The following is a 112,491-nucleotide window of genomic DNA, read 5'->3' on the forward strand; positions in this document are numbered from 1 at the left end:
CGGGCGGTCCGTGCTGCTGCTGGAGCGGCTGGACGCCACCGGGGGCGCCGCCGTGTCCGCGCGGCCCTTCCCCGGGATCGACGCGCGCCTGTCGCGCTACGCGTACCTGGTCAGCCTGCTGCCGCGGAAGATCGTGCGGGACCTCGGCCTCGACGTCCGCCTCCGACGGCGCACGATCTCCTCGTACACGCCCACCGAGCGCGCCGGGCGGCCCACCGGCCTGCTCGTCGGCGGGGGTGAACGGCGCACCCGGGAGGCGTTCGCGCGGCTGACCGGCTCGGACCGCGAGTACGGGGCCTGGCGGCGCTTCCACGGCATGACGGGACACGTTGCCGAACGGGTGTTCCCAACGCTCACGCGACCGCTGCCGACCCGGGACGCACTCCGCGCACACATCGGCGACGACGCCGCCTGGCGCATGCTCTTCGAGGAGCCCGTCGGCGTGGCGATCGAGGAGCACTTCGCCGACGACCTGGTGCGCGGCGTCGTCCTCACCGACGCCCTGATCGGCACCTTCGCGGACGCCCACGACCCGTCCCTGGCGCAGAACCGCTGTTTCCTCTACCACGTGATCGGCGGCGGGACGGGCGACTGGGACGTGCCCGTCGGCGGCATGGGCGCCCTCACGGACGCGCTCGCGACGGCCGCGCGGAAGGCGGGCGCCGTGCTCGCCACCGGGCACGAGGCGGTGCGGGTCGCCACCGACGGACGGGCCGCCGAGGTCACCTACCGCACGGCGGACGGCGAGGGGACCGTCGGGGCCGGGCACGTACTGGTGGGCGCCTCGCCGCGGGAACTGGCCGCCCTCACCGGCGACGAACCGCCCGCCCCCGCCGAGGGCGCCCAGCTCAAGGTGAACATGCTGCTGGAGCGGCTGCCGAGGCTGCGTGACACCTCCGTGAACCCCCGCGAGGCGTTCGCCGGCACCTTCCACGTCGCCGAGGGGTACGGGCAGCTGGCGGCCGCCCATGCCCGGGCGGCGGACGGCCGGCTCCCGGAGGCCCCGCCCTCCGAGCTCTACTGCCACTCCCTCACCGACCCCGGCATCCTCGGCCCGGAGCTCGCCGGGCGGGGCTGCCACACCCTCACCCTGTTCGGGCTGCACACCCCGGCGCGACTCTTCACCCGCGACCACGACGGCACCCGCGACGCCCTGCTCGAGGCCGCCCTGGCGCAGCTCGACGCCCACCTCGCCGAGCCGATCGCCGACTGCCTGGCCACCGACGCCGACGGCCGCCCCTGCATCGAGGCGAAGACGCCGCTCGACCTGGACCGCGAGCTGCGGCTGCCCGGCGGCAACATCTTCCACCGCGAGCTGTCCTGGCCGTACGCCCAGGAGGGCACCGGCCGCTGGGGCGTCGAGACCCGGCACCCGAACGTGCTGCTGTGCGGCGCGGGCGCGGTGCGCGGCGGCGCGGTCAGCGGGGTGCCCGGCCACAACGCGGCGATGGCGGTGCTGGAGACGGTTGAGGGGCGGTGCGCGGTCCCGCCGTCCGGCGACTGACGCAACCCGGTGCGGTGACCCGCGGACGCGTCACGGAAGTGAACGCCGGCGCGTGAGCGGGATGGGTTCGAGGCGGCCGGTGCCGAGGTGTCCACGGCCACCGAGAGGGCCGGGAGGCCGAATGCGGTTCCCGTCACGTGCCGCTGGACCGCCGCATGTTCCCCGTCTGGCCGGGTACCGCGTCATGTCCGGATATGACCGAGACGGCCGTGCCGCTCGTGGGAGCGTGCCGTGCGGCCGGCGTCCCCAGGGAGAACCGATGGCCGACCTCAACCCCATCGACGTGCAGAAGGCCCTCAAGGGCATGGAATACCCGACCGACAAGAAGTCGCTGGTGGACCGCGCCCGTCAGAACAAGGCCGACGACAAGGTCGTCAGCCGCATCGACGGCCTGAAGAAGGACAGCTTCGACGGCCCGAACGAGGTGGAGAAGGCACTTTTCAACGAGTAGCGAGCGGCGACGTCGAGCAGCGGCTCCGGGGGCGCGGTGCCGCCGTCCGCACGGCGGCACCGCGCCCGTCACCTCAGCGGTGCTCGGCGACGCGGACGACCCTCAGCTCCGGCGAGGACAGGATGTCCTTCTCGCAGAACCGCGCGGTCACCCACTTCTCGTCCGAGAACAGCCGCGTCTGGTCGCTGTGGTGCGGCGACGCGGGGTTCGACGACTGCGAGTACGTCAGCAGCGTGCGGGCCACCGGGCACGGCCCGCCGTTCCAGCCCACCGCCTGGATGTGGCTGGAGCCGTGGACCACCTCCGGGTAGCCGCCGCCGGCCGCGTCCCACGGTGCCTGGATCATGTTCCACACACCGAGCGTGTCGGCGCCGCCGTGCACGGGGATGCGCTGCCCGTTCCGTACGACGAACTGGTTCTCGCCCAGCTCCGCGTCGAGCGGGATGTCCGCCGCGCGCAGCTCGGTCACCGCGTCGGCCAGCGCCGTGGCGACTCCGGGTGCGTCCGTGTTCAGCGTGTGCGGGGTGCGCACCGGGTCCGCGGCCGAGTACGGCACCTTCCAGAGCTGTTCCGCGGGTACCGACTGCAGCAGCTTCCGCCAGAACCGGTCGAACAGCAGGGCGCCCCGGCTGTCCGTGTCCATGGTCCGGTCCCACGCCGCCAGCACGCCGCACGCCCCGCCCACGTCGACCGGCTCGCCGTCACTGCCCGCCGCGGTGGAGTCCGGCAGCGCGGCACACGCCCGCACCAGGCCGCCGACCGTGAGACCGGCCGCGGGCACCCGGTTCGCGAACTGCTGCTCCTGCAGGTCGCGTACGGTCAGACCGCCCCGCTCCGCCATCGCCGACACGTCCTCCAGGGCACCGCGCGTCCGCATCGAGGGCTGGACGCCGACGGTGCCGAAGATCCGCTCGTAGTCCGTGACCGGCCGGTCGGCGTTGGACAGCCACGCGGGACCGTTGGAGTTCTCCGCGTACGGGGCGTCCTTGAGCGTGGGCATCCGTGCGGGCCCGAAGATGCCCGGATGCACGGCGTCCGGGTCCCGGCCGAGCGCGCAGTCGCCGCGTGAGCCGTCGAGGACCGCCATGCCGGACGCCGGGTACGTGGTGCGGCCCAGCTCGGTCGAGCAGCGCTCCGCCAGCTCGTCGGTGATCCGGGGCAGCACCTGCGACTGGGTCAGCAGGGTGTGCCCCGAGGAGTCCGCGGCGACCGTGTTCACCCACGGCAGGCCCTGGTGCCGCGCCAGCGCGTCCGCGATGCCGTCGGTGCTGCGCGCCCTGCCGAAGCCCAGCCCGGTGTCGAGGAAGCGCACGTTGCGCGCGTTGGGGTCGTGCAGCGCGTACGCCGTCGTGGTGGTCCACGGCAGCGGTGTCCCGGGGAGGGAGGTGACGACGGGCCCGTAGCGGGTCCACCACTGGGTACGGGTGACCGGCGCCCCGTCCCGGACGGGGACCGTCACGGTGCGCCTCGTCATCCGCTCGCGCTCCCCGTCGACCAGGTACACCGTCGGATCGGCCGGATCCAGCGCCAGCTGGTGGATGTTGGCCGGGACGCCGGTGGCGACCGTGTGGCTCCACGCGACGTGCGCGTTGTACCCGATGGAGACAGCCGGCAGGCCGAGCAGGGAGCCGCCCGCCATGTTCAGCTCGCCGGGGATCGTCTGCTGCGACTGCCAGAACCGGCGCCCGCCCTGCCACGGGTAGTGCGGGTTGCCGAGCAGCAGACCCCGGCCGTTCGCCGTGGTGTCGCCGTGGAAGGCGACCGCGTTGGAGCCCATGTCGGCGTTGCCGGCCGCGTAGAGTTCGCGCGCCGCCCGTGCGACGGCCCCGGCATCCACGGCCGGAGCGGCCGGCGTGGCCGCGGTGGGCGGCTGCGCGGCGGTGATCGTGTCCGCGAAGCGTCCCTGCCCGGAGATCATGACGATGGCGTAGCCGCGCACGGCCACGTCGAGCGCGGTGACCGGCCGCACCCAGTCGGCGCCCCCGCACGTGGGATCGGTGATCCTGTTCTGCCGCAGCCAGGCGTTGTAGCCGGCCGCCCAGCCGCGCATCATGTCCCGTACCTCGCGGCTCGGGCCCACGGGCGCGGGCTCGGCGAGCAGCTTCTCCACCGTGCGGGACTCGCGCACCCCGCGGAAGAACAGGTCGCTGCTGAGATTGGTGCGGGCGGAGGAGAGCGAGCCGTCCGGTGCCGCGTCGGCCCCGAAGTGCCGTGACCGCTCGCCGCGCAGGGTGACGAAGCCGTCGGCGAGCGTGCACACCTGGTCGGCGGCCTGCGCCCAGCCCTCGCCGAAACCGAGGCCCGCGTAGTCGTCGGCGAGGATGTGCGGGATGCCGTACTCGGTGTAGCGGATGGTGGCGGACAGACCGCCGTGCGATGGGTTTTCCCGGCGGCCGGGGTCCCCGGCCGCGGCGGCCGGCAGGGAAGCGGCGGCGGTGAACAGGGCGGCGGCCGCGACGACGAGTCGTCTCAGGCGGGTACGCAATCGAGCCTCCCACAGCATCGGTGACAGAAGTGGCCGAGCGTAACCACCGTCAACTCCCGTTGCGTACACGTTCGTTCGGAAAGCTGCATGGTTGATCGTGATCGCGCCAAATACGGGCGTGCCGCACCCCTGCCGGACGCTTGACCCGTTCGTACGGCCGCACGAGGATCACGGCAGGGCGGCGCGACGGTGCGGCGGTGCGACGGAGGAGCGGGGCATGGCGGTGGCGGCCGGGCACGACGTGACGGTGGACGGAGTCCTGCGGCGCAGTGCCCGGCGGACCCCCGCCCGCGACGCCCTCCACTACGGCACGCGCTCCTGGACCTACGCCGAACTGGACGACGCCGTCTCCCGCGCGGCCCAGGTGCTGCGCGACACCGGGCTCGCCCCCGGCGACCGCGTCGGCGCCTACGGCCACAACTCGGACGCGTATCTGATCGCCTTCCTGGCCTGCGCGCGGGCCGGTCTGGTGCACGTCCCCGTCAACCAGAACCTGACCGGCGACGACCTGGCGTACATCCTCGGCCAGTCCGGCAGCGCGCTCGTCCTCACCGACCCGGACCTGGCCGGCCGGCTGCCCGGCGGGACACGCGCCCTGGCGCTGCGCGACACCGGCGACTCGCTGCTCGCCCGGCTCGCCGTGACGGAGCCGTACGCGGGGCAGGGGCCGCGCGCCGAGGACCTGGTGCAGCTCCTGTACACCTCGGGCACCACCGCGCTGCCCAAGGGCGCGATGATGACGCACCGCGCGCTGGTGCACGAGTACCTGAGCGCGATCACCGCCCTGGACCTCCGAGCGGGCGACCGGCCCGTGCACGCGCTGCCGCTCTACCACTCGGCGCAGATGCACGTCTTCCTGCTGCCGTACCTGGCCGTGGGCGCCGAGAACACCGTCCTGGACGCGCCCGACGGCGACACACTCCTCGACCTGGTCGAGGCGGGGCGTGCGGACAGCCTGTTCGCGCCGCCCACCGTGTGGATCGCGCTGGCGAACCGCCCCGACTTCGCCACCCGCGACCTGGGCGGGCTGCGCAAGGCCTACTACGGAGCCTCGGTCATGCCCGTCCCCGTGCTCGAACGACTGCGGGAGCGGCTGCCGAGGCTGGCCCTGCACAACTGCTTCGGGCAGAGCGAGATCGGCCCGCTGGCCATGGTCCTCGGGCCGCACGAGCACAAGGGGCGCATGGACTCCTGTGGGCGGCCGGTGCTGTTCGTCGAGGCACGCGTGGTCGACGAGGGCGGCGCCGACGTCCCGGACGGGCAGCCCGGCGAGATCGTCTACCGCTCCCCGCAGCTGTGCCAGGGCTACTGGGACAAGCCCGAGGAGACCGCCGAGGCCTTCCGCGACGGCTGGTTCCACTCCGGTGACCTGGCGGTGCGGGACGCCGACGGGTACTTCACGGTCGTCGACCGGGTGAAGGACGTCATCAACTCCGGTGGCGTACTGGTCGCCTCACGCCAGGTGGAGGACGTTCTGTACACCCACGACCGGGTCGCCGAGGTGGCCGTGATCGGGCTGCCCGACGAGAAGTGGATCGAGGCGGTGACCGCCGTGGTCGTCCCGCGCGGGGACGTCACCGAGGCCGAACTGCTCGCCCACGCGCGCGAGAGGCTCTCCGGCTTCAAGACGCCCAAACGGGTGCTGTTCGTGACGGACCTGCCGCGCAACGCGAGCGGGAAGATCCTGAAGCGGGAGCTGCGGGACCGGTTCACTTCGCGGTGACTGATGAGGCTTAGTATCACCCCAGTGACAACTGGTGCGCAGGCGTCAACTGGTGCACGCTGCCCGTACGTTGATCTCCCGGTTGTCCGCGACCTTGCACGTACCGGCTGAGAGACGGGCCCATGACCGACCAAGCGATCACACCGGAAGCGGCGGCCAAGGAGAGGATCGACACCTCGGTGCCGCACTCGGCCAGGATCTGGAACTACTGGCTGGGCGGGAAGGACAACTACCCCGTGGACGAGGAGGCCGGCGACGCCTACACCGCCGTCTTCCCCGGCATCGTGACCATCGCCCGCAGCAGCCGCGCCTTCCTCGGCCGCAGCATCCGCTACCTGGTCCAGGAGGCCGGCGTCCGCCAGTTCCTGGACGTCGGGACCGGCCTGCCGACCAAGGACAACACCCACGAGGTCGCCCAGCGGTACGCGCCGGAGTCCCGCATCGTGTACGTGGACAACGACCCGATGGTCCTCGCCCACGCCCGCGCCCTGCTCTACTCCTCGCCGGAGGGCGCGACGTCCTACGTGGACGCCGACGTGTTCGACACGGACCGCATCCTGGAGGCCGCCGCCCGGACGCTGGACTTCGAGCAGCCCGTCGCCCTCATCCTCAGCGGCATCCTCGGCCACATCGAGGACTACGACGGTGCCCGCGCGCTCGTGCGCCGGCTGCTGGACGCCCTGCCGTCCGGCAGCTACCTGTGCGTCAACGACGGCTCGCGCGGTACCGACCCCGACTACGAGCAGGCGCAGGACGCTTACAACGAGACCGGCGCGGTCGGGTACTACCTGCGGCCTGTGGACAAGATCGAGGCCTTCTTCGAGGGCCTGGAGCTCATCGAGCCCGGCATCGTCTCGGTACCGCTGTGGCGCCCGGAGCCGGGCACCGACCCGGTGGCGATCGGCCAGCACGGCGGCGTGGGCCGCAAGCCCTGACCTGCCCGGAACGCCCCCGCACCGGGCGTGCGGGGGCGTCCGCCCGGCCGGTCAGGCCGGGCGCGGCCGCAGGTCCACGATGCGCCTGATCTTCCCCACCGACCGCTCCAGCGACTCCGGCTCGACGATCTCCACGGCGACCGAGACGCCGATGCCGTCCTTCACGGCCGCCGCGACGGACCGGGCGGCTTCGTCCCTGGTCTCCGCCGAGGCCCCGGGGCGGGCCTCGGCGCGGACGGTCAGCGCGTCGAGCCGGCCCGCACGGGTGAGCCGCAACTGGAAGTGCGGGGCGACCCCCGGGGTACGCAGCAGGATCTCCTCGATCTGCGTGGGGAACAGGTTCACCCCGCGCAGGATCACCATGTCGTCGCTGCGTCCGGTGACCCGCTCCATCCGGCGGAACGTACGGGCCGTGCCCGGCAGCAGCCGCGTCAGGTCCCGCGTCCGGTACCGGACCACGGGCATCGCCTCCTTGGTGAGCGAGGTGAACACCAGCTCGCCCCGCTCGCCGTCGGGCAGCACCTCGCCCGTCACCGGGTCCACCACCTCGGGCAGGAAGTGGTCCTCCCAGACGTGCAGCCCGTCCTTCGTCTCCACGCACTCCTGGGCGACCCCCGGGCCGATGACCTCCGACAGCCCGTATATGTCGACGGCGTCGATCCCGCACCGCTCCTCGATCTCCCGCCGCATCCCCTCGGTCCACGGCTCGGCACCGAAGATCCCGACCCGCAGCGACGTACCGCGCGGATCGACGCCCTGCCGCTCGAACTCGTCGAGGAGCGTCAGCATGTACGAGGGCGTCACCATGATGATCCGGGGCCGCAGGTCCTGGACGAGCTGCACCTGACGGGCCGTCATCCCGCCGGACGCGGGCACCACCGTGCACCCGAGCCGCTCGGCCCCGTAGTGCGCGCCCAGCCCGCCGGTGAACAGCCCGTAGCCGTACGCGACGTGGACCGTGTCACCGGGGCGCCCGCCCGCCGCGCGGATCGACCGGGCCACCATGTCGGACCAGAGGGAGAGGTCGTTCTCGGTGTAGCCGACGACGGTGGGCCGCCCGGTCGTCCCGCTCGACGCGTGCAGGCGCCGGATGCGCGTCCGCTCCACGGCGAACATCCCGTACGGGTACTGCGCCCGCAGGTCCGCCTTCGTGGTGAACGGGAACCGGGCGAGATCGCCGAGTCCCCGGCAGTCGTCGGGGCGGACGCCCGCCCGGTCGAACGCCTCCCGGTAGAACGGAACATTGGTGTACGCGTGCCGCAGCGACGCCCGCAGCCGCTCCAGCTGCAGGGCCCGCAGCTCCCGCGCGCCGAGCCGTTCCCCCGCGTCCAGCAGCCCCGTCGCCTCCGCCATCGGACCTCTCCCTCGCCGACCGCACGTACCGGGCGACCGATCATTCGGTCGCCCGTGTTCCCGATCAGTAACCCAGCCCGACACGTCCCGGACAAGAGATCGGCGCCTGCTTTTTCGGTGTCGCAGGGGACGCCGGCGCGGCTCACGGGCACCGGGCCCCCGCCACCGAACCTCCTCCTCACACGGCCTGTCGGCGGCGCAGACCGATCGCTAGTCTGGCGGCGGACGACGAACCGGGAGGAGCACGGACGTGGCCGAGACCTTTGTGGAGCAGCCCTCGCTCGCGGGCTGGAACAAGCCTGACCTGGACCTCACCAACGCCGAGTGGCGCTCCAGCAGCCGGGGACGGGGCGACGTCCAGATCGCCTTCGTCGAGGGCTTCATCGCGATGCGCAACGGCGGTCGGCCCGACAACCCCTCCCTGATCTTCACTCCCGCCGAGTGGGGTGCGTTCATGTCGGACGCGCGCGAGGGCGAGTTCGACCTGACCTGATCCCGGCGCGGCCCGAGCCGCCCGCGGAGCCGCCGCTTCGGGGGCCGCTGCTCAGGTGAATCCCTCCTTCCACCGGACACGCGGTCCGGACACGCGGTCCGTGACCCGCCCGGGAGCCGGTCCCTGAGCCAGGCTGGCCCCGGAGGACCACATGTGCGCCGGAGGCGAGGAATCGATGAGCACTCTGCCGGTCATCGCGGCCGTCGACGGATCGGAGGGCAGTCTGCGCGCCCTGGACTGGGCCGCGGCGGCCGCCGGGGCGCGCGGGGCGCCGTTGCGCGTCGTCCATGTGCGGCGGGACGCGTTGCCCGCGCCCTGGGCCCAGCTCGAGGTGCTGGCCTCCGTGCCGCCCGATCCCGTCGACGACGAGGTCCTCGACCGGGCACGGGCGCGGCTGGCGGACCGCGCCGACCCGTCGACCGTCGCGTACGCCGGCCTGACGGGCGCCCCCGAGGCCGCCCTGTCCGAGCTGGGCCGCAGCGCACAGCTCCTGGTGCTCGGCTCACGCGGCCGGGGCGGGTTCGCCGGCCTGGTCCTGGGCTCCAGCAGCATGGCCGCCGCGCGGGACGCCGAGTGCCCCGTGGTCGTGGTGCCGCCGCCCGGACGTGAGGTCCACGAGGGCCCGTCGCCCGCCCCGGGGCCGCGCGTCGTCGTCGGGCTGCACATCGACAACCCCGACGGCGCCCCGCTCGCGTTCGCGTTCGCGGAGGCCGGGCGGCGCGGCGCCCGTGTGCAAGTGGTGGCCGCGTACCCGTGGCCGCTGCGGGGGTGGACGGCGCCCGGGGACTTCTCGCCCCCGGTGATCGACCCGGACGCCGTCGCCCGGGAGACCCGCACCCTGGCGGAGCGCTCCACCGCACCGCACCGGGAGCGGCACCCGGACGTCGACGTGGAGTTCACCGTGCCCGCGGGCGACGCGGCCGGCCATCTCGTGGCCGCGTCCGAGGACGCCGAACTCGTGGTGGTGGGGCGCCACCGCCGGCGCCTCCTGGCACCCGCCCGCATGCTCGGCTCCGTCACCCACGCCGTCCTGCTGCACGCGGCGAGCCCGGTCGCGGTGGTACCGCCGACGCCGGACGGGTCGGTGGGGAACGGCACCGGGAGCGGGACCGAGCACACGGACGGGAACAAGGACGGGGACGAGCCCTGAACCCGACCCGCCCACGCGCCACGGCGCGCGGCTGAGGTGGAGCGCTGACCGTCCGGCGTCGGGTGCCGCGCGGCACCCGCGCGCGCCGCGCGGCCGTGCCCCACGTGGCCCGGACCGGAGGGGAAGGCCGACCGTCCGGCCTCCGGCGCCGCGTCCAGACGTCCGGTATCCGGCGAGCGACGCCTGGCATCTGGCTCTGGCTCCGGCTCTGGCTCTGGTTCCGGTTCTGGTTCCGGCTCCGGTTCTGGCTCTGGTTCCGGTTCTGGCTCTGGTTCCGGTTCTGGCTCCGGTTCCGGCTCCGGATGTGGCTCCGGTTCCGGCTCTGGTTCCGGCTCTTGCTCCAGCTCCGGCATCCGGCGCCCGACATCCGGCGCCCGACTCCGGCATCCGACGTCCAGCGCCGGGTCCTGGCGAACGGCGTCCGGCATCCAGCGGGCGGCGGTGGGCCGCCGTGCGGCGGGTGCCGGCCGTTCGGACGACCGGACCCGTACCCGCCGGCCCGTCCGGGGCCGCCGCGGCCCCGGACGGAGGGCGCCGACCCCGCCGTACGGCGGGCCCGCGCCGAGGGCCGCCGACGCACCGGGCGCACGCGGCCGGCGCACGCGTACCGCCCCGCCCGGCAACGGTCAGCGCACACGTACCGTCCCGTTCCGCCCCGCCCCGCCCCGCCCGACAGCGGACGGCTGTCCGGCACGCGCTGTCGTCATGCCTCGTGCGCCCACTGTCCCGCGACGATCACAACCGCATCGCACCAGGTCCCGAGCGCCGGGGACGGGCGCTTCGCCCCCTCCCGTCCGCCCCGTCCCCCCTCCCTCTCCCGCACGTCATCGATTCCGGCCGTGCACGTACCATGGCCGCATGTCCTTCCTCCGCCGCCGCAGTGCCACCCCCGCCGGGCCCGACTTCGACGTACTGGCCATGGACCCGGGCGACTGGCCCGGCAATCTCGGGGCGGGCCTGCTGCCCGCCCCCGACGGCAGCTGCCAGGGCGTCTTCCTGCGGTACGACCTGTTCGGCGGCCGGGGCCCCGCGATGATCATCGGCAATCTGCCGGAGGGCTCCCCGGCGCGGGAGACCGAGGAGGGGGAGATCCCGTTCGAGGTGGCCCAGCTGCTGCTGGCGCTGGACAACGACGAGGAGGTCACCGTCGTCGGGTCGGAGGACGTTCCCGTGATGCAGGGCGACAACCTGCTCATCGTGCGGCGCCTCAAACTCTCCGAGGGCCGGATCTCCTGCGTCCAGTTCGACCGCAGCGACAACGTCCTGGTGACCATCGCCGCCTGGGACCGCCCCATCACGGACGACCTGTACGCGCTGCTGAAGCCGCTGCCGGCGGAGCTGTTCCAGCAGGGCTGAGCGGAGCGACCGCACGGGGGCCGGGGTGCCACGCACCCCGGCCCCCGTCGTGCGCTACCCGGCCGACCCGAGCACCTGGACGTCCGCCGCCCGGACGTACGCCACCCGGTGGCCGAACTGGATCCCGTAGTACCGGTCCTCGCCGGTCACCACCCGGTGCCCGGACGTGTCGAAGGCCGGCGCGTGGAAGTACTCGCCGGGCACCTCGCCGCCGATCACGTACCGCTGGCCCGCGGGCAGCCGGTACGGCAGCCGGGAGACCGGCTGGGCCGGCACGCCCGCCGGGTAGGCGCCCTTCTCCGGGTACGCCCTGCCGTACACGGGGATCTGGGCGACCCCCCTTCTGGGAGTGACGACCGATCCGGACGCGTGCAACGCCGTCGGCCGGTCCGACGGGTCGTGGAACCAGGCCTTCTGGCCCAGGTACCAGATCGCCGTCCAGTCGCCCGAGCGGTCCGCCACCGCGTACTGCTGGCCGGTGGAGACCCGCGAGCCGATGTCGTTCACGTCGGTCGTCGATCCGCCGCCGCCCGGGCGCAGGCCGATGTCCCTGACCAGCGGTGAGGTCGCGTCGGGGCGCACGTGGAGGCGTACGGCGCTGGAACCGTGCGCCGCGCACGGCTTGCCCGCGCCCGTGCAACCGGTGAACTGCGGCCGGTGCGCCGCGAACTCGGGAGCGATGGTCACCAGGCCGCCCTGCGGACCGGCCGTGGCCGTGAACGGCTTGCCCAGCAGCGTGAAGTAGTGCTGCCAGTCCCAGTACGGGCCCGGGTCGGTGTGCATGCCCGGGATGTTCGAGCCGAGCGCCCCGGGGACGTTGTCGTGGCCGAGGATGTGCTGACGGTCCAGCGGGATGCGGTACTTGGCGGCGAGGTACCGCACCAGACGCGCCGACGAGCGGTACATCGCCTCGGTGTACCAGGCGTCCGGCGAGGCGAGGAACCCCTCGTGCTCCAGGCCGATCGAGGTCGAGTTGACGTACCAGTTCCCCGCGTGCCAGCCCACGTCCTTGGTCCTCAGGTGCTGGGCGACGTGACCGTCGGTGGAGCGCAGCGAGTAGTGCCACGCGACGTAGGCCGGGTTCTGGACCAGCTGCAGCGTCCTGTCCCAGGTCTCCTCGGTGTCGTGGACGACGATGTACTCGATCCGCTGGGACGCCGGACGGTCGGCCTTGTCGTGGTTGCCGTACTTGCCCGCGCCCAGGTCCTTGTACGGCGCGGGCAGCCACTCGCAGGACACGGTCGCCGGGCACTCCGTGCCCTCGGTGGCCGCCGCGCGCAGCCCGGCCCGCGCGAGCTGTGCGGTGTCGGGCCGCAGACCGGGCTCGGCGGCGAGCGTCACCCGCTCACCGGAGTCCGTGGTGCGCCGCTCGCCGGTGCGCAGCACCTCGAAGACGTCGTCGGCGTACGCGGCCGCCGTCGCGCGGTCGTCCGCGCCGGAGAACCGTGCCACCGCCGCGTACCAGTCGGCCGGATCGGTGCTCGTGGGCCGGCCGAGCTCCCGCTGCGCGGCGGCGAGCAGTGCCGCCCCGCCCGTCACGTTGGCCGCGGCGTCCGTGCGCAGCCTCCCGGCCGGGATGCCGGTCAGCTCGGCGGCCCGTGGCAATGTGCGCAGGCGGTAGGGGAGTCGGGCTTCCCGGGGCAGGTCGGCAGGGGGCGGTGGCAGCGGCCTCGACTCGTCGCCGCGGGGGTCCTCCGTGCCCTCGCTGTGGTGCGGGGCCCCGGCGAGGGCCGTACGGGCGTCGGTCAGGTGCATCGGACCGTAGCCGCCCGTGACACTCGGCGCCCCGCCGTGTGCGTCCCAGCGGGACTGGAGGTAGGAGACGCCGAGGAGCACGCTCCGCGGTACGTCGTACCGGGCGGCCGCGGCGGTGAAGGCGTCCTGGAGCCGGCCGGCGGAGTCCCGGGCCGTACCGGCGGGCGGGGCCGCGCCGAGCAGGGGCAGCAGCAGCGCCGCCGAGGCGACGGTGACCGCTGCCGTCCCGCGTGCGCGTCTGGGCCGGGCGGCGGGCCTCGGATCGGTGGGGGAACGTCGCAAAGCAGCCTCCTGGAACGGTCGGGCCGGGGCGGGAGGGAACGCGCGATGCGGTGCCGATGTCGTGGGAGAAGCGGCGCGGGGCGCCCTGCGGCCTCCGGCGTGGGTCAGTGGTACCGGCTCGTCGGCGCACCGTCAATCATGCCCACGCAAAGGCGGTTCGCGATGTCATTCGAGGTGAGGAAGAGTTTTTCACGGTGGTGGCCGTGGGGTCCGAGGGACACGGCGGATCGCGGACACGGCGAAGGCCCGCGGACACGGCGAAGGCCCGCGGTGCGCCGTTGTCCGGGCGCGCCGCGGGCCGTCGTCCCCCGTCAGCGAGTGCCGACCGCCGCCCGGACAGCCCGGCGGGCGAGCTGGCAGTCGTCGTGCAGCCGCCTCAGCAGCAGCCGCTGTTCCTCGCCGGTCGGCGCGGCGCCCGGGTGGGCCGGTCCCGGGGCCGTCGGGGCCGTCTCGTGCATCGAACGCTGCACGGCCGTCTCGTAGGTGCGGATCTCCCGGGTCAGCACGAGCATCAGGTTCACCAGGAACGCGTCCCGTGACGCCGGCCCCGCCGACTGCGCGATCTGGCTGATCTGGCGGCGCGCGACCGGGGCGTCCCCGAGCACCGCCCAGAGCGTCGCCAGATCGTAGCCCGGCAGGTACCAGCCCGCGTGCTCCCAGTCGACCAGCACCGGGCCCGCCGGCGAGAGCAGGATGTTCGACAGCAGGGCGTCGCCGTGGCAGAACTGCCCCAGTCCCTGCCGGCCCGCCGAGTGCGCGATGCCGTGCACCAGCTTCTGCAGGTCTCCCATGTCCCGGTCCGTGAGCAGGCCCAGGTCGTGGAAGCGGGCGATCCGCTCCGCGTAGTCCAGCGGGGCGTCGAACATGCCCGGCGGAGGCCGCCACGCGTTCAGCCGGCAGATCGCTCCGAGCGCCGCCCGGATGTCCGCGCGGGCCGGGGCCTCCACCGGATGCCGCTGCAGGGCGGCCGCCCGGCCCGGCATCCGCTCGATCACCAGTGTGCAGTTGTCCGGGTCCGCCGCGATCAGCCGTGGCACCCTGGCGGGCGGCCGGTGCCTCACGAACGAGCGGTATACAGCTATTTCGTGCCTGCTCCGGTCCGTCCAGATCGGGGAGTGGTCCAGCAGGCACTTGGCGACGGCCGTGGTGCGGCCCGTCGTGCCGACGAGGAGCACGGAGCGCCCGCTTCGGCGCAGCACCTGCACGGGAGTGAACTCCGGGCAGATGCGATGCACCGAAGCGATCGCCGCGCGCAGCTGCGCGCCCTGGGCGCCGGACAAGTCGAGTCTCCCGCTGAGCGGTTGGGGGCCGGGCCCCGGAGCGCGCCGCGGGCGGCCGGCACCGAGCACGGCGCCCGCCGGGCGCGCGGGTTCGAGGTAGGGACCGCCACCCCCGGGGCGGGGACGCAGCGACCGGGGAGGGGCGGACACGGAGGACGACGCTGCGTGCATGGGCGAAACAGATCCCTTCGTGTGCCGGAGAGTTCAGCGCGCAACCCGGCCCGGCCGCCCTGGTCGCACCCTGGGGAATGTCCTGCGGCGACCGGGTCGGGATGGCGCGTTCCTACCCGACACCCGATCGCCGGTGGCACACCATCTGGCGTGCCCTGGCGAACCCTGGCGAATAGTCCCGCGACAACTGACACAGGGCTACTGTCAAGTCAGCCGAGAACCCTGGGGGCTTGACGTGAGCGGACAACCCAACACCCGTCTCGCGGACCTGTTCGGCCTGGCCGGCTGGTCCAAGGGTGAACTCGCGAGGCTGGTCAACCGGCAGGCGGCGGCCATGGGCCACCCCCAGCTGGCCACGGACACCTCGCGGGTGCGGCGCTGGATCGACATGGGAGAGATCCCGCGCGATCCCGTGCCGCGGGTGCTGGCGGCGCTGTTCACCGAGCGTCTCGGCCGTGTCGTGACCATCGAGGATCTCGGTCTGGTCCGGCACGGGCGCACGGGGAAACGGCAGGGCGGCGGGAGTGCGGAACATCCCGACGGAGTGCCGTGGGCGCCCGAGCGGACCGCCGCGGTCCTCACCGAATTCACGGGAATGGACCTCATGCTCAACCGACGCGGCTTGGTGGGCGCGGGCGCCGCGCTCGCCGCAGGATCCGCACTCAGCAGCGCCATGCACGACTGGCTGCACGCCGATCCGGCCCTCGCGGCCGACGCTCCCCGACTCGACGACCCCCTGCACGCCGACCCCGCCGGGTTCGACCGTTACGAGGCCGCCCCCATCGGGTGGCAGGAGATCGAGGAACTGGAGCGCTCGGTCGAGGTGTTCCGGGCCTGGGACGCATCCCGCGGCGGCGGGCTGCAGCGCAAGGCTGTCGTGGGACAGCTCAACGAGGTGGGCGGCATGCTCGCCTACCGTCACCCCGACCATCTGCAGCGGCGCCTGTGGGGCGTCGCCGCCAACCTCGCCGTCCTCGCGGGCTGGATGTCGCACGACGTCGGCCTGGAGCCCACGGCGCAGAAGTACTTCGTCATCGCCGCCCATGCGGCCAGAGAGGGCGGTGACCGGCCGCGCGCCGGCGAGGCGCTCTCCCGGGCGGCCCGCCAGATGGTGCACCTGGGCCGGCCCGACGACGCGCTCGACCTGATGAAGCTCGCCAAGTCCGGATCCGGCGACGAGGTGCTGCCGCGGACCAGGGCCATGCTCTACACCATCGAGGCCTGGGCGCAGGCGTCGATGGGCAAGGGCCAGGCCATGCGGCGCACCCTCGGCGAGGCGGAGGAGCTGTTCGTCTCCGACAAGGGGGACGTGCCGCCGCCGAGCTGGATGCAGATGTTCGACGAGGCGGACATGCACGGCATGCAGGCCCTCGCGTACCGCACCCTCGCCGAGCACGAGCCGGCCGCGGCCGGTGACGCGCAGCGCCACGCCAAACAGGCGCTGGAGCTGCGGGAGGCGGGGCGGGACCGGTCGAAGATCTTCGACCACATCTCGCTGGCCTCGGCCTGCTTCATCGCCGACGACCCCGAACAGGCGGACACCTACGCCCGGCTGGCCCTGACGTCGATGGGGACGAACTCCTCCCACCGCACCTGGGACCGGCTGCGTGAGATGTACCGGCTCACCGGGCAGTACTCCAGCTTTCCGAAGATCCAGGATCTGCGGGAGGAGATCCGGCTCGCCCTCCCCAAGGGGCAGTGGAAGTCCCTGGGGGGCAACAGCGCGCGGACGTGACGGCGTTCGGGTTCACGTCCACGCTCGCGTTCATGTTCAGGAGAGGACCCGCGCGACGAGCACACAGGCGTCGTCCTCGCGTTCGGTCCCGCCGAACTCCTCGATGACTGTCCGTACGCAGTCCTGGGCGGTGCGGGCCCCGTCGAGGCGGGGGGCGAGAGCGAGCAGCCGCTCGGTGGCCGCGGTGCCGCCGTGCCGGGGGACCAGTCCGTCGGTGTGCAGGAGCAGCAGGTCGCCGTGGAGGAGGGCGACCTCGGCCTGTCCGTAGGCGGCGCCCGAGGTGGCGCCGAGGAGAACGCCCTCCGGCGCCGTCAGCCGGCGCCCCGTCCCGTCGCGGAACAGCAGCGGGGCGGGGTGCCCGGCCCGGGCCCAGGTGAGGACGCGGGTCTCCGGCCGGTAGCGGCAGCACACGGCGCTGCCGAGGGCGGGCTGGACGGTGGCGTCGAGCAGCTGGTTGAGCCGGCCCATGATGTCGCCCGGCCCGGTACCGGTCATTGCCATGCCGCGCAGGGCGCCGATCAGCATCGCCATGCCCGAAGTGACGGAGACCCCGTGTCCGGTGAGGTCGCCGACGGTCAGCAGGGTGTCGCCGCCGGGCAGTTCGAGGGCGTCGTACCAGTCGCCGCCGACCATCTCGCCGGCCGAGGAGGGCAGGTAGCGGGCGGCCAGGTCCAGCGCCTCGGGGCCCTGCCGCGGCAGCCGCAGGGAGCCCTGCCACGGTGGCAGCACTGCCTCCTGCAGCTCGACCGCGAGGCGGTGTTCGGTCCGGGCGAGCTGCCGGCGGCGTTGCAGCGAGTCACGGGTCTCGCTCACCGCCCGCTGGCTGCGCCGCAGTTCGCTGACGTCCCGCAGCACGGCCCACATGGAGGTGGTGCTGCCGTCCGCGTCGAGCACGGGCTCGCCCATCATGTGCACGGTGCGCTCGCTGCCGTCGGGGCGCACCACGCGGAACTCCCCGTCGATGCGCTGGGCGTCGACCAGGCAGTCCGTGACCATGCGGGTCAGCCGGGGACGGTCCTCGTCCAGGACCAGCGACGGCAGTTCGTCCAGGGTGAGCGGGGGAGCGGCCGGGTCCCGTCCGAGCATCCGGTACAGCTCGCCGGACCAGTTCGCCTCGTCCGTCAGCAGGTTCCACTCGGCGCTGCCGACGCGGCTGAGCAGGGAGCCGCCCGCGGGCGGGACCGCTGCGGCGGGGGCGCCGGGAGGGGCGGGGCCGTCCGGCGGGACGGGGCCCGGCCCGTCGCGCAGCTGGGCCAGATGCTCGTCCAGATCGTCGAGCTGGTGCAGGGCGAGGTCGTACAGCGCGCGGTGCCAGCGCTCCTCGGGGCCCGCCGCCTCGCTCCGGATGTCCCTGCGCACCGCGTCCACGTCGCCCCGCAGCCGCCGCGTCTGCGTGATGAGCGCGTCCACCGCTCCACGCTCGGGCGGCTGGGCGGCTGGGCGGTCCGCGGAGAGATGGGGCGGCATGACGTACTCCGATACGAGGCGGTACGACCAAGACTTGGGGCAAGGACCGGTTACGACTGTTGCACAGCCCACGACGCGCTGTAAGGGATTTGGCAACACCCGATTCAGCGATGCTGCCGGCATATGCCGGAGGCCTTTGGAGCGCGCGTTCGACCACCCGGATCCGGCCCGTGCGGAGTGTGCCCCGCGGCCGTTCAGTGCTCCGGTCCGCACGAGCTGCCGTGGCCGGGCAGCGATCCGTGCAGCAGGAAGTCGTCGATCTTCCGGTGCACGCACTTCGAGGAGCCGTACCCGGTGTGCCCGTCGTCCCTGTTGTCGAGGACCACGGCCGAGTCGCCGAGCCGCTCCGCGGTCTCCTCCGTCCACCGGTACGGCGTCGCCGGGTCGCCGCGCGTGCCGACGAGGAGCATCTTCGCGGTGCCGACGTCGCGCACCTCGTCCCGGATGAAGTCGGTGCCCGCGGGCCGGCCGTGACAGACCGGCAGCTGGGCGAGCCGGTACGGCCCGAAGACCGGCGACGCCTTCTCGTACGCGGCGCGCAGCCGCCCGATCTCCTCGGTGAGCCGCTCGGCGGAGGGGCGGTCGGGGTCGTCCGCGCAGTTGACCGCCAGCAGGGCGGCGGGGAGGTTGTCGCGGGGGACGTCCTCCCCGTCCACGAGGCCGCCGCCGCGGCGCGGGCGGAACGGGTACGGCGTCGGCGCCGCGAATCCGCCGCCCGCGAGCTGCAGCACGCCCCTGGGGTCGCCGTCCAGCAGCAGGGAGCTGAGGGCCTGGGTGAGCGCGGGCCACATCTCCTCGCTGTAGAGCGCCTGGCCCATGGCGGCCACCAGCTCCCGGCCGGTGAGCCCGGGGCCGTGCTCCGACGGCAGGGGGTTCTCGTCCAGCGAGCCGACCAGGGCGACGACCTCCTCCCTGGCCGTGCGCGCGTCCTGGCCGAACGGGCATGTCAGCAGCTCGGCGCAGGCCGCGAGGTAGTGCTCCAGCGCGGTCTGCTGGCCCCGCGCGGCCGCCAGACCCTGCTCGGACAGGGGCTCGGTGAGCGTGTCCACGCCGTCCAGGGCCATGCGCCCGACCCGGTCCGGGAACCGCGCCGCGTAGACCGCGCCCAGCCGTGAACCGTAGGAGAAACCGAGGTAGTTGAGCTTGTCGTCGCCGAGGGCCGCGCGCATCACGTCCAGGTCGTGGGAGACGTCCACCGTGCCCATGTGCGGCAGGACGGGACCGGAGTGCTCGCGGCAGGCGGCCGCGGACCTCCGCAGCTGCTTCAGCGCGGCCCCGGGGTCCGTCACGTCGTCGGGGCCGTCCGTGGCCCCGAGGAACTGGCCGGTGCCCTCACCGCAGCTCACGGGGGAGGACCGGCCGACGCCGCGCGGATCGAAGGTCACCACGTCGTAACCGTCCGTCAGCCCCATGAAGTCGTCGCCGGCGTAGGCCAGCGGGGGTATCCCCGCACCGCCCGGACCGCCGAAGTTGAGCAGCACGGAACCGCGCTTCTTCCGCCCGGTCGCCGGGTAGCGCGCCAGGGCCACGTCGAGTGTGCCGGCGCCGGGCCGGGAGTGGTCCAGCGGTACGGTCACCTTTCCGCACTGCAGGTCCGCGGGCATCTTTAGGCCCTCGCAGCGGGACCACCTGATGCGCTGGTGGTAGAAGCGGGACAGGCCGGGCCCCGGCTGTCCGCCGGTCCGCTCGCCGGGGTGTGCCGGGAACACCGTCGGCTGGCCGGTCCCCAGCAGGGCCAGCGCCACGGTCGCGGCTCCGGTGGCGCAGCGTCTGTACGTGAACCGCATGCTTGCCTCCAGGGACGCCCGGCCGGGGCCGGGGACACCCCCTCGCCTCACGATAAGCGGGCACGTCCGGCAGCGCCCGGCGGCCGGCTCGCCGGTGAGCACCTCACCCGCAGCTCCCCGGCTTCGGCCGGAGCCCGGCACGACCGGAAGTTGACACCAGCACTTACCAGGTCACAGGGTGTGCGGGGCACGCTGTGGAGCGGTCCGAACGAGTGGTCCGAGGGAAGGCAGTCATGGTGAGTACGCTCGGCGTCGCCGTCGTGGGGTTCGGCTGGATGGGACGGGTGCACACCCAGGCGTACGCGCGCGTCGCGCACCATTTCCCGCGGCTGGGCGTCCGCCCCGAACTGGTGACGGTGGCCGAGGAGGTGCCGGGCCGCGCCGAGGAGGCCGCCGCGCAGTTCGGGTTCGCAGGGACGGCCCGTGACTGGCGGGAGGTCGCCGCCGACCCCCGGATCCAGGCCGTCAGCATCACCGCCCCCAACTTCCTGCACCGCGAGATAGGCGTCGCGATGGCCGAGGCGGGCAAGCACATCTGGATCGAGAAGCCGGTCGGCCTGACCGCCGACGACACCCGCGCGGTCGCCGACGCCGTGGCCGAGGCCGGCGTCCAGGGCACCGTCGGCTTCAACTACCGCAACGCGCCCGCCGTCGCCGCCGCCCGCGAACTGATCGCCGCCGGTGAGATCGGCACCGTCACCCACGTCCGCATCCGCCTCTTCAGCGACTACGCCGCCCACCCCGAGGCTGCCCTCACCTGGCGCTACGAGCGCGAGCGCGGCGGCAGCGGAGTGCTCGGCGACCTCGCCTCGCACGGCGTCGACCTGGCCCGCTTCCTGCTCGGCGACATCACGTCCCTGACCGCCGACACCGCCGTGTTCGTGCCCGAGCGGGCCCGCCCCACGGGCGCCACGGCCGGCCACTCCCGCGCCACCGGCGGCGAGCTGGGCCCGGTGGAGAACGAGGACTACGTCAACTGCCTGCTCCGCTTCGCCTCCGGGGCGCGGGGCGTCCTGGAGGCCTGCCGCACCTCCGTCGGCGAGCAGAACAACTACGGCTTCGAGGTGCACGGCACCAAGGGCGCGGTCTCCTGGGACTTCCGCCGCATGGGGGAGCTGGCCGTCAGCCGTGGCACGGCCTACCAGGACCAGTCGGTGAGCACCGTGTACGTCGGCCCGGGCCACGGCGAGTACGCCGCCTTCCAGCCGGGCTCGGCGAACAGCATGGGCTACGACGACCTCAAGGTCATCGAGGCCCACCACTTCCTGCGCTCGATCGACGAGGGCACCGCGTACGGCCCCACCCTCGACGACGCCGTGCACATGGCCACCGCGCTGGACGCCATGACCCGGTCCGCCGAGCGCGGGAGCTGGGTGGAACTCGGCTGAGCGGCCCCGGGCGGAACGGTCAGTTCCGTACGAGCAGCTGGAACTCGAACGAGTAGCGCGAGGCCCGGTACACATGGGCGCCGTGCTCGACCGCGCGGCCGGTGTCGTCGTACGCCGTGCGCCGCATGGTCAGCAGCGCGGCGCCCTCCGGCTCCGCCAGCCGCGCGGCCTCCTCGGGGGTGGCGCCCCGCGCGCCGACGGACTGCCGCGCGCTGTGCAGCGTGATCCCCGCGCCGCGCATCAGCCGGTACAGGCCTGTGGCCTCCAGCCGCTCGTGGTCGAGGCCGAGGAGACCCTCCGGGACGTGGTTGGTCAGGTACGCCACGGGCTCGCCGTGGGCCAGGCGCAGCCGCTCCACGTAGTGGACCGGGGTGCCCTCGGCGATGCCCAGGGCGGCCGCCGCCTCGGCCGGCGCGGGCCGCTTCTCGACCGTCAGCACCCGGGTGCCGGGGCTGTGTCCCGCCGCCTGGAGGTCGTCGTACAGGCTGGTCAGCTCCATGGGGCGCTTGACCTGGCTGTGCACCACCTGGGTGCCGACGCCCCGGCGGCGCACCAGGAGGCCCTTGTCGACGAGGGACTGGATGGCCTGGCGGACGGTCGGCCGGGACAGCCCGAGCCGCCCGGCCAGCTCGATCTCGTTGCCGAGCAGGCTGCCGGGGCCCAGCGCGCCCTGTTCGATCGCCGCCTCCAGTTGCCGGGCGAGCTGGTAGTACAGCGGCACCGGGCTGGTGCGGTCGAGTGCGAAGTCGAGCCGGTCGGTAGCGGTACTGGTCACGAGTCGAGCCTAACCGTCCGTGAGGATGACAGAAGCCCTTGTCATCGTGTTGTCCTGACATGTACCCCGGTGTGACGCGGGTGCGGCTCAGGAGTGGCTCGGAAAGCCCAGGTTGATGCCGCCGTCGGCCGGGTCGGGCCAGCGGGTCGTGATCACCTTGCCCCGGGTGTAGAAGGCGACGCCGTCGTTGCCGTACACGTGCAGATCGCCGAAGAGCGAGTCCTTCCAGCCGCCGAAGGAGTGGTAGCCGACGGGCACCGGGATCGGCACGTTGACGCCGACCATGCCCGCCTGCACCTCCAGCTGGAAGCGGCGGGCGGCGCCGCCGTCGCGGGTGAAGATCGCGGTGCCGTTGCCCCAGCGGGAGCTGTTGATCAGCTCGATCGCCTCGTCGTACGTCCCGGCGCGTACCACGCACAGCACCGGGCCGAAGATCTCGTCCCGGTACGCGTCCGCCGTCACCGGCACCTTGTCCAGCAGCGAGACACCGAGGAAGAACCCGTCCTCGTGGCCCTCCACGGAGTACCCGGTGCCGTCCACGACGACCTCGGCGCCCTGCGCGGCCGCGCCCGCCACGTACGAGGCCACCTTGTCGCGGTGCTCACGGGTGATGAGCGGGCCCATCTCGGAGGCGGGGTCGGTGCCGGGGCCGATGCGCAGGTTCTTCGCGCGCTCGGCGATCCTCGCCACCAGTTCGTCGCCCGTGTCGCCGACCGCGACCACCACCGACACCGCCATGCAGCGCTCGCCCGCCGAGCCGTACGCGGCGTTGATCGCCTGGTCGGCGGCGTAGTCCAGGTCGGCGTCGGGCAGCACCAGCATGTGGTTCTTGGCGCCGCCGAGGGCCTGCACGCGCTTGCCGTGCTCGACCGCCCTGAGCTGGATGTACTTCGCGATCGGCGTCGAACCGACGAAGGAGACGGCCGCGACGTCCGGGTGCTCCAGAAGACGGTCCACGGCCGCCTTGTCGCCCTGGACGATGTTGAACACGCCCTCCGGCAGCCCCGCCTCGGCCAGCAGCTCCGCCAGCCGGAAGGACGCCGACGGGTCCTTCTCGCTGGGCTTGAGCACGAAGGTGTTACCGCAGGCGATGGCGAGCGGGAACATCCACATGGGCACCATGGCGGGGAAGTTGAACGGCGTGATGCCGGCGACCACACCGAGCGGCTGCCGGATGGAGGCCACGTCGACCCGGTTCGAGACCTCCGTGGACAGCTCGCCCTTGAGCTGCGAGCTGATCCCGCAGGCCAGCTCCACGATCTCCAGACCGCGCGCGACCTCGCCGAGCGCGTCCGAGTGCACCTTGCCGTGCTCGGCGGTGATCAGCGCGGCGATCTCGTCGCGGTGCGCGTCCAGCAGCTCCCGGAACCTGAACAGCACCGCCGTGCGCTTGGCGAGCGAGCTGCCGCCCCAGCTCGCGAAGGCGGCCCTGGCGCTCGCGACGGCGGCGTCCACCTCGTCGGTGGTGGCGAACGCGATCCGCTTCCCCTGGGCGCCCGTGGCCGGGTCGTAGACCGGGCCGAAGCGTCCGGAGGTGCCCTCGACGGGCTTGCCGCCGATCCAGTGGTGGATGGTCTTCATGCTGCGGGACCTTTCGTGAGCGTCATGGCTGGCAGGGGAGGGGCTGGGGGCGGTCACAGGTGACGGCGGCGGCCGGCCGCGCTGCGGTCGTACCGCTCGCGGGCCTCCACGGCCGCCTCGCGGGAGGCGACCTCGGCGACCGGCACGTCCCACCAGGCCTCGGCGGGAGGAGCCGAGGGCGTCGGGTCGGTCTCGACGTACACGCAGGTCGGCCGCTTCGAGGCGCGGGCCCGGGCGAGCGCGTCCCGCAGCTCGCCGACGATCTTGACGCGCAGGACGTCCATGCCGAGGCTGGCCGCGTTGGCCGCGAGGTCCACCGGCAGCGGCGCGCCGGTGAAGCTCCCGTCCGCGGCCCGGTAACGGTAGGCGGTGCCGAAGCGCTCGCCGCCGGTCTCCTCGGACAGGCCGCCGATGGAGGCGTACCCGTGGTTCTGCAGCAGGACGAGGTTGACGGGCAGGCCCTCCTGCACGGCCGTGACGATCTCGGTCGGCATCATCAGGTAGGTGCCGTCGCCGACCAGCGACCAGACCACGGTGTCGGGCGCGGCCTGCTGGACGCCGATGCCGGCCGGGATCTCGTAGCCCATGCAGGAGTAGCCGTACTCCAGGTGGTACTGGCGCGGCGAGCGTGCCCGCCACAGTTTGTGCAGGTCGCCGGGGAGCGAGCCGGCCGCGTTGATCACCACGTCGTCGTCCCCGACGACCGCGTCCAGCGCGCCGAGGACCTGCGTCTGCGTCGGTACGGCGCTGTCGTCGTCCGCGCGGAACGCGGCGTCCACGACCTGCTCCCAGCGCTCCTTGCCCGCGCGGTACTCCGCCTCGTACGCCCCGTCGACCCGGTGGCCGTCCAGTTCGCGCGCGAGTGCCGTAAGGCCCGTACGGGCGTCGGCGACCAGGGTGCGGGCGGCCAGCTTGTGGGCGTCGAAGGCGGTGATGTTGAGGTTGACGAACCGGACGGCCGGGTTCTGGAAGAGGGTCGTGGAGGCGGTGGTGAAGTCGCTGTAGCGGGTGCCCACGCCGATGACCAGGTCCGCGGTGCGGGCGAGGTCGTCGCAGACGGCGGTGCCGGTGTGGCCGATGCCGCCGAGGTCGGCCGGGTGGTCGTGGCGCAGGGAGCCCTTGCCCGCCTGGGTGGAGGCGACGGGGATGCCGGTGGCGTCCACGAGCGCCTTCAGCGCCTCCTCGGCCTCGCTGTGGTGGACGCCGCCGCCCGCCACGATCAGCGGGCGCTCCGCCGCCCGGATCGCCCGTACGGCCTCGGCGAGTTCCAGCGGGTCGGGCGCGGGACGGCGCACGTGCCAGACGCGCTCGGCGAAGAACTCCTCCGGCCAGTCGAACGCCTCGGCCTGCACGTCCTGCGGCAGGGCGAGGGTGACCGCGCCGGTCTCGGCCGGGTCGGCCAGCACCCGCACGGCGTTCAGCGCGGACGGGATCAGCATCTCCGGGCGGGTGATCCGGTCGAAGTACCGGGAGACCGGGCGCAGGGTGTCGTTCACGGACACGTCCGCCTCCGACGGGTGCTCCAGCTGCTGGAGCAGCGGGTCGGCGCTGCGCGTGGCGAAGTAGTCGCCGGGCAGGAGCAGCACCGGCAGCCGGTTGATCGTCGCGAGGGCGGCGCCCGTGACGAGGTTGGTCGCGCCCGGGCCGATGGACGTCGTCACCGCCTGCGCGGAGAGCCGGTTCAGCTGGCGGGCGTGACCGACGGCGGCGTGCACCATGGCCTGCTCGTTGCGGCCCTGGTGGAAGGGCATGGTGTCCTCGCCGGCCTGCAGCAGGGCCTGGCCGAGGCCGGCGACGTTGCCGTGGCCGAAGATGCCCCAGGTGCCGGCGATCAGCCGGTGCCGTACACCGTCGCGCTCGGTGTACTGGGCGGACAGGAACTGCACCAGCGCCTGGGCGACGGTCAGCCGGCGCACGGACGGAGTCGGGTGGCTCATCGGGTCCTCACTGCTCGGGGGCGGTGTAGAGGGGCAGCCGGGGGTCGACCGGCTGCTCGGGCCAGGTGGAGCGGATCCAGGCGTGGTCCGGGTGGTCGCGGATCAGCCAGGCGCGGTCGGGATCGGGGCCCGCCATCACGTTGAGGTAGTACATGTCGTGGCCGGGGACGGCCATGGAGGGGCCGTGCCAGCCGTCCGGGATCAGGACGACGTCCCCGCTCCTGACCTCGGCCAGCACGTCGGTGCCGCCGCCGTGGCCGGAGGGGGAGACCCGCTGGTAGCCGAGGCCGGGGACGCCCTCGTGGTCGGCGAACTCGAAGTAGTAGATCTCCTCCAGCTCCGACTCCTCGCCGGGCCGCCGCTCGTCGTGCTTGTGCGGCGGGAAGGAGGACCAGTTGCCGCCCGGGGTGATCACCTCGACCGCGATCAGCCTGTCGCACTCGAAGACGTCCGCGGCGCCGAAGTTGTTGACCTGCCGGGAGCAGTTGCCCGTGCCGCGCAGCTCGACCGGGACGGCGGACGCGGGCCCGTACCGGGCGGGCAGCCGGCGCTCGCAGCGGGCCCCGGTGAGGGCGAACCGGCCGCCGCCCTGGGAGGCGATGAAGACGTCCGCGTCCCGGGGCATGTACGCGAAGTCGCTCACCCCGCCGAACACGCTCTCGCGCCCGGCCAGCCGGAACATGTCGTCGCCCGCGGTGACCGTGCAGGAGCCCGACAGGGGCAGCACGATCCACTCGCTGTCACCGGTGGCGAAGGTGTGCCGGCCGCCCGGGGGCAGCTCCAGTATCCGCAGGCTGGAGTGGCCCCAGCCGGCGGACTCGGGGGTGACGTGCACGGAGTAGGCGTCGGTGCCGGCCTTGCCGGCCGGGAGGTGGGGGGTGGTGGCCATGTGGGTGCTTCCTAGGGCTCGATGCGGGGCGGGACGGGGGTACGGGCCAGAGGGACGGCCGTCGGGTTCAGAGCAGCCCGACCGCCGTGTCGACGGCGGTCTCCACGCTGCCGTCGGCGGGGTAGAGCAGGGAGCGGCCGACGACCATGCCCTGGACGGTGGGCAGTCTCAGCGCCTTGCGCCATTTCTCGTACGCGCCCTCCTGGTCCTCGCCGACCTCGCCGCCGAGCAGCACGGCGGGCAGCGTGGAGGCCCCCAGCGCCTCGGCCATGTCGTCGGGGTCCTCCGTGACGGGCAGCTTCAGCCAGGTGTAGGCGGAGGTGCCGCCGAGGCCCGAGGCGATCGCGATGGAGCGGGTGACGGCCCCGAGGCTCAGGTCGTTGCACACCTTGCCCTCGGCCCGGCGGGATATGAAGGGCTCGACGAAGAGCGGCAGCCGGCGGGCCGCCATGTCGTCCACGGCCCGGGCGGCGGCCTCCAGCGTGCGCAGGGAGCCAGGGTCGTCGTAGTCGACGCGCAGCAGCAGTTTCCCGGCGTCGAAGCGGAGCCGCTCGATGTCCTCGGCGCGGTGGCCGGTGAAGCGGTCGTCCATCTCGAAGGACGCCCCGGCCAGGCCCCCGCGGTTCATGGAGCCCATGACGACCTTGCCGTCCAGGACGCCCAGGAGCAGCAGGTCCTCCAGGATGTCGGCGGTGGCGAGGACGCCGTCCACACCCGGCCGTGACAGCGCGATGCACAGCCGTTCCAGCAGGTCGGCACGGTTGGCCATGGCCAGCGGACGGCCGCCGACCCGGAGGGCGCCGCGTGCCGGGTGGTCGGCGGCCACGATCATCAGCCGGCCGCTGTCGCCGATCAGCGGGCGGCGCACGCGCCGGGCGGCGGCCTCGGCGACGGCCTCGGGATGCCGGGCACGCACCGAGGCGAGGTCGGGAATGCTGATGCTCATGACGGGCTCCGTTCGGGGGTGGCGGTGGTCGGCCGCGCGGAAGGTCTCCGCCCCAGGGCCCGGGTCTTCTCGGTGCTCGGGCTCGTTCTCGGCGATCGGGCGGGCGGTCGGCTCCGGACCTCGGTCCGGGGTGGTGCGTCGGGCGGACGGGGCGCCCGTCCCGCGGCTCGGCCGGCCGGTCGGGCGGGAAACCCGGGCGGTGGTCCTCCGGCTGCCGGGAGGGCTGCTGGGATGTTTCGGCTCCCCCGGTGGGCCGGCCGGGCGAGGTCTGCCACTTCCGCGCCGGGGGCCGGGCGGGCGGCCGGGCAGGAGGTCATGACTGTCTCCTCGTCGGTCGAGCGGTCGGTGGGTGCGGGTTCCGGTGTACGGGGACGGGGGCGGGCCGGTCCCCGGCTTGTTCTCTCGGCCGGCGGTTCGGCCGGACAGAGGCCCCCAGCCCGTGTCCTCCTCGGTGAAGCGGCCGGTGGGCGGGATTCCCCGCGTACGGAGGGCAGCGGGGCGGGCCGGTCCTCGGATCGTTCTCCCGGCCGGCAGGGGTGCGGACGGGGTTTCCGGAACGGACCCTGCCGGTCGGTGGTGGGGCCGGGCGGGAGGCGTCGTGGCCGGTCGGCTCGGTCCTCGGGCCCTCCTCTCGGCTGGTCGGCCGGGGTGCGGACGGAGTGCCGGAACCACCCTCCCAGCCGGACGGCCGGGCCGGACGGGATCCCCGCGCCCGCCTCCTCGGTCGGTGGGCCGCCCGGCAGGGCCCCGTCCCCTCCCTGGGCTCGGCGGCTCCGGGCGCCCCTCTCGGCCGGGTGGGTGAGGGAGCGCCCCTCGACCGCCCGGCCCCCGCGCCGACCGGCAGGTCACCCCCGCTCCAGCAGCTCCTCGACCTCCGGCGGAGTGGGCATCGCCGAGGAGCAGGCGAGGCGGGAGGCGACGAGGGCGCCGGCCGCGTTGGCGTAGCGCATGGTCCTCTCCAGGTCCCAGCCGCCGAGCAGGCCGTGGCAGAGGGAGCCGCCGAAGGCGTCCCCGGCGCCGAGGCCGTTGACGACCTCCACGGGGACGGGCGGGACCTCGGCCGTGGTGCCGTCGCGGTGGACGGCCAGCACGCCCTTCGGTCCCTGCTTGACGACGGCGAGCTCGACGCCCGCGGCCAGCAGCGCCTCGGCGCAGGCCCACGGCTCGCGCACCCCGGTGGCGATCTCGCACTCGGCCACGTTGCCGACGGCCACGGTCGCGTGCCGCAGTGCCTCCGTGTAGTACGGGCGGGCGCTCTCCGGGTCCTGCCAGAACATCGGCCGCCAGTCCAGGTCGAAGACCGTGATGCCGGTCCTGGCACGGGCCCCGAGCGCGGCGAGCGTGGCCGAGCGGCTCGGCTCCTCGCTCAGGCCGGTGCCGGTCATCCAGAAGATCCTGGCCGCGCGCACGGCGTCGAGGTCCAGCTCGTCGGCGTCGATCTCCAGGTCGGGAGCCTTGGGACGACGGTAGAAGTACAGCGGGAAGTCGTCGGGCGGGAAGATCTCGCAGAACGTGATCGGCGTAGGGTAGGTGTCGACAGGGGTGACAAAACGGTCGTCGACTCCGAAATCCTTCAGAGCCTGGTGCAGGTACGTACCGAAGGGGTCGTTGCCGGTCCGTGTGATCACAGCGGTAGCGTGGCCCAGACGTGCGGCGGCCACGGCCACGTTGGCCGCCGACCCCCCAAGGAACTTCCCGAAGGACTCGACTTGCGGCAGCGGCACACCGGTCTGCAACGGATAGAGATCGACACCGATCCGTCCCATGGTGATGAGATCGTACGATCCGGCGGACTCAGGCATGCACGTCACTCCTCGGTCGGGGCAGCGGGCCGTCGGCGGCCCGGGGTGCGGGGGGATGCGGACACCCGGGCCCGGATGTATCCCAGGTGTAGGACCACGGACATGCCGGTGTCAAGGGTTTGTACTTACATTCGGACTACCGGACTACTCCTTTGAAATAATGTCTTGACATATTTATTGACAGTCGGCTGCCCAGGCACTTGGATCCCGTGCCAGCGAAGGCGCCGCTGCACGGCACAATGACCCGGGCCCGCCCCGGGTCCGCGCGAGCCCTCCGCTCGACGCCGTCCCGTTTCTCCCCCTGGTCGCACAGTGAGGTGCTGGAAAAGATGGTCCGCACGTTCCGCCCCCGTTCCCGCTCCCGCAGAGCCGCGCCCCTCATGGCGCTCGCCGCGGCGAGCGCGCTGCTCATAGCCGGCTGCTCCAGCGGCTCGGGCGGCAAGAAGGCCGAGGAGGCCGCCGAAGGCGCCGCCGCGGGCAGGGCGAACACGCCCCGCATGAAGGTCGCCCTGGTCACCCACCAGGCCCCCGGCGACACCTTCTGGGACATCGTCCGCAAGGGCGCCGAGGCGGCCGCCGACAAGGACAACGTCGAGCTCGTCTACTCGGCCGACCCCAACGCGGGCAACCAGGCCAACCTGGTCCAGAACGCGATCGACCAGAAGGTCGACGGCATCGCGGTCACCCTCGCCAAGCCGGACGCGATGAAGGACGTGATCGCCAAGGCGGAGCAGGCGGGCATCCCCGTCGTCGGCCTGAACTCCGGCACGGACGAGTGGAGGGACCTGGGCCTCCTCTCCTTCTTCGGGCAGGACGAGTCCGTCGCGGGCGAGGCGCTGGGCAAGAAGCTGAACGAGACCGGCGCGAAGCACGCCGTCTGCGTGATCCACGAGCAGGGGAACATCGGTCTGGAGTCCCGCTGCGCCGGGATGGCGAAGACCTTCGAGGGCGAGTCGCAGACGCTGAACGTCAACGGCACCGACATGCCGTCGGTGAAGTCGACCATCACCGCCAAGCTCAAGCAGGACAGCTCCATCGACGAGGTCGTCACGCTCGGCGCGCCCTTCGCGATGACCGCCGTGCAGTCGGTGGCCGACGCGGGCAGCGAGGCGAAGATCGCCACGTTCGACATGAACAAGGAACTGACCGACGCGATCCAGGGCGGCGACATCGAGTTCGCGGTCGACCAGCAGCCCTACCTGCAGGGGTACCTCGCGGTCGACTCGCTGTGGCTCTACAAGAACAACGGAAACTACAGCGGCGGCGGTGAGCAGCCGGTCCTGACCGGTCCGGCCTTCGTCGACGAGTCCAACGTCGACACCGTGGGCCGGTACGCCGCGAAGGGCACACGGTGATGAGCATGACCCGAGCAACGGCCCCGGCGGCGAGCGACCCGTCGCCGGCCCCGCCGGCCTCGCCGGCCGGCGGGCAGGACGGCCGCGCGGCCGAGCGGTCCGGCCTGCGCCGGCTGATGGCCCGCCCCGAGGTCGGCGCCCTGATCGCCGCGATCGGCGTGTACGTCTTCTTCTTCGCCGTCGCACCGCCGTTCCGCGAGGCCAGCTCGCTGTCCACCGTCCTCTACCAGGCGTCCGTCATGGGGATCATGACGATCCCGGTGGCGCTGCTGATGATCGGCGGGGAGTTCGACCTGTCCGCCGGTGTCGCGGTGACCACCTCCGCGCTCACCGCGGCGATCCTCAGCTACCAGCTGACGCTGAACGTCTGGACCGGCGTGATCGTCGCGCTGATCGCCTCGCTCGCCGTCGGGGCGTTCAACGGCTGGCTGCTGATGAAGACCGGGCTGCCCAGCTTCCTGGTGACCCTCGGCTCCTTCCTGATCCTCCAGGGTGCCAACCTCGCCGTCACCAAGATCTTCACCGGCAACGTGGCCAGCGACTCGATCAGCGACATGGACGGTTTCGACCAGGCCAAGTCGATCTTCGCCTCGGAGATCGGCATCGGCGGGGTGAACTTCAAGATCACCATCTTCTACTGGCTGGTCTTCGCCGCGCTCGCCACGTGGCTGCTGCTGCGCACCAGGTTCGGCAACTGGATCTTCGCGGTGGGCGGCAACAAGGACAGCGCCCGCGCGGTCGGCGTCCCCGTCGGCCTCACCAAGATCCTGCTGTTCATGGGCGTCGGCCTGGGCGCCTGGTTCGTCGGCATGCACCTGCTGTTCTCGTTCAACACGGTGCAGTCCGGCGAGGGCGTCGGCAACGAGTTCCTGTACATCATCGCCGCGGTCATCGGCGGCTGCCTGCTCACCGGCGGCTACGGCTCCGCGGTCGGCCCGGTGATCGGCGCCTTCATCTTCGGCATGGTCTCCCAGGGCATCGTCTACGCCAACTGGAACCCGGACTGGTTCAAGGCGTTCCTCGGCGTGATGCTGCTGCTCGCCGCCCTCGTCAATCTGTGGGTCCGCCGCCAGGCGACCAGGAGGTGACCCGAACCGTGACCACCAACGGAACCGTGACCGGCGGGGCGGCCGTCAAGGACGCGCCCGGGGCCGACGCCCCTCTCGTCGAACTGCGCGCCGCGGGCAAGTCGTACGGCAACGTCCGCGCCCTGCACGGCGTCGACCTCGCCGTCCGGCCCGGCCGGGTGACCTGCGTCCTCGGCGACAACGGCGCCGGCAAGTCGACCCTCATCAAGATCGTCTCCGGACTGCACCAGCACACCGAGGGCGAGTTCCTCGTCGACGGCGAGCCGGTGCGCTTCAGCACCCCGCGCGAGGCCCTGGACCGCGGTATCGCGACCGTGTACCAGGATCTGGCGACGGTGCCGCTGATGCCGGTGTGGCGCAACTTCTTTCTCGGCTCCGAGCTGACGAAGGGGCCCTGGCCGCTCCGCCGCCTCGACATCGACCGCATGAAGCGGACGGCCGACGAGGAACTGCGCGCCATGGGCATCGTCCTGGACGACCTGGAGCAGCCCATCGGCACGCTCTCCGGCGGCCAGCGCCAGTGCGTCGCCATCGCCCGCGCCGTCCACTTCGGCGCCCGCGTCCTCATCCTCGACGAGCCGACGGCCGCGCTCGGCGTGAAGCAGTCGGGTGTCGTGCTGAAGTACATCGCCGCCGCCCGCGACCGCGGCCTCGGCGTCATCTTCATCACCCACAACCCCCACCACGCCTACATGGTCGGCGACCACTTCAGCGTGCTGCGCCTGGGCACCATGGAGCTCAGCGCCGCCCGCAGCGAGATCACCGTCGAGGAACTGACCAACCACATGGCCGGCGGCGCCGAACTCACCGCACTCAAGCACGAGCTGGCCCAGGTGCGTGGGGTCGACGTGGAGGAACTGCCCGAGGGGGACGCCGCGACACCCGCCGCGGCCTCCACCGGCAGGCCCGTGGGAGAGCCCGCCGGCCGGCCTGCGGCAGGGCACACGAGAAAGGCCGTCGACGAGACCTGAGCCGACCCGCCGCCCGCTTCCCGGGCCGGGTACGCCGCAGGTCGCGAGCGGGGTCCGTCGGTCGGGACGGGTACGGGTCCCGCACTGCACGAGTGGACGCGTGCCGAGGCCGCGAGGCTGGGACGTACCTGAGCCAGGTCCTCCGAGCGGACTCGCGCCGAGGCCGTCGGCGGACCCGGCCCGGTTCTGCCGACGCGACTTGCGCCGGTGCGGCTGGAACTGCCGGGGCCGGGTCCGGCCCCGGGCCGGGTCTGTCGGCGGGTTCCGGTGGTCCGGGTCGCCGACAGGTCGCGACTCGGGGCTGCTGTGCGGCGGACCCTGGTCGGGCCGGGTCGGGTCGGGGTGGCCGGCCGGCCGTGGGGCGGGGCCGCCTGCCGCTTCGCGGTCCGAGGTTGCTGTGCGGGCGGCTCGGGTCGGGTCCGGGTGGCACGGCTCGGGTCCGGAGTCGACGTGGCCTGGGCCGGGGTTGTCGGCGGGGCTCGGTGCGGGGCTGTTGTGCGGGGGTCCGGGCCGGGGTCCAGTGGCATGGTCCGGGTCCGGGTGCGGAGGCGGTGCGGCCTGGGGCGGGGCGGCTGAGCGGACGCGGGGCGGGGTTGTCGGCGGGGCTCGGTGCGGGGCTGTTGTGCGGGGGTCCGGGCCGGGGTCCAGTGGCATGGTCCGGGTGCGGAGGCGGTGCGGCCCGGGGAGGGGTGGCTGAGTGGACGCGGGGCGGGGACTTCGGCGGGCTCGGGCCGGCGTCGCTGTGATCCGGGCCGAGGGCTCCGAAGCGTCCTAAGCTGGGGGCGCCGCGGCCTCGGACAGAGGCTGCTGACAAGATCTGACTGAGGTTCGCCGGCGAGACCCGAGCCGAGTGCGCCGTCGGGGGCTGAGCCAGACCGCCGACGCGACCTGCGTCGATGAGCCTGGGCCGGGTTCGCCGTCGAGACGTGGGCTGAGTTCCCCGCGGACTCGGGCTCCGAGCACGGTTCGCCCACAGCACCGGGCAGGGCCCGCCGACGGGTCCCGGCCCGGGGACGCCGGCTCGAACCTCGGACCGGCCTGGGACCAGGTCGGTCGGCAGCCTGGACCCGGGCTGCCGGGCCGGCCCCAGGCGGTCGCGGCCGTCGGTGGGCACGGCACCGGTTGTCGTACGACCAGCGAGCCCCGGACCCCCGTCCGGGCCGGCGCGGTCCGCGGCCGTTCCCACGGTGCGGAACCGCCGTCCACACCACCGGCCGGGACCACGTCCGGGCCGGCACGGCACCGCCTCGGACCACCGGGGTGCCGGAACACTCCGAAGCGAAGGGAAGACCACCCACCATGACTCAGTACGGGACGCTCGGCGTCGCCGTCATCGGTACCGGCCGTATGGGGGCCGACCATGTGCGCCGTATCGACCAGGTGATCAGCGGGGCGCGTGTGAGCGCCGTCGTGGATCTCGACGCCGAGCGGGCCAAGCGGCTGGCCGACGGCATCGAGGGCTGCACCGCCCACACCGACGCGGCCGCCGCCATGGCCGCCGACGACGTCGACGCCCTCGTCATCGCGTCACCGGGCCCCGCGCACGAGGAGGCGCTACTGACGGCCTTCGCGCACGACCTGCCCGTCCTGTGCGAGAAGCCGCTCACCCCCGACGCGGCCTCCGCGCTGCGGGTCCTCGAGGCGGAGCAGCGGCTCGGCCGGCGCCGGGTCCAGGTCGGCTTCATGCGGCGGTACGACGCCGAGTACATGAAGCTCAAGGCGCTGCTGGACGGCGGCAGCCTCGGCCGCCCGCTGATGCTGCACAACCGGCACCGCAACGCGTCCAGCCCGCCCGGCTTCACCAGCGCCAACCTCATCAACGACTCCGTCGTGCACGAGATGGACGTCACCCGATGGCTGCTGGACCAGGAGATCACGGCGGTCACCGTGCTCCGCCCCAGGCCGTCCTCGAACGCGCCCGAGGGCCTGGCCGACCCGCAGTTCGTCGTCTTCGAGACCGACGGCGGCGCGCTCGTCGACGTCGAGATGAGCGTCAACACCGGCTTCGGCTACCAGGTGAAGGCGGAGGCGGTCTGCGAGCGCGGCACCGCCCGCATCGGGGAGGAGCAGTCACTCGTCACCGAGACGGCCGGCCGCTGGGGCGGCACCATCGTCCAGGACTTCACGGAGCGCTTCGCCGACGCCTACGACCGTGAGGTGCAGGCCTGGGTGGACGCCACCCGGCGCGGCGAGGTCACCGGCCCGAGCGTGTGGGACGGGTACGCGGCGGCGGCCGTGTGCGAGGCCGGTGTCCGGTCCCTGACCGAGGGCGTCCGCGTGGAGGTCGAGCTGATCGAACGGCCGGCGCTCTACCGCTGAGGAAGGGCGTCAGGGACGCCCTGGACCGGCAGCGTCACGCGGTACCCGACGATGCCCCGGAAGCAGCGGGCTCCCGGGGCACGTCCTTGTCCCCGTCCCGTCCGCGCTCGCGGCCGTCACGGAAGAACCACTCCATCCGCGGCTCCACGACGTACCGGAACGCCGCACGGACCGGCGCGCTGCACAGTACCGACATCCCGGCGACCGCCAGCGCCGTCACCGCGAGCTGTCCGAACGGTGTGTGCAGCCAGGAGGCGTCGTACCAGTCCCAGTAACGGGACGCCTTGATGATGAAGGCGTGCAGCAGATAGCCGTACATCGTTCCCGCGCCCAGCGACGTGAACCAGGTGTGCCGTCGCGGCACCCAGGCCAGGAAGCAGGCCGTCAGCAGCACCGCCAGACCGAGCAGGGCGGGCGTGATGAGCAGTCCGGTCCAGGCCGGCACGTCGTGTTCGGTGACGCTCGACCGGTGGTACAGCCAGACCGCGCTGAACGACGGCGCCGCCCAGTACCCGGCCACCGCCGCACCCGCGGCCACCGGCAGCGTGAGCAGCCGGACCCGCCGGGTGCGCAGCCGCTCGAAGTGCTCGCGCCGCAGCGTCAGTCCGAGCACGAAGCAGGGCAGGAACTGCAGCGCCCGCTGCAGTCCCAGGTCGCCGCCCGTCTCGGGGGACATGGACGCCAGGACGGCGATGCCGAGCGCGACCGCCACCGGATGACGCAGCGTCCGCCACAGGGGAGTGGTGATCCGCCACACGAACAGCGCGACGAGGAACCACAGCGAGTAGTAGGGATCCAGCAGGCTCAGCGGATACTCCCAGTCGTCCTCCCCCCAGCGGTAGAAGAGCGTGTACGCGATCTCGAAGACGAGGTACGGCGCGACGACCCCGGAGATCAGCCTCCGCACCCGGCCCGGACCCATGTCGAAGCTCCGGGAGAAGTACCCGGAGATGAGGGCGAAGGCGGGCATGTGGAAGGCGTAGAGGACCAGGTACGCGGCAGAGATCACTCGGCTGCCGGACGCCAGCGGCTCCCAGGCGTGCCCGCAGGCCACCAGCACGATGATGAGGTACTTGGCGTTGTCGAAGAACGGGTCCCTGGACGGGCCCCTCCCGGACCCCGGCGGCGTCGACGTGCCCCGGCCGGGGGAGGAGCCGCCGGACGGGCGGGGCGCCGTTTTGTGCTGCGGGGCTGTGGTGAGGTCGGAGCGGTCGTACAGCGCCACGTTCGGACAACCTCCGGATTGGATCAGGCTGCGGCGGGCAAGGGATCCCGTGCGCCTGCCCCGTCACCGGAGTCTCATTCCCCCCTGTCACCCCGGTGGAGGAACCGGTGGTGCAGGGCGCGCACCTCCTCGGTCAGCTCCGGCACCGGGCCCTCCACGGTCACCCCGGGCGCGACCTCGTGCACCGGCAGGGCGCGCACCGGGGGCTCGGGCACGCCCCACTCGCCGAGCCAGAGGGCGAGCTGCGCGGAGGACGCGACGTACACGATGCGGCCGAGTCCCACCCACGCGTGGGCGGCCGCGCACATCGGGCAGTGCTCGCCGGAGGTGTAGACGGTGGCCCCGGCACGCTGCTCGGGGGTCAGACGGGAGGCCGACCAGCGGGCCAGTTCGAACTCCGGGTGGCGGGTGCGGTCGCCGGACGCCACCCGGTTGTGGTCCTCGGCCAGCACCGTGCCGTCCGCCGCGACGAGCACCGAGCCGAACGGTTCGTCACCGGCCGCGAGCGCCAGCTCCGCCAGCTCCACGCACCGTCGCAGGTACTTGAGTTCGGAGTCGTCCACCATCTCTTACGCACCTCCCGGGCCGCGGTCCGCACCGCGATTCACCCGGGCAGCCTACGGTCCCGGTGTCAGCGGTGGCCGTCGCGGTGGCCGTCGGAGCCGTGGGGCCGCTCCGGCCCGCGGGCCGGCTGCGCGGCCGTCGTGCCGTGCACCGGGCCGGTGCCCGGCGGGACGACCGTGCCCTCGACGATCCGCGGGGCGGTGGCCGCGGGCGGGGCGGGCTGGGCGTCTTGTGCGTACGGCGCGGGGGCCGCGGCCTGCTCCCGTTTCATCGCCCGGGCCTCGGCCTTGAGGATGCGGGCGGACTTCCCCGCGCTGCGGGCCAGGTCCGGCAGGCGCTTCGCGCCGACGAGGAGGATGACGACGATGAGGACGACGGCGAGTTCGCTCAGTCCGAACATGAGGGTCCTGTCTTCTCCGTGGCCCGGGCCCTTGCGCGTACTCCTGCCGGCGGGTGCGAACGGCGTCCGGGCGCGCACCCGAGGCAGAATCTACAGCACTGTAGAGGGGGCTGGGGAGGAATCGGGAGAGGAATACGATGGAGCGCTCGACGGGTGACGCGCGGCGGTTGACGGCGGAGGGAGACACGACGTGACGGACCACCGGCAGCGTCCCCGACGGCGGGGACAGGGCGAGCTGGAGGGACTGGTCCTGTCGGCCCTGCGCGAGGCCGACGGCTCCGCGAGCGCGGGATGGGTGCAGAAGCGTTTGGGCGGCGACCTCGCCTACACGACCGTGATCACCATCCTGACCCGGTTGCTGGCCAAGGGCGTCGTCACCCGGGAGCGCGTCGGGCGTGCCTTCGTCTGGACGCCCGCCGCCGACCACGCCGGGCTCGCCGCGCACCGGATGCGCAGGGTGCTGGACGCCGAGAGCGACCGGCAGGCGGTGCTGGCCAGCTTCGTCACGGCGCTCGGCCCGGACGACGAACGGCTGCTGCGGGAGCTGCTGGACCGGCCGGAACCCGGGATCGCCGCGGCGGGGGAGGAGTGACGCGGCACCCCTCCCCGTGACCGGCCCCGTGGCCGCGGCGGTGGCCCGGTCACGCGGCGAAGGCCCGGTCACGCGGCGAAGGCCCGGTCAGGCGCCGACGTAGGCCGCCAGGTGCTCGCCGGTGAGGGTGGAGCGGGCGGCGACGAGGTCGGCGGGTGTGCCCTCGAAGACGATCCGGCCGCCGTCGTGGCCGGCGCCCGGACCGAGGTCGACGATCCAGTCGGCGTGCGCCATGACCGCCTGGTGGTGCTCGACGACGATGACCGACTTGCCGGAGTCCACGAGCCGGTCCAGCAGACCGAGCAGCTGCTCGACGTCGGCCAGGTGCAGCCCTGCGGTCGGCTCGTCGAGCACGTACACACCGCCGTCGTCGGCCATGTGGGTGGCCAGCTTCAGCCGCTGCCGCTCGCCGCCGGACAGCGTGGTGAGCGGCTGGCCCAGGGTGAGGTAGCCCAGTCCGACGGCGGAGAGCCGGGTGAGGATCCTGTGCGCCGCCGGCACGCGCGCCTCACCGGCGGCGAAGAACTGCTCGGCCTCGGCGGCCGGCATCGCCAGCACCTCGCCGATGTGCCGGCCGCCGAGGCGGTACTCCAGCACCGCGGCCTGGAACCGTGCGCCCTCGCACTCCTCGCAGGTGGTCGACACGCCCTCCATCATGCCGAGGTCGGTGTAGACGACGCCGGCGCCGTTGCAGGTGGGGCAGGCGCCCTCGGAGTTGGAGCTGAACAGCGCCGGCTTCACCCCGTTGGCCTTGGCGAACGCTTTGCGGATCGGGTCCAGCAGGCCCGTGTACGTCGCCGGGTTGCTGCGCCGCGAGCCGCGGATCGGGCTCTGGTCCACCGTGATCACACCCTCGCCGGCCGGGATCGACCCGTGCACGAGCGAGCTCTTGCCGGAACCCGCGACGCCGGTGACGACGGTCAGCACGCCCAGCGGGATGTCGACGTCCACGTCCCTGAGGTTGTGCGCGTCAGCCCCCCGGATCGGGAGCTTGCCGGTGGGCGTGCGCACCGTCTTCTTCAGGGCGGCCCGGTCGTCGAGGTGGCGGCCGGTGACGGTGCCGGAGGCCCGCAGCCCCTCGACGGTGCCCTCGAAGCAGACGGTGCCGCCCGCCGTACCGGCGCCCGGGCCGAGGTCGACGACGTGGTCCGCGATCGCGATCACCTCCGGCTTGTGCTCCACGACGAGCACCGTGTTGCCCTTGTCGCGCAGCCGCAGCAGCAGGTCGTTCATCCGCTGGATGTCGTGCGGGTGCAGGCCCGTGGTGGGCTCGTCGAAGACGTACGTGACGTCGGTGAGCGAGGAGCCGAGGTGCCGGATCATCTTGGTGCGCTGTGCCTCGCCGCCGGAGAGCGTGCCCGCCGGCCGGTCCAGCGAGAGGTAGCCGAGCCCGATCTCCACGAACGAGTCGAGGGTGTCCCGCAGCGCGGTGAGCAGCGGCGCGACCGAAGGCTCGGCCAGTCCGCGGACCCATGCGGCCAGATCGCTGATCTGCATCGCACAGGCGTCGGCGATGCTGATCCCCTCGATCTTCGACGACCGGGCCGCCTCGCTGAGCCGCGTGCCGTCGCAGTCGGGACAGACGGTGAAGGTGACCGTACGCTCCACGAAGGCCCGGACGTGCGACTGCAGCGCGTCGACGTCCTTGGACAGCATCGACTTCTGGATCTTCGGGATCAGCCCTTCGTAGGTCAGGTTGACGCCGTCGACCTTGATCCTGGTCGGCTCCTTGTGGAGCAGGTCGTGCAGCTCCCTCTCCGTGAAGTCACGGATCGGCTTGTCCGGGTCGAAGAAGCCGCAGCCGCTGAAGATACGGCCGTACCAGCCGTCGGTGCTGTAGCCGGGGATGGTGAGCGCGCCCCCGTTGAGCGACTTGCTGTCGTCGTAGAGCTGGGACAGGTCGATGTCGTTGACCGAGCCGCGGCCCTCGCAGCGCGTACACATGCCGCCGGTACGGCTGAAGGTCGCCTTCTGTGCCTTCCTCGCACCGCGTTCGACGGTGATCGCGCCGCTCGCGCGGACCGAGGCGGTGTTGAAGGAGTAGGCACTGGGCGGACCGATGTGCGGCTGCCCGAGCCGGCTGAACAGGATGCGCAGCATCGCGTTGGCGTCGGTGGCGGTGCCGACCGTGGAGCGCGGGTCGGCGCCCATCCGCTTCTGGTCGACGATGATCGCGGTCGTCAGCCCGTCGAGGACGTCGACCTCGGGCCGCGCCAGGGTCGGCATGAAGCCCTGGACGAAGGCGCTGTACGTCTCGTTGATGAGCCGCTGGGACTCCGCGGCGACGGTGTCGAACACCAGCGAGCTCTTGCCCGAGCCGGAGACCCCGGTGAACACCGTCAGCCGGCGCTTCGGTATCTCGATGCTGACGTCCTTGAGGTTGTTCTCGCGCGCACCGTGCACACGGATCAGGCCGTGGCTGTCGGCGACGTGCTGCGTGGACGGCTGCGGGTCCGTACTCGGGGCCATGGTCAACGTGTCTCCATCCGTTGCGCTCGCGGTCGCGGGCGCGGGCGGCTCGGGGATTGCGGGTCGGTGGCTCGGTGGTTCGGTGGTTCGATGACTCGGTGGATCAGGCTAGACGTGGCCCGGTGCCCGGCGCTTCTCCATTCCTGATCACCCCGGGCGACCGCCGTGGGAAACTGACCGGGTGACACAGCAGGAGCTCGACGACCTGGTCCGGCTGCGGCGGGCCCGTGACCGGATGGACCGCGACTACGCCGAGCCGCTCGACGTCCCGGCGCTGGCGCGGGAGGCCCTGATGTCGCCGGGCCACTTCTCCCGCAGCTTCCGCGCCGCCTACGGCGAGACGCCGTACGGCTACCTGATGACCCGTCGCATCGAGCGGGCCAAGGCGCTGCTGCGGCGCGGCGACCTCACGGTGACCGAGGTCTGCTTCGCGGTCGGCTGTACGTCCCTGGGCTCGTTCAGCTCGCGCTTCACCAGGCTGGTCGGCGAGAGCCCGAGTGCGTACCGGGCCCGCGACCATGATCAGGGCGCCGTCGTCCCGGCGTGCATCGCCAAGATGTACACCCGGCCGGTAAGGGATCGGTCAGGAACGGAGAAGCCGCGCCCGGTCACCGGGCAATAGCGTGAGCGGTATGAACATCACCGTTTCCCAATGCTTCATCGCCGTCGACGACCACGACGCGGCCATCGCCTTCTACCGTGACGCGCTCGGCCTCGAGATACGCAATGACGTGCAGTTCGAGGGAATGCGCTGGGTGACCGTCGGGGCGCCCGCGCAGCCGGACGTGAACATCGTCCTGGAGCCGCCCCTCGCCGACCCGAACGCCTCCCCGGCCGACCGGCGGACCATGGCGGAGCTGATGGCCAAGGGCCTGCTGCGCGGCGTCATCTTCGCGACGGACGACTGCGACGCCACGTTCGAGCGGGTCAGCGCCGCGGGTGGCGAGGTGCTCCAGGAACCGATGGACCAGCCCTTCGGCGTCCGTGACTGCGCGTTCCGCGATCCCGCCGGGAATCTGCTGCGCTTCACCCAGCCGCTCAAGGACTGAGCCGGTCCGGTTCCGGGCCGGTCCGGCCCCGGGCCGGCCCAGGAACCGGAGCCGCCCCTGGGCCGGTCCGCGCGGGCCGGCCCGAAATCCGTTGCCCGGGAGGCTTCCCGGGTGGTGCAGTGAGCGGATGGATCATGCCGCGGTACTTGCTCTGTTCGACCGGGAAGTGCGGGAGGGCGCACGGCCCGACGGCCCCGGGGCGCGTGTCGAGCGCGCCCACGGGGTCGTGCGCCGGGTCGGCGCCGGGGACGACTGGAGCGCGGTGCTCTGGTCGGACCTGGACGGGACGACCGCGGACGAGGCCATCGCCGCGCAGGTGCGGTACTTCGCCGGGCTCGGCCAGGAGTTCGAGTGGAAGCTGTACGGGCACGATCTGCCCGCGGACCTGGGGGAGCGGCTGGAGGCGGCCGGGTTCACGGCCGAGCCGGCGGAGACGCTGATGGTCGCGGACCTGGAGCAGGTCGCCCTCGACAGCGAACCACCGGAGGGCGTACGGCTGCTCCGGGTCACCGACGCCGCGGGTGTCGACCTGATGGCCGAGGTGCATGCGCGGGTCTTCGGGCGGGACACCGCACGGATGCGCCGTGACCTGTCGGGCCGCCTCGCCGCCGCCCCGGACACGCTCGTGGCCGTCGTGGCGCTCGCCGGGGACCGGCCGGTCGGCGCGGCGCGCCTGGAGACGGTGCCGGGCACGCGGTTCGCCGGGCTGTGGGGCGGCGGCACCGTGGACGGCTGGCGCGGGCGTGGCCTCTACCGCGCCCTGGTCGCCCACCGGGCGCGGGCCGCCGCCGCGCTCGGCCACCGCTACCTCCAGGTGGACGCCATGGACACGAGCCGCCCCGTCCTGGAGCGCCTCGGCTTCCGCCCGCTCACCACGACGACGCCGTACCTGTCACCGCCGATCGCCTGAGGGCGCCGCCGGGATCCGCCCCCGGGCGCCGGGGAAGAGGACGGTGCGTCGTCCGCGGGTCCGTGGTGACCGGCCGCGCAGTTCCCCGCGCCCCCATGGGGCGCCTGGGTGTCAGCGGCGGGTGCGCATCCCGTCGAGTGCCGCGACGCCGAGTGCCGCCAGTCCGATCTGGACGAGCCATTCGATCCAGTCGACGCCCCCGGTGTCGGCCACGCCGAACGCGGTGGCCAGCGCGGTACCGGCCAGGGCGGCGACGATGCCGACCACGATGGTCAGCAGGACGCCGATGTGCTGGCGGCCGGGGACGACGAGCCGGCCGAGCACACCGATGACGACGCCGATGACGATGGCACTGATGATGCTGGAGATCTCCATCTCCACCCCTCCTCGCCGGGCCCCCACGCCCGAGGGCCGCCGTACCGGTGCGTGTGCCCGCTGGACGTGCGGGCAGTCCGTTCCGCTTCCACGACCCGTCCGCGCTGCCGCGCACCCCGCACCGCCCTCCTGCCCACCCGGCCCCGTGCGGCGGGGCGGGGGAAGCTGGACCCACCAGAGTCCGGGCGCCGCCGTTGCGCGCGCTCACCGCCCCGAGCAACGAGCCGAGGAAGCCATGGCCGACAAGCCGACCTCCGTGTACGTCCTCTACGTCCGCGGTACGCCCGAGCAGGTCTGGGACGCGCTCACCGACGCCGGCCTGACCGCCGCCTACTGGGGTCACTCCAACGTCTCCGACTGGCGTCCGGGCTCCCGCTGGGAGCATGTGCGGACGGACGGCTCGGGCGTCGCCGACGTCGTCGGCACGGTCGTGGAGAGCGGGCGGCCCACCCGTCTCGTGACCACCTGGGCCGACCCCGCGGACGAGGCCGCGGCGGACCGCCACTCACGGGTCACCTTCGACATCACGCCGCACGCCGACATCGTCCGGCTCACCGTCACCCACGAGGACCTGGCCGACGAGGCCGAGCGGGAGCAGGCGGCCGCCGGCTGGGCGGCCGTGCTGTCGAACCTGAAGACCTTGCTGGAGACGGGCGCCCCGCTCCCCCAGGATCCCTGGAACGTGCCGGCGGGCCAGTAGCGATCACCGTCGCCGCACGGCAGTGGGCCGGTCCGCCGAACGGACCGGCCCGTCCTTCCCCTCGCGGGTCCTTCCGTCACACCGGTTACATGTCGCTCCGTGCACTCTTCGCCGCCGCCCCCGCGCACACCATTCCCATGAGCAGAGTCAGGGCGCCGACGGCGGCGTTGTTGGCGATGACGCCGGCGTCCGGGTTCCTGCCGACGATCCACGGCGAGATGATCATCCAGATACCCATGGCGCACATGGCCCAGCTGAGGCCGTACATCCTTGCCGGGGCGGTGGTGAACCCGATGGCCAGCAGGGATATCGCGATGCCGATGATCAGGTTGTGCGTCGTGAGGAACGTCTGGTCGGCCGCGAAGTGGACTATCCACGGGGACACGGCGAAGTACAGACCGAGCAGGAAGACCGGTGCGTCCATGAGCGCCACATCGCGCCCACCGACCATGCGGGCGTACCTGTCGCGCATCTCGGAGACGTCGGGGTGGCTGGCGATGTCGCTCCTGTACGAGACTCTGGCCATGGTTCGGCTCCTTGGTTCTCTCGGCGGGCCTGGCCGTTCTTGGTCCGACGCGAGGCAAATGCCTCGTATATCCATTCTGCTCTTATTGAAGGCTTATGTGTAGCAATGAACATGACCAGTGACATGATCGGCGAGGCCGGCCGGGCCGGGCCGCCGACGGGGTGGTTTTCCGGCATGGGTTGACATGTCCGCCTGGATCCGGGGCAAGCGGAGGGAACAGGAGAGGCCGGTTCGAGACGGCGAGTCGAAGATCGACGACGCAGGAGGTGTGCGCCACTATGCGTGCGAAGGTGTTGGAGCGTTTCTCCGCGGGTGCTCCGAGGGGATCGTGGCCGGCGGAGGAGTACGCGGCCAGGCGCCGTGCCGAGGGTGAACCGGCGACCGTGGTGATGGACATGGAGTCCGACGCCTTCCTCGTGGTGGTCCCCACACGCGACGACGACTGACCTGCCCACCGCCGGCCGCCTCCGAGCGGCCGGCGCACACGACGTGCGTGGTGCGGCCGTACGCATGACCACCGGCCGGCCGCGCAGCAGCCGCGTGGCACGGAGCCCTCGGACCGCGGGAATCCACGCGGGCTGCGAGATGCGCATGCTGGTCCGGGATGCGGGAACGGCCGGGTGTTCCTTGACCGGCCGGTCGGGGGCTGCCACGATCAGGGACATGATGATGCGACTGGACCTCACGCGGCGACGCCACGTCGACCTCGTCCGTGTCTCCAGCGCCTCCTGTCGTACCGCGGCCTGAATCCCCTCGTTCCGCCGCCCGCTCCCCACGGTCCCAGCCGCTCGCCTCGTTCGTGCTCGCGCCGCCCCGGGCCGTGCGAGCACGTCCGCGCGTGCGTCGGATCCCACCGCCTGTCCGGCCGTCCGGACCCACATCACCGCCACGGGTTCGCCGTGCCCTTCGCGGATCGACGGACCGCCCGTACGCGCCCGAGCGCCCGCCGTGCCGCTCCCTCCCAGAAGAGGACCAGAACCATGGCCACCGTCCTGTCCGTCTCCGGCAGCCCCTCCGTCTCCTCCCGCACCGCCCGTCTCGTGCGCCACCTGGACGCCCGTCTCGCCGCCCAGGGCCACGAGGTGGTCCCGCTCGACATCCGCACCGTCCCGGCCGAGGCCCTGCTCGGCGCCGACTTCCGGCACCCGGCGATCGTCGAGGCCGCCGAGCTCTTCGCACACGCCGACGGCGTCGTCGTCGCCACCCCCGTCTACAAGGCCTCCTACTCGGGCGTCCTCAAGGCGCTCCTCGACCTGCTGCCGCAGTACGCCCTCACCGGCAAGACCGTGCTGCCGCTCGCCACCGGCGGCAGCACCGCGCACGTCCTCGCCATCGACTACGCGCTCCGCCCCGTGCTCAACTCCATGGGCGCGGCGCACATCGTGCAGGGCTGGTTCACCCTCGACAAGGACATCACCACCCACGACGACGGCTCCGTCACCGTCGCCCCGGAAGCGGCCGAGGCGCTGACCCGGGTCGTCGACCAGTTCTCGGCGGCGCTCGGCGGTGTCCCGCTCCTGGCCGCGGCGGGCTGACACCATGAGTGAACGATCCGCCGCCGGGCCCGCGAAGGTCATCGCCGACGACGTCGAGGCCCTGGGCGTCGCGAGGAGCCTCGCCGAGGAGTTCCGTGCGGGAGCGTCCGCGCGGGACGCCGAGCGCCGGCTGCCCCGGGCCGAACTGGACCGCCTGTCCGCCTCCGGACTGCTCGCGGTCACCGTTCCCGCCGAGTACGGGGGAGCGGACGTGACGCAGGGGACCCTCGCGGAGATCTTCCGGCTGCTGGCCGCGGCCGACGCCAGCCTCGCCCAGATCCCGCAGAGCCACTTCGTGTACGTCAACGTCATCCGCCGTCAGGGGACGCACGCGCAGCGGGAGTTCTTCTTCGGCGAGGTGCTCGCCGGGCGCCGCTTCGGCAACGCCCAGTCGGAGGCGGGCACGCAGCACGTCCAGGACATCCGCACACGCCTCACGCCCCGCCTCGACGGCTCGTACACCCTCACCGGCGTCAAGCACTACTCCACCGGCGCGCTCTTCGCGGACTGGATCCCGGTCCTCGCCCGCGAGGGTGGCGGGGACGGCGCCCTGCACGTCGCGTACGTGCCGCGCGGCGCCGACGGGGTCACCGTCGTGGACGACTGGGACGGCATGGGACAGCGCACGACGGCCAGCGGCACGGTCCGCCTGGAGGACGTGCGCGTACCCGCCGACCGGGTCCTCCCGCACCACCTCACCTTCCAGGGCCCTCAACTGCACGGCGCCGTCGCCCAGTTGCTGCACGCGGCGATCGACGCGGGCATCGCCGGCGGCGCCCTCGCGGAGGCGGCCGAGTTCGTCCGTACGAAGACCAGGCCGTGGTTCGAGGCGGGCGTCGACAGCGCCGCCGATGACCCGCTGCTCGTCCAGCGCTTCGGTGAACTCGCCGTCCGGGTGCGGGCGTCCGAGGCGCTGCTCGGCGTGGCCGCCCGGCAGGTCGACGCCGCCCGCGCCGACCTGACCGACGACAGCGCGGCCGAGGCCTCGATCGCCGTGGCCGCCGCGAAGGCGCACGCGGCGGCCACCGCCGTGGAGGTGGCGGGCGCCCTCTTCGAGGTGGCGGGCACCCGCTCGGCGCTGAACTCCCTCAACCTGCACCGCCACTGGCGCGACGCCCGGATCCACACCCTCCACGACCCATCCCGCTGGAAGATCCAGCACATCGGGCGGTACGTGCTGAACGGCACCCGGCCGCCCCGCCACGGCCTGCTCTGACGCCCCGCCCCCGAGAACAAGAACTCGTCACGGACGTGCCGACGTCCCGGATCGGAGACCCCCGTGTCCCTCACCTTCCACTGGTTCCTGCCGACCAACGGCGACAGCCGTGACGTCGTCGGCGGCGGTCACGGCACCCCGGCCACCGCCACCGGCCGGGACCGGCCGCCCACGGTCGCCTACCTCGGCCAGATCGCCCGCGCCGCCGAGAACCTCGGCTTCGTCGGCGCGCTCACCCCGACCGGCGCCTGGTGCGAGGACGCGTGGCTGACGACGGCGATGGTCAGCCAGCACACGGAACGGCTGAAGTTCCTGATCGCGTTCCGGCCCGGTTTCCTCTCACCCACGCTCGCCGCGCAGATGGCGTCCACCTTCCAGCGGCAGACCGGCGGGCGGCTGCTGCTCAACGTCGTCACCGGCGGCGAGAGCCACGAGCAGCGGGCCTACGGCGACTTCCTCGACAAGGACGCGCGCTACCGCCGTACCGGAGAGTTCCTGCGGATCGTGCGCGAACTGTGGGACGGGAAGACGGTCGACCTGGCGGGGGAGCACCTCCGGGTCGAGGACGCCCGGCTCGCCCGGCTGCCCGACCCGGTCCCCGAGGTGTACTTCGGCGGCTCCTCGCCCGCCGCCGCCGAGGTCGCCGCGCGCCACGTGGACGTCTACCTCACCTGGGGCGAGCCGCCCGCCCAGGTCGCCGGGAAGATCGCCCGGATCAGGGAGCTCGCGGCGCGCAAGGGCCGTACCCTGCGCTTCGGCATCCGGCTGCACGTCATCACCCGCGACACCGCCGCGCAGGCCTGGACCGAGGCGAACCGGCTGCTCGACGGCTTCGGCCCGGAGACCGTGAAGGCGGTGCAGGCCGGGCTGGCCCGCAGCGAGTCCGAGGGCCAGCGGCGCATGCTCGCCCTGCACGACGGCGGTACCCGCGACCTCCGCTCCCTGGAGATCCACCCCAATCTGTGGGCGGGCATCGGCCTCGTCCGCGGCGGCGCCGGCACCGCCCTCGTCGGCAGCCACGACGAGGTCGCCGACCGCATCGAGGAGTATCACGCCCTCGGCATCGACGAGTTCGTCCTGTCCGGCTATCCGCACCTGGAGGAGGCGTACTGGTTCGGCGAGGGCGTGCTGCCGCGGCTGGCCGCGCGGGGCGTGTGGCGGCACCCGGACGAGCGGCGGGGCGTTCCGGCGGCGGCCCAGGTGCCGTTCGCGAGCTGAGGTTCCGCCGGTCGCCCGGTGCGTGTGTCCGGTGCGGTCCCGCCCCGGCCGGCCGCGGCGGAACTGCACAGCGAGACGGTCCCGCGCCCCCTCAGCACGCGGCCAGCGTGCCGAGGTGGGCCCGGCGCACCTCGGCCGTCTGGCCCTGGACCAGCAGGAACATCCCCTCGCGCGCCAGCCGCTGCGCGCGGCTCGTGAGGGCCAGGGACCGGCCGCCCCCGGCGACGACCGCTGCGGTCGTCGCCGCGCGCATCAGGTCGTACGCGCGCGTCTTGAGGAACAGCCGCTCCTCGACGCGCTCGTGCGGCACCGGGTGGACCGCCAGTCCGTACGCCCGGCGCCGCACCTCGTCGACGGCGGCCCGCAGGGAACGCGCGGTCTCCTTCGCCTCCGGGTCCGGGAACTCCTCCAGCAGCGCCAGCGCCGCGCAGGTGAGGCCGAGGACGGCCGGGGAGGCGTTGGTGTTCCTGGGCAGGTCGGTCCGCGCGAACTCCTCGCGCGGGGTGCGCAGCACGACCGCCTCCTCGTCCAGCCACAGCCCGTCGAGCTCCAGCGAGACCGTCTGGGCCGCGGTGAGCGCCGCCAGCCGCATCGGGGCCGACGCACGCACGCCCGGCTGCTCGCGGGCCTCGGTGAACGCGAACACCACCTCGTCCGCGTCGGTCACCCCGGCGAGCAGCATCACGTCGTTCAGGCCCCAGCCCGTGTACCACGGCACCACGCCGTCGAAGCGCCAGCCGCCCCGCTCGGCCCGCGCGCGCACCGGAACCCGGGGGAAGGCGCGGACGTGCGCGAACGCGATCCCGGCCAGCAGTTCACCGCTCGCCAGGGGCCGCAGCAGCCGGTCCCGCACGGGCCGTCGCGAGCCCGCCAGCATCCTCACGGGAGTGTGGTGCTGGGTCTGCACGAACCACGTCGAACAGCACGCTCCGGCCAGGATCTCGGCGACCTCCAGGGTCACCGCCGGGGGCGCGTCCGCCCCTCCGTGCTCCACCGGCGCGCTCAGCCCGAGCAGCCCCGACCGTTTCAGGACATCGAGGTGGCCGGCGGGGACGCCTTCCTGGTCGACCCGCTCGGCGTGCGGTGCGAACACCTCGTCCGCGAGCTGCCGGGCGCGGCGGACGAGGGGGTGGGGTGCGGTGGTCATGCGGCGCATTCTCCCCGGGCGACGACGCGTGCACGCTTCGGCCACGCGGGCTTCACAGTTGACTGGTCTACACCCTTGACTGGTACAGACCAAAGCGGTTGAGTGTGCCTGCACCGACCCCCACCACGGCCGTTCCCCCACCATGCCGTGGCCGGCTCGTCCGGCACGTGCGCACGGGGCCTCTCCGTCCTGCCCGGACGGGACGCGGCCGCGAACCGTGAAGGAGTCTGCTCCCATGCCGAAACTGAGACGCCGCCTCTCCGCCGTGCTCACCGCGCTGCTCATCGGCACCGCCGCGCCGCTGGTCCTGCCCGCCCAGCCCGCGGCCGCCGCGCCCTGTTCGAGCTACCCGAACTGGGTCGCCGGCCAGTGGTACAACGCCGGTGACGTCGTCCGGTACACCGACGGCAAGGCGTACATCGCCGAGCACGGCAACCCGGGCTACGACCCGATCATCAGCACCTGGTACTGGGAACCGTACGCCTGCGACGGCGGCAGCAACCCGGGCAATCCCGGCAACCCCTCCGGGTTCGTCGTGAGCGAGGCCCAGTTCAACCAGATGTTCCCGAACCGGAACTCGTTCTACACGTACAGCGGCCTCACGGCGGCCCTCAGCGCCTACCCGGCCTTCGCCAACACGGGCGACGACGCGCTGAAGAGGCGGGAGGCCGCGGCCTTCCTCGCCAACGTCAGCCACGAGACCGGCGGGCTCGTCCACGTCGTGGAGCAGAACCAGGCCAACTACCCGCACTACTGCGACTGGAGCCAGCCCTACGGCTGCCCGGCCGGCCAGGCCGCCTACTACGGCCGCGGCCCCATCCAGCTCAGCTGGAACTTCAACTACAAGGCGGCCGGTGACGCGCTCGGCATCGACCTGCTGGGCAACCCCTGGCTGGTGCAGAACGACTCGTCCGTGGCCTGGAAGACCGCCCTGTGGTACTGGAACACCCAGACCGGTCCGGGCACGATGACCGGCCACAACGCCATCGTCAACGGCGCGGGCTTCGGCGAGACCATCCGCAGCATCAACGGCTCCATCGAGTGCAACGGCGGCAACCCGGCACAGGTGCAGAGCCGCGTCGACAACTTCCAGCGGTTCACGCAGATCCTCGGAACCACACCGGGCGGCAACCTCTACTGCTGACGGCGGACGGCGGCCCGTGGTGTCATGCACCTGACCGGGATGACCGACCGGAACTGGTCCTCCGGCCCGAACCGGCCCTCCGACCTGAACCGGTCTCCCCCCACCGGTCGCCGACCCCACCGAAGGGCACCGTGATGCCGCACCCCCGCACCACCCTGCTCGTGACGACCGCCGCGCTGGCCGCGGCGGTCGTCGCCCCCTCGCCCGCCGTCCCCGCATCCCCGCAGGCTCCCGCCGCCGCCGTCCCGGCCCCGGGCGCGTACTACGTGCAGAGCGCCGTCACCGGTCTCAACGCGGCCGACAGCGACGGGACGGTGGAGCAGCACCGGCCCCGCGGCGACGAGGACCACCAGCGCTGGACGCTGCGCGCGAGCGGAGCCTCGTACGTCCTGGAGAGCACCGACGCGGCGGGCAGCTGCCTGGGCCGCGACGGTGACCGGGCCGTCACCGTCGCCTGTGCGAGCACCGACGCCGCCTGGGAGATCACCGGGGCCGCGGCAGCCGACCGGTACCGGCTCAAGGCCCCCGGCACCGACCGCCACCTCGCCGTCGCCGCCAAGCCCGCGGGCGCCAACCACCCCGCCCCGCTCACCGTCGGCCCGGCGGGCGACCTGGCCGCCTGGTACCTCACCCCGGTCGACCCCGCGACCCGCCCCATGCCGCCGGCCGACCAGCGAACACTGGACCAGGTCACCTTCCTCACCTCCCACAACGCCTACGCCAACGGCGTCGACGGCGGCTTCGCCCCGCCCTTCGTGAACCTGGTGCCCAACCAGACCCGGGGCATCGACCGGCAACTCGCCGACGGCGTGCGCGGGTTCATGCTCGACATCCACCAGACCTCCGACGGCGCGATCCTCTGCCACAACAGCTGCACCCTGGTAGGCGGCCCGGTCGCGCTCTGGGTGGACGTCCAGCGGATCGTCGACTTCCTGGAGCGCAACCCCGGTCAGTTCGTCACCGTCTTCCTGGAGGACTACGTCGACCCGTCCGTCCTGCGTGCCGAACTCGCCCGTGTCGATGGCCTGTCCGACGTGCTGTACCGGCCGGACCGGGCAGGCGTACGGGAGAACGGCTGGCCGCGCATGGCCGATCTGATCGCGGCGAACGACCGGCTGCTGCTCTTCACGGATCACAGCCGCTCGGCCGACGAGGCGGCGGGGCTCACCCGGGACGGCTTCGGCGTGATGTACCAGCGGGAGTGGACCGTCGAGAACCACTGGTCCATGGGCCCGGGAGTGGGCGCCTCCGACTGGTCCTGTTACAGCCGGTGGTACGACGCGAACACCAACATCCCGCTGACCCGCACCGAGGCGGGCTTCCGCCCGCTGTTCGTGATGAACCACTTCCGGGACGCGGGAATCACGTCCACGGCGGCCACGGACAACGCCAAGCTCGCCGACCGGGCGCAGCGGTTCTGCCGGCCGGCCGCCCGCAAGAAGCCCAACTTCCTCGCGGTCGACCACTACGACCGCGGGAACCCGGCGGCGGCGGTCGCCACCCTGAACACCTACACGTACCCGTAAGCGGCCCGACGGCGAGCGACCGGGCGGGCGACCGGGCGGGGAACGGCCCGCCACGCCCGCCCGGTTTGCCGTAGCGGTCGTGTTACGTATAACGTCCCGGCAGTCGCACCGCGCACGAACCGGAGGGCCGACGACCCCGATGACCGAGACGACCCCGATGCCTCCGACCCGACACATCGCCCTGGTCACGCTCGTCGTCGACGACTACGACGAGGCGATCCGCTTCTACACGGAGGCGCTCGGGTTCCGGCTGGCCGAGGACGCGCCGCGGCCCGACGGGGGCCGCTGGGTCGTCGTCGAGCCGGGGGACGCAGGACGGGGCGGCTGCGCGCTGCTGCTGGCCCGGGCGCGGGGCGAGGCGCAGCGCGCCCGGATCGGCGACCAGACCGGCGGGCGCGTGGGCTTCTTCCTGCACACGGACGACTTCGCCCGCGACCACGCGCGGATGCGCGCGGCGGGCGTGACCTTCCTGGAGGAGCCGCGCCACGAGCCGTACGGCACGGTCGCCGTCTTCCAGGACCTGTACGGCAACCGGTGGGACCTGCTCCAGCCCGCCACGACCCACTGAGACACGCACCCCGCAACCCCGCACATCGAGGACACGCACCGCATGACCGCCGCCCCCGCCCCCCGCATCGACGCCGACACCCTCCGCCGTCTCCCCAAGGCCGTGCTGCACGACCACCTCGACGGCGCCCTGCGGCCCGCCACGCTCGTGGAGCTCGCGGAGACGGCCGGCCACACCCTGCCGGTCACCGACCCCGAGGCGCTGGCCGCCTGGTTCCGCGAGGCCGCGGGCTCCGGTGACCTGGTCCGCTACATAGCCACCTTCGAGCACACCCTCGCGGTGATGCAGACCCGCGAGAGCCTGCTGCGCACCGCCGAGGAGTACGTGCTCGACCTGGCGGCGGACGGTGTCGTCTACGGCGAGGTCCGGTACGCCCCCGAGCTGATGCTGCGCGGTGAGCTGACCCTGCCGGAGGTCGTCGAGGCGGTGCAGGAGGGCCTGGCCGCCGGCATGGCGAAGGCGGCGGCCGCGGGCACCCCGGTCCGCGTCGGCACCCTGCTCTGCGGCATGCGCATGTTCGACCGTACGCGCGAGATCGCCGGCCTGGCCGTGGCGTACCGGGACGCGGGCGTCGTCGGCTTCGACATCGCGGGCGCCGAGGACGGCTTCCCGGCCGCCGACCACCTGGCCGCCTTCGAGCACCTGCGGGCCGAGAGCGTGCCGTTCACCATCCACGCCGGCGAGGCGCACGGCCTGCCGAGCATCCACCAGGCGCTCCAGGTGTGCGGCGCCCAGCGGATCGGGCACGGCGTGCGGATCACCGACGACATCCCCGACCTCGCGGCCGGCAAGCTCGGCCGGCTCGCGGCCTGGGTGCGCGACCGCCGGATCGCCCTGGAGATGTGCCCGACCTCCAACCTCCAGACCGGCGCGGCGACCTCCATCGCCGAGCACCCCGTCACGGCCCTGAAGGACCTGGGCTTCCGCGTCACCGTCAACACGGACAACCGCCTGGTGTCGGGCACGACCATGACCCGCGAGATGTCCCTGCTCGTCGAGGAGGCGGGCTGGACGCTCGACGACCTGCGCACGGTCACGGTGAACGCCGTGAAGAGCGCCTTCCTCCCCTACGACGAGCGCGTCGCCCTCATCCGGGACGTCGTCCTGCCGGGGTACGAACTCGCCGGGTGACATCCCGCCGGGCTACGACGCCGCGCGCTGCAGCAGCCCCCGCGCGTACGCGGCCTGGCCGACGTGCTGGAGGTCGTCGGACAGCACGCTGGCCAGCCGCACGCCGAGGGTGACGGGCGGGTCCCAGTTCTCGTCCACGACGTCGTCCAGGTCCTTCGCGGTGAGTCCGCCCAGGTAGGCCAGGGTCCGTTCGTGCACCGCGTCGTAGTAGCCCAGCAGCAGGTCGGCCGAGCCGACCCGCACCTGGGCGACCTGCTCGGGCGTGTGCCCGTACCCCGTGTCCTCGACGGGCAGGCCGAGGCCGAAGCGGTCGGCCCAGCCCTCCGACGTCCACACCTGGTCCCGGCCGGCCACGTCCGCGACGTGGTCGTCCTGGACGCGGGTGAGGTGCCAGACCAGCCAGCCGATCGGATTGGCCCCGCCCTGTGGCGGGCTGTTCAGGTCGTCGGGCGTGAGGCCCCCGAGGACGGAGTGAACCTCTTCCTTGATGCGTCCGTACGCTTCGATGAGAACGTCGTTCGTCTCCATGCCGTCCGCGTTCCCGTACGAGCGGCTGTCGCACATCTCTTGACCCCCGGGGTCGGCGTTGCCACACTCGGCGCCGCCGTAGAAAACGCTTGCTGCGCCACCCCCCACCTCTCGTCGCGGCACCGTGATGCCTGTTGCCGCAGGTCATGCGTGCGCCCACGGTGCATCGACACACGTCGAACGGGGTTCGACGAGACGAACAGGGCGGGGACCGGCAGGCGTGCCACCCCCACCGAGGAGACAACGTGATGGGACGCAGAGCCGCAGATCGTCCGATCGACGCCCCCCGTGCCACGGACGCCCGCGCGGGCCGCGGGCGGCGGGCCGGTGCCATCGCCGCCTGTGCCACCGCCCTGTTCACCGGGGCGGCCGTGCTGACGGCCCCCGCCAGTGCGGCACCCGCCCCCGCCGCCTCGCCGCAGGCCGCCGCGGCCGCCTGCGGCGAGGGCTCGTACCAGGCGGAGGCCGTGCTGAGCGGCAGCACCTGGACCGCCCGGCGCGGCAGCAGCACCGTGTACACCGGCACCGACATGCGCGCCGCGATGCAGGCGGCCATCGGCAGCCTGACCGCGAACCGGACGTCGAAGGAGCGCGTCGTCGTGCGTGGCTCGGGCACGATCGGCGCGGGATCGCGGGTCTCCCTGCCGAGCTACACCGTGCTCGACGTGTGCGGCACGATCAACGTCACCGGCAGCGGTTCCGGCGACCAGGCGCCGGTCTACTCCCGCGGCACCCGGGACGTCGAGGTGCAGCACCTGAACGTCACCGGCGCCCCGCTCTACGGGATCTTCATGCGCAACGTCCAGAACGTCGTCCTCGGCCAGATCGACATGCGCCTCTCGCGCGGCCTGGGCGTGCGCATCGACAACCGCGGCGACACCAGCCAGTGGACGCGGAACGTCCGGATCGACGACGTGTACGTCTCCGGCGCGAGCAGCCACGCGGTCGAGACCTACGGCGTGGACGGCCTCACCGTCGGCACGGTCACCGCCCGCAACGTGGGCGAGTCCGGCCTGCTCCTCAACCAGACGATCAACGCCACCGTCACGAAGGTCGACGCGGACGGCGCGGGCGCCGGCACCGGGTACGCGGCCTTCCGCATGGCCAACCGCAACGGCCGGACCGGCAGCTCGTACCCCACCAACATCCGCGTGGGCGAGGTGATCGCGCGCGGCGGCGGACGCGGGGTGTTCTGCGTGTCCGAGAGCGGCGGCGCGGTCATCGACCGGGTCAACCTCTCGGGCACCGGCAACAACGCGATCCTCGTGGAGAACTGCTACAACGTGAACATCGCCGCCCAGAGCGGCACCGTCACCGGCGGCGGCGAGATCCGGCTCGCGGCCCGCTCGGAGTTCCCGAACAACTCCGACATCACCATCCAGAACCTCACGGTGACCAACTCCGCGATCCGCGAAAGTCCCTGCGGCACCAACACCACCTTCCGCAACAACAGGCTCGTCAACAGCAGTCAGAGCATCTGCTGAACCGTCTGCTGGGCCGGATGGCGCAAGGTCCCGGCCATGGTGGGGCGTCCACCTCGCACACCCCGGCCTGTTCGACTAATTTGTCCATGTTTCATGTCGGCGGAGGGGTGGACGATGGTCAGCGGTTCGGACGCCACACTCGCCGGTGCGCGGCACCCCGGCCGGCCCGTCGTTCCCGACACGTCCTGGCGGGCGCGCGGCGAGGGGTGGCTGTGGGCCGTGGCCGGGGCCTTCACCGCGGCCCAGCTCGTCCTCGTCCGGCCGGGCCTGGGCCTCGGCTGGGACGAGTCCGTGTACGTCAGCCAGGTGAGCTCCGACGTCCCGGCCGCGTACTTCAGCGCCCCGCGCGCGCGAGGTGTGTCCTGGCTGGTGGCGCCGGTCGCCTCCTGGTCGTCGTCGACCCCGCTGCTGCGGGTCTACCTGGCCGTGCTGTCCGGGCTGGCCCTGTGCCTGGCGCTGCGCGCCTGGCGGGGGCTGTTCCCGGCCCGGGTGCTGGCCGGGGCGGGCGCCCTGTTCGCCACCCTGTGGGTGACGCTCTTCTACGGCCCGCAGGCCATGCCCAACTACTGGGTGGCCATCGGGGCCCTGGTGTGCGTCGGCTGCTTCCTGCGCGCGGGGGACGACCGCGGCGGCCGGGCCGCCCTGTGGGGCGTGGGCGGCGGCGCCGCGCTGATGGCGGTGATGCGCCCCACGGACGCGGTGTGGGTGACCCTGCCGCTGCTCGCCGTGCTCGTGTGCGTACCGCGCCGGCGGAATCCGCGGCTGCTCGCGGTGCTCCTCGCCGGACTCGCCGGGGGAGCGGTGCCCTGGGTGATCGAGGCGTACACCGCGTACGGCGGACTGCGGCAGCGCCTGTCCGAGGGGTCCCGGGTGCAGGGCGGCCTCGGCTGGAACATCGCCGTCGACGACCAGCTGCGCAGCCTGGGCGGACGCGCCCTGTGCCGGCCGTGCACCGGGCCGCCCGCCGACCTGGCGGTCACCCTCTGGTGGTACGCCTTGCCCCTGCTGGCACTGCTCGGCCTGGTGGTCGCCGTCAGGGCCCGGCGCGCCGAGACCACCCTGGTGCCCCTGGCGTGCGCCGTCACGGCGGCCGTCCCGTACCTCCTGCTGATCGGGTACGCCGCCCCGCGCTTCCTGCTGCCCGCCTACGCGCTGCTGTCCCTCGTGGTCGCCGACGCGCTCGCCCACCTGCTCACGGCGCCGGGCCGGACGTGGCGGCCGGTGGCGTGGACACTGGTGCCGCTCGCGCTGGCCGGGCACCTCGCGGTGCAGTACGCCGTGCTGGAGCGGACGGTCACGCGCACCGCCGCGAGCCGCGAGAACTGGGCGCGCACCGCCACGGAACTGCACCGTCTCGGTGTCCGGCCGCCCTGCCTGGTGACCGGGCACACGGCGATCCCGGTCGGCTTCTACGCCCGCTGCGCGTCCGGCAACACCCAGGGCAACAACGCGAACACCACCCCCGCCGAGATCCTGGACACGGCCGGGCGCATCCCGGTCGCCGCGCTCACCGCGCCCGGGGGGACCCCGCCCTCGTACGCCCGCGACTGGCCCCGCCACCGGCTCGGCCCCTTCGACGTCTACACGGCTCCGGCCGGGCCCCGCGGTGGCGGAGCGGGCTGAGTCAGCGCTGCCGCGTCCGGTCGTCCAGCAGCCGCATCAGGGCCCGGGCCGCCGGGCTGGTGTCCTGAAGGGGCGGCAGCAGAGCCACCGTCTCGTACTCCGTCCCGCCGGTGCCCTTCAGCGGCAGGGCCGCGAGAGTGCGCCGCTTGTGGCGGAAGTGCCGGGGCACCACCGCGACGCCGAGGCCCTCGTCGACCAGGTCCAGCAGCGTGTGCACGTCGTTGACCTCCAGCGCCACCGTCCGGTGGACGCCCGCGGAGACGAAGGCGGCGTCGGTGGTGCGGCGCGGTCCCCAGTCCGGATGGAAGTCGACGAAGGTCTCGCCGGCCAGGTCCCGGGGCGTCAGGACGGCTCCGGCCGCCGCGAGGCGGTGCGCCGGAGGGCAGAGCACGACCATCGCCTCGCTGGTCAGTGACACGGACCGCAGCTGCTCGTCGTCCGCCCGCGTGCGCACCCCGAAGGCGAGGTCGAGCCGGCCCGCCGCGACCTCGTCCGCCAGCGTGCCCGCCCCCGCCTGCCGCAGCCGCACCTCCACGTCCGGATGCTGCCGCCGGAACGCGGCGAGCAGACCGGCCACGTGCACCCCCGCGAGGCACTGCTCGGCGCCCACGGACAGCGTGCCCCGCAGGACGCCCTGCACCGCGGCCACCGCCTCGTGCGCGGCCCGCACCCGGTCGAGGATCCGCTCGGCCTCGTCGAGCAGGGCGCGCCCCGCCTCGGTGAGCGTCACCCGGCGCGTGGTGCGCACGAACAGCGGTGCCCGCAGCTCCCGTTCCAGGGCGCGCACCGAGGCGGACAGACCCGACTGCGAGACCATCAGGCGCTCGGCCGCCCGGGTGAAGTGCTGCTCCTCGGCGACGGCGACGAAGTACCGGAGATGACGGAGTTCCACGATTGAGAAGCCTAGGCGCTGAATCCCATCCGATTCTCCTGTTGGACCGCTGGCCACCGGCAGGCCAGAGTGAGCATCCGGCACCTGGCATCCGGCACCTGGCATCCGGGCGTCCGGCACTGGTTCGTCCCATCCTCCCGAGGAGTACGCGTTGTACACCGCACACCCCGACCGTTACGCGGACATGCCCTACCGGCGCACCGGACGCAGCGGACTGAAGCTGCCCGCGCTGTCGCTCGGCCTGTGGCACAACTTCGGCCCCGACCGGCCCGTCACGACCCAGCGCGCCATCCTGCGCCGCGCCTTCGACCTCGGTGTCACGCACTTCGACCTGGCGAACAACTACGGCCCGCCGCCCGGCGCCGCCGAGTCCGCCTTCGGCGAGGCGCTGAGGGACGACTTCGCGCCGTACCGCGACGAGCTGGTGATCTCCACCAAGGCGGGCTACCTCATGTGGCCGGGCCCGTACGGCGAATGGGGTTCGCGCAAGTACCTGCTGTCGTCGCTCGACCAGAGCCTCTCGCGCATGGGCCTGGACTACGTCGACATCTTCTACTCGCACCGCCCGGACCCGGAGACTCCCCTGGAGGAGACGATGGGTGCCCTGCACTCGGCGGTCCAGCAGGGCAAGGCGCTGTACGTCGGCGTCTCCAACTACTCGCCCGAGCAGACCCGCGAGGCCGCCCGCATCCTGGGTGAGCTGGGCACCCCGCTGCTGATCCACCAGCCCCGCTACTCGATGCTCGACCGCCGCCCCGAGGACACCGGGCTGCTGGACGTCCTTCAGGAGCTGGGCGTCGGCTCGATCGTGTTCTCGCCGCTGGAGCAGGGGCTGCTGACGGGCCGTTACCTCGACGGCATCCCGGCGGACTCGCGCGCCGCGGGCGACAGCCCGTTCCTGAGCGCGGACAAGGTCACCGAGGACCTCGTACGGCAGCTGCGCGAGCTGGACGACATCGCCAAGTCCCGCGGCCAGTCCCTCGCCCAGCTCGCGCTGTCCTGGGTGCTGCGCGGCGGCCGCGTCACCTCCGCCCTGGTCGGCGCGAGCAGCCCCCGGCAGCTCGAGGACAGCGTGGCGGCCATCGGCAACCTGGACTTCGACGCCGAGGAACTGGCCCGCATCGACGCGGTGATCAGGACGGCGGGTTAGGGTCCCCGCCCGTACCGGAGCGCCGGGGTCCGCCGCCTGCCGCAGGGGGGCGGACCCCGGCGCTCCGGGCGTGCTACGCGGCCCCGGACGGCACCCGGTCGAAGAACCCGTACACGCTGCGGATGCGCCCCTCGTCGTCGAGCGTGATCACGTCGAAGCCGACGACCGGCGCCGGACCGTCGCTCCCGTCGGTCAGCTCCCAGTTGAAGCGGGCGACGTGGTGGTGCCCGTCGACGGCACCGGCGAGGCGGAAGGTGAAGCCGGGGAACTGCTTGTGCGTCGCGGTGATCACGGCCGCGAGCTCCTCCCGGCCCCGGACGTCGGCGATCGGGTCGGTGTACGTGCCGTCCTCGGCGAAGACGTCGGCGACAGCGGAGTCCAGCTCCTCCGCGCCGGCGTTCCAGACGGCCAGATAGCGGGCCACGACGCTCTCGTGACGCTCCGTGCTCATGGACATGGTCGGTCAACCCCCAGGCGAATCGTCGGTGGGCGGCGCGAGCCGGATCGTGCGCCGGCGTGTGCCACCGTGAGCCAGTGCCACCACTGTGCCGGGGGCGTGCGGTGACGTCGATTACCTCGCGGGTCATGTGACCGGATCCGAGGCGGGCCGTGACCAGGGGACCCGTGTTGTTCCGGCCAGTCGGCGGGGCTTATGCGTCCGGAGACTGGCTTGAAACATGTGGTTACGGAGTGTCAGGAGTGGCGATACTCGAAATGCAGGGCGCTTGAGCCATGAACCACCCGCATCACCGTGCGTGATCAACTCATCGCCCGACGTGTACGACAACCTGGGCGCAAACGTACGGAGCCGGATCGGCGGTCGGCTGCGATGGGGGAGCGAACGTGCACGACGAATTCCTGTGCCATGTCACGGCGTACGGGATGTGCGGCGGCCGGCGTGTGGGCGTGCCGCTGGGGACGTACCGAGCCCCCACCCTGGCCCTCGCCCTGTGGTGGATGCGCGACCGCGCCCTGTGGATCGCCGAGCGGCTCGACCCGCGCCCCGGCAATCCGCACTACCCCCCGAACGCGATCGTCCCGGTGGCGGACGGCGTTCCGGACGTCCCCGGCGTCCTGCGGGCGTGGAGCGGTAACGTCACCGAACAGGAGTACGTCGCCGAGGAGTTGGCGGCCGGCAACCTGGTCCGCGTCGCCACCAGTGACGACACCACCGAGTACGAGCTGCTCGCCGAGTCCGTCGACGCCCTCCGTATGCAGCGCACGGCCCAGGCGATCAGCACTCCTGCCGCCTGACCCGGCGGCCGGCCCGGAGATTCCGGCCACGCTGCGGCCGTTCCCTGAGAGCGGAACGCGATCCACTTCCCCCGGCGCCCTCGGCTCCTAGGCTGGAGAAGTGAGCGATCAGAGGAGCCAAGCGCCGGACGAAGCCCGTGTTCTCCCGCTGCGCCCGGCGGGTGCCGGACACCCCGCCGGACAGCCGGCCGCACCTCCCACCGGGGAACCCGCCAGGGAGCCCCTGTGGCGGGACCTCGTGGGTGACGTGCTGCGGCGGGAACGGCTCGCGCAGGAGCGCACCCTGAAGGACGTGGCGGAGGCGGCGCGCATCTCGATGCCCTACCTCTCGGAGCTGGAGCGGGGCCGCAAGGAGGCCTCCTCGGAGGTGCTCGCGGCCGCCGCCCGTGCCCTCGGGCTCGGCCTCGGTGATCTGCTCGCCCGCGTCCACGGCGAACTGGCGCGGCAGACGAGGGCGCGCGCCCTCACGAGCACCGTGCGCCCGGCGCCCGCGCGGACGGCGGCCGGCCGGACCACGACCGCCACGTCCTCGTACGACGGCCTCTGCCTGGCCGCCTGACCGGGGGTCCCGGCCGGGGCCGGGACCCCCGCCTCTAGACGCCCACGAGCCGTCGGCTCAGTACCTCGTCGGCCAGCCCGTACGCCACGGCCTCCGCGGCGGTGAAGACCTTGTCCCGGTCCATGTCCGCGCGGAGCGCCGCGACGTCGTGGTGCGTGTGCCGGGCGAGGACCTCCTCCACCTGGGAGCGGATCCGGACCATCTCCTGCGCCTGGAGGGCCAGGTCCGAGACCGTTCCCTGGCGGCCGCCGCTCGCGGGCTGCCCGAGCAGCACGCGCGCGTGCTCCAGTACGAAGCGCCGGCCCGGGTCGCCGCCCGCGAGCAGCACGGCCGCCGTGGAGGCCGCCTGCCCGACGCAGAAGGTGGAGATCGGCGCCTGGACGAACGTCATCGTGTCGTAGATCGCCATCAGCGAGGTGAACGATCCGCCGGGCGAGTTGATGTAGATCGCGATCTCGTTCTCCGGCGCCGCCGACTCCAGGTGCAGCAGCTGGGCGATGACGACGTTGGCCACCCCGTCGTCGATCTCGGTGCCGAGGAAGATGATCCGCTCCGACAGCAGCCGGCTGAACACGTCGTAGGACCGCTCGCCCTGCGGAGTCCGCTCGACGACGTGCGGAATCGTGTACGAGCCCATGGTCACAGCCCCATCCTGCGTCGTGTCGTGGCCGGCCGTACCGAGTCCAGCGAGGTGACGACGTGGTCGACCATGCCGTACTCCTTGGCCTGCCCGGCGGTGAACCAGCGGTCGCGGTCGCCGTCCCGGGAGATCGTCTCCGGACTCTGGCCGGTGTGCTCGGCGGTGATCCGCTCGATGGTCCGCTTGGTGAACTCCAGGTTCTCCGCCTGGATCTCGATGTCCGCGGTGGTGCCGCCGATGCCCGCCGACGGCTGGTGCATCATGATGCGCGCGTTCGGCAGGGCGTACCGCTTGCCGTGCGTGCCCACGCTGAGCAGGAACTGGCCCATGCTCGCCGCGAAGCCCATGGCCAGCGTCGACACGTCGTTCGGGATCAGCCTCATCGTGTCGTAGATGGCGAGCCCCGCGTGCACGGAGCCGCCCGGGCTGTTGATGTACAGGCTGATGTCGGTGTGCGGGTCCTCCGCCGACAGCAGGAGCAGCTGGGCGCAGATCCGGTTGGCGGATACCTCGTCGACCTGTGTGCCGAGGAAGACGATCCGCTGGGCGAGGAGTTGTGCGGCCAGATGGTCGTCGAACCGGGAGGGCGGGGTGTCCCCCTCCTCGGCCCGGGGTGCCGCCGGGCCGGCGGCGATGCGAGACGGAGTCATCGGTCCTCCAGGTGGGTCGTGGTGCCGTCCCGTCCACTCTGTCCCGGCGACCCCTCCGACATGGGGTTCCTCTGCCTGCGGCAGATTCGCCACGGGCAGAGCGGACAGGGCGCGGAGAAATCGTCCGCGCGAGCGATGAGTCAGGGGGCGCGGCCCGGTCTGTACGGGTGACGACACTTCCGCCCCGAGGAGGCACCCGTGACCGCGTACGGATTCACCACCTGCCTGTGGTTCGACGGCCAGGCCGAGGAGGCCGCCGCCCACTACGTCTCGATCTTCAAGAACTCCCGGCTCGGGCACGTGACCCGCTACACCGGGGACGCCCCCGGGGATGCCCCGGCCGCGCGCGCCGGCTCCGTGATGACCGTCGAGTTCGAGGCCGACGGGCAGAAGTTCGTCGCCCTCGACGGCGGCCCGCAGTTCACCTTCAGCGAGGCGGTCTCGTTCCAGATCCACTGTGCGGACCAGGACGAGGTCGACCACTACTGGAACAGGCTCACCGAGGGCGGCGAGCCCGGCCCCTGCGGCTGGCTGAAGGACAGGTACGGGGTGTCCTGGCAGGTCGTCCCCGTCCGGTTCCTGGAGATGGTCAAGGACACGGACACGGAGAAGGTGGCCCGGGTCACCCGTGCCATGTACTCCATGAGCAAGCTCGACCTGCCCGTACTGGAGAGGGCCTACGCGGGGGAGTAGCGAGAGGTGTCGTTCCCGGGGTCTGGGTGGAAGTGATGCGGGCACCAGAAGTGCTGACAGCCGCCCCACAGGCCCCGGAGGAACCGTGAACGTCTCCCTGACCGGCTGGGTACTGAGCGCCGCAGTGCTCTGCGTGCTCGTCGCCATCGACTTCTTCATCGGGCGGAGACCCCACGACGTGTCGGTCAAGGAGGCCGGTGTCTGGTCGGCCGTCTGGATCGCCCTGGCCCTCGCCTTCGGCGTCGGCCTCTGGGCCGTCGCCGGCGGCGGCCCGGCGGGGGAGTTCTTCGCCGGTTACATCACCGAGAAGTCGCTGAGCGTCGACAACCTCTTCGTCTTCGTGCTCATCATGGCGAAGTTCGCGGTGCCCTCGCAGTACCAGCAGCGCGTGCTGATGGTCGGGGTCATCATGGCGCTCGTCCTGCGCGCCGCCTTCATCGCGGCCGGCGCGGCGATCATCTCCACCTTCTCCTGGGTCTTCTACCTCTTCGGTGCCTTCCTGATCTGGACCGCCTGGAAGCTCGTCCAGGACGCCCGCAAGGGCGGTCACGACGAGGAGTACGAGGAGAACAAGCTGCTCAAGACCATCGAGCGGCGCTTGGGTGTGGCCGACCGCTATCACGGCACCAAGCTGTGGATCGAGGAGAACGGCAAGCGCGTCATGACGCCGATGCTGGTCGTGATGCTCGCGATCGGCTCCACCGACGTGCTGTTCGCGCTCGACTCGATCCCCGCCATCTACGGGCTGACGCAGGACCCGTACATCGTCTTCACGGCCAACGCGTTCGCCCTGATGGGCCTGCGTCAGCTGTACTTCCTCATCGGCGGGCTGCTGAAGCGGCTGGTGCACCTCTCGTACGGGCTGTCGATCATCCTCGGCTTCATCGGCGTCAAGCTGGTGCTGCACGCGCTGCACGAGTCCGGCGTGCACGTGCCCGAGATCGGTATCCCGTTCTCGCTGGGCTTCATCGTGCTGGTCCTCGCGGTGACCACCGTGACCAGTCTCAGGGCGTCGAAGAAGCAGGCGAGGGAGCGGTCGGAGGAGCAGGGGACCGGCGTGTGACGTCGTCCGCGACGGCCTGGGCGATCGCGCGGGCCATGCGCAGTGTCCCCGGGGAGCGGACCGGGCACGGACGGGGCGCCGACGGCATCGGCGCCAGGCAGAAGTGCAGGTGGTCGTCGTCGCGGTGCAGGGCCGCACGGCCCGGACCCGGCCCGGTGCAGTACTCGGGGTGCTCCCGCTCGTACTCCGTGCACGGCAGGTACTGCGCCCAGGTGTAGCGGGCCGAGGCCGGGCTGACCGCCGCGCCCGCGTCGGCGACGAGATCACCGGAGGCGCCCGCCTGCCTCTCGTAGACGGCGTTGACGCGGCGCACCCGGTCCGGGGTGACCGGGTCGGGGCCCTGGAGCACCCAGACGACACGCGGGCGCCCGGCACCCCCGGCACCCCCGGCGCGCCCCGCGTCCGCGATCTGCCGCGTCAGCCGCTCGGCGTCGGCCGCGTACCGCGTGACGTAGGCGTCCTTCGCCCTGTCGTGGGCGACACCGTCCATGCAGGGCGTGTAGCCCCACGCGTTGCCCCAGAACTGCAGCACCACGTAGTCGGGGCGCAGCGCGCGGACCAGGGCGGCGGCCTTGTCCCGCGCGGGCACCAGCGATCTCGCGGCGGTGCCCTCCAGGTAGTCGCACAGGGTGGTGCCCGAGTAGGGGACGGCGCGGTAGCGGGCGCCGACGGCGTCGCGCAGCTCCCGCCCCAGCACCTCCTGGTTCTCCATGGCGAGGGAGTCGCCCAGGTAGAGGACCACGGGTGCCTTCGCGGGGGCGGCCGCGCGGTCCGGGGCCGCGCCGGAGGCCGGCGCCGCCCCGGACGGGGACGGGAGCGCGGCCCCGCGGTGCGTGACCGTCGGACCGGCGGGCTTCCCGTCCCCTCCGCTCGGGTCCCCGCAGGCACCCAGCAGCGCGCAGGCCAGTACCAGACCCATGATCCGCGGCTTGCGCATACGGCCACTCCCGTCCCCGGCCACCCAACGGCTCCCAGCAGGCAAGCACAGCCGCGCCCACGGGCGGAAGAGACACGACGGACACGGGGGCACCCGGCCGGTTCGGCGGGCGCCCCGGCGGCCTCAGACGGCCAGGCCCCCCGTGCAGGCGGCACCCGGCTCCGGCGTCTGCTCGCCCTGCACGTACGTGTCGAGGAACCGCTGGATCCGCGCGTCGGACGCCGAGTCCACCTTCAGCTGATGCCCCCACGCGCTGAGCACGATCGGTGCGGACTGGTCCTCGTAGGGGCTCATGAACGTGTACGTCGTCCGCCGTACCCGGTCGGTCAGCTCCTCGACGTCGGCCTCGGCCGCCGTGTCGTTGTACGTGACCCAGACGGCGCCGTGCTCCAGGGCGTGCACGGCGTTCTCCTCCGGCAGCTTTGTCGTGTAGACCTGCTTGTCGCAGTTCACCCAGATCTGGTTGTGGTCGCCGCCGACCGGCGGGCTCATCGGGTAGTCGACCGTCGTGGTCACATGGTTCTGGGACAGGTCCGACCAGGTCTGCACGCCGTCGATCGGTGCTGCCGCCGCCTGTTCCCGCTGCTCGGCGGCGTCGAGCAGGTACCACCCGCCGCCGGCGAGACCCGCGATGATCACAGTGGCGGTGCCGATCGTGAGCAGCCGGTTGCGCCGCTCGCGGGCCCGCTCGGCGCGGCGGAGCTCCTCGATACGGGCGCGGCGCGCCGCGGTCTTGTTCCTGTGGTTCGACGAACCCATGGCATGTCCTTCTCCCCGCCGTGCCGTCTCGTCCGGCAGGGCGGTGCTGCGGTGGTCTTCGGGTCGGATGCGCGGCCGGAGCGGCCGGGCTGTCTAGACCCGGAGCAGCTGGAGCTGGTGGAGATCGGGAGGGCGGGCGGCGCCCGGTTCCCGGGACGGGCCGACGGACCGGCCGACGGGGCCGTTCACGGGCTGCCCGGGCGCGGTGGAGCGGTCCGCCCCGACGAGCGGCGCCTGCGCCGCCACACCGTGGTGGGCCGGCCCGTGGCAGTGGTGGCCGCCGGGGTCCTCCTCGCAGGGCTGCCGGCCGGCGTGGTGTGCCGGGCCCGCGGCCGCACGCATCTCCGAACCGGTCGCGTCCACCGTGGACGCCGCTGACACCGCTGCCGCCGGGGCCGCGCCCCCGGTGGCCCGCTCCGTGGGCGCGTCCACGCAGAACAGCGCGAACGTCGCCGACACCATGAGGAGGACGAGCAGCACCCGCCCCCACGGGGTCCGGGCACGCGTCGGCGCCGTACGGCGGATGCGGGGACCGGACACGGGACGCCTGACGACTCGGGGGGACACGGAAACAGGCACAACAGTACGAGCGCGGCTGAAAGTACCAGACCCGGACCGGCGGCCGACGGTCAGTGCCGGGCCGGCGGCTCGTTCACCAGCACGGCCGCCCCGTCGAAGCGCCCGGCCTTGAGGTCCCGGAGGGCACGCAGCGCCTCGGACAGCGGGTACGTGTGCGTCGTCGCCCGTACGCCGTACCGGGCCGCCAGGGCCAGGAACTCCCGCGCGTCCGCACGGGTGTTGGAGGTGACGCTGCGCAACTCCTTCTCCTGGAAGAGCTCGCTCGCGTAGTGCAGCGGAGGGATGTCGCCGAGGTGGATGCCGGCGACCGACAGCACCCCGCCCCGGTCCAGCGCCCGCAGCGCCACCGGCACCAGCTCCCCGGCCGGAGCGAACAGGATCGCGGAGTCCAGCGGCTCCGGCGGCGCGGCGTACGCCCCCTGCGCGGACGCGCAGCCGAGCTCCAGCGCGAGCCGACGCGCACTCTCGCCACGGGTCATCACATGCACGGTCGCGCCCTGGGCGAGCGCCACCTGTGCGCACAGGTGGGCGCTTCCGCCGAACCCGTACAGTCCGAGCCGTCCGCCCGGCGGCAGCGACGCCCGCAGCAGCGCCCGGTACCCGATGATCCCGGCGCACAGCAGCGGCGCCGCCGCCACGTCGTCGACCTCCTCCGGCAGCCGGTGGGCGAACGCCGCCGGCACCGTCGTGTACTCCGCGTACCCGCCGTCCGCGTCCCAGCCCGTGTACTCCGAGGCCGGGCACAGGTTCTCGGCCCCGCGCGCGCAGTACCGGCACGAGCCGTCCGTGCGCCGCAGCCACGCCACCCCCACCCGGTCGCCCGGCGCGTGCCCGCGGACGTCCCCGCCCATCCCGGCCACCACGCCCACGACCTCGTGACCCGGTGTCACCCCGGGGCGGCGCACCGGCAGATCGCCCTCGCTCACGTGCAGGTCGGTCCGGCACACGCCGCACGCGCGGACCCGCACGAGCAGCTCGTCGGCGCGCGGCACGGGTACCGGCCTCCCGGTGAACCGCAGCGGCTCGCCCTCGACGGGCCCGGGCCGCACCACTTGCCACGCACGCATCATCAGGGACCTCCCCGGCCTCTCCGGCCGCCCCGTCACCGGCGGGGTTCCCGTGCCGGACACCAGTCTCGTGCAGTCTGTCCATCCGGGCACGGCGCCGTCCCGGCCTGGCTAGCGTGAAACAGGACAGCAGAACCATCCTTCGAAGCGAAGAGAGCCGCAGCCATGGCCGTACCACCCGAGGGAACCCCCTGCTGGGCCGACGTGATGTCCCGTGACGCCGAGGAGGCGAAGAGCTTCTACGGCGACGTCCTCGGCTGGACGTTCCGCGACCTGCAGACCGACTACGGCACCTACACCCAGGCCTGCACCGGCGGCCACGCGGTGGCCGCCGTCGTGCCGCCCATACCCGGCCAGGAGGAGCGGGCCGCCTGGTGCGTCTACCTCGCCTCCCCGGACGTCGCGGCCACCGCGGCCCGCATCCGTGAGCACGGCGGCGAGATCCTGCTGGAACCGATGCGCGCCGACGACCTCGGCGCCATGCTGCTGGCCCGCGACCCGGGCGGCGTCGTCTTCGGCGTCTGGCAGGCCGGCACCCACGAGGGCTTCGGCACGACGGGCGTGACCGGCGCCTACTGCTGGTCGGAGATCTTCACCCGCGAACCCGGGAAGTCGGACGCGTTCTTCCCGGCCGTCTTCGGCTACCGGGCGAAGCAGCTCGACGACCCGGAGGTGGACTTCCGCCTCTTCGACGTCGACGGGGACACCGTCCTGGGCCGGATGCGGATGCCGGACGACTTCCTGCCCGACGTGCCGCCGTTCATCAACCCGTACTTCGCCGTGGAGGACTGCGACGCCACGGTCGCGAGGGCGACCCGGTGGGGTGCCGTCTCGCGGTTCGGCCCGGCGGACAGTCCGTTCGGCCGCTTCGCGACGATCGGCGACCCGCACGGCGCCCTGTTCTCCGTCATCGACCCGGACACCGCGCGGGGCGAGATCCCGAAGGCGCACGAGGTGGCCTGACCACGCGCGTACGGGGCCCGTCCGGCCCGCGGGCCCCGTGGGCCGGACGGGTGTCCGCGCATGGCATGATCGGTGCCATGCTGGAACGTGTAGTGGCCGCCTGTGACGGGGCGTCGAAGGGCAATCCCGGACCGGCCGGCTGGGCCTGGGTGGTCGCCGACGGTACGGAGACCCCCGACCGCTGGGAGGCCGGCCCGCTGGGCAGGACCACGAACAACGTCGCGGAACTGACCGCCCTGGAACGACTGCTCACGGCCGTCGCCCCGGACGTCCCGCTGGAGATCCGGATGGACTCGCAGTACGCGATGAAGGCCGTCACCACCTGGCTGCCCGGCTGGAAGCGCAAGGGCTGGAAGACCGCCTCCGGCAAGCCCGTCGCCAACCAGGAACTGGTCGCCCGCATCGACGAGCTGCTCGCCGGCCGCTCGGTGGAGTTCCGCTACGTCCCCGCCCACCAGGCCGACGGCGACCGCCTCAACGACTTCGCCGACCGTGCCGCGAGCCAGGCGGCCCTCGTCCAGGAACCCGCGGGCAGCGCCCTCGGCTCACCGGAGCCGCCGCCCTCGCCCGACACGCCGTCGGCCGCCACCCGCCGCGTCCCCGCGGCGCGGTCCGGCAAGCCGGCCGCCCGTCGCGGCTCCTCGTCACGCACCCTCAAGGCGAAGTTCCCGGGCCGCTGCGTCTGCGGCCGTTCGTACGCCGCGGGGGAGCAGATCGCCAGGAACGACCAGGGCTGGGGCCACCCGGAGTGCCGTACGGCGGGCCGGGCGGAGGCGTAGACCGACGAGAGGAGGGCGGGGAGCGCGTGGCACGCTCCCCGCCCTCCTGCATCGACCGGCGTCGAGCGGGACGGTCACTCCACGGTGCCGCGCCACTCCCCGGTCTCGCGACCCCGCTCCTCGATGTACTCCTTGAAGCGCGCCAGGTCCCCCTTGGCCTGCCGCTTCACGATGCCGAGCATGTCGCCGACCTTCTCGGTGACGCCGTGGGGCTCGAAATCCATCTGGAGCATCACCTTCGTGCGCCCCTCGCCGAGGCGGTGGAAGGTCACGACGCCGGCCTGCCGGGCCTCGCCGCCGACCGTGGTCCACGCGACCCGCTCGTCGGGCTTCTGCTCGGTGATCTCCGCGTCGAACTCCCTGCGCACCCCGTCCACATTGGTCACCCAGTGCGTGAGCGTGTCGGAACGCTGCTCGATCTTCTCCACCCCGCTCATGAAGTGGGGGAAGGACTCGAACTGCGTCCACTGGTTGTACGCCGTCGTCACCGGGACCTCGACCTCGACGGACTCCTCTACCTGCGACACTGCTTCCTCCTAGGGTGCGGATACCTCACGTTCGCCGTGCCCGGGTACCCGCGCGCCCCGGCGTGAACCCCCGGATCAGGCCTGCTGGGCCTTCTGCGGCGTCGCCTCGCTCGGCCGTACGACGACGAAGCCCTCGCCCTCCAGCTTCAGCTGCACGGCCTCCCCGGAACCCCCGCGGATCATCGAGCCGAAGGACTGCGACCGGTGCAGCGAGGTGCTGAGCCGCGCCGTCCAGCCCACCACGGCGTCGGTGTCGACGAACACCGGCTGGTGGTGCGAGACCGGGATGACGAGCGGGGTGCCGTCGCAGACCAGTCCCAGCCTGCCCTGCCCGGTGAAGGAGCTGTTGAACAGGCCGCCGCCGGTGATGCCCGCGCCCTTCACGGTCTTGATCTCGTACGCCAGGGTCGCGTCGAAACAGAGCACGTTGCGCCCGTTGACGGTGAACACGTCGCCGGGCTCGACGTCCACGACGAAGCAGTTCTGTGCCTCGTGCGCGAACCATGCCTCGCCCTGCCCGCGGACCGTCATCAGCGGCAGCCCCTCGCCGGTGACCGCCCGCTTGAGCATGCCGCCCACGCCCTGGCCCTTGCGTTCGAACTGCAGACTCCCCCGGTGGGCGATCATCGACCCCTGCCGCGCGAGCATCTCGCCGTCGACGACGTATCTGATCGACTTGGCGTTCTGCACGCTCATGCCCGGTGCGGAGGCCGGCTGTACGAGGTGCTCGCCCGAGAAAAGATCACTCTTCATGCGGGCATGGTGTCCCGGAGCGAGCGGTTCCGCCAAGCCGGGGCCAGAGGCCGGTCTCAGGGGTCGAGCGCCTCCGCCGCCGTGGCCGCGACGGCGTCGGCGACCGCGGTGAGGGCGGGGGAGTCGAGCCTCCACTGCTGCCAGTACAGCCGGACCGTGACGTCGCGGTCCGGCGCCAGACGCACCAGCCGGCCGGCGCGCAGCAGCGGCTCGGCCTGCGCCGCGGGCACCATGCCCCAGCCCAGTCCGGCCGTCACGGCGGTGACGAACCCCTCCGAGGTCGGCATGAGGTGCCGTCGCGCGCTCGCCCGGCCGCCGTGCCGCAGCTCGCGGACGAACGCGTCCTGGAGGTCGTCGTGGCGGTCGAACGTCACCACCGGCGCGTCCGCGATCACCTCCCGCAACGGCACGTCCCGGCCCGCGCCGAACCACCGCCCGGCGAAGGCGGGCGCGGCGGCGGGCACGTACCGCATCCCGCCCAGGGCGCGTACGAGGCATCCGGCCACCGCGTCCGGCGAGGAGGTGACCGCGGCCATCACCAGCCCCTCGCGCAGCAGCTGTGCCGTGTTGCTCTCGTCCTCGCGGTGCAGCTCGTAGGAGGGACGCAGCCCGTCGGGCACCCGGGTGAGGGCGGGCAGGAACCACGTCGCGAGCGAGTCCGCGTTCACGGCGATCGAGAGCCGGGCGGACTCCGCGGAGCCGTCCATGCCGAGCGCGGCGTGCGCGTCCTGTTCCAGACGGGCGAGCTGGCGGGCGAACCGGGCGATCACCTCTCCGGACTCGGTCGGCCGCACCGGTCTGGAACGGACCAGCAGCACCCGGCCCGTGCGCTGTTCCAGCGCCTTGACCCGCTGGCTGACCGCGCCCGGCGTGACGTGCAGAACGCGGGCCGCCGCGTCGAACGTGCCCTCGTCCACCACGGCGAGCAGGGTGCGGACCAGGTCGAGGGGGAGTTCCCGCATCATGAGAGCATCACGAGAACTAAGGGTACGTAAGAATCCTTAGCTGTACTGTTGTCCCGCGCCGATCTAGCGTCGAGCGGGTGAACAGCGCAGTGACCGCCGTCGCAGCCGGGTTCGGCACCGGCCTCTCCCTGATCGTCGCCATCGGCGCCCAGAACGCCTTCGTCCTCAGACAGGGCATCCACCGGGACGCGGTGCTGCCCGTCGTGGGCATCTGCGCCCTGTCCGACGCGGTGCTGATCGCGCTCGGCGTCGGCGGTGTCGGCGCCGTCGTGGTGGCCTGGCCGGCGGCGCTGACCGCGGTGAGCGTGGTCGGGGGAGTGTTCCTGCTGGTGTACGGAGTGCTGGCCGCGCGGCGCGCGCTGCGGCCCGCCGGGGCGCTGCACGCACAGCCCGGCACGACGACGTCACGCCGCCGGGCCGTCCTCACCTGCCTCGCGCTGACCTGGCTCAACCCGCACGTCTACCTCGACACGGTGGTCCTGCTCGGCTCCCTCGCGGCCGACCGCGGCGACCTGCGCTGGACCTTCGGTCTCGGGGCCGCCCTCGCCAGCCTGTGCTGGTTCGCCGCGCTCGGGTTCGGCGCCCGGCTGCTCAGCCGCACCCTGGCCCGGCCGTCGGCGTGGCGGGTGCTGGACGCCCTGGTCGCGGCGACCATGTTCGTCTTCGGGAGCACGCTGATCGCCAGGGCGCTGTAGGGCGTCGTTCCCGCTCACCGGCCGCGTACCGGATTTCGTACCGTCCGCCGACTGGGGGATAGTGGCTCACGAACAGAAAGATGTATCGAGCAACCAGGATGTCCGTGGACACGAGCGACACCAGCGGGACGAGCGGGAAAAGCGTCACGGGAGGGAACAGCGTCACGAGCGGGACGAGCGCCGGCAGGACCGACGGCGCACCGCGTGACCCGGGGGCGGAGGCGCCCCCTGTCCGCGGGTGGCGCCGCTGGGCGATGGACACCCGCCCGCTGCGCCGTCCCGCCTACCGCCGGCTGTGGACCTCGACCGTCGTCACGGCGGTCGGCAGCCAGCTCACCGCCGTCGCGGTGCCCAAGCAGATCTACGACATCACCGGCTCCTCGGCCTGGGTCGGCTACGCCGGCCTGGCGGGCCTGCTGCCGCTCATGGTGTTCGCGCTCTGGGGCGGCGCGGTCGCCGACAGCATGGACCGCCGCACGCTCCTGCTGATCACCAACACCGGGATCGCGGTCACCTCGCTGCTGTTCTGGGTGCAGGCGTATCTCGGGCTCGGCTCGGTCCCGGTACTGATGCTGCTGCTCGCCCTCCAGCAGGCGTTCTTCGGCCTCAACTCACCCGCCCGTACCGCCTCCATCGCCCGCCTGGTCCCCGCGGCGGAACTGCCCGCGGCCAACGCGCTCGGCTCCACCGTGATGCAGACCGGCCTCGTGGCCGGCCCCCTGCTCGCCGGGGCCCTGATCCCCGTGGTGGGTCTCGCGGAGCTGTACCTGATCGACGCCATCGCCCTGTGCGCCACCATCTGGGCGGTGTACCGGCTCCCGGCGCTGCCGCCGCTGGGCCAGGCGGGGAAGCGGCGGGCCGGGTGGCGGGAGGTCGTCGCGGGGTTCCGCTACATCTCGCTGCACAAGGTGCTCCTGCTGTCCTTCCTCGCCGACATCATCGCGATGGTCCTCGGCATGCCCCGCGCCCTCTTCCCGCAGCTGGCCGCCGAGACCTACGCGCCCTACGGCGAGGGGCTCGCGCTGGGCCTGCTGTTCGCGGCGATCCCCGTGGGGGCCGTGCTGGGCGGGCTGTTCTCGGGCACGTTCTCCCGGGCGCGCCGGCACGGGCTCATGGTCATCGCGGCGGTGATCGCCTGGGGCGTGGCCATCACGGGCTTCGGGCTGAGCGGCAGCCTGTGGATCGCGGCCGCCTTCCTCGTCGTCGCCGGAGCGGCCGACATGGTCTCCATGGTCTTCCGCGGGGCGATCCTGCTGTCGGCCGCGACCGACGAGATGCGCGGCCGGATGCAGGGCGTGTTCACGGTGGTGGTCGCGGGCGGACCCCGGCTGGCCGACGTGCTGCACGGCACGGCCGGCTCGGCGCTCGGCCCCCGCGCGGCCGTCGTGGGCGGCGGCCTGCTCGTGGTGGCCGGCACGCTGCTCCTCGCGACGGTGACACCGGCCCTGCGGCGCTACCGCGTCTGAGCGGTGCCGTCCCCGTTCCCCTCCTGCCACCCCCGTACGCTGCACCTCAGGTGCACCACCCGATGACAGGAGGCGTGACCATGAAGTACGTGAAACTCGGTGCGACGGGGCTGGACGTGTCCCGGATCTGCGTCGGCTGCATGAGTTTCGGGCAGCCCGACCGCGGTCCGCACAGCTGGACCCTGGACGAGGAGGCGTCGCTCCCGCTGATCCGCCGCGCCCTGGACGCCGGGATCAACTTCTTCGACACCGCCAACGTCTACTCCGACGGCACCAGCGAGGAGATCGTCGGCCGGGCCCTCGCCAAGTACGCGCGCCGCGACGAGATCGTCCTCGCGACCAAGGTGAACGGCGCCATGCACCAGGGCCCCAACGGCCACGGCCTGTCCCGCAAGGCGATCATGACGGAGATCGACAACAGTCTGCGCCGGCTGGGCACCGACCACGTGGACCTCTACCAGATCCACCGCTTCGACCCCGCCACCCCGGTCGAGGAGACGATGGAGGCGCTGCACGACGTCGTCAAGGCGGGCAAGGCCCGCTACATCGGGGCCAGCTCGATGTACGCGTGGCAGTTCTCCAAGATGCAGTACACCGCGGGGCTGAACGGCTGGACGCGGTTCGTCTCCATGCAGAACCACTACAACCTCCTCTACCGCGAGGAGGAGCGCGAGATGCTCCCGCTCTGCGCGGACCAGCGGGTCGCCACGCTGCCCTGGAGCCCGCTCGCCCGCGGCCGGCTGGCCCGCGCGTGGGACACCGACACCGAGCGCAGCCGCACCGACGAGTTCGGCAGCACCCTCTACCAGGAGGGCGACCGGGAGATCGTCGACGCCGTCGGGCGCGTCGCCTCGGCGCGCGGCGTCCCGTACGCGCAGGTCGCCCTCGCCTGGCTGCTGCGCCAGGACACCGTCGCCGCGCCCATCGTCGGTGCGACCAGGCCGAAGCACCTGGACGACGCGATCGCCGCCCTCGACCTCGAACTCACCGACGAGGAGGCCGCGGGCCTCGAACGGCCGTACACCCCGCACGCCGTCAGCGGCCACTGAGCGGGTCCGGGGGACGGCGGTGGGCGGCGACATCCCGATGCCGCCGCCCACCGCCGTCCCCCGGACCTCACCTCACGGGGCCACGCCCGCCTTCCGCGCCCCGCTCCGGACGACACCCCGCGCGCACAGGTGCGTCACCTTCACCGCCCCCGCCGCGCCGCCGTCGATGGCGTCGAGCAGGTTCCCGCAGCGCACACAGGTCTCCCGAGCCTGCTCGCACAGCTGCTGGACACGGCCCCGCAGCTCGCCCCGCCGCTGCGGGAACTCGTCCCACAGCCGGTCCACCTCCGCCAGCAGCAGCCCGGCCTGCTCCCGGGCCACACCCACGAGGCCCGGCGCACCCGTACGGCGCGCGAAGTCGAAGACCTTCCCGGCGTACGGCAGCGGCAGCACCGGCAGCCCCGACAGGGCCGCGAAGATCAGGAAGTGCAGCCGCATGCCGACGGCCAGGTCCAGATGGCGCATGAAGCCGAGCACCTGGCCCGGACTGTACGAACCGTGCAGGATGCGCCCGCGGTCCGGTGCGCTCATGTGGGACAGCACGGCGTGCGCGTGCCGTACGTCGTGGCGCTCCATCGGCATGAACACCACATGGGCGTCCAGCCGCCGCACCAGGAAGTCCGCCACGTCGGCGAGGAGCGCGTGGTAATCGCCCTCGTCCAGCTTCTCCGCGGCCCGGCCGGGCTCGCGCACGGACATCCCCACCAGCCGCCGCCCGCCGGGGATCCCCTCGCCGAGCATCATCCGCGCGGTGAACGGCTCGGCGGACAGCAGCAGGGCGGGGTCGGCGGTGACCGTGACGTCCCGCTCCAGGCCGACCTCCTCCAGGACGAGCCGCGACTCCTCGTCCCGGACCACCACGTCGTCCATGGCGTGCAGGGCGGTGCGCACCGCCTCCCGGTCGTCGGGCTCGCGCAGCGGGCCGGCCCCGACGGCGTACGCGAAGGTGCGCACGCCCTGGTTCTGCGCCGCCCGCACCAGACGCAGATAGCGGCGCGCCTCGCCGTCGTAGAGGATGCCGCCGCCGCCCAGCACCAGCAGGTCCAAGCCGGCCAGGGCGTCCAGCACCTGCCGCTGGGCGACGTTCTCCCAGGCCACCACCTCGTCGGCGGAGCCGTGGTGGGCGCGGGTGTGCTCGGCGTCGCGGCTGAAGACGATCAGCCGGGCGTCCGGGCGGTGGGCCCGCAGGCAGCCCAGCACGCACGTCAGAATCGATTCGTCACCGATGTTGAAGCCGCCGTAGGAGCCGAGCACGCCGATGCGCAGGGCGCGCGGTCCGGAGCGGATGTGGAGCTGCTGCACTGTGAGGGTCATGCGGCCCTCCCGTCGCGTCGGAGTCGGACGGTGCCCGGGTTGCCTGCGGAGCCGGAGCGGAAACACGCATTCCGGTGTCGGCCGTCCGACAGTCGGACGGCCGACACCGGAATGCCCACCGTTCGGCCGGGCCGGGACCGTCGCCGGGTGCCCGACCGCTACGGGAGGGGTGTGCCGCCCGTCGCGTTGACGATCTCCGCGGTGATGTAGGAGGCCTCCTGCGACGCGAGGAAGACGTAGGCCGGGGCCATCTCGGCGGGCTGGGCCGGCCGGCCGATGGGGGCCTGCTTGCCGAACTCCGTCGTGTCGGGCATCGTCGCCGGGATCAGCGGCGTCCACACCGGGCCCGGCGCGACCGCGTTGACGCGGACGCCCCGCTCGATGACCATCTGGGCGAGCCCCTTGGTGAAGTTCGCGATACCGGCCTTCGACGTCGCGTAGTCCAGCAGATGCGGGCTGGGCTGGTACGCCTGGACCGAGGTCGAGTTGATGATGCTGCCGCCCTCACGCATGTGCGGCAGCGCGAACTTGGACAGCCAGAACAGGGCGTACAGGTTGGTGCGCATCACCCGGTCGAACTGCTCGGTGGAGATCGACTCGATGCCCTCCGGCTGCGACATCTGGTACGCGGCGTTGTTGACCAGGATGTCGATGTGGCCGAACTCCTCGACGGCACGGTCGATCAGGGAGCGGCAGTTCTCCTCCTCGCGGATGTCGCAGGAGACGGGCACGGCACGCCGTCCCGCGTCCTCGACCCAGCGCGCGGTCTCCTGGGCGTCGTCCTTCTCCGCGTCCAGATGGGTGAAGAGCACGTCGGCGCCCTCCCGGGCGAAGGCGATGGCGACCGCCCGCCCGATGCCCGAGTCACCGCCGGTGATCACCGCCTTGCGGCCCTCCAGCCGGCCGCTGCCCCGGTACGACTCCTCGCCGTGGTCCGGCGGCGGGTCCATGGGGCCGGTCCAGCCGGGGTGGGGCTGTTCCTGGTCGGGGAGGTCGGGCTGCGGGTGCTGCTCGGTGGGGTTCTGCTGATCGTTCACGGATGGCTCCCTCGTGCGCCTCTCGTACGGGTCTCAAGGGCCTCGTGCGGCGGGACCGGTCGGGTCCCGGCCTCGGCCCGGCTCCAGTACCCGGCAGAACCCCCGCCACACGCGGTGCGGCGGCGATTTCCCGTCTCTCCGGCCGCCCGACCAGCAGTTCCCATGATCGTCACGTCTTCGCAGGCGTGCCGTGGCGTGGGCCCGGTACTCGCGCGGCAACGATCGCGCAATCCCAGGAGGTGGGCCGTGAGCGCACATTTCTCGCATCCCGCGGACCGTCACCGTCGCACCGGCGGCGGTGCGAGCGGAACCGAGCCGCGCACCGCCCGCAGCGCGCTGCGGCCGCGCCGGGCCCTGGCCGTGCTCTTCCTGCCCGTGTTCACCGCCGCGGCCGTACTGTTCGCCGTGTGGGCGGCCGGCCAGGACAGCGGCGGGACCCCCGAACCCGCGGTCCTCACCGGCCTCGCCGCCGGCTGTGCCGTGCTGGCGCTCATCACCGCGGTGGACCTGCTGGTCGTGGTGCGACGGCTGAGGCGGGGGGAGGACGACCGGCCCTGACGGGGACGGGAAGGAACCGGCTCCGACACCCGACCCGGACCGGCGGTCCCGACTGCTCGTCCGGCACCGGTCACGGGCCGCTCACCCGTCATCACCGGCCGCGCGGGCCCGCGTCACCCCGGCGACGGACGTCGTCCCGCGCCGCCGTCTCCCGGCCACCGTCAGCTCCGTCAGTTCCGTCAGCACCGCGCGTACCTCGTCGATCACCGGCTGGTGCAGGGGCAGCATCAGGTGGCCGACCCCGTGCACCAGCACATTGCGCGTGCGCAGGTCCGGATGGTCGAGACGGGCCCGGCTGGCCGGGACCACCGCCTCGTCCAGGTCGCTGTAGAAGCACACGAACCGCGTCCGGCAGCCGGCGCACGGCTCGTCGAGCTCGGCCAGCAGGGTGCTGCCCGGGCACAGCTGCCGCAGCAGGGGGTACACGGGCGTCCACTGGGCCATCGCGGTGCCGCCGTGCGGCGTGGCCAGTGTGATCACCAATGGCACACGGGTGTCACCGCCCAGCCGCTGCACGTAGTAGCGCGCGATCAGTCCGCCCAGGCTGTGCCCCACCAGGCACACGGGCCGCCCGCCGGTCAGCCTCCGCACCTCCGCCACCTGCTCGCCCAGCTCCCGGGCCGCCGTGGGGATGTCCGGGTGGTACGTGTTGTAGGAGGCGGTCAGGAGCGGCCCGGCGCCGCAGTCGCGCAGCCCCCCGCGCAGCCGGGAGAAGATCGAGGCACGGTCGGCCAGGCCGTGCACGAAGATCACCGGTACGTCCGAGACGCCCGCGCAGTCCAGTGGTGGTGCCTCGTGCTCACCGCCGAGCCAACCGGCGACCTGCCGCGCGCCGCGCGCGGCCAGGTCGAGCGGCATTCCGGCCAGCCGTACCGTGGCCCAGCCGGTCTCCAGTGCGGCGCCCCGCAGCAGCGTCAGCCACGGAACGCCGGGACGCGGTCCTTCGCACACCATGCTCCCGGCCCCTTCCGGCGCAAGAAGCCGACCGGCACTCGGACCCGGTTGCGTGAGCCCGCACACCGGCCGATCCCTTTTGTCTCTCGGACCTCACCCAGTACCCGTACCGGACCGGTGCGACACGCGCCCCACGGTGACACACGCGGTACACGCGCGGTACACACGCTGTGACACGTGCCGGTCTCAGGGGGCCGTCGGCAGACCGGAGCGCAGCGTCCGCAGGTGCTCGCCCAGCGGGCCGAGCCCCACGTCGCGGCGGCGCTCGTCCACCGTGAGCGGGTGCCGCACGGGGTACGGGGCGAGGGTGGCCGGGTCGATGCGGGTGCCGTAGAACTGCGGCTGGCCCAGCTCGACCGCGCAGTGGTCGGCGATGTACGCGTGGTGCACCGCCGGGCATTCGCCGTCCGCCGCGGCCTCCGCTATCAGATCGCGGCAGGTGAGCTGGAAGCCCAGGTCGGGGGCGTGCAGCAGGATCATCAGCGCGGCCGTCGAGGCCGGCTCGCCGACCAGCTCGGCGGTGGGCCAGCCATGGCCGGCGACCATCGCCCTGAGGGCCGTCGCGTTGTCGTCGCGGCACCGTTCGATGCGGCGCCGGCCCGGTACGCCGGCGGCCGGGCGGGCCAGCCGCACGAGCCGCCGTTCCTCCTCGGCCCTGCGGAGCAGCTCCGCGGCGAGGTCCTGCGCGCGCACGGTCTCCTGGTGCGGCCCGTTCATGCCGCCGTCCCCGTTCTCTGTGTGCTGGGTGTGCTGGGTGTGCTGGTGTGCTGGGTGTGCTCTCGATGAGCTCGGCGTGCTCGATGAGCTCGGCGTGCTCGGTGTGCCCCTCCCCGGGCCCGGGTCCTCATGGTGGCCGACGGACACGGTCCGCAACCGGCGTTCCGATAATTTCAGAACGAACTGCGCGGATCTGTCGGTGTCAACAGAGGGCGTGGCACACTGCACGCTGTGAATCCCGTTCCGGGAGGCAGCGCGTGAGTGAGTCCCGCTCGTCGAGCAGCGCCCCGGCGGCCCCCACGGTCCTGCGCATGGTCCTCGGCAGGCGGCTCAGGCAGTTGCGGGAACGGGCCGGGGTGTCGTTCGAGGAGGCCGCGCGGGCCGTCGAGGTCACGGCCCTGACGGTGCGCCGCATGGAGAAGGCCGAGGTCGGGCTGCGCATCCCGTACCTGAGGGAACTGCTGCGCGCCTACGGGGTGCCCGCCGCCGAGATCGAGGACTTCCTCGCGCTCGCCCGGGAGGCCAACCGGCCCGGCTGGTGGCACACCTACCGCGACGTGCTGCCGGACTGGTTCAGCGCCTACGTCAGCCTGGAGAGCGAAGCCGCCGTCATCCGCCTCTACGAACCGCAGTACGTCCCCGGTCTGCTGCAGACACCCGACTACGCCGCCGCGCTGCTGCGCGTGGGCTTCCCCAACGCGAGCGAGGAGGACATCGCACGCCGGGTCTCCCTGCGCCTGCGGCGCCAGGAACTGCTCGTCAAGCCGGAGGCGCCGGCCGTCTGGGCCATTCTCGAGGAGACCGTGCTGCGCCGGCCCGTCGGCGGCCGCGAGGTGATGCGGGCCCAGATCGACCGTCTGACGGAGGCGCTCGACAGCCCGAAGATCCGTGTCCAGATCATGCGCTTCGCCGCCGGGCCCCACCCGGGCGCGTACGGTCCCTTCCACTTCTTCCGCTTCGACTTCTCCGAACTCCCCGACATCGTCTACACCGAGAGCCTCGCGGGCGCGCAGTACCTCGACCAGCCCGCCGACGTCGTGACCTACCGCGAAGTACTGGACCGGATGTCCGTGCAGGCGGAACCGGTCGCCCGCACCCGGGCCATCCTGGCCGCACTGCGTGAGGAGCTGTGACCCATGGCAACCGACCGTCCCGTCCGCAACGGGATGCCCGCGCACCACCTCGGCACCGAGGGCTGGCACCGGCCCTGGAGCGGTACCAACGGCGGAAGCTGCGTCGAGGCCAAGCGGCTGCCGGACGGCCGCGTCGCCTTCCGGCAGTCCGCGGACCCGGCCGGCCCCGCGCTCGTCTGGTCGCGGGAGGAGGTGGCCGCGTTCCTGGCGGGGGTCAAGGCGGGCCAGGCCGACTTCCTGATCGCCTGAGGCGGTCCGGCCGGCCGGGGAGCGGCGCCCCCCCTTTCGTACATGCGTCCCGACCGGCGCGACTCCTGCCGTGCGGCCGGAAGCCGGCGGTAGCTTGGCGGGAGGTCGCGCGCCGCAAGGCAGGAGAGCACGATGGCAGACGGCAGGACCACGCCCGACCAGGAAGCCCTGTCCAAGATCGACACCACGGTGCCGCACTCGGCCCGGATCTGGAACTACTGGATGGGCGGGAAGGACAACTACGAGGTCGACCGCGTCGCGGGCGACGCCTACCGGGAGATCGCGCCGAACATCGAGACGATGGCGAGGGCCTCCCGCACCTACCTGATCCGCGCGGTCACCTTCGTGGCCCGCGACCGCGGCGTCCGCCAGTTCCTGGACATCGGCACCGGCCTGCCGACGTACGACAACACCCACCAGGTCGCCCAGAAGGCGGCCCCCGACGCGCGCATCGTCTACGTGGACAACGACCCCCTCGTCCTGCGCCACGCCCAGGCGCTGCTGACCAGCACCCCCGAGGGCGTCACCGACTACATCGACGCCGATCTGCACGAGCCGGACACCATCCTCGAGGCGGCGGGCCGCGTGCTGGACCTCGGCCGGCCCGTGGCGCTGCTGCTCATGGGCATCCTCGGGCACATCCGGGACCACGAGGAGGCCAGGGCGATCGTCCGCCGCCTCACCCGGGCGCTGCCCTCCGGCAGCTACTTCGTGCACTACGACAGCACGGATACCGACGAGGAGCTCAAGCGCGCCCAGCAGGGGTACGACGACACCGGCGCCGTCCCGTACGTCCTGCGCAGCCCCGAACAGCTCGCGGACTACTACGAGGGCCTCGAACTGCTGGAACCGGGCATCGTCTCCTGCCCGCTGTGGCGCCCGGAGCCGGGCACCGTCCCCCGGCCCACGGACGTGTACGGGGGAGTGGCGTACAAGCCGTGACGCCGTGGCGTGTGGGAAGGAACGGCATATGGGGAACCCGAGGGGCATGAACGAGCCGAATGTGCCACCCAACAGCCGTGCGCTCGACGTTCACCTGGACCTCCTGCGCGTGAGCATGTCGCCCGAGGAGTACGAACTGCTGCTCGGTCTGGTCGCTCCGGTGCTGCGGGCGATCGAGGAGGAGGATCCCGCCCCGGTCGGTTTCGGGCTGGACGACGAGGAGTCGGAGGGCGTCCCGGACAACATCCGCGACGAAGCGGCCCTGGTCGTCGCCACGGCCGTCACCGGCCGCCTCGACAACCAGCTGATCCAGCTCGACGTGGAAGGGTGCGGACAGGTCCGCATCGTCACCGACGCCGCCACCGCGTCCGACCCCGAGCGCTGCCGCGACATCGCCGACTGCATCCGTGACCGCTACCGGCAGGACGAGGAACTGCGCGGCATCGCCGAGGCCAGTGGCATACCGACGGACCTCTGAACCGTCCGTCGCCGGGCCTGCCGGGCGGGGCGGGGAGAGGGGGACGAGAGCGTTTGTGTACTCCCGGTCGCTTCGGGTACGCCATGGGCATGACCGAGGCCGAGGCCTTGTCCCGAGCCGACTGAGAGAGACATGTTCGTGGGTACCGCTGGAGCTGTTGGCCTGCCGGAACTCCCTCACGCCCGCCACGGCGGGCGTGCGACCGCCGCGGGGAGAAAGGAGCCGTCGCCGGTGGTGCGTCCCGGCCCGGGACGGCTGCCGGAGAGGTGGCCCCCGCCCTGCGGACGGTGACGGCGGTGGGCCGCGAACAGGATGCCGGGGCCCGCGGGGGCGGGGTCGCCCGGCATGTGACGGACGCGGTGGAGAGCCTGGTGACGCTCTGGCTGGCCGCCGTGGAGGACGTCACCCCACGACTGCCCGCCCGTCAGGTACGGGCCCTGCGGGTCGTGCGCCGACGGCCCGAACTCAACCTCACGGCGCTCGCCGAAGACCTGGAGATAGGGCTGCCCGCCGCCAGCCGGATGTGCGACCGGCTCGAGGCCGCGGGACTGCTGCGGCGGACCGTGCAGCCCGTGGACCGGCGTGAGATCCAGCTCGTGGTGACCGCCCACGGGGACAGACTGCTGACCGACGTCACCGAACGGCTCTCCGCCTACCTCACCGTCGCGCTGGGCGCCCTGACCCCGGGGCAGCGCACGGCGCTCGAGGAGATCCTGCGCGGCTTCCACGAGGGCCACGTACTGGCGCATGCGACGGACGCGCCGGACGTGCCGGACGACCGGCCCGGGCCCGGGGCCCGGACCGGCGACTGATCCGTTCAGAGACGCAGACCCGAGGAGAGCGGCCCCGGCGGTTCCGCCGGGTCCGCCGCCGAGCTGTGGACGTGGCACAGCAGCAGACACACGTCGTCGTCGTGCTCCGAGTCGCGCAGCAGCGGGCGCAGCAGCCGGTCCGCCGAGCCCTCCAGGTCCCCGTCGAGCTCCTCGGGCCCGAACTCCGCGAGCGCCGAGGAGAGCCGGTGGATGCCCGGGTCGATGCCCTGGGCGCGGCGCTCCACCAGACCGTCCGTGTACAGCGCCAGCGTCGATCCGGGCGGCAGCGGCACGGTGTGGTCCTTGAGCCGCTGCCGCAGCGGGATGCCGAGCATCGCGCCCGGCTTGGCGTCTAGGGCCCGCACCCGGCCGTCGGGCGTGCGCAGCACCGGCGGCGGATGCCCGGCGGCCGCCCAGGTGAGCGTGGGGTCGTCCGGGTGGAAGCGGGCGATGACGGCCGTCGCGTACAGGTCGGGCTGCAGATGGTGCAGGAACGTGTGCAGCCGGGTGAGCAGCTCGCCCGGGCTGCCCCCGTCGACCGCGTAGGCGCGCAGCGCGGTGCGCAGCTGGCTCATCATCACGGCGGCGCGCAGCCCGTGCCCGGTCACGTCGCCGATGACGGTGATCAGGCCGCCGTCGGGCTGCCGGAAGGCGTCGTACCAGTCGCCGCCCACGTTCATGCCACGGGTGGCCGGCAGGTAACGCGCGGCCAGGCGCAGGCCCGGTGTCGCGGGCAGGTCCGTGAGCAGGGCGCGCTGCAGGGTCTCGGCGATGTCCCGGTTGTGCTCGAAGCGCTTGGCGTTCTCGATCGCGATGCTGGCCCGCCGGGTCAGCTCGATCAGCATGACCGCGTCGTCCGCGTCCCAGTGCTCGTCGGGCGGCGACATCGTCAGCACGCCCGACGGCGCCCGCCGGGTCATCAGCGGGATGCACAGCAGGGGCCGGGTGGGGTCGAGCGCCGACGGCGGCTGGTCGTCGACGCCGGGCAGCCCGCCGGGGTGGTCGGCCGCGTACTGGGGGCGCCCGCGGCGCGCCGCCAGCACGGCGGCGGCCGGCCGCGGACCGCTGTGCCGGCCGGCGTCGGCTGAGTGGTTCGCGTGGTGGTCGGCGGGCTCGTCGAACAGCCACACGTCGACGCTGCCGCTGCGCGCGTACCGCGGCTCCAGCAGCGTGGGCAGCAGCCGCACGATCTCGTCGTGGTCGAGGGACGCCGTCAGCGCGGCACTCGCGTCGGCCAGGAAGGTCAGCCGGCCGCGCGCGTTCTCGGCCTCCTTGCGGGCCCGCTGCTCCGCGTCGAACAGCTCCCGCTGCGCGCGTCCGGCCGCGTCCAGCTCGCCGTGCAGGGCGAGGACGCCCTGGTTGGTCTGGTGCAGCTCCTCGCGGTGGAAGGCGACCAGCCGCTCCTGCTCGTCGAGCCGGTCCAGCACCAGCGCCGCGTCCTCGTCGGCGCCGAACAGGGCCTCCGCGAGGGACGCCGGGTCGTCGGCGACGTGCCCGTCGCCGTCGTCGTCGCCGGCGGCGCCGTCGGGGAGGACGACCGTCGCGCGCCAGGGTGACCGCCGGTCGTCCGCCGGGCGCTTCTCGGGCGCCACCTCGACGTCGAGCCGGGCGCCCCCGGCCGGGACGGCGGCCGTCTCCACGCTGAGCAGCCAGGAGCCCCCCTTGGTCAGGCACTGCCGCAGCTGTGCGGTGAGGGCGCTGACCAGACGGGTGCGCTCGACGGCGGTCACTCCGTGGGCGGTGGCCAGCCGGGCCGTGGCGATACGGGCGCGCGCGGCGTCGGTGACGGTACTGATGTGCCAGGTGCGGATCATGAGGCGGGGTCCGGCGGGGAGGGGCTCGGTACGGCGACGGCGGTGTCGTCGCGTACCGGCCGGGCGGGGCTGCTCGCGTCACGCACGATCTCGGCGGCGATCACAGCGGGGTCCAGGGAAGGGGCGTACGCGGCCGGGCCCGGGCTCCAGCGGCTGGGCAGGCCGTCGCTGTGCGGTACGAGAAGGCAGTCGTCCTCCCATTCCACCTGGTGCTGGGGCAGGTTCGCCGGCCGGTGGGCGCCGACGGTACCGGTACGCGAGAGAAGGGGCCGCCAGCCGTCGCCGGTGCGCAGCCGGGCACCGACGTTCCCGGCGCCCGCGAAACGCAGGCGCCGGGCGGCGAGGTCGAGCTGGGCCACGGCGGCTGCCGTGCCTCTGGTGCCGCGCAGCGCGCCGTCCATCCGCCGCAGCAGCTCCGCGGGCGGCGGCGGGGCCGCGCGGCGCAGTTCCGCCGCGGCGGCCGAGGACGCGCGTGCCGCGTCCGTGCCGTGGCCCGGGCCGTCGGCGAGCATCAGCGTCACATGGTCTCCCGTTCGGGAACATGCCCAGGCGTCACCCGAGTAGTCCGCACGGGCGAAGGGCACGTTGACGCCGCCGGCCCGCACCCGCGCACCGCCGGAGCGGGCCGCCCGGGGGCCGGGCGCGCCGATCCGGGCCAGGGCGACGGTCCTCCGTCCGGGGACGCCGTGCAGGCCGGAGTCGTCCGCGAGCCGCCGGCAGGTGCCCAGCCCGGCGCCGAGCGAGGACGCCGTGGAGCAGCCGTCCCGCAGCGCGGCCGCGACGTCGCGGATGCCGGGGCCGTGGTCCACGGCGACGAGCTGCACCCGCGCGGGCGGGCCGCCGGCCCCGGAGGGCGGGTCCACCGTCTCCAGCAGGACCCGGCCGCCGCCCGCGTGCTCGAGCGGGCTGGTGGCGAGTCCGGTGGCCACGAGGGCGGCGTTCGCGGCCCGCTCGTCGTCGAGCCCCGCCCGGGCGGCCGCGTCCCCGGCGGCCACGCGGACGTCCCGTACGCGGGTGGAGTCGTGCACCCAGATCTCCCGGACGCGTGACATCACGGCTCCTCACGCGGCCGCGGCGGGCCGGTAACCCACGACGTCACCGTCACGGTGGTGCCCGTACCGGGGCAGCTGTCGATCTCGAACTCGTGGACCAGCCGACGGGCTCCGCTCAGCCCCATGCCCAGCCCCCCGCCCCTGGTGTGGCCGTCCCGCAGGGCCCGGTCGAGGTCCGCGATGCCCGGCCCCTCGTCGCGGAAGGTGAGCCGCAGGCCCCGCACCCCGGCCCTGCTGACCGGGGTGCACTCCACCTGTCCACCGCCGCCGTGGACGAGGGTGTTACGGGCGAGTTCGCTGATCGCGGTGACCAGCTTCGTCTGTGCCACCAGCCCGAAGCCGAGCTGGGCAGCGGCCTGCCGCGCATGCTGCCGTACCCACACCAGATCGAGGTCCGAGCGGATCGGCAGGCAGGCGCTCGCACCGCCGGCTGTCTCCATCAAGGACTCCCCTGGCGTGTGCGCCGGTGCCGGAGGGCGGCGACGCCGGCGAGGACGGTCCCGCCCGGGAGGCGGCGGCCGCAGGAGGCGGGGAACGTGCCGTTCACGGGGACTCCGTACCGCCCGGCGCCACCACGTCCGCGCCGAGCCGCCGCAGGGCGTGGCCCAGGGCGTCGGAGAGGGTCGCCCGCGTCGTGACCGAGCCGAGGTCGACGCCCAGGCGGACGATGGTCTGCGCGATGGCGGGCCGGATGCCGGAGATGACGCACTCCGCCCCCAGCAGACGGGCTGCCTCGGCCGTTCTCAGCAGGTGCTGGGCCACGAGGGAGTCGACCGTGGGCACTCCCGTGATGTCGATGATCGCGAAGCGGGCCCGCTGCTGGACGACGGCATCGAGCAGCGCCTCCGTCACCACCTGGCTGCGGGCGCCGTCGAGCGTCCCGACGAGCGGCACGGCGACGACGCCCCGCCACAGCCGGACCACCGGGGTGGAGGCCTCCATGAGCTCCGGACGCTGACGTTCGACGATCTCCTGCCGGGCCCGCAGCTCCGTCTCCGTGACGACCAGGCGCAGCGTGCCCATCAGCACCGCGAGGGCCGTCGCGCACTCCCGTACGAACGTGTCGGGACGGCCGGACAGGTCGGCGACGAGCAGCTCGTCGGCGGGCGCCCGCAGCGCGTCGACCTCGAGGGAGACCTGGCCGGCGGTGAGGCCGGCCCGGGACCGGGCGGCCGCCGTCCTGGCGAGCTGGTCGCGCACGGCCGCGAACCCGTCGGCGTCCGGGTCCGCCACGCGTCCCTCGGCGGCCACGGAGGCCAGCGCGTCCACCACGGCCCGGCCGGTCTCCACGGCAGCGTCGTCATGGGCGGACCGGGAGACCCCGAAGACGGTACGGAAGAGCCCCGCGTCGGCCCAGCGCCGGGCTATCCGTTCCCGGCGCCGGCGCAGGAAGTCCCCGACCTCCCGCGCGGGCGCCCCGTGCTGTGCTGCCGCTTCCTGCTCCGGCACGTAACTGTCTCCTCGGATGCTCACTCGCACCGGCCCGGGCCATGGACACGGTGCCGGCCGGTGCGCGGGCTTTTCCTTGCCGCCCGACAACTGTAGACACGCCGCGAAGCCGTACGACACCGGTACACCCCACGATCGTCCGTGTCGGACGATCAGCCCTCCTCCGGCCGCGGCCGTCCGAACCAGTCGAGACAGAGCACCAGCGCGTCGTCCTCGGGCAGGGCCTGGCCGCGGTACCCGGAGAGTTCCCTGAGCACGGCGCCGGGCACCTCCGCGGCGGGGAGCAGGGAGGTGGACGTGACGGCCCGGGCCAGCGCACGGTCCCCGTACCGCTCCCCGCCGGGCGCGGCGACGCCGTACACCCCGTCGGTGACGAAGATCATTCGGTCGCCGGGCTCGACGTACACCTCCTGGGCCACGTAGTCGGTCTCCTCGAACATGCCGAGCGGAAGCTGCGCCTCGAAGTCGACGGGGGTGACCGTGCGGTCGCGCAGCCGCAGCATCCGCGGCGAGCCCGCGTCGACGGCCAGCAGCCGGCCGGTGCTCAGGTCCAGGTCGAGCAGCAGCATCGAGAGGTAGGCGCGGCCCCCGTAGTGGGCGTGGATCGCCTGGTCGGCGAGGCACGCCTGGTCGGCGAGGGGGATGCCCGCGCGCCGCGCGTTGCGCAGGGCGTTGATCCCCAGGGTGGTGAGCAGCGCGGCCTCCACGCCCTCGCCCATGCCGTTGGTGATGTACAGCATCAGACGGTCCTCGGTGGCGGACCAGTCGAAGTTGTCGCCGAAGATCGCGTAGGCGGGCTCGAGCTGGGCCCCTAGGGCGTACTCCGCGCGGGCGGAGGACCGCCCCGGCAGCAGCTGCCACTGCATCTCCGCCGCCAGCGTGAGGCGGTCCCTGCGCCGCGCCCGGAGGTACAGGTCGGTGTCCCGGTCGGCGACGACGATCTCGTGGGCGAGGACCTGGGCCACCTCGGCCAGTTCGGCCCGGCACTCCTCGGCCTGTCCGGCGGACGCCATCGTGACGGTCAGCACCCCGAGCCGGTCCCCGCGCGCCGTGACCGGCAGGTGGACGTCCACCCGGCCGTCGCCGCGGACCTCGGTGAACGGTTCCTGCGCGCCGAAGGCCCGCCCCGCCGGGCTGCCGTGCACCGGCAGGGCCTCGGGCCGGTCCGCCGACGGGCAGGCGCTCTGCAGGACGGTGAGTCCGTAGTCGGCCACGAAGAGATCGACGGCCTTGGCCGCGTAGTCGCCGCACAGCACCTCGCGGACGGCGTCCACCAGCCGGTGCGGGGGCGCGGAGCGCAGGGCGCGCTCGGCTGCCACGAATCTGTTCACGATCTCGGGTACGCCATTCTCTCGACGCGGACGGAAGGGACCCCGTGGGGCCCCGGACGCCGCTCGCCGGTCTTTCCGTGGGGGTGCGGACGTGTGGTCACCCGGGCGACCCGCCCGACCCGGCAGGCTGACAGTGTCCGCGAAGCCTGCGAGAGTGGAGCCGTGTCTCCTTCCATCCCCCATCCCCGTCCGGACGAGGTGGCGCGTGTGACCTCAGAGGCGGCGGAGTTGCTCGAAGTCCTGTGGGGGCGTGCCTCGACGGCACCTGTGTCGGCGTCGCAGATCCGTGTGCTGTTCATCCTCGAGCACCACGACGGCATCAATCTGCGGTCGCTCGCGGACGCCCTGGGCTCCACCCCGCCGTCCACCAGCCGGCTGTGCGACCGCCTGCAGGCCGTGGGCTTCGTGGAGCGCGGGCCGAGTGCCGCCAGCCGCCGCGAGCTGCGGCTGAGACTGAGCCGGCGCGGCCGTACCTTCCTGGCGGAGCTGCGGGCGCGCCGGGAGAACGCCCTGCAGTCCGTGCTCGAACAGATGCCGACCGCACAGCGGACCGCGCTGCTGGAAGGGCTCGAAGCGTTCTGTTCGGCCGCCGCGGCCCAGATCCACGACGGGGACGACGCGAGCGACGCGGGCGTCCGCAGCGCCTGACCGCCGGGCGCACGGTGCCGCGCCGCCGGTACCGTACGCCGGCCGTGCGGACGGCGCGGGGGAGTGACGCGCACATACGTCTCCGCCGACTGGCACATCCCACACCCCTCCCGCACGCTTGCGCCCGCTCACTTTGTTGCCTCCTGACTATAGTTGTCAAACGGCAACTGTTGGGCATGCACGGACCACCGACCATGACCGGCGCACCCCCTGCGGCGGCGCCGGCGGTCTCTTTCGGGCCGGTGGTCTTCCGGTCCTCCTCGGCTGCGGGCGGAGGCGCGCCGGGGGCGGCGCGTCCGCCGGAGGCACGGCTACCGGACGGGCGGCTCCGCTCCCGGGCCGATCTCGCCGTCCTCGCCGTCCTCGCCGTCCCGGCCGGGCACCGCCGGCTGCGGCGAGTCGACCAGCGCCAGCGCCTCGTCGACGCTCTCCACCGTCGGGACGGTGATGCTCACGCCGGTGAGGTCGAGGATGCGCCGCACGGCGGACGTCGGCTTGATGACGTAGACGCCGCCGGAGGTCTGCCGTGCCTCCTGGTACACCCGCAGAATGATGTTCATGCCGGACGAGTCCATGAAGGGCACGGACGAGACGTCCAGCAGGAAGTGCCGCCGGCCGTGATGCAGCTGGTTCGCCAGATGATGCTGCAACTCGGTCGCGGTATCGATGTCCAGATCGCCCTCGACCTCGAGCAGCACGGCGTCCTCCCGGACCACCGTCACCTGGATCGACAAGGGATTCTGGGCAACAGACACAAGTACCTCCACAGGCGTCGCCGATCGGGTCCGGATACCCCGGACTCCGCGTTCGATGCACCGCGTGACGACAACGGGCGGCGCCGCCGCGACCGTCGGCCGACCGGGCGGCACGACCGCCCGGTGCGTCCTCGTCCCCCGACGTCATGACGCCTTCGCCCGCCGCTGCTGGTGTGGCGATGCGCTCGTGCGCCTACCCGGGAATCGTGCGCCCACACGGGGCGCCTTCGCGCCGTGTGGCGTGTCGGCGGCGTTCGGGTGGTTCGCGGTTTCGTGCGGCGTCGAACGGTCAGCCGGATAGTGAGAAGCAGCGAGTGCGGCGAACGCGTCGAACCCGTCGCGTCTGTCACACAGGGCGACAGTCTGCACACATCGTATTCACGTAATGCCCGGCATGAACCGGCACAGACCGGAAATGACGACAATGCGACGACAATACGTTGACATATACCGAGAGAGTCAAGGAACACAGACAACCGAAGCGGGCGTCCGGCACGGCAGCCGAGCAGTGTCCAGACGTCCTCGGGTGACCGGAGGGCAGGAGTGACCGCCCTGGCCCCGCGGAAGGCCTCCGTCGCCCCGTCAGCCGAGTCAGGGAGCGAAAGGATGCGAGAGCAACACCGGATCGGTTTCACCCCTCGCCCCGCCGTTCGGAGCCGGTCCCGGAGCGGGCCGCTGAGCCCCGCGGAGGCGCGCACCGCCGTCAGGAGGGCGATGGCCAGGCCGGTGGCGGAGAACCGATGCGACGAGGGTGCCCTGTCGGACGCCTTGCTCGTGGTCTCGGAACTGACCACCAACGCGATGCTGCACGGCGGAGGCGTCACGGACATCGACGTCACCGTGGTCGGCGGCGACCTGTACCTGTCCGTGAGCGACCGCAGCCGGCGCCCGCCCATGGCGCTGGCCCCGGCCGACGAACAGGGCCGGCGGCGCTGCGGCGGCCGTGGCTGGCCGATCGTCTGCAGGCTGTCGCGCGACGTGACGGTGACGGACCTGCCCTCCGGCGGGAAGCGCATCACGGCGGTGGTGCCGCTCCGCGGCACGGCGGGGGACCGGCCCCCGGGCGGAAGCCGCCCGGCCGGGCATGACGCGGGATTGAGGGGGTAGGCGCGTGGCGGTCGGCCCACCGAGGCGGTGGGCGTCGTGAAGGCGGGAGCTGAGCAAGTGGCACACATCGCACACGACGGCAGGCGTGCCCTTCCCCCGCTGACGGAGCCGTTGGAGTCCGACGCGGTGGAGTTGAAGGACAGTGCCGGGTACGAGGGACGGCCGGAGGACATCGGCGCGGCCCGGCGCTTCGCCGCGGACTTCCTGGCCCGGGCGCAGACGGAGCGGAACGCACAGGTCCCGGCCCGGGTGCACGGGGCGCTCCAGCTCATCGTGAGCGAGCTGGTCACCAATGCCTGCAAGTACACCAGCGGGCCCTGCCTCATGGACCTGGAGCTCGCCGGCGGCACCGTCGCGGTGACGCTGTGGGACAGCGACCCCGTCCTCCCGGTCGCCCGCGCGGCCGAACCCGGACGCGTGGGCCAGCACGGCCTGGAGATAGTCCTCGCCCTGTGCGAGGCCTACGAGATCCGCCGGGAGCCCGTCGGCAAGCGGGTCAGGGTCACGGTGGGCCTCGACGGCGGTGCCGACGGGGCCGGCGCCCTCGGGTGAGCAGGGGACGGCCGCCGCACGGCGTCACCGGGCGCGGCGGCCCTCCACGTACGGCGACCGCACGAGCGTGCGCACATGGACGCACAGAAAAGATCCCCGCCACCGGACACACGCGGTGGCGGGGATTCTGCTTCTTCTGCTCTTCGTGAGCGACCGTGGGGCCGTCAGGCGACGTCCGGCTCCAGCAGGCCGACGCGCAGCCGCTTGATGATGCGGCTGATCAGCCGTGACACATGCATCTGCGAGACACCGAGGTGTCCGGCGATCTGTGACTGGGTGAGCTCCTCGACGAACCGCATGTGGATGATCCGCCGCTCACGCTCGTCGAGCTGGGCGATCAGGGGCGCCAGGGAGTGGAAGTCCTCCACCAGCTCCAGGGACGGATCCTCCTCACCGAGCACGTCGGCCAGGACCGTCTCGCCGTCCTCGGCGCCGGTGGGGGTCAGGGCGGCGTCCAGCGAGGAGGAGTTGTAGCAGTTCGCCGCCTTGCGCGCCTCGATGACCTCTTCCTCGGAGAGCTGCATCAGCTCGGAGAGCTCACGGGTGGTCGGCGTACGGCCCAGCCGGGACCGCAGCTCGTCCGTGGCCTTCGCCAGCTCCACCCGGGCCTCCTGGAGGCGCCGCGGCACATGCACGGCCCAGCTCGTGTCCCGGAAGAAACGCTTGATCTCACCGACGATGTACGGCACCGCGAACGTGGTGAACTCGACCTCGCGGGTCAGCTCGAACCGGTCGATCGCCTTGATCAGACCGATCGTGCCCACCTGGACGATGTCCTCCAGAGAGTCCCCGCGGCCGCGGAAGCGGGAGGCGGCGTACCGCACGAGCGAGAGGTTCATCTCGATCAGCGTGTTGCGCACGTACTGGTACTCGTGCGTGCCCTCCTCCAGCGTGGCCAGCCGGTCGAAGAACTGGCGGGAGAGCTCCCGCGCGTCCTTCGGCGAGACCTTCGTCGGGTCGTCGATCAGGGGCAGCTCCGCCTCGGTCGTCCTGACCGCCTCGTCGGCCGTGGCCGTTGCCCGTGCTGCCGAAACGGCTGCCATGCCGTCCTCCCCAGTCGCCTTGGTGCTTCGATGTCATCCCTCGCATGCCCCACTTCGAGCGACTCACTCCACCTGAATGGGCACGAGTTTTCGTACCCGGTTCCGTGCGTCCCCGGGGCGTCGTCCACCGTACGCCGTTCCACCCGCGCAGGCGCCCGCTCCCGTACGGCTCCGGGCGCCCTGTGCGCCGCCTGACCGGCGATGTTCGAAAAGTCCGTGCGGACGGTTGTTTGCCCTCGCGACGCCGGGGCAAGCGGGTTCCGTGCTTCGGACAAGAGGCTCGCCGACGGGTGAGGTGTGCCCGTTCCGGGGCCTTCTCGCCCTGCGCACACGTCCCCGCGGCCCTTCCCCTGAAAGCGTCGTTCAGGAGCGATTCCGCATGCTGGTTGAGATTTCTGCAAACGGTTCCGGCGCGTCCCCGCGTCCCCAGAACCCGAATCAGAGGGCGCATGACGACGCCCCCGACACCACGGCCGTCTTCGTCCGCCTCGCGAGCCTCGAGGACGGACCCGAGCGCGAGGCCCTCCGCGACGAGCTCGTGAAGGCCTGGCTGCCCATGGCGCACCGCATCGCGGGCCGCTTCCGCAACCGCGGTGAGTCGCTGGAGGACCTGCGGCAGGTCGCCGCGCTCGGCCTGCTGAAGGCCATCGACCGCTTCGAGCCGGAGCGGGGCGCCTTCGAGAGCTACGCCGTCCCCACCATCACCGGCGAGATCAAGCGCCACTTCCGCGACCGGATGTGGGCGCTGCGCGTCCCCCGGCGGGTGCAGGAGCTGCGCAACAAGGTGCGCGTCGCGCGCCGCGAGCTCACCCAGTCCGGCGGTGCCGCCTCGCCCACGATCGCCGAGATAGCGGCCCACGCCAAGCTCACCGAGGAGGAGGTGGCCACGGGCATGGAGGCGCTGGACAGCTTCAGCACCCTGTCCCTGGACGCCGAGGTGTCCTCGGGCGACGACGGCTACAGCCTCGCCGACACCCTCGGTGCCCCCGACACGTCGTACGACACGGTCGTCGACCGGGAGGCGGCGAAGGAGGGGCTGCGGCAGCTGCCCGAGCGTGAACGCGCCATCCTCTACATGCGCTTCTTCGAGGACATGACGCAGAGCCGCATCGCCGATCAGCTGGGCATCTCGCAGATGCACGTCTCGCGGCTCATCAGCCGCAGCTGCGCGCGCGTGCGCAACGAGGCGCTCGGCGAGGCGAGGTCGCGTCGCGCGGGCGGCCGGGGCCGCTCCGACTGACGTACGACGCTCACGCGATGCTTTCCCGTCCCCCGGCCGGAGCGGCCGGGGGACGGTCCTGACCGCCACCTGAACGAGGAGTGGAACAGATGCTGAAGCCCCATCCCGTGATCCTGCGCAAGCTCGTCGAGGAGTACGAAGAGCTCACGGCGCAGACGGCGCACGAGGGTGAGGAGCGCGACGGCCGGGCGAACAGCCGGCGCGCGCAGGACCTGGCCTACACGCTCTGCGTCTCGACGGGCACCCGTGACGTCCGGCGGGCGCTGGAGGAGGCGCACCGGCTGCTCGCCGCCGCGCAGGAGCCGGTGCCGGGCGTGCGCCGTCCGCAGGGAACGGCGGCGGGCGTCGCACCCGTCTGATCCACGGGGGCACCCCGGCGTGCCCTGAACGCGCTCACCGCGCCGACCGCTCACCCCGCTTCCCCCACATACGTGCTACGGGCCGTCCGGTTCTCCCGGACGGCCCGTAGCACGTGGCCGGAGCCCGGCCCCGTCAGCCACGGGTCATGAGGTCGGCGAGGAACTCGTCCACGGACACGTCCTCCCGGCCCGGCGCCACCACGCCGTAGGTGCGCTCCACGAAGGAGACGACGGCGTGCGCCGGAGCGAGCACCACCGCGTGCTCCCGTCCCGTGCCGTCCTGGGCGCTCCCCGACAGCTCGATGCGCAGCACGCTGCGGGCTCCCACGCGCTGCGGGCGCAGCCGGACGTCACCCTCGCCCACCGGCCGCCGCGTGCCCTCGGCGAGCATCTGCCGGTCCAGTCTCCACAGCGCGAGGATGCGGCCCTCGTGACTGAACGCCGCCGTCACGGCGAAGGGGTCGTCCGAGTCGTAGCTCAGGCGAGCCTGCACGGGAACACGGCGGGCGTCGGCAAGCTCGAGCTGCATGGCCAGGGTCTCGTGCACGAACGGGATCAAGGGAAGCCTCCGGGGGGACATCGGTCGGGGAGTCTTCAGGTACCCCGGGAACGCCGGTGATCTCCTGGCAACCGGTGGTTTACCCGAAGAGACACCGCGCGCCCGGGTGAGGGAGCCGGCCGACCGCGGCGGAAGCCGTGACGGAAGGAAGGGGAGCGCTGCTTGCGGTCATCGCAACGGGGTATCTGCTGCGTCGGGAGGCGAAGACGGAAAAGACACCCGTTCCCCCGCGGAACAGCCGCGGGAGCGGATCGCGGAGAGCGCCGAACAGCACAGCCGAGGACAGAACAGCGGAGAGGAAGGAGCGAAGTGGACTTCGACGGCATCTGGTCGTACGCACCGCAGAGCGGCCACCAGGAAGGGCAGGTCCTGACGGGGTACTCCGTCGAGGCCGGCGACGGCACCATCGGGCACGTGGACCGGCAGGCCGACGACAATCCCAGGCGGCACCTGATCGTCGACACGGGTGTGTGGGTGTTCGGCAAGAGCGTCCTGGTGCCGGCGGGACTCGTCACCGGTATCGACCCGGAGACACAGAAGATCACCGTGGCGTTCACCCGTGACGAGGTGAAGTCGGCGCCGCTGTTCCGGACGGACCGGGAGACGTCGGACGCCGGATACCTGGACAGCGTGGCCGACTATTACCGTGGTCTTCCTCGGCGGCAGTCGACCTGACGCCGGACGGTGGAGGGGCGACCGTGAAGGGGCGGTCCCTGCCCGGGGACGGTGTCCGCGGCGCATACGGCGCCCATGCTTCGGGGCCGAGCGGGTAGGCGGGGATCGATGAGGAATGACGAACGTGTACCGTGCCGATCGCGGATGCGCCCCGACGCGTCCGGCGACACGGCACACGCCGGAGCGGCCGCGGAGTACGTGCCGCTTCGGCGGACCGCGGCCGGAGGGGCGTCCGTGACGAGCGTGGGAAGTGGGAGTGAGCTGATGCCGGAACAGCGCGGCGTCCCGGAGGCCGGTGGCCCCGTGCCCCACGTCCTGTTCGCGATGCGGAGCGCGGCCCGTGGCCGTGGCCCGTCGTCGGCCCCGCGAGGTTGAGGCCCGTGGAACGCCGCACGAACGGGGACGCCGGCCAGGCGGACGCCACCGGCACGGGGAACCTCGGGGGGAGCTCGTACGGGCAGCGGGCCGGAGCGCGCGGGGGCGCCTTCGGCAACGGCGCCCCGGGGAGGCACACCGTCCGCGCCGTCGCCAACGGAAAGAGCAACGGCAACGGGCACGGCAACGGGCACGGCAACGGGCACGGCAACGGGCACGGCACGGCGGACGGGGCCGTACGGACACCCGTCACCATCACCAACGCCGCGGCGGCACGGCAGTACGTGCGGTCCGTGATCCAGGAACACTGGGACGCCCCGGGCCGGCGAGCGGACGAGCAGGCCGTGATCGACCTGCTGCTCGTGGTCTCGGAACTGGTGACGAACGCCATCAGGCACGGCGGCGGCATCGCCGGGTTCGAGGTGATCCCCACGGCGAAGGGCGTACGGCTGAGTGTGGCGGACCACAACGACGTCGTTCCGGCCGTCGCCTACGGCCCCGGAACGCTGCCCTCGACGCACGTCGGACACGGCTACGGATGGCCGCTGATCATCCGGCTGGCACGGGACATCGACATCCGGCCCCGCCCTGGGGGCGGCAAGACGATCAGCGTGGCCGTGCCGTTGACCTGACGTCCGGGGCCGCCGCACGACGGCCCCACGGCCCCTGGGTCACCCAGGGCCTCCGGCTCACCAGGGCAGGAAGACATGGACGTCCTTGCCGTCGTCCTGCACCACGACGCTCACCTGGGTGCACAGCGTGTGCACCAGATGCCAGCCGATGCCCCCACCGCCCTTGCTGGGGTGGAACGGACGCGGCGCGGGCGGCGTGGTGCTCGTGTCGCGCACGGTCACGTGCACACCGTCGAACGTACGGCGCATCGTCAGCGCGAACGGCCCCGGCGCGTACTGGACCGCGTTGGCGGCCAGTTCGTTGACGACCAGCAATATGTCGTCCCAGTGCTCGGGTGCCGTCGGTGGCGCGGCCCGCGCCACGGCGCTCAGGAACTCCTCGGCGGCCAGGCGCGCCCCTGTCACGTCGCCCAGCTCGCCGTCGAAGGTGACGTGGCACTTCTCAATCTCGTCGGAAGGCAGTTTCTCGCTCCAGTGCGGCTCGGTCGCCATCTCACCTTCCCCGGTCCCTAGGTAGCGGGCCCGTTCACAGTGAAATCTCGGTCCCATCGCTGCTGTTTCCCAGCGAGACAAGGGCTACTCGTCCGGATCCGCCGGGACCCGTGGGACGCGAGGGGCCCACAGGGCCGGGTAGCCGGTCGCCGCGGGGGTTATCTCCTGTTCGGCATGAGGATGCTCACAGTCGTATGACGACCAGGGCCGTGTCGTCGTCGGCGGCGCCGTCGGGCACCAGTTTCGTCAGGAGCACGTCGGCGAGCGACTCGGCCGTGCTGCCCTCGGGGCGGTGCCCGGACAGGCAGTCCGCGAGCCGGCCCAGCCCCACGTCGATGCTCTCGCCGCGCCGCTCGACGAGACCGTCGGTGTAGAGGACCAGCGTCGAACCCGGGAGGAAGGAACAGCCGGCCTGGGGACGGGCGGCGTGTTCGGGCCGGGCCCCGAGCGGGGGATCGGTCGCCGCGTCGAGGAACTCCGCCCGCCCGTCGGCGTGCAGCAGGACGGGCGGCAGATGCCCGGCGCTGCTGTAGGTCAGGGTGCGCCGTTCCCAGTCGATGAACACCTCGACCGCGGTGGTGCACTCGGCGCCCTCGACTTCCCGGGCGTACAGGCCGAGGATCTCCAGCGCGTCGCCCGGTCCGGCGGCCACCCGGGAGGCGGCGCTCAGGGCGCTGCGCAGCTGCCCCATGACCCCGGCGGCCGGCAGACCGTGTCCGACCACGTCGCCGACGGCGACGGCGAGCCTGTCACCGGGCAGGTCGACCAGTTCGTACCAGTCGCCGCACACGTTCAGGGCCGTGCTCGCGGGGCGGTAGCGCACCGCCACCTCGCGGTCGCCCTTCTGCCGGAGCGGGGGCAGCATCGCCTGCTGCAGACCGAGGGCGATCTCGCGTTCACGGGCGTGGGCGCGGCGCAGGTGGTCGTTGAGCTCCTGCAGCTCACTGGCCCGCGCGTACAGCTCGGCCGCCCGCTCGGCCGCGCGCTCCCCGGCGGTGTCCGACAGCCGGGACCGGACGAGCTCGGTGACCTCGTCGACGCGGTGCACGATCAGTTCCACCCGGCCGTCGGGGGAGAGCACGGGGCTGTTGACCGGGCTCCAGTACCGCTCCTCCCACTGGCCGGGGCGTTCGGGATCCCGCAGGTCGTAGCGTTGCAGCGACATGCTGTCGCGCTGGCCGGTGGCCAGTACCCGTTCCAGTGAGGCGCGCAGGCTGCGGGCCCCGGTCGCCCGCGGGTCGTCCAGGTCCTCGGGGAAGACGTCGAACACGTACCGGCCGAGCAGGTACCGCCGGGAGCGGCCGGTGGTGACCGTGAAGGAGTCGTTGACGTCCGCGTAGCGCAGATCGCGAGTGAGCAGGGCCACCGCGCCGGGCAGCGCCCGGAACACGGCGTGGTAGTCGATGCCGCCGTCCGGCACGGGGGGCCGCCCGGCGTCCGGGCTCCCGCCTGCGTGTCTCCGCTGTCCCTCCATGGCGACCGGGTTCCCTCCGGGGACGAGGCGGAACGGACCACCCGATCCGGCAGAATGTGCGAAGGGTGAACGATGCGGAAACGGTGACGCCGGTACTGCGGGCCGGATCCTCCCCGCCGTCCGCGCGACCGGGTCGTGCGCCCGGGGCGGCGGGCCCCGCGCGGCGCTCAGGGGCGGGGATTCGTCCGCCGCCACGCCGGGCGGGCGTCCCGGCCGCGCCGTCCGGCGACCGCCGCGCACCGGTGACAGACCTTCCGTACGGCGTCGGCCGCGCCTCCCGACTCCGGGAAGGCGTCGGCCCATTCGACTCCGGGGAAACGCTCCAGCCGGGATCTGCTGAGTGCCAGGCCGCACACCGTCTGGTTCATGCCGTGCTCCCAGGCGTGCACTTCCCCCGCGGGCAGCCTGCGGCCGTCCTCCGGATCCCACCAGCGGCCGGACGCCGCCACCGCATACCGTCGACTCTTCGCCACACCGTGCGGGTGCCCCCTCGCGCGGCGGACATGCGGTGCCCGCGCGCGGGCGGGCGACGCCGTCGTCCGGCGGGTCGGCCGGTGCCGCTTCCTACGGGGCCCCGTCGCCGTGTCCGTCGCCGAGCCCGGCCCGCTGCCGCGGTGCCTACGGGCTCTCCGTCGCCCCACGTCCCGGTCGGCCGCGGCGCTCCGGGTCCCCGTCCCGGGGTCGCGGGCCGCTGCGTACCCCGGTCCGGTCGTCGGAACCACCGGCCGCGGCCGCCCGCCGCGGGGCCGGCGGCTCCTCGGCCGGGCCGTCGACGGCATCGCGACGGACCGTCACCACCAGCCGGGTGCCGTCGTCCGTCGCGGCCGGTCCGCGCACCTCCCGCGGGGGCCTGGCCCACCGCCGAACGGCCGCTCCGGCCACGACGGTTCCGGCGGCCACCCATAACGCCTTGACGCGCTTCATCGGTTCCTCCCCTCGCCGGGCAGAACGAGAGGCGGGTGCCCGCCGCGCGGGGTCCGACTCCCCGCCGAAACGATTGACCGGGCGGAGGCGGCCGACGGGGTGGGCTACTGGCCCGCCTGCTGCGTCCGGCCCGCGCGCAGGTCCTCGTCCTGGGCCAGCAGGGAGAGCAGGGAGGCGACGCTCAGTCCGGCCTCGGCCGGGTGACGCAGCACCTTCCCCGGCTCGATGCGGTAGGTGTTGCTGCGGCCCTCCCGCGTGTGTGACAAGTATCCCTCCTGCTCCAGGTCGGCGATGATCTTCTGCACCGCGCGCTCGGTCAGCCTGCACCGCGCGGCGATGTCGCGGATGCGGGCGTTGTGGTCGTCCGCGATCGAGGCAAGCACGCGCGCGTGGTTGGTGAGAAACGTCCATCCGACGTACGACTCCGGCACTCCACCCATGGGCGCCAGTATAGGTCCGTCTTTTCCTGTGACTAGATACGCGTGAGTAGATACGCGAAATACATTTCATGTATCCCTTGACGTGTTCGGCAGGGTGAGCAAGCCTGAAGGTGGAGATGAGCGAGTGCACACGAACTCTCGTGGGAGAGGCGACCATGTCGGATCCGGCATTCGCGGGACGGCCGAATCGGTCCATGGGGAAGGGCGGTACCGGTTGTGCGGTGCCCGCCGGAGCCGCGGTCGGCTTCCGGCCGTGTGAACTGGCGGTCGAGTGTCGTCCGGACGGCGGCCGGGTGCTCGTCGTGGTCTCGGGCGAGCTGGATCTCGACACGGACCGGACGCTGGGGCGCGTGCTGCGGGACGCGATCGACCGGTGTGCCGAGGGCGTCGACCTCGATCTCGGGCAGGTCGCCTTCGCGGACTGCTCGGGCCTCAACGTCCTGCTGGCGATGCGTCAACTGGCCCTGGGGGACGGCAAGACGCTGACCGTCCGCGAGGCTGGCCCGGCCGTCGAGCGGCTGTTCGAGGTGACCGGTACGCGCGCCCTGTTCGTGCCCGCGGAGGAGCACCGCCCGCACGTCCGCCCGGCCGGTGCACCGGCGGTCGCTGAGGACGTCCCTCCCGGTGAGGGATCGCCTCCGCGGGACATGGATCCGCAGGACACGGTTCCGCAGGACCTGGAGCAGTTGCGGGTCGAGGTCGGGCAGCTCCGGCGGGCCATGCGGACGCGGCCGACCATCGACCTGGCCCGCGGCATCCTGATGGCCTCCTTCCGGCTGAGCCCGGAGGAGGCCTGGCATCTGCTCGTCACGGTCTCCCAGCGCACCAACGTCAAGCTGCACCGGCTCGCCGACGACCTGCTGGGCACCGTCCGGGGCGACGCCCTCGCCGAGCACCTCCAGCGGGAGCTGGGCCTCGCCGTCAGCGCGTTGCGGGAGCGGGCGCGCCCGGCGGCCCCGGCGGACGCCGGCGGCGCCCCGGGGAGCAGGAGGCCGCAGGGGACGCGCTGACGGAGAGGTGCCCGGCGCCCCCGTCCCGTGAGGACGGGGGCGCCGTCGGTGCCCGCAGGGAGCCCGTTTTTCCGGTCGCGCGCCTCGTGTCGCTCAACGAGGCCGGTGATTTTGCCGATGCAACGATGGGGGCCGCGCCTCCACAGTGGCATCCCACCCCCACGGGCGGTGCCGCCGGGAAGGAGCCTCCGCACGCACCCGCGTCGCGTCGGCGCCCTGTCCTCGACGCGCGGCCCGCAACGACAGGAAGGACGGTGCCGTCGTGCATCAGCACCCGCAGCAGGGCGTGTCCGCCCAGGACGCCCAGGACGCCCCGGAGTCCGGCACCCGCCGCCACCGCTCCCCGCGGCGCCGGACGCACCTGCTCCTCGGCATGGCGGCCGCGACGGCGGTCGGGTTCAGCACCCTGGTGGGCCCCGGTGCCCACGCCGCCGACAACCCGTACGAGCGTGGCCCGGCCCCCACCGAGGCCGGCATCGAGGCGCTGCGCGGCCCGTACGCCGTCTCGGAGACCTCGGTGTCCTCGCTGGCGGCCAGCGGCTTCGGCGGCGGAACGATCTACTACCCGACCAGCACCGCGGACGGCACGTTCGGCGCGATCGCCATCTCGCCCGGCTACACCGCCCGCGAGTCCTCGATCGCGTGGCTGGGCCCGCGGCTGGCCTCCCAGGGCTTCGTGGTGTTCACCATCGACACGAACTCCGTCTACGACCAGCCCGCGTCCCGCGGCCGGCAGCTCCTCGCGGCGCTCGACCACCTCACCGAGCGCAGCCCCGTGCGCTCCCGGGTCGACAGCGACCGGCTCGCTGTGATGGGGCACTCGATGGGCGGCGGCGGCTCCCTGGAGGCCGCCAAGTCCCGCCCGTCCCTCAAGGCGGCGATCCCGCTGACGCCCTGGAACCTGGACAAGACCTGGCCCGAGCTCCGCACCCCGACGCTGATCGTGGGGGCCGAGAGAGACTCGATCGCCCCCGTCTCCTCCCACGCGGAGCCGTTCTACAACACCCTGCCGTCCTCGCTGGACCGGGCCTACCTGGAGCTGAACAACGCCACCCACTTCGCGCCGAACGTGTCGAACACGACGATCGCCAAGTACAGCGTCTCCTGGCTGAAGCGGTTCGTCGACGACGACACCCGCTACGAGCAGTTCCTGTGCCCGCTGCCGCGGCCGGACCTGGACATCGAGGAGTACCGGGGGAACTGCCCGCACGGCTCCTGACCTCCTGCTGCGGAAGGGGAGGCCCGGCCCGCAGGCCCGGCCTCCCCCTTCTCTTTGCACGACTCTTTACCCAGCAGTAAGGTCACATGCGTGACCTCACACGCACGCATGAGCGATCCCGTGCGCCTGCACGGTCGCGATGCCGAGCTGCGGGCGACGGCGGCCGTGACCGCGGCCCCGGGCACCGAGGACGCGGTGCTCGTCGTGACGGGCGGGCCCGGTGCCGGGCGCACGGCCCTGCTCGCCCACGCGGCCCGCGCCTTCCGCGCCGGTCCCGTGCTCCGCGTCCGGGGCGTCCGCGGCGGTACCCGCCTGCCCTACGACGGGGTGCGCGCCGTACGGAGCGCCGTGGACGCCCTGCGGCCCGGCGCGCCGGTCGACGTCCCCGCCGAACCGGACGCCGGGGTGCTGCTGGATCTGCTGCGGGAGACGGCCGCGGGCGCCCCGCTGCTCCTGTGCGTGGACGACGTCCATCTGTGGGACGACGCCTCGCGGGCCGCCCTCGGCCTCGCGGCCCGACGGCTGCGCGCCGCCGGGCCGGTGTGCCTGCTCGTGACCGTCGCGGAGCACCGCGCGGCCGACCCGCACCTCGCCGGGCTGCCGGTCCTCCCGCTGCGGCCGTTGCCGGACGCGGAGGCCGGCGCCCTGCTCGACGAGCTCACCGGCGGCCGTACCGCCGCACCCGTCCGGGCGGAGCTGCTGCACGCGGCGGAGGGCAACCCCGCCCTGCTGCACGCCCTGGTGCGCCGGCTGTCCGCCGCCGAACTGAGCGGGCAGCGGGCGCTGCCGTGGCCCCTCGTCGACGCCGAGACCGTGCGCGGGCTGGTGGACGGCGGTCCGGACGGCCCGACGGCCGCCCACCCGGACCTGCTGCTCGTCGTGGCCGCCGCCCAGCAGGCCGACCCCGACGGCGACGGCGTCCGCGCCGACCCCGTGCTCGACGCGCTGACACGTGTCGCCCCGCCGGGCGAGCCCGCCGTCCGGCAGGTGCCGGGTGTGCTCGTACCGGCCGGCGACCGGCTGCGGTTCACCGGCACGCTGCTGCGCAGGGCCGTGTACCTCGGGGCCCGCCCCGACCGGCGCCGGGCGGCCCACGACGCGCTCGCCCGTACCGCGGAGCAGTACGGCGACCGGCTCGCGGAGCTCACCCACCGGGCCCTGTCCGTCGCGGGCCCCTCACCCCTGCTGGCGGACGGACTGGCCGCCGCGGCGGACGATCCGCGCGTCACGGCGTCCCACCGGCGCCGGGCCGCGGCCCTCGCCCGCGCCGCCGAGCTCACGACGGACGCCGCCGCCCGCGCGGAGCGCTGGATCGCCGCCGCCGGACACGCGCTGCTCGCGGGCCGCCCGGTCACGGCCCGCAGACTGCTCGCCGAGGCGTGCGCCGACGCCGCCCCGGACGAGGTGCGCGGGCGTGCGACGCTGCTGCACGGACTGCTGGAGCTGAGCGACGGACACGTGCTGGACGCGCACGAGTCGCTGCTGTGGGCACGGTCCCTGCTCTCCGCCCGGTGCCCCGCGCAGGCGAGGGAGGCCCGCATCGCCGCGGCGACAGCGGCCTGGGCGGCCGGTGACATGACGGCGTGCCGCACGGCGCTCACGCCGGAACCGGAACCGGCCGCGGACCCGGACTCGACACCCGGCGGGGACGCGGAGGGCGCGACCGTCGCGCCCCTCACCGTCGTCAGTGGCGGTGGCGAGCACCTCACGGAGGACTACCGGCTCGGCATGCTCGCCCTGCTGGAACAGCGCTACGAGCAGGCGGTACCGCCCCTGCGGCGCGTCGTGGAGCGGGCCGCGGGCACGGGTGAGCCGGAGACGCTGCTGCGGTCGGCGTCCGCCGCCCTGCTGCTGGGCGACGTGAGCACCGGGTGCCGGGCCGGCGCGCGTGCCCTCGCCGCGGCCAGGGCGCGCGGACCGGTGACCCTCGTCTCGCGTGCCCTGGAGTATCTGGCGTACGCGGAGCTGCGCGCCGGACGGCACGCCCGCGCGCGGGCACACGCGGAGGAGGGGCTGCGCGCCGCGCACCACTGCGGTCAGCGGAACTCGGCGGCCCACCACCACGCGGTGCTGGCCCTGGCCGCGTCGATCGAGGACGAGGCCGCGCTCGTCGCCGAACAGGCGGAGGCGGCCCTGGACACCGCCCGCCGGCACGGGCTCACCCAGGCGGCGACCCTCGCCGAGTGGGCGCTCGGCCGCGCGGACCTGGGCCGCGGGCGCCCCGCCGAGGCCGCCGCCCGCCTCGGCCCCCTGGTGCGCGCCGGCACGCGTCATGGGCACTTCGCCGTACGGATGCTGGCCATGCCCTGTCACGTCGAGGCGGCCGTCCTCGCCGGCCGGCCGGACGAGGCGGGTCCGGTCGTCGAGGAGTTCGCCCTGTGGGCGCGCTTCGGCGCCGACCCGCAGGCGCCCGCCCAACTCGCCCGCTGCCGCGCACTGCTGGCGCCGCAGGACCGGGCCGACGCGCTCTACCTGCGCGCACTGACCCTGCACCGGGCCGTCGGCGGCGACTTCGAGGAGGCCCGCACCCAGCTCCTGTACGCCAAGTGGCTGCGCAGACGCCGGCGGCTCAGGGAGGCGCGCGACCAGCTCACCGAGGCGCTGGTCGCCTTCGAGAGGTGCGGGGCCGGCGCGTGGGCCGCACAGGCACGCGGCGAACTGCGCGCCACCGGCGCGGCACCGGCGGGGGAGAGCCCCGGCGCGCTGTCCACCCGGCTGACCCCGCAGCAGCAGCGCGTCGCCCGGCACGTGGCCGAGGGCGCCACCAACCGCGAGGTGGCGCGGATCCTCTCGGTCAGCACCCGCACGGTCGACCACCACCTGCGCAACGTCTTCGCCGCGCTCGGAGTGCGGTCCCGGGTGGAACTGGCGCGCATGGTCGAGCAGTCGGAGAGGCCCGGCGCACCACGCTAGGGGGACCGACCGGACGGAGCGCGGCACGGAAAACGGGTGGCCGGCCGGATGACGCGCCCCCTAACGTGGGTGCCCACGCCCCGAGACCGGCGGAAGGAGGCGAGTGCCGTGCCGTACACACCGTTCCCGCGCTCACTCCCCGTCGCCCCGGCGTGCCACGACTGACGGGAGCGCATCCAGCACACGTGCACCTCCCGGAGGAGTTCCATGACCGGACTGGTCATCCGCACGCTCGACGAGAGCACCGACCGTGACTTCGACACGCTGCCGGACCCGCTGGACGCGCGCGCGTCGCACGCCCGGACCCGGCACCGCCCGGACTGGAAGCGGATCGCCCTGCGCGACGGCAGGGTGGTGGCCCGCGGTGCCTGGTGGGGCGGCGCCGACGACACCGAGCCCCGCAACATCAACTGGTTCGACGTGGCCGAGGGCGAGGAGGAGGCGGGCGCCGAACTGCTCCGCACGGCGCCCTGGCGGGTGGAGCTCGAGATCAACCTGCCGGGCGGCTGGCGCGACGCCCCGCATCTGCGCGCCGCCGCGGGGACCCGCTTCGCCGCCGCGCGGGCCGCCGGGTACGAGCTTCTGGCGGAGCGGTACCTGTACCGGTGGACGCCGCGGGACGGACTGCCCGGGCACTCCGGACGTCTGCGCTTCGCCGCGGGACCGGACGACGCCGTGTTCCTCGACGCGCTGCGGCGCATCCACTCGGTCACCCTGGACGCCCATGCGCTGACGGCCGTCGCCGAGGGCGGCGTCGAGCGGGCGGCACAGCAGGAGATGGGCGTCCTCCGCCGGCTGCCGTCCCCGCGGGAGTGGTGGCGGGTGGCGTACACGGACCGGGGCGAGCCGGTCGGCATCCACGTCCCCGCCCGCAACACGGCGGGTCCGTGCGTCGGCTTCGTCGGCGTGCTGCCGGAACGGCGCGGGCACGGGTACGCGTACGACCTGCTGGCCGAGTGCACCCGCTTCCTCGTCGGGCAGGGTGCCGGGTTCGTCGCCGGGGCGACCGACCGGGGTAACCGGCCCATGGTGGCGCACTTCGCGCGGGCGGGCTTCCCGGTGGTCCGGGAGCGGATCGACTTCACCCCCGTGACCGCGTAGCCGACACACGTCCGGGCACCCGCCGACGGGTCGGCGGGTGCCCGGACGCCGTACTCGGGCCGCGGGGAGGAGCAGGCCGCGAGAAGACTCGGGTCATGCGGTGGATCAGACCGTGCGGCCGATCAGGCCGTGTGCGGAATCAGGCCGTGTGCAGGGTCAGGCCGTAGCGGTTGAGGATCTCGTTGACCGGCTGGTGCCAGGTCTCGCCGCCGGTGCTGCAGTTGCCCCAGCCGCCGGAGGTGACGCCCTGGGCCTGGTCACCGCTGATGAAGGAGCCACCGGAGTCGCCGCCCTCGGCGCAGACGCTGGTCTTGGTCATCTGGTGCACCGCGCCCTGGGCGTAGTTGACGGTCTCGTTCTTGGCGAGGACCGTGCCGCAGTGCCAGCGCGTCGTCGAGCCCGACCGGCAGACCGACGCGCCCACCGGCGCCTCGTTCGAGCCGCGCACCAGCTGGTCGGAGACCGTGCCCCAGCCCAGCACGACCGGGACGGTCCACCAGCCGCTGCCCACACTCACCCAGGCCATGTCGTCACCGGGGAACGAGGAGCCGCGGAAGGTGCCGATGTGGGTGTTGTCCCAGCCGCGCACGGCCTGGCCCGTCGGGCCGCAGTGCCCGGCGGTGACGAAGCCGCCGTGCACGGAGAACCCGATGGAGCAACGGACGTTGCCCGTGTAGTACGGGTCGCCGCCGACCGTCCCGGCGGCGAACGTCTGCGGCTGCGCCGGCACTTCGGCGACGGTGACGGGACCGGCCTCGCGGGCGCTGTCGACGAACCGCTCGACCGCGGCGTCGTTCCGCCGGTCGGCGACCACGTTCACGACGACCGCGCCGGCCTTCGGGTCGACGTGCCAGCTGCTCACGCCCTCGGGGGCGGACAGCGCGTCGATCCGCTGCTTCGTCGCGTCGAGCCGCTCCGCGCTGTGCCGCGCGGTGCGGACGGTCGCGCCGGCGGAGCGCAGGGCGCGCAGGGTGGAGTCGGAGGCGTCGGCGGTGACGGCCACGTTCAGCCGGCCGCTCGAGGCGTCGAACCAGGAGCCGCCGTACGACTCCCCGGCCGTGCGGCGGACCTCCGGCTCGAGGGCGGTCGCCCGCTCCTCGGCGGCCAGCCGCTGCTCGGCCTGGGCCCGGGTCAGCCCGAAGTCCTGCTGCATGGCGGCGAGGAGTCCGGCGGAGGCCGGTGCCTCGGCGGCCGGGGCGGGGGAGGCGGTGTCGCTCGCCGACGCGGGTACGGCTCCGGCGGCGGCCCAGGTTCCGACGACGAGGAGTGCGGCGAGCCCGGCCTGCCTGATTCTGTTGCGTCTCAAGGGAGTTGCCCTTCGTTGTTCCAGCGAGGTGGGGGTGGAACGGGCGGTGCTGATGACCGCGTGAGAGCGCTCTCGGGGTGTGGCGGTGAGGAGCGTAGCCGGTGCCCGGCTGTCAGGTCCATACCAACTGTGGGGGGTCTGGTTCGGCCGGGGCCGGGTATCCGGCGACCCACAGGAGGTGATCGGCATGCTGCTGGCGCGGGGAACGGGCGACGGCTTCGGGGCGTGGTGGTGGGCGATGGGCGCGGTCGCCATGTACGCCGTGATCAGTTACGGGCTGCAGTACCGGGCACGGCGCCGGCGTGGCTCCCTGGAGCCCGCCCGGGACGCCCTGCACGACCTGAAGGACCGCGAGGACCCGCAGCCGCCCGGGAAACGCGTCGCCAGCCGCGTGATCATGTTCTGCGGCGCGGCCGCGGCCGGTCTGGTCGCCTGGGCCACGTCGGGCGCGGTCCGCCCGGTGGCGGCCGCCGCCACCGCGCTGGCCGCCGCAGTCCTCTGGGCGTACTACGACCACCGCACGCAGGACCGCGCCGCCCGGCGGTGAGGCCGGGCGGCGACGGTCCCGCGCGCGGTCGTCGGCGCGCCGGGCGCGCTCAGCTGAACGGGTCGAGCGTGATGCTGGCCCGCTGCGGGTTGCCGTCGTGGACGAGGGACTCGTGGTTGCCCACGTCGTCGAAGGCGAAGGCGTAGGCCTTGCCGTCGGCCATCTGCGAGTGGATCGCGCGGGCGTAGTGGTTGGTCACGCCGTCCCGGTAGAAGCCCGCCGAGGAGGAGTCCGGCTGGTTCGGGTTGGTCAGGAGGGTGGACCGGTTGAAGCCCGCGCACAGGGTGCGGGAGATCGGCCCGCGCACCTGGTCGTTGGGCGCGTCCAGCAGCTTGTGGCAGCCGAAGATGCTGTCCGCGTCCGGCTTCTGGAAGCTGGTGACGACGGCGCCGCTGCCGTTGGTGAAGTTCATGACGTTGCCGGAGACCCTGCCGTAGAACTTGTTGTTCGGCTGGTCGGTGAACGGGGTGACCGTCAGCGTCTCGGACGAGTACTTCTGCCAGACGCGGTTGACGTAGTCGTCCATCACGTTCCTGGGCAGCGCACCGGTCTCCAGGCCGTACAGGGGTGCGAGGACCCGCAGGACGGTGCCGTCGGACCGCGTCTGCACCAGGTTCGACCAGCCGCCCTGCTGCCCGCGCAGCGCGTTGATGACGCCGTTGTAGCCACCGGCCTTGAGCTTGCCGATGGTCGCCGTGCCGCCGTCGCCCCGCCGTACTCCGACCGAGTACGGCGCGGAGAACATGTCGACCTGCGTGCTGTTGATCCACAGGCCGGAGTCGTTGAGCGTGTACTCCGTCCAGTTGAACAGGATGTTGCGGTTGGGGTCGCTCGCGTTCTGCACGGCGGGCTGCACCAGACCGCCGGTGGTCAGCCGGAACTGGAGCTTCTGTCCGTACGAGAAGTAGACCCGGCCCGAGAACTTGGGGAGCTGGATCGTCTTCGACTGCCCGGCGGCCGGGCCCGGGATGGACGCGTCCGGCGCGGGCGTGGGCGGGTTGCCGCCGGCGGGCCACGGGTGGAAGACGCCGTTCGCGTCGGCGTAGCCCTGCCGGCCCGAGGCCAGGTCGGTGCCGATGACGTAGACGTACACGGCCTCGCCGCGCCCGGACTGGTTGGTCAGGTCGAGGGGGATGGTCGCGGGGACGGCGGCCTGTGCGGGTGCGGCCGTGACCGGCGCGCCGACCGCGAGCGTGGCGCCGAGAACGGCCGCCGTCGCGATCGTGACCAGGGTGCGGCGTCCTCGTCTGCCGAGTGTTGCGGGTGCCACTCTCTGTACCTCCGTGCGAACTCGCTGTGGGGGGTGTGGGGATGTGGGGGTGGGGGTGAGCGTGGGGGGTTTGCGGTCCATACCAATGAGAGCGCTCTCAGCGTTGCGTGACGGCGAGGGCATGTCAATAGAAAGTTGTGAAGGTTGCGGTGACGGGTGACGCCCGGCCGCTCATGCCGCAGGAGCACCTGGTCGCCCATGGCACGACGAACGCCCGGTTCCTCGGGTCATGAGGAACCGGGCGGGGGCGGGCGGCGGGGGAGCCGGGCGCGGGCGGGGGCCGGGTGGCGGGGAGCCGGACGTCGTCAGAAGGTACGGCTCAGCAGATCCAGCAGGGCGGTCCAGTGGCGCTCGGCGGCCTCCTGGTCGTAGGCGGTGGTGTCGGCCTGGGTGTACCCGTGGTGCGCACCGGTGTAGACCTCTGCGCGGTGGCGGACGCCCGCCGCGGTGAGCGCCTCCTGCAGCCGCTCGATCTGCTCGGCGGGCAGGGCGTGGTCCTGGTCGGCGTGGCCGAAGTACAGCTCCGCGGTGATGCGGTCGGCCAGCAGGTGCGGGCTGTCCGGCGCGTCGGTGGCCAGGCCGCCGCCGTGGAAGCCGGCCGCGGCGGCGACCCGGTCCGGATAGTGCCCGGCGGTGCGCAGGGCCAGTCCGGCGCCCATGCAGTAACCGGTGAGGGCGACGGGCCCGTCCACGGTCAGCGGGCTCCCGGCCAGCCAGTCGAGGTACGCCCCCGCGTCCCGCACGGCCAGTTCGGGCGTCAGCGCCCGCATGATCGGCCCGAGCCGCTCGAAGATCTCCGGACGGCTCACCGGGTCGATCGGGTCCGGCAGCTCGACCACGGGGGCGCGTCCGTGCCGGTAGAAGACGTTGGGCACTAGCACGGTGTGGCCGGCCCCGGCCAGGCGGTCGGCCATCTTCTCCAGGTGGGGGCGCAGTCCGAAGGCGTCCATGTAGAGCAGGACGGCCGGGCGGGGGTCGCCGTCGGCGGGGTGGGCGAGATAGGCGTCGGCGGTGCCGTCCGGCGTCGGGATCTCCACTGCTGAACCTTGTACGGCGGTCATGGTGCGTCTGCCTCTCCACGTGCTTCTCGAGGTCTCTGCCGACACGGGACCCGGTGCGGGCCCCGCCGCGGGCCCCGCCACGGAGTCCGGTGCGGGCCCCGCCGCGGTCCGCCTCGGAGCCCGTGCGGGACCCGGCCGGGCTCCGGGGCGCGAATCCGGTGCGGCAGCCGCCGATCATCGTTTCACGGGACGTCCCGCGCCGCGCGACCGGATTCCGGATGTGGCGAGTCGCAGGTGCGTGCCGCGACGCGTGAGTCGACCGCGCCGTCCGGGGTACGCGGACGGCCAGCCGTCATCGGACGGTGACGGCTGCCGTCGGGTCGGCCCAGCGATCACACACGTCCGCGTCCTGGCGCGTGCCCGCCCGTACACCGCACAGCCGAAGCACAACGAAGGAGTGCGATCATGACCGACGTCTCGAGCCAGGGGCCTGCTCCCGGTGACGACCGGCCGGTCCTCACCAACCGGCAGGGCCATCCGGTCTACGACAACCAGAACCAGCGCACCGTCGGCGCCCGCGGCCCGGCGACCCTGGAGAACTACCAGTTCCTGGAGAAGATCAGCCACTTCGACCGGGAGCGCATCCCGGAGCGCGTCGTCCACGCGCGCGGGGTGACCGCGTACGGCTACTTCGAGGCGTACGGCGCCTGGGGCGACGAGCCGATCGACCGCTACACGCGGGCCAAGCTGTTCCAGGAGCGCGGCAAGCGCACCGACCTGGCCGTGCGCTTCTCCACCGTCATCGGCGGCCGGGACTCCTCCGAGGCGGCCCGCGACCCGCGCGGCTTCGCCGTGAAGTTCTACACCGAGGACGGCAACTGGGACCTCGTCGGCAACAACCTCGGCGTCTTCTTCATCCGGGACGCCATCAAGTTCCCCGACGTCATCCACGCCCTCAAGCCCGACCCGGTCACCTTCGAGCAGCAGCCCCGGCGGATCTTCGACTTCATGTCGCAGACCCCCGAGTGCATGCACATGCTCGTCAACCTCTTCAGCCCGCGTGGCATCCCCGCCGACTACCGCCACCAGCAGGGCTTCGGCGTGAACACCTACAAGTGGGTCAACCAGCAGGGCGACACCGTGCTGGTGAAGTACCACTGGATGCCGAAGCAGGGCGTGCGCAGCATGACCGAGGAGGACGCCGCCAACGTCCAGGCGCAGGGCCTCGGCCACGCCACCAAGGACCTGTACGAGGCGGTCGCGCGCGGTGACTACCCCGAGTGGGAGCTGCTGGTTCAGATCATGGAGGACCACGAGCACCCCGAGCTGGACTTCGACCCGCTCGACGACACCAAGACCTGGCCCGAGCAGGACTTCCCGCCCAAGCCGGTCGGCAAGATGGTGCTGAACCGCATGCCGGAGAACTTCTTCGCCGAGAACGAGCAGATCTCGTTCGGCACCGGCGTGCTCGTCGACGGGCTGGACTTCTCCGACGACAAGATGCTGGTCGGCCGCACGTTCTCGTACAGCGACACCCAGCGCTACCGGGTCGGGCCCAACTACCTGCAGCTCCCGGTCAACCAGGCCAGGAACGCCCAGGTGCGCACCAACCAGCGCGACGGCCAGATGGCCTACTTCGTCGACAACGACGGGGAGAGCCCGCACATCAACTACGAGCCGTCGCTGATGGGAGGCCTGCGGGAGGCCCAGTACCCGACCCACGACGAGCAGGGCCCGGAGATCACCGGCCGACTCACCCGCAAGCGCATCCCGCGCACCAACGACTACCTCCAGGCCGGCCAGCGCTTCCGGCTGATGGAGGACTGGGAGCGCGACGACCTGGTGAAGAACTTCACCGACCTCCTCTCCCAGTGCGACCGGCCCGTGCAGGAGCGGATGATCTGGCACTTCTTCCTGGTCGAGAACGAGCTCGGCGAGCGCGTGGGCAAGGGGCTCGGCATCGGTGCGGAGGACGTGAAGCACCTGGAGCCGCTGGCGAGCCAGGACCTCACCGACGAGGACCGTGAGCGCCTGGCGAACCTCGGCAACAACCCGCCCCGCGACGTCGAGGGTCTCACCATGACGCACTGCGTCCCCAACGAACGCCACGTCGTCGAACGCTGACGCCACCGACGGGAGCGACCGGAAACCGGGCCCGCCGGCTCCGCCCGGCCGCCCCGCCCGTCCACGACACCCGCCTTCCGGGACGCCCGGCCGACTGGCTCCGGACGTCCCGCTCGGGTGTTTCCCGGGCCGGAAGGGGAGAGCCGGCGGCCTGGACCATCCGGTCCAGGCCGCCGCCGCGTTCACCCACCCCCCGGCCCGTCCGGGCGACCCGCTGCGTGCGAGGCCGAAGGCGGTCGAGCGGCGAGGGCCCGGTGCACCTGCGGCGCCCCACGGCCCGGGGTGTCCCTCCGCTCGGGGGGCGGGCCCCGGTCCGGGAGCGTTTCCCGCTCGGGAGTGTTCCTGCGCCCGGGGCGGGCCCCGGCCCGGCAACAGGCAGGCTGAGTCCTGAGAGCGCAGGCACGGGCGGTCGTCGGGGTCCGACGACCGCCCCTCCACCCGCCGACGGCCCGGCGGGCGTTTCCGCGATCCGTGGTGTACTCCGGGTCGACTTGGGCAGTAAGCGCTTGCCCTTCACTCGGCCACTGGGGAGGAACC

108 protein-coding genes (1 of these 108 only partly in view) are annotated in these 112,491 nt (G+C 73.1%); 58 read left to right on the plus strand and 50 right to left on the minus strand.

Going from position 1 to position 112,491, the window contains the following annotated elements; genetic code table 11:
* Both IEZ04_RS09195 and IEZ04_RS09200 read left to right on the plus strand, forming a co-directional pair.
* Nucleotides 1-1,504: the 3' portion of a phytoene desaturase family protein gene (locus IEZ04_RS09195; protein ID WP_189216233.1), read on the plus strand. Its footprint begins 92 nt before the window's first position; 1,504 of the gene's 1,596 nt are visible here — the last part of the coding sequence; the start codon falls outside the window, past its left edge; it ends in the stop codon at nt 1,502-1,504.
* A gap of 259 nt (nt 1,505-1,763) precedes the next feature.
* Nucleotides 1,764-1,955 (plus strand): DUF2795 domain-containing protein, encoded by a 192-nt coding sequence (locus IEZ04_RS09200; protein ID WP_189216234.1) that lies wholly within the window; start codon nt 1,764-1,766, stop codon nt 1,953-1,955.
* A 73-nt stretch (nt 1,956-2,028) separates the two neighbouring features.
* On the opposite strand, the gene IEZ04_RS09205 is transcribed toward IEZ04_RS09200, so the two are convergent.
* A complete protein-coding gene (locus tag IEZ04_RS09205; RefSeq protein WP_189216235.1) occupies nt 2,029-4,440 on the minus strand; it encodes a penicillin acylase family protein in 2,412 nt (803 codons plus the stop codon).
* A gap of 217 nt (nt 4,441-4,657) precedes the next feature.
* Here IEZ04_RS09205 and IEZ04_RS09210 point away from each other — a divergent pair, with 217 nt between their 5' ends.
* Both IEZ04_RS09210 and IEZ04_RS09215 read left to right on the plus strand, forming a co-directional pair.
* Nucleotides 4,658-6,163, plus strand: a complete 1,506-nt coding sequence (locus IEZ04_RS09210; RefSeq protein ID WP_229820912.1) for an acyl-CoA synthetase — start codon at nt 4,658-4,660, stop codon at nt 6,161-6,163.
* Between the two features lie 122 nt (nt 6,164-6,285).
* Complete coding sequence (locus IEZ04_RS09215) at nt 6,286-7,098, plus strand: SAM-dependent methyltransferase (protein WP_189216236.1); 813 nt, start codon at nt 6,286-6,288, stop codon at nt 7,096-7,098.
* Nucleotides 7,099-7,149: 51 nt separating this feature from the next.
* Here the strand turns inward: IEZ04_RS09215 and paaK are convergent, their stop codons facing one another.
* Nucleotides 7,150-8,451, minus strand: coding sequence for a phenylacetate--CoA ligase PaaK (paaK, locus tag IEZ04_RS09220; RefSeq protein WP_189216237.1), 1,302 nt, complete (start codon nt 8,449-8,451; stop codon nt 7,150-7,152).
* A 250-nt stretch (nt 8,452-8,701) separates the two neighbouring features.
* On the opposite strand from paaK, the gene IEZ04_RS09225 reads away from it, so the two are divergent.
* The 3 genes from IEZ04_RS09225 (at nt 8,702) to IEZ04_RS09235 (ending at nt 11,450) form a co-directional block, all read left to right on the plus strand.
* Nucleotides 8,702-8,944 (plus strand): DUF397 domain-containing protein, encoded by a 243-nt coding sequence (locus IEZ04_RS09225; RefSeq protein ID WP_189216238.1) that lies wholly within the window; start codon nt 8,702-8,704, stop codon nt 8,942-8,944.
* A gap of 175 nt (nt 8,945-9,119) precedes the next feature.
* On the plus strand, nt 9,120-10,094 hold the full coding sequence (locus IEZ04_RS09230) for a universal stress protein (protein WP_189216239.1): 975 nt from the start codon (nt 9,120-9,122) through the stop codon (nt 10,092-10,094).
* 858 nt (nt 10,095-10,952) lie between these two features.
* The gene (locus tag IEZ04_RS09235; protein WP_189216240.1) at nt 10,953-11,450 is read left to right on the plus strand and encodes a hypothetical protein; all 498 of its coding nucleotides are present in this window, start codon (nt 10,953-10,955) and stop codon (nt 11,448-11,450) included.
* A 54-nt stretch (nt 11,451-11,504) separates the two neighbouring features.
* On the opposite strand, the gene IEZ04_RS09240 is transcribed toward IEZ04_RS09235, so the two are convergent.
* Both IEZ04_RS09240 and IEZ04_RS09245 read right to left on the minus strand, forming a co-directional pair.
* Nucleotides 11,505-13,487: an N-acetylmuramoyl-L-alanine amidase gene (locus IEZ04_RS09240; protein ID WP_189216241.1), complete on the minus strand. Its 1,983-nt coding sequence runs from the start codon at nt 13,485-13,487 to the stop codon at nt 11,505-11,507.
* Nucleotides 13,488-13,798: 311 nt separating this feature from the next.
* A complete protein-coding gene (locus IEZ04_RS09245; protein ID WP_189216242.1) occupies nt 13,799-14,938 on the minus strand; it encodes an aminoglycoside phosphotransferase family protein in 1,140 nt (379 codons plus the stop codon).
* A 235-nt stretch (nt 14,939-15,173) separates the two neighbouring features.
* Here IEZ04_RS09245 and IEZ04_RS09250 point away from each other — a divergent pair, with 235 nt between their 5' ends.
* Entirely contained in the window at nt 15,174-16,673 is a 1,500-nt protein-coding gene (locus tag IEZ04_RS09250; protein ID WP_189216243.1) for a DNA-binding protein NsdB, read from the plus strand.
* A gap of 36 nt (nt 16,674-16,709) precedes the next feature.
* Here IEZ04_RS09250 and IEZ04_RS09255 read toward each other — a convergent pair whose 3' ends face one another.
* Together IEZ04_RS09255 and IEZ04_RS09260 are read right to left on the minus strand one after the other, a co-directional pair.
* Nucleotides 16,710-18,140 (minus strand): PP2C family protein-serine/threonine phosphatase, encoded by a 1,431-nt coding sequence (locus IEZ04_RS09255; RefSeq protein ID WP_189216244.1) that lies wholly within the window; start codon nt 18,138-18,140, stop codon nt 16,710-16,712.
* A gap of 194 nt (nt 18,141-18,334) precedes the next feature.
* Complete coding sequence (locus IEZ04_RS09260; RefSeq protein ID WP_189216245.1) at nt 18,335-19,927, minus strand: alpha/beta hydrolase; 1,593 nt, start codon at nt 19,925-19,927, stop codon at nt 18,335-18,337.
* Nucleotides 19,928-20,160: 233 nt separating this feature from the next.
* On the opposite strand from IEZ04_RS09260, the gene IEZ04_RS09265 reads away from it, so the two are divergent.
* Nucleotides 20,161-21,315, plus strand: a complete 1,155-nt coding sequence (locus IEZ04_RS09265) for a Gfo/Idh/MocA family protein (RefSeq protein WP_189216246.1) — start codon at nt 20,161-20,163, stop codon at nt 21,313-21,315.
* 19 nt (nt 21,316-21,334) lie between these two features.
* Here the strand turns inward: IEZ04_RS09265 and IEZ04_RS09270 are convergent, their stop codons facing one another.
* The 6 genes from IEZ04_RS09270 to iolC form a co-directional block, all read right to left on the minus strand.
* On the minus strand, nt 21,335-22,090 hold the full coding sequence (locus tag IEZ04_RS09270) for a GntR family transcriptional regulator (protein ID WP_189216247.1): 756 nt from the start codon (nt 22,088-22,090) through the stop codon (nt 21,335-21,337).
* Nucleotides 22,091-22,177: 87 nt separating this feature from the next.
* Nucleotides 22,178-23,671: a CoA-acylating methylmalonate-semialdehyde dehydrogenase gene (locus IEZ04_RS09275; protein ID WP_189216248.1), complete on the minus strand. Its 1,494-nt coding sequence runs from the start codon at nt 23,669-23,671 to the stop codon at nt 22,178-22,180.
* A gap of 53 nt (nt 23,672-23,724) precedes the next feature.
* The gene (gene iolD / locus IEZ04_RS09280; RefSeq protein WP_189216249.1) at nt 23,725-25,608 is read right to left on the minus strand and encodes a 3D-(3,5/4)-trihydroxycyclohexane-1,2-dione acylhydrolase (decyclizing); all 1,884 of its coding nucleotides are present in this window, start codon (nt 25,606-25,608) and stop codon (nt 23,725-23,727) included.
* Between the two features lie 7 nt (nt 25,609-25,615).
* Nucleotides 25,616-26,497, minus strand: coding sequence for a 5-deoxy-glucuronate isomerase (gene iolB / locus IEZ04_RS09285; protein ID WP_189216250.1), 882 nt, complete (start codon nt 26,495-26,497; stop codon nt 25,616-25,618).
* A 67-nt stretch (nt 26,498-26,564) separates the two neighbouring features.
* On the minus strand, nt 26,565-27,443 hold the full coding sequence (locus tag IEZ04_RS09290) for a Cgl0159 family (beta/alpha)8-fold protein (RefSeq protein WP_189216251.1): 879 nt from the start codon (nt 27,441-27,443) through the stop codon (nt 26,565-26,567).
* Nucleotides 27,444-28,288: 845 nt separating this feature from the next.
* Nucleotides 28,289-29,245 (minus strand): 5-dehydro-2-deoxygluconokinase, encoded by a 957-nt coding sequence (iolC, locus tag IEZ04_RS09295; protein WP_189216252.1) that lies wholly within the window; start codon nt 29,243-29,245, stop codon nt 28,289-28,291.
* 329 nt (nt 29,246-29,574) lie between these two features.
* Between iolC and IEZ04_RS09300 the strand changes: the two genes are divergently transcribed.
* The 4 genes from IEZ04_RS09300 to IEZ04_RS09315 all read left to right on the plus strand — a co-directional run bounded on the left by IEZ04_RS09300 (nt 29,575) and on the right by IEZ04_RS09315 (nt 34,978).
* Nucleotides 29,575-30,600, plus strand: coding sequence for a sugar ABC transporter substrate-binding protein (locus IEZ04_RS09300; RefSeq protein WP_189216253.1), 1,026 nt, complete (start codon nt 29,575-29,577; stop codon nt 30,598-30,600).
* Between the two features lie 5 nt (nt 30,601-30,605).
* A complete protein-coding gene (locus IEZ04_RS09305; protein ID WP_189216254.1) occupies nt 30,606-31,688 on the plus strand; it encodes an ABC transporter permease in 1,083 nt (360 codons plus the stop codon).
* 8 nt (nt 31,689-31,696) lie between these two features.
* Complete coding sequence (locus tag IEZ04_RS09310; RefSeq protein WP_373296279.1) at nt 31,697-32,659, plus strand: ATP-binding cassette domain-containing protein; 963 nt, start codon at nt 31,697-31,699, stop codon at nt 32,657-32,659.
* A gap of 1,299 nt (nt 32,660-33,958) precedes the next feature.
* Nucleotides 33,959-34,978, plus strand: a complete 1,020-nt coding sequence (locus tag IEZ04_RS09315; protein ID WP_189216255.1) for a Gfo/Idh/MocA family protein — start codon at nt 33,959-33,961, stop codon at nt 34,976-34,978.
* 34 nt (nt 34,979-35,012) lie between these two features.
* On the opposite strand, the gene IEZ04_RS09320 is transcribed toward IEZ04_RS09315, so the two are convergent.
* From IEZ04_RS09320 to tatA, 3 genes are all read right to left on the minus strand, one after another.
* Nucleotides 35,013-36,203: an acyltransferase family protein gene (locus tag IEZ04_RS09320; protein WP_268245658.1), complete on the minus strand. Its 1,191-nt coding sequence runs from the start codon at nt 36,201-36,203 to the stop codon at nt 35,013-35,015.
* A 74-nt stretch (nt 36,204-36,277) separates the two neighbouring features.
* Nucleotides 36,278-36,769 (minus strand): nucleoside deaminase, encoded by a 492-nt coding sequence (locus IEZ04_RS09325; protein ID WP_189216256.1) that lies wholly within the window; start codon nt 36,767-36,769, stop codon nt 36,278-36,280.
* A 65-nt stretch (nt 36,770-36,834) separates the two neighbouring features.
* Entirely contained in the window at nt 36,835-37,167 is a 333-nt protein-coding gene (gene tatA, locus IEZ04_RS09330) for a Sec-independent protein translocase subunit TatA (RefSeq protein WP_189216257.1), read from the minus strand.
* A 190-nt stretch (nt 37,168-37,357) separates the two neighbouring features.
* On the opposite strand from tatA, the gene IEZ04_RS09335 reads away from it, so the two are divergent.
* Nucleotides 37,358-37,759 (plus strand): BlaI/MecI/CopY family transcriptional regulator, encoded by a 402-nt coding sequence (locus IEZ04_RS09335; protein WP_189216258.1) that lies wholly within the window; start codon nt 37,358-37,360, stop codon nt 37,757-37,759.
* Nucleotides 37,760-37,846: 87 nt separating this feature from the next.
* Here the strand turns inward: IEZ04_RS09335 and IEZ04_RS09340 are convergent, their stop codons facing one another.
* On the minus strand, nt 37,847-40,228 hold the full coding sequence (locus IEZ04_RS09340) for an ATP-binding cassette domain-containing protein (RefSeq protein WP_189216259.1): 2,382 nt from the start codon (nt 40,226-40,228) through the stop codon (nt 37,847-37,849).
* Between the two features lie 235 nt (nt 40,229-40,463).
* Here IEZ04_RS09340 and IEZ04_RS09345 point away from each other — a divergent pair, with 235 nt between their 5' ends.
* The 3 genes from IEZ04_RS09345 (at nt 40,464) to IEZ04_RS09355 (ending at nt 42,187) form a co-directional block, all read left to right on the plus strand.
* Nucleotides 40,464-40,850 (plus strand): helix-turn-helix transcriptional regulator, encoded by a 387-nt coding sequence (locus tag IEZ04_RS09345; protein ID WP_189216628.1) that lies wholly within the window; start codon nt 40,464-40,466, stop codon nt 40,848-40,850.
* 10 nt (nt 40,851-40,860) lie between these two features.
* Complete coding sequence (locus tag IEZ04_RS09350; RefSeq protein ID WP_189216260.1) at nt 40,861-41,277, plus strand: VOC family protein; 417 nt, start codon at nt 40,861-40,863, stop codon at nt 41,275-41,277.
* A 127-nt stretch (nt 41,278-41,404) separates the two neighbouring features.
* Complete coding sequence (locus tag IEZ04_RS09355; protein WP_189216261.1) at nt 41,405-42,187, plus strand: GNAT family N-acetyltransferase; 783 nt, start codon at nt 41,405-41,407, stop codon at nt 42,185-42,187.
* 111 nt (nt 42,188-42,298) lie between these two features.
* Here the strand turns inward: IEZ04_RS09355 and IEZ04_RS09360 are convergent, their stop codons facing one another.
* The gene (locus tag IEZ04_RS09360) at nt 42,299-42,562 is read right to left on the minus strand and encodes a GlsB/YeaQ/YmgE family stress response membrane protein (protein WP_189216262.1); all 264 of its coding nucleotides are present in this window, start codon (nt 42,560-42,562) and stop codon (nt 42,299-42,301) included.
* Between the two features lie 235 nt (nt 42,563-42,797).
* Between IEZ04_RS09360 and IEZ04_RS09365 the strand changes: the two genes are divergently transcribed.
* On the plus strand, nt 42,798-43,262 hold the full coding sequence (locus tag IEZ04_RS09365) for an SRPBCC family protein (protein WP_189216263.1): 465 nt from the start codon (nt 42,798-42,800) through the stop codon (nt 43,260-43,262).
* Nucleotides 43,263-43,347: 85 nt separating this feature from the next.
* Here IEZ04_RS09365 and IEZ04_RS09370 read toward each other — a convergent pair whose 3' ends face one another.
* Nucleotides 43,348-43,788, minus strand: coding sequence for an SPW repeat protein (locus IEZ04_RS09370; RefSeq protein ID WP_189216264.1), 441 nt, complete (start codon nt 43,786-43,788; stop codon nt 43,348-43,350).
* 278 nt (nt 43,789-44,066) lie between these two features.
* Between IEZ04_RS09370 and IEZ04_RS09375 the strand changes: the two genes are divergently transcribed.
* From IEZ04_RS09375 to IEZ04_RS09390, 5 genes are all read left to right on the plus strand, one after another.
* Nucleotides 44,067-44,234, plus strand: a complete 168-nt coding sequence (locus IEZ04_RS09375) for a DUF8839 family protein (RefSeq protein ID WP_189216265.1) — start codon at nt 44,067-44,069, stop codon at nt 44,232-44,234.
* Between the two features lie 223 nt (nt 44,235-44,457).
* Complete coding sequence (locus IEZ04_RS35940; RefSeq protein ID WP_373296287.1) at nt 44,458-44,535, plus strand: putative leader peptide; 78 nt, start codon at nt 44,458-44,460, stop codon at nt 44,533-44,535.
* A gap of 233 nt (nt 44,536-44,768) precedes the next feature.
* Entirely contained in the window at nt 44,769-45,323 is a 555-nt protein-coding gene (gene ssuE, locus IEZ04_RS09380; protein WP_189216266.1) for an NADPH-dependent FMN reductase, read from the plus strand.
* A gap of 4 nt (nt 45,324-45,327) precedes the next feature.
* Entirely contained in the window at nt 45,328-46,539 is a 1,212-nt protein-coding gene (locus IEZ04_RS09385) for an SfnB family sulfur acquisition oxidoreductase (protein ID WP_189216267.1), read from the plus strand.
* A gap of 63 nt (nt 46,540-46,602) precedes the next feature.
* Nucleotides 46,603-47,757, plus strand: coding sequence for an LLM class flavin-dependent oxidoreductase (locus tag IEZ04_RS09390; RefSeq protein ID WP_189216268.1), 1,155 nt, complete (start codon nt 46,603-46,605; stop codon nt 47,755-47,757).
* Nucleotides 47,758-47,848: 91 nt separating this feature from the next.
* Here the strand turns inward: IEZ04_RS09390 and IEZ04_RS09395 are convergent, their stop codons facing one another.
* Nucleotides 47,849-48,904: an acyl-CoA dehydrogenase family protein gene (locus IEZ04_RS09395; protein ID WP_189216269.1), complete on the minus strand. Its 1,056-nt coding sequence runs from the start codon at nt 48,902-48,904 to the stop codon at nt 47,849-47,851.
* A gap of 235 nt (nt 48,905-49,139) precedes the next feature.
* Between IEZ04_RS09395 and IEZ04_RS09400 the strand changes: the two genes are divergently transcribed.
* The 4 genes from IEZ04_RS09400 to IEZ04_RS09415 all read left to right on the plus strand — a co-directional run bounded on the left by IEZ04_RS09400 (nt 49,140) and on the right by IEZ04_RS09415 (nt 53,273).
* Entirely contained in the window at nt 49,140-50,048 is a 909-nt protein-coding gene (locus IEZ04_RS09400; protein ID WP_189216270.1) for a glycoside hydrolase family 19 protein, read from the plus strand.
* Nucleotides 50,049-50,182: 134 nt separating this feature from the next.
* The gene (locus tag IEZ04_RS09405; RefSeq protein WP_189216271.1) at nt 50,183-51,574 is read left to right on the plus strand and encodes a PI-PLC domain-containing protein; all 1,392 of its coding nucleotides are present in this window, start codon (nt 50,183-50,185) and stop codon (nt 51,572-51,574) included.
* Nucleotides 51,575-51,731: 157 nt separating this feature from the next.
* Entirely contained in the window at nt 51,732-52,142 is a 411-nt protein-coding gene (locus IEZ04_RS09410) for a VOC family protein (RefSeq protein ID WP_189216272.1), read from the plus strand.
* Nucleotides 52,143-52,184: 42 nt separating this feature from the next.
* On the plus strand, nt 52,185-53,273 hold the full coding sequence (locus IEZ04_RS09415; protein WP_189216273.1) for an adenosine deaminase: 1,089 nt from the start codon (nt 52,185-52,187) through the stop codon (nt 53,271-53,273).
* 12 nt (nt 53,274-53,285) lie between these two features.
* Here the strand turns inward: IEZ04_RS09415 and IEZ04_RS09420 are convergent, their stop codons facing one another.
* Nucleotides 53,286-53,801 (minus strand): mycothiol transferase, encoded by a 516-nt coding sequence (locus tag IEZ04_RS09420; protein ID WP_189216274.1) that lies wholly within the window; start codon nt 53,799-53,801, stop codon nt 53,286-53,288.
* Between the two features lie 248 nt (nt 53,802-54,049).
* On the opposite strand from IEZ04_RS09420, the gene IEZ04_RS09425 reads away from it, so the two are divergent.
* Both IEZ04_RS09425 and IEZ04_RS09430 read left to right on the plus strand, forming a co-directional pair.
* Nucleotides 54,050-55,285, plus strand: a complete 1,236-nt coding sequence (locus IEZ04_RS09425) for a hypothetical protein (protein ID WP_229820913.1) — start codon at nt 54,050-54,052, stop codon at nt 55,283-55,285.
* Between the two features lie 114 nt (nt 55,286-55,399).
* A complete protein-coding gene (locus IEZ04_RS09430; RefSeq protein WP_189216275.1) occupies nt 55,400-56,908 on the plus strand; it encodes a hypothetical protein in 1,509 nt (502 codons plus the stop codon).
* 1 nt (nt 56,909) lies between these two features.
* Here IEZ04_RS09430 and IEZ04_RS09435 read toward each other — a convergent pair whose 3' ends face one another.
* Nucleotides 56,910-57,800, minus strand: coding sequence for a LysR family transcriptional regulator (locus tag IEZ04_RS09435; protein ID WP_189216276.1), 891 nt, complete (start codon nt 57,798-57,800; stop codon nt 56,910-56,912).
* A gap of 151 nt (nt 57,801-57,951) precedes the next feature.
* On the opposite strand from IEZ04_RS09435, the gene mgrA reads away from it, so the two are divergent.
* Nucleotides 57,952-58,950 (plus strand): L-glyceraldehyde 3-phosphate reductase, encoded by a 999-nt coding sequence (mgrA, locus tag IEZ04_RS09440; RefSeq protein WP_189216277.1) that lies wholly within the window; start codon nt 57,952-57,954, stop codon nt 58,948-58,950.
* 73 nt (nt 58,951-59,023) lie between these two features.
* Here the strand turns inward: mgrA and IEZ04_RS09445 are convergent, their stop codons facing one another.
* The gene (locus IEZ04_RS09445; protein ID WP_189216278.1) at nt 59,024-59,407 is read right to left on the minus strand and encodes a nuclear transport factor 2 family protein; all 384 of its coding nucleotides are present in this window, start codon (nt 59,405-59,407) and stop codon (nt 59,024-59,026) included.
* 386 nt (nt 59,408-59,793) lie between these two features.
* Here IEZ04_RS09445 and IEZ04_RS09450 point away from each other — a divergent pair, with 386 nt between their 5' ends.
* Nucleotides 59,794-60,204 (plus strand): hypothetical protein, encoded by a 411-nt coding sequence (locus IEZ04_RS09450; protein ID WP_189216279.1) that lies wholly within the window; start codon nt 59,794-59,796, stop codon nt 60,202-60,204.
* Between the two features lie 100 nt (nt 60,205-60,304).
* On the plus strand, nt 60,305-60,763 hold the full coding sequence (locus tag IEZ04_RS09455; protein ID WP_229820914.1) for a helix-turn-helix domain-containing protein: 459 nt from the start codon (nt 60,305-60,307) through the stop codon (nt 60,761-60,763).
* Between the two features lie 34 nt (nt 60,764-60,797).
* Here IEZ04_RS09455 and IEZ04_RS09460 read toward each other — a convergent pair whose 3' ends face one another.
* The gene (locus tag IEZ04_RS09460) at nt 60,798-61,400 is read right to left on the minus strand and encodes a ClpP family protease (RefSeq protein WP_189216631.1); all 603 of its coding nucleotides are present in this window, start codon (nt 61,398-61,400) and stop codon (nt 60,798-60,800) included.
* Between the two features lie 2 nt (nt 61,401-61,402).
* Nucleotides 61,403-62,053 carry an ATP-dependent Clp protease proteolytic subunit gene (locus tag IEZ04_RS09465; protein ID WP_189216280.1) on the minus strand — a complete coding sequence of 217 codons (651 nt, stop codon included), beginning with the start codon at nt 62,051-62,053 and terminating at the stop codon, nt 61,403-61,405.
* 198 nt (nt 62,054-62,251) lie between these two features.
* Between IEZ04_RS09465 and IEZ04_RS09470 the strand changes: the two genes are divergently transcribed.
* Complete coding sequence (locus IEZ04_RS09470; protein ID WP_189216281.1) at nt 62,252-62,746, plus strand: VOC family protein; 495 nt, start codon at nt 62,252-62,254, stop codon at nt 62,744-62,746.
* An 85-nt stretch (nt 62,747-62,831) separates the two neighbouring features.
* Entirely contained in the window at nt 62,832-63,809 is a 978-nt protein-coding gene (locus IEZ04_RS09475) for a TerC family protein (RefSeq protein ID WP_189216282.1), read from the plus strand.
* On the opposite strand, the gene IEZ04_RS09480 is transcribed toward IEZ04_RS09475, so the two are convergent.
* The 4 genes from IEZ04_RS09480 to IEZ04_RS09495 form a co-directional block, all read right to left on the minus strand.
* The gene (locus IEZ04_RS09480; protein WP_189216283.1) at nt 63,751-64,746 is read right to left on the minus strand and encodes an SGNH/GDSL hydrolase family protein; all 996 of its coding nucleotides are present in this window, start codon (nt 64,744-64,746) and stop codon (nt 63,751-63,753) included. The two genes, IEZ04_RS09475 and IEZ04_RS09480, sit on opposite strands and share 59 nt — an antisense overlap.
* Before the next feature lie 123 nt (nt 64,747-64,869).
* Complete coding sequence (locus IEZ04_RS09485) at nt 64,870-65,505, minus strand: thioredoxin-like domain-containing protein (RefSeq protein ID WP_189216284.1); 636 nt, start codon at nt 65,503-65,505, stop codon at nt 64,870-64,872.
* Nucleotides 65,506-65,598: 93 nt separating this feature from the next.
* Complete coding sequence (locus IEZ04_RS09490; protein ID WP_189216285.1) at nt 65,599-66,045, minus strand: hypothetical protein; 447 nt, start codon at nt 66,043-66,045, stop codon at nt 65,599-65,601.
* A gap of 89 nt (nt 66,046-66,134) precedes the next feature.
* On the minus strand, nt 66,135-67,151 hold the full coding sequence (locus IEZ04_RS09495) for a zinc-binding alcohol dehydrogenase family protein (RefSeq protein ID WP_189216632.1): 1,017 nt from the start codon (nt 67,149-67,151) through the stop codon (nt 66,135-66,137).
* A 165-nt stretch (nt 67,152-67,316) separates the two neighbouring features.
* On the opposite strand from IEZ04_RS09495, the gene IEZ04_RS09500 reads away from it, so the two are divergent.
* The gene (locus tag IEZ04_RS09500; RefSeq protein ID WP_189216286.1) at nt 67,317-68,114 is read left to right on the plus strand and encodes a VOC family protein; all 798 of its coding nucleotides are present in this window, start codon (nt 67,317-67,319) and stop codon (nt 68,112-68,114) included.
* A 65-nt stretch (nt 68,115-68,179) separates the two neighbouring features.
* Nucleotides 68,180-68,893 carry a ribonuclease H family protein gene (locus IEZ04_RS09505; RefSeq protein WP_189216287.1) on the plus strand — a complete coding sequence of 238 codons (714 nt, stop codon included), beginning with the start codon at nt 68,180-68,182 and terminating at the stop codon, nt 68,891-68,893.
* 74 nt (nt 68,894-68,967) lie between these two features.
* Here the strand turns inward: IEZ04_RS09505 and IEZ04_RS09510 are convergent, their stop codons facing one another.
* The 3 genes from IEZ04_RS09510 to IEZ04_RS09520 all read right to left on the minus strand — a co-directional run bounded on the left by IEZ04_RS09510 (nt 68,968) and on the right by IEZ04_RS09520 (nt 71,138).
* A complete protein-coding gene (locus IEZ04_RS09510; RefSeq protein ID WP_189216288.1) occupies nt 68,968-69,420 on the minus strand; it encodes an SRPBCC family protein in 453 nt (150 codons plus the stop codon).
* 75 nt (nt 69,421-69,495) lie between these two features.
* Nucleotides 69,496-70,173: an AIM24 family protein gene (locus tag IEZ04_RS09515; RefSeq protein ID WP_189216289.1), complete on the minus strand. Its 678-nt coding sequence runs from the start codon at nt 70,171-70,173 to the stop codon at nt 69,496-69,498.
* Between the two features lie 56 nt (nt 70,174-70,229).
* Complete coding sequence (locus IEZ04_RS09520) at nt 70,230-71,138, minus strand: LysR family transcriptional regulator ArgP (protein WP_189216290.1); 909 nt, start codon at nt 71,136-71,138, stop codon at nt 70,230-70,232.
* Nucleotides 71,139-71,215: 77 nt separating this feature from the next.
* Here IEZ04_RS09520 and IEZ04_RS09525 point away from each other — a divergent pair, with 77 nt between their 5' ends.
* The 3 genes from IEZ04_RS09525 (at nt 71,216) to IEZ04_RS09535 (ending at nt 74,348) form a co-directional block, all read left to right on the plus strand.
* Complete coding sequence (locus IEZ04_RS09525) at nt 71,216-71,833, plus strand: LysE/ArgO family amino acid transporter (RefSeq protein WP_189216291.1); 618 nt, start codon at nt 71,216-71,218, stop codon at nt 71,831-71,833.
* A 104-nt stretch (nt 71,834-71,937) separates the two neighbouring features.
* Nucleotides 71,938-73,299 (plus strand): MFS transporter, encoded by a 1,362-nt coding sequence (locus IEZ04_RS09530; protein WP_373296280.1) that lies wholly within the window; start codon nt 71,938-71,940, stop codon nt 73,297-73,299.
* Nucleotides 73,300-73,379: 80 nt separating this feature from the next.
* The gene (locus IEZ04_RS09535) at nt 73,380-74,348 is read left to right on the plus strand and encodes an aldo/keto reductase (RefSeq protein WP_189216293.1); all 969 of its coding nucleotides are present in this window, start codon (nt 73,380-73,382) and stop codon (nt 74,346-74,348) included.
* Nucleotides 74,349-74,420: 72 nt separating this feature from the next.
* Here IEZ04_RS09535 and IEZ04_RS09540 read toward each other — a convergent pair whose 3' ends face one another.
* Nucleotides 74,421-75,662, minus strand: a complete 1,242-nt coding sequence (locus tag IEZ04_RS09540) for a polysaccharide pyruvyl transferase family protein (protein ID WP_189216294.1) — start codon at nt 75,660-75,662, stop codon at nt 74,421-74,423.
* A gap of 158 nt (nt 75,663-75,820) precedes the next feature.
* A complete protein-coding gene (locus tag IEZ04_RS09545; RefSeq protein WP_189216295.1) occupies nt 75,821-76,699 on the minus strand; it encodes an SDR family oxidoreductase in 879 nt (292 codons plus the stop codon).
* Between the two features lie 246 nt (nt 76,700-76,945).
* Here IEZ04_RS09545 and IEZ04_RS09550 point away from each other — a divergent pair, with 246 nt between their 5' ends.
* Nucleotides 76,946-77,257, plus strand: coding sequence for a DUF6343 family protein (locus IEZ04_RS09550; protein WP_189216296.1), 312 nt, complete (start codon nt 76,946-76,948; stop codon nt 77,255-77,257).
* A gap of 81 nt (nt 77,258-77,338) precedes the next feature.
* Here IEZ04_RS09550 and IEZ04_RS35580 read toward each other — a convergent pair whose 3' ends face one another.
* Together IEZ04_RS35580 and IEZ04_RS09560 are read right to left on the minus strand one after the other, a co-directional pair.
* The gene (locus IEZ04_RS35580; RefSeq protein ID WP_189216297.1) at nt 77,339-78,211 is read right to left on the minus strand and encodes an esterase/lipase family protein; all 873 of its coding nucleotides are present in this window, start codon (nt 78,209-78,211) and stop codon (nt 77,339-77,341) included.
* Between the two features lie 186 nt (nt 78,212-78,397).
* Nucleotides 78,398-78,928, minus strand: a complete 531-nt coding sequence (locus IEZ04_RS09560) for a DUF6624 domain-containing protein (protein ID WP_189216298.1) — start codon at nt 78,926-78,928, stop codon at nt 78,398-78,400.
* Between the two features lie 257 nt (nt 78,929-79,185).
* Between IEZ04_RS09560 and IEZ04_RS09565 the strand changes: the two genes are divergently transcribed.
* The 5 genes from IEZ04_RS09565 (at nt 79,186) to IEZ04_RS09585 (ending at nt 82,542) form a co-directional block, all read left to right on the plus strand.
* Nucleotides 79,186-80,061, plus strand: coding sequence for a helix-turn-helix domain-containing protein (locus IEZ04_RS09565; RefSeq protein WP_506004855.1), 876 nt, complete (start codon nt 79,186-79,188; stop codon nt 80,059-80,061).
* Between the two features lie 3 nt (nt 80,062-80,064).
* On the plus strand, nt 80,065-80,310 hold the full coding sequence (locus tag IEZ04_RS09570; protein ID WP_189216299.1) for a DUF397 domain-containing protein: 246 nt from the start codon (nt 80,065-80,067) through the stop codon (nt 80,308-80,310).
* Between the two features lie 132 nt (nt 80,311-80,442).
* On the plus strand, nt 80,443-81,252 hold the full coding sequence (locus IEZ04_RS09575; protein ID WP_189216300.1) for an SAM-dependent methyltransferase: 810 nt from the start codon (nt 80,443-80,445) through the stop codon (nt 81,250-81,252).
* A 46-nt stretch (nt 81,253-81,298) separates the two neighbouring features.
* Complete coding sequence (locus IEZ04_RS09580) at nt 81,299-81,730, plus strand: hypothetical protein (RefSeq protein WP_189216301.1); 432 nt, start codon at nt 81,299-81,301, stop codon at nt 81,728-81,730.
* 266 nt (nt 81,731-81,996) lie between these two features.
* Nucleotides 81,997-82,542, plus strand: a complete 546-nt coding sequence (locus tag IEZ04_RS09585; RefSeq protein WP_229820915.1) for a MarR family winged helix-turn-helix transcriptional regulator — start codon at nt 81,997-81,999, stop codon at nt 82,540-82,542.
* Between the two features lie 5 nt (nt 82,543-82,547).
* On the opposite strand, the gene IEZ04_RS09590 is transcribed toward IEZ04_RS09585, so the two are convergent.
* The 5 genes from IEZ04_RS09590 to IEZ04_RS09610 all read right to left on the minus strand — a co-directional run bounded on the left by IEZ04_RS09590 (nt 82,548) and on the right by IEZ04_RS09610 (nt 88,188).
* Nucleotides 82,548-84,356 (minus strand): PP2C family protein-serine/threonine phosphatase, encoded by a 1,809-nt coding sequence (locus tag IEZ04_RS09590; RefSeq protein ID WP_189216302.1) that lies wholly within the window; start codon nt 84,354-84,356, stop codon nt 82,548-82,550.
* Nucleotides 84,353-85,408, minus strand: coding sequence for a SpoIIE family protein phosphatase (locus tag IEZ04_RS09595; RefSeq protein ID WP_189216303.1), 1,056 nt, complete (start codon nt 85,406-85,408; stop codon nt 84,353-84,355). Before IEZ04_RS09595 ends, IEZ04_RS09590 begins: the two co-directional genes overlap by 4 nt.
* On the minus strand, nt 85,408-85,848 hold the full coding sequence (locus tag IEZ04_RS09600) for an anti-sigma regulatory factor (RefSeq protein WP_189216304.1): 441 nt from the start codon (nt 85,846-85,848) through the stop codon (nt 85,408-85,410). The genes IEZ04_RS09595 and IEZ04_RS09600 overlap by 1 nt, the downstream gene beginning before the upstream one ends.
* A gap of 103 nt (nt 85,849-85,951) precedes the next feature.
* Nucleotides 85,952-86,857, minus strand: coding sequence for an STAS domain-containing protein (locus tag IEZ04_RS09605; RefSeq protein ID WP_189216305.1), 906 nt, complete (start codon nt 86,855-86,857; stop codon nt 85,952-85,954).
* Nucleotides 86,858-87,009: 152 nt separating this feature from the next.
* On the minus strand, nt 87,010-88,188 hold the full coding sequence (locus IEZ04_RS09610; protein ID WP_229820916.1) for a PP2C family protein-serine/threonine phosphatase: 1,179 nt from the start codon (nt 88,186-88,188) through the stop codon (nt 87,010-87,012).
* Nucleotides 88,189-88,395: 207 nt separating this feature from the next.
* Here IEZ04_RS09610 and IEZ04_RS09615 point away from each other — a divergent pair, with 207 nt between their 5' ends.
* Nucleotides 88,396-88,836 (plus strand): MarR family winged helix-turn-helix transcriptional regulator, encoded by a 441-nt coding sequence (locus IEZ04_RS09615; RefSeq protein ID WP_189216307.1) that lies wholly within the window; start codon nt 88,396-88,398, stop codon nt 88,834-88,836.
* A 311-nt stretch (nt 88,837-89,147) separates the two neighbouring features.
* On the opposite strand, the gene IEZ04_RS09620 is transcribed toward IEZ04_RS09615, so the two are convergent.
* On the minus strand, nt 89,148-89,591 hold the full coding sequence (locus IEZ04_RS09620; RefSeq protein WP_189216308.1) for an STAS domain-containing protein: 444 nt from the start codon (nt 89,589-89,591) through the stop codon (nt 89,148-89,150).
* 606 nt (nt 89,592-90,197) lie between these two features.
* Here IEZ04_RS09620 and IEZ04_RS09625 point away from each other — a divergent pair.
* Complete coding sequence (locus IEZ04_RS09625) at nt 90,198-90,698, plus strand: ATP-binding protein (protein ID WP_189216309.1); 501 nt, start codon at nt 90,198-90,200, stop codon at nt 90,696-90,698.
* Between the two features lie 57 nt (nt 90,699-90,755).
* Complete coding sequence (locus tag IEZ04_RS09630; RefSeq protein ID WP_268245659.1) at nt 90,756-91,250, plus strand: ATP-binding protein; 495 nt, start codon at nt 90,756-90,758, stop codon at nt 91,248-91,250.
* A 164-nt stretch (nt 91,251-91,414) separates the two neighbouring features.
* On the opposite strand, the gene IEZ04_RS09635 is transcribed toward IEZ04_RS09630, so the two are convergent.
* Nucleotides 91,415-92,293: an RNA polymerase sigma factor SigF gene (locus IEZ04_RS09635; RefSeq protein WP_189216310.1), complete on the minus strand. Its 879-nt coding sequence runs from the start codon at nt 92,291-92,293 to the stop codon at nt 91,415-91,417.
* Nucleotides 92,294-92,672: 379 nt separating this feature from the next.
* Here IEZ04_RS09635 and IEZ04_RS09640 point away from each other — a divergent pair, with 379 nt between their 5' ends.
* Both IEZ04_RS09640 and IEZ04_RS09645 read left to right on the plus strand, forming a co-directional pair.
* Nucleotides 92,673-93,533, plus strand: a complete 861-nt coding sequence (locus tag IEZ04_RS09640; RefSeq protein ID WP_189216311.1) for an RNA polymerase sigma factor SigF — start codon at nt 92,673-92,675, stop codon at nt 93,531-93,533.
* Between the two features lie 89 nt (nt 93,534-93,622).
* Nucleotides 93,623-93,892, plus strand: coding sequence for a DUF5133 domain-containing protein (locus IEZ04_RS09645; RefSeq protein WP_189216312.1), 270 nt, complete (start codon nt 93,623-93,625; stop codon nt 93,890-93,892).
* Nucleotides 93,893-94,025: 133 nt separating this feature from the next.
* Here IEZ04_RS09645 and IEZ04_RS09650 read toward each other — a convergent pair whose 3' ends face one another.
* Nucleotides 94,026-94,472 carry an SsgA family sporulation/cell division regulator gene (locus tag IEZ04_RS09650; RefSeq protein WP_373296281.1) on the minus strand — a complete coding sequence of 149 codons (447 nt, stop codon included), beginning with the start codon at nt 94,470-94,472 and terminating at the stop codon, nt 94,026-94,028.
* Between the two features lie 288 nt (nt 94,473-94,760).
* Between IEZ04_RS09650 and IEZ04_RS09655 the strand changes: the two genes are divergently transcribed.
* Both IEZ04_RS09655 and IEZ04_RS35775 read left to right on the plus strand, forming a co-directional pair.
* Nucleotides 94,761-95,126, plus strand: a complete 366-nt coding sequence (locus IEZ04_RS09655; RefSeq protein WP_189216314.1) for a PRC-barrel domain containing protein — start codon at nt 94,761-94,763, stop codon at nt 95,124-95,126.
* Between the two features lie 380 nt (nt 95,127-95,506).
* The gene (locus IEZ04_RS35775; protein ID WP_308429788.1) at nt 95,507-96,133 is read left to right on the plus strand and encodes an ATP-binding protein; all 627 of its coding nucleotides are present in this window, start codon (nt 95,507-95,509) and stop codon (nt 96,131-96,133) included.
* Nucleotides 96,134-96,190: 57 nt separating this feature from the next.
* Here IEZ04_RS35775 and IEZ04_RS09665 read toward each other — a convergent pair whose 3' ends face one another.
* The 4 genes from IEZ04_RS09665 to IEZ04_RS09680 all read right to left on the minus strand — a co-directional run bounded on the left by IEZ04_RS09665 (nt 96,191) and on the right by IEZ04_RS09680 (nt 99,463).
* A complete protein-coding gene (locus IEZ04_RS09665; protein WP_189216315.1) occupies nt 96,191-96,625 on the minus strand; it encodes an ATP-binding protein in 435 nt (144 codons plus the stop codon).
* Nucleotides 96,626-96,809: 184 nt separating this feature from the next.
* Nucleotides 96,810-98,045 carry a PP2C family protein-serine/threonine phosphatase gene (locus IEZ04_RS09670; RefSeq protein WP_373296288.1) on the minus strand — a complete coding sequence of 412 codons (1,236 nt, stop codon included), beginning with the start codon at nt 98,043-98,045 and terminating at the stop codon, nt 96,810-96,812.
* A 221-nt stretch (nt 98,046-98,266) separates the two neighbouring features.
* Nucleotides 98,267-98,572, minus strand: a complete 306-nt coding sequence (locus tag IEZ04_RS09675) for a hypothetical protein (RefSeq protein ID WP_189216317.1) — start codon at nt 98,570-98,572, stop codon at nt 98,267-98,269.
* Between the two features lie 555 nt (nt 98,573-99,127).
* Nucleotides 99,128-99,463 (minus strand): helix-turn-helix transcriptional regulator, encoded by a 336-nt coding sequence (locus tag IEZ04_RS09680; RefSeq protein WP_189216318.1) that lies wholly within the window; start codon nt 99,461-99,463, stop codon nt 99,128-99,130.
* 221 nt (nt 99,464-99,684) lie between these two features.
* Between IEZ04_RS09680 and IEZ04_RS09685 the strand changes: the two genes are divergently transcribed.
* The 4 genes from IEZ04_RS09685 to IEZ04_RS09700 all read left to right on the plus strand — a co-directional run bounded on the left by IEZ04_RS09685 (nt 99,685) and on the right by IEZ04_RS09700 (nt 105,706).
* Entirely contained in the window at nt 99,685-100,473 is a 789-nt protein-coding gene (locus tag IEZ04_RS09685; protein WP_229820917.1) for an ANTAR domain-containing protein, read from the plus strand.
* A gap of 262 nt (nt 100,474-100,735) precedes the next feature.
* Nucleotides 100,736-101,692, plus strand: coding sequence for a bis(hydroxyethyl) terephthalate hydrolase (gene bdeA / locus IEZ04_RS09690; protein WP_373296282.1), 957 nt, complete (start codon nt 100,736-100,738; stop codon nt 101,690-101,692).
* Between the two features lie 90 nt (nt 101,693-101,782).
* Nucleotides 101,783-104,605, plus strand: a complete 2,823-nt coding sequence (locus IEZ04_RS09695) for a helix-turn-helix transcriptional regulator (protein WP_308429789.1) — start codon at nt 101,783-101,785, stop codon at nt 104,603-104,605.
* A gap of 207 nt (nt 104,606-104,812) precedes the next feature.
* Entirely contained in the window at nt 104,813-105,706 is an 894-nt protein-coding gene (locus IEZ04_RS09700) for a GNAT family N-acetyltransferase (RefSeq protein WP_189216320.1), read from the plus strand.
* A gap of 139 nt (nt 105,707-105,845) precedes the next feature.
* Here the strand turns inward: IEZ04_RS09700 and IEZ04_RS09705 are convergent, their stop codons facing one another.
* On the minus strand, nt 105,846-107,012 hold the full coding sequence (locus IEZ04_RS09705; RefSeq protein WP_189216321.1) for a S1 family peptidase: 1,167 nt from the start codon (nt 107,010-107,012) through the stop codon (nt 105,846-105,848).
* A 187-nt stretch (nt 107,013-107,199) separates the two neighbouring features.
* Between IEZ04_RS09705 and IEZ04_RS09710 the strand changes: the two genes are divergently transcribed.
* Nucleotides 107,200-107,559, plus strand: coding sequence for a hypothetical protein (locus IEZ04_RS09710; RefSeq protein WP_189216322.1), 360 nt, complete (start codon nt 107,200-107,202; stop codon nt 107,557-107,559).
* 49 nt (nt 107,560-107,608) lie between these two features.
* Here the strand turns inward: IEZ04_RS09710 and IEZ04_RS09715 are convergent, their stop codons facing one another.
* Together IEZ04_RS09715 and IEZ04_RS09720 are read right to left on the minus strand one after the other, a co-directional pair.
* The gene (locus tag IEZ04_RS09715) at nt 107,609-108,829 is read right to left on the minus strand and encodes a glycoside hydrolase family 64 protein (RefSeq protein ID WP_229820918.1); all 1,221 of its coding nucleotides are present in this window, start codon (nt 108,827-108,829) and stop codon (nt 107,609-107,611) included.
* A gap of 305 nt (nt 108,830-109,134) precedes the next feature.
* Nucleotides 109,135-109,890 (minus strand): dienelactone hydrolase family protein, encoded by a 756-nt coding sequence (locus tag IEZ04_RS09720; protein ID WP_189216324.1) that lies wholly within the window; start codon nt 109,888-109,890, stop codon nt 109,135-109,137.
* A gap of 405 nt (nt 109,891-110,295) precedes the next feature.
* Between IEZ04_RS09720 and IEZ04_RS09725 the strand changes: the two genes are divergently transcribed.
* Nucleotides 110,296-111,954 carry a catalase gene (locus tag IEZ04_RS09725; RefSeq protein ID WP_189216325.1) on the plus strand — a complete coding sequence of 553 codons (1,659 nt, stop codon included), beginning with the start codon at nt 110,296-110,298 and terminating at the stop codon, nt 111,952-111,954.
* The last annotated feature ends 537 nt before the right edge of the window (nt 111,955-112,491 follow it).

This window comes from Streptomyces ruber, assembly GCF_014648075.1.
Lineage (GTDB): Bacteria > Actinomycetota > Actinomycetes > Streptomycetales > Streptomycetaceae > Streptomyces > Streptomyces ruber.

Coding starts and splice junctions, on each gene's coding strand:
- IEZ04_RS09200 (WP_189216234.1), top strand. CDS start 1,764: ATGGCCGACCTCAACCCCATCGACGTGCAGAAGGCCCTCAAGGGCATG.
- IEZ04_RS09210 (WP_229820912.1), top strand. CDS start 4,658: ATGGCGGTGGCGGCCGGGCACGACGTGACGGTGGACGGAGTCCTGCGG.
- IEZ04_RS09215 (WP_189216236.1), top strand. CDS start 6,286: ATGACCGACCAAGCGATCACACCGGAAGCGGCGGCCAAGGAGAGGATC.
- paaK (WP_189216237.1), bottom strand. CDS start 8,451: ATGGCGGAGGCGACGGGGCTGCTGGACGCGGGGGAACGGCTCGGCGCG.
- IEZ04_RS09230 (WP_189216239.1), top strand. CDS start 9,120: ATGAGCACTCTGCCGGTCATCGCGGCCGTCGACGGATCGGAGGGCAGT.
- IEZ04_RS09235 (WP_189216240.1), top strand. CDS start 10,953: ATGTCCTTCCTCCGCCGCCGCAGTGCCACCCCCGCCGGGCCCGACTTC.
- IEZ04_RS09245 (WP_189216242.1), bottom strand. CDS start 14,938: ATGCACGCAGCGTCGTCCTCCGTGTCCGCCCCTCCCCGGTCGCTGCGT.
- IEZ04_RS09255 (WP_189216244.1), bottom strand. CDS start 18,140: ATGCCGCCCCATCTCTCCGCGGACCGCCCAGCCGCCCAGCCGCCCGAG.
- IEZ04_RS09260 (WP_189216245.1), bottom strand. CDS start 19,927: ATGCGGTTCACGTACAGACGCTGCGCCACCGGAGCCGCGACCGTGGCG.
- IEZ04_RS09265 (WP_189216246.1), top strand. CDS start 20,161: ATGGTGAGTACGCTCGGCGTCGCCGTCGTGGGGTTCGGCTGGATGGGA.
- IEZ04_RS09275 (WP_189216248.1), bottom strand. CDS start 23,671: ATGAAGACCATCCACCACTGGATCGGCGGCAAGCCCGTCGAGGGCACC.
- iolD (WP_189216249.1), bottom strand. CDS start 25,608: ATGAGCCACCCGACTCCGTCCGTGCGCCGGCTGACCGTCGCCCAGGCG.
- iolB (WP_189216250.1), bottom strand. CDS start 26,497: ATGGCCACCACCCCCCACCTCCCGGCCGGCAAGGCCGGCACCGACGCC.
- IEZ04_RS09290 (WP_189216251.1), bottom strand. CDS start 27,443: ATGAGCATCAGCATTCCCGACCTCGCCTCGGTGCGTGCCCGGCATCCC.
- iolC (WP_189216252.1), bottom strand. CDS start 29,245: ATGCCTGAGTCCGCCGGATCGTACGATCTCATCACCATGGGACGGATC.
- IEZ04_RS09300 (WP_189216253.1), top strand. CDS start 29,575: ATGGTCCGCACGTTCCGCCCCCGTTCCCGCTCCCGCAGAGCCGCGCCC.
- IEZ04_RS09305 (WP_189216254.1), top strand. CDS start 30,606: ATGACCCGAGCAACGGCCCCGGCGGCGAGCGACCCGTCGCCGGCCCCG.
- IEZ04_RS09315 (WP_189216255.1), top strand. CDS start 33,959: ATGACTCAGTACGGGACGCTCGGCGTCGCCGTCATCGGTACCGGCCGT.
- IEZ04_RS09325 (WP_189216256.1), bottom strand. CDS start 36,769: ATGGTGGACGACTCCGAACTCAAGTACCTGCGACGGTGCGTGGAGCTG.
- tatA (WP_189216257.1), bottom strand. CDS start 37,167: ATGTTCGGACTGAGCGAACTCGCCGTCGTCCTCATCGTCGTCATCCTC.
- IEZ04_RS09340 (WP_189216259.1), bottom strand. CDS start 40,228: ATGGCCCCGAGTACGGACCCGCAGCCGTCCACGCAGCACGTCGCCGAC.
- IEZ04_RS09345 (WP_189216628.1), top strand. CDS start 40,464: ATGGACCGCGACTACGCCGAGCCGCTCGACGTCCCGGCGCTGGCGCGG.
- IEZ04_RS09350 (WP_189216260.1), top strand. CDS start 40,861: ATGAACATCACCGTTTCCCAATGCTTCATCGCCGTCGACGACCACGAC.
- IEZ04_RS09355 (WP_189216261.1), top strand. CDS start 41,405: ATGGATCATGCCGCGGTACTTGCTCTGTTCGACCGGGAAGTGCGGGAG.
- IEZ04_RS09360 (WP_189216262.1), bottom strand. CDS start 42,562: ATGGAGATCTCCAGCATCATCAGTGCCATCGTCATCGGCGTCGTCATC.
- IEZ04_RS09365 (WP_189216263.1), top strand. CDS start 42,798: ATGGCCGACAAGCCGACCTCCGTGTACGTCCTCTACGTCCGCGGTACG.
- IEZ04_RS09370 (WP_189216264.1), bottom strand. CDS start 43,788: ATGGCCAGAGTCTCGTACAGGAGCGACATCGCCAGCCACCCCGACGTC.
- IEZ04_RS09375 (WP_189216265.1), top strand. CDS start 44,067: ATGCGTGCGAAGGTGTTGGAGCGTTTCTCCGCGGGTGCTCCGAGGGGA.
- IEZ04_RS35940 (WP_373296287.1), top strand. CDS start 44,458: ATGCGACTGGACCTCACGCGGCGACGCCACGTCGACCTCGTCCGTGTC.
- ssuE (WP_189216266.1), top strand. CDS start 44,769: ATGGCCACCGTCCTGTCCGTCTCCGGCAGCCCCTCCGTCTCCTCCCGC.
- IEZ04_RS09385 (WP_189216267.1), top strand. CDS start 45,328: ATGAGTGAACGATCCGCCGCCGGGCCCGCGAAGGTCATCGCCGACGAC.
- IEZ04_RS09395 (WP_189216269.1), bottom strand. CDS start 48,904: ATGACCACCGCACCCCACCCCCTCGTCCGCCGCGCCCGGCAGCTCGCG.
- IEZ04_RS09400 (WP_189216270.1), top strand. CDS start 49,140: ATGCCGAAACTGAGACGCCGCCTCTCCGCCGTGCTCACCGCGCTGCTC.
- IEZ04_RS09405 (WP_189216271.1), top strand. CDS start 50,183: ATGCCGCACCCCCGCACCACCCTGCTCGTGACGACCGCCGCGCTGGCC.
- IEZ04_RS09410 (WP_189216272.1), top strand. CDS start 51,732: ATGCCTCCGACCCGACACATCGCCCTGGTCACGCTCGTCGTCGACGAC.
- IEZ04_RS09415 (WP_189216273.1), top strand. CDS start 52,185: ATGACCGCCGCCCCCGCCCCCCGCATCGACGCCGACACCCTCCGCCGT.
- IEZ04_RS09420 (WP_189216274.1), bottom strand. CDS start 53,801: ATGGAGACGAACGACGTTCTCATCGAAGCGTACGGACGCATCAAGGAA.
- IEZ04_RS09425 (WP_229820913.1), top strand. CDS start 54,050: ATGGGACGCAGAGCCGCAGATCGTCCGATCGACGCCCCCCGTGCCACG.
- IEZ04_RS09430 (WP_189216275.1), top strand. CDS start 55,400: ATGGTCAGCGGTTCGGACGCCACACTCGCCGGTGCGCGGCACCCCGGC.
- IEZ04_RS09445 (WP_189216278.1), bottom strand. CDS start 59,407: ATGTCCATGAGCACGGAGCGTCACGAGAGCGTCGTGGCCCGCTATCTG.
- IEZ04_RS09460 (WP_189216631.1), bottom strand. CDS start 61,400: ATGGGCTCGTACACGATTCCGCACGTCGTCGAGCGGACTCCGCAGGGC.
- IEZ04_RS09465 (WP_189216280.1), bottom strand. CDS start 62,053: ATGACTCCGTCTCGCATCGCCGCCGGCCCGGCGGCACCCCGGGCCGAG.
- IEZ04_RS09480 (WP_189216283.1), bottom strand. CDS start 64,746: ATGCGCAAGCCGCGGATCATGGGTCTGGTACTGGCCTGCGCGCTGCTG.
- IEZ04_RS09485 (WP_189216284.1), bottom strand. CDS start 65,505: ATGGGTTCGTCGAACCACAGGAACAAGACCGCGGCGCGCCGCGCCCGT.
- IEZ04_RS09495 (WP_189216632.1), bottom strand. CDS start 67,151: ATGCGTGCGTGGCAAGTGGTGCGGCCCGGGCCCGTCGAGGGCGAGCCG.
- IEZ04_RS09500 (WP_189216286.1), top strand. CDS start 67,317: ATGGCCGTACCACCCGAGGGAACCCCCTGCTGGGCCGACGTGATGTCC.
- IEZ04_RS09505 (WP_189216287.1), top strand. CDS start 68,180: ATGATCGGTGCCATGCTGGAACGTGTAGTGGCCGCCTGTGACGGGGCG.
- IEZ04_RS09515 (WP_189216289.1), bottom strand. CDS start 70,173: ATGAAGAGTGATCTTTTCTCGGGCGAGCACCTCGTACAGCCGGCCTCC.
- IEZ04_RS09520 (WP_189216290.1), bottom strand. CDS start 71,138: ATGATGCGGGAACTCCCCCTCGACCTGGTCCGCACCCTGCTCGCCGTG.
- IEZ04_RS09535 (WP_189216293.1), top strand. CDS start 73,380: ATGAAGTACGTGAAACTCGGTGCGACGGGGCTGGACGTGTCCCGGATC.
- IEZ04_RS09540 (WP_189216294.1), bottom strand. CDS start 75,662: ATGACCCTCACAGTGCAGCAGCTCCACATCCGCTCCGGACCGCGCGCC.
- IEZ04_RS35580 (WP_189216297.1), bottom strand. CDS start 78,211: ATGGTGTGCGAAGGACCGCGTCCCGGCGTTCCGTGGCTGACGCTGCTG.
- IEZ04_RS09560 (WP_189216298.1), bottom strand. CDS start 78,928: ATGAACGGGCCGCACCAGGAGACCGTGCGCGCGCAGGACCTCGCCGCG.
- IEZ04_RS09570 (WP_189216299.1), top strand. CDS start 80,065: ATGGCAACCGACCGTCCCGTCCGCAACGGGATGCCCGCGCACCACCTC.
- IEZ04_RS09575 (WP_189216300.1), top strand. CDS start 80,443: ATGGCAGACGGCAGGACCACGCCCGACCAGGAAGCCCTGTCCAAGATC.
- IEZ04_RS09580 (WP_189216301.1), top strand. CDS start 81,299: ATGAACGAGCCGAATGTGCCACCCAACAGCCGTGCGCTCGACGTTCAC.
- IEZ04_RS09590 (WP_189216302.1), bottom strand. CDS start 84,356: ATGATCCGCACCTGGCACATCAGTACCGTCACCGACGCCGCGCGCGCC.
- IEZ04_RS09595 (WP_189216303.1), bottom strand. CDS start 85,408: ATGTCACGCGTCCGGGAGATCTGGGTGCACGACTCCACCCGCGTACGG.
- IEZ04_RS09600 (WP_189216304.1), bottom strand. CDS start 85,848: ATGGAGACAGCCGGCGGTGCGAGCGCCTGCCTGCCGATCCGCTCGGAC.
- IEZ04_RS09625 (WP_189216309.1), top strand. CDS start 90,198: ATGCGAGAGCAACACCGGATCGGTTTCACCCCTCGCCCCGCCGTTCGG.
- IEZ04_RS09635 (WP_189216310.1), bottom strand. CDS start 92,293: ATGGCAGCCGTTTCGGCAGCACGGGCAACGGCCACGGCCGACGAGGCG.
- IEZ04_RS09640 (WP_189216311.1), top strand. CDS start 92,673: ATGCTGGTTGAGATTTCTGCAAACGGTTCCGGCGCGTCCCCGCGTCCC.
- IEZ04_RS09645 (WP_189216312.1), top strand. CDS start 93,623: ATGCTGAAGCCCCATCCCGTGATCCTGCGCAAGCTCGTCGAGGAGTAC.
- IEZ04_RS09650 (WP_373296281.1), bottom strand. CDS start 94,472: ATGTCCCCCCGGAGGCTTCCCTTGATCCCGTTCGTGCACGAGACCCTG.
- IEZ04_RS09665 (WP_189216315.1), bottom strand. CDS start 96,625: ATGGCGACCGAGCCGCACTGGAGCGAGAAACTGCCTTCCGACGAGATT.
- IEZ04_RS09680 (WP_189216318.1), bottom strand. CDS start 99,463: ATGGGTGGAGTGCCGGAGTCGTACGTCGGATGGACGTTTCTCACCAAC.
- IEZ04_RS09700 (WP_189216320.1), top strand. CDS start 104,813: ATGACCGGACTGGTCATCCGCACGCTCGACGAGAGCACCGACCGTGAC.
- IEZ04_RS09710 (WP_189216322.1), top strand. CDS start 107,200: ATGCTGCTGGCGCGGGGAACGGGCGACGGCTTCGGGGCGTGGTGGTGG.
- IEZ04_RS09720 (WP_189216324.1), bottom strand. CDS start 109,890: ATGACCGCCGTACAAGGTTCAGCAGTGGAGATCCCGACGCCGGACGGC.
- IEZ04_RS09725 (WP_189216325.1), top strand. CDS start 110,296: ATGACCGACGTCTCGAGCCAGGGGCCTGCTCCCGGTGACGACCGGCCG.